We start from the raw sequence: 112754 nt of genomic DNA on the forward strand, positions 1-112754 counted from the left end.
CGTGGTGAGCAGTTCCTCCGTGCTGAGCGGCGCGATCTCGCTGACCGCGCCCACGAAGGTCGTCTTGCCTACTCCGAACCCGCCCGCCACCAGGATCTTCAGTGCGGTGGGGAAGGGGTCAGAGCTGTCGTCGTAGTCCATCGAGCACTGCCTCCAGAAGGGCCCGGTCAGTCGGGTTGTGGTGGAACTCGGGTGGCTTGGTGGTGAGCGCCCCGCAGTCGACGAGGTCCGACAGCAGCACCTTGGTGACCACCGCCGGCAGCTTCAGCTGGGCGGCGACCTCGGCGACCGAGACGGGCGCCCGGCACAGGTCGAGCGCCTGCGCGTGTTCAGGGCCGAGGTAGCCGAGGGGGGTGGCTCCGGTGGCCATCACATGCGACAGGAGGTCGAGCGCGATGGTGGGCCGGGTGCGTCCGTTGCTGACCGTGAAGGGGCGCACCAGCCGACCGGCCGCGTCGTCGAGCCAGGGCCCGTCGCCGACCGCCGCCACGCTCAAGGCCTCATCGCCGTGGGTTCGACGGCGTGCTGCCGGGGCGCGGTGACGAGGTAGGGACGGACGCTCTTGACCAGCATCGCCATCTCGTAGCCGAGCACCGCCGCGTCGGCCTCGCGGCCGGCCAGTACGGCGAGACAGGTGCCGGAGCCGGCGGTGGTCACGAACAGCAGGGTCGAGTCGAGTTCGACGACGACCTGGCGGACGTCGCCGCCGTCGCCGAAGCGGACCCCGGCGCTGCGGCCGAGGGAGTACAGGCCGGAGGCCAGGGCGGCCATGTGGTCGGCGCTGTCCGGGTCGAGGCCGTGGACCGACTTCACAAGCCCGTCGCAGGAGAGGAGTACCGCACTGGTCGTGTGGGGTACGCGCTGCACGAGGCCGCTCATCAGCCAGTCGAGATCGGATACATGGCCGGTCGGCGCATCGCTCGCCATGGTGGATCGACTCCTTGGGGTACGAAGGTCTGCGGGAGCGGTGGGGGCGGTAACGGGGGTGGGGACAGGGGTGGTCATCCGGCTGGTGCGCTCCCGTCGTGCCGGGTGGGATGGTCGGTGCCGCGCGCGGACACGGGGCGTGCCTCGGCTATGTGGGCCGGGTCCATGTGCGATACGTCCACGGACGGCGGCGGAGTGGTGGCGGTGACGTCCGTGCGGAGAACGTCCAGGGGCGAGCTCGGGAGGATGGACGCGGCCTCTGTGTGAGCCGGGTCGGTGAGCGGACGCGACTCGATGCGCGGCGCCTGCTCCATGGGCTCGGCGGCCATGTAGGCAGACTCCATGTGTGCCGAAGCCATGTGCGCCGACTCCATGTGTGCCGAAGCCATGTGGTCCGGCTCCAGGTGCGCGGTCGACGCTGTGTGTGCGGCCCCCGTGTAGTCCGAGTGTTCCGCGTACTCGGCGCGCTCCGACTCGAGGTTCTGCTGGGCCTCCGCCAGGCCGATGCCGCGCTGGAAGGCGGCCATCAGGCCCGGGTCGTGGCCGGCAACGTACTCGGACTCCAGGCGTGGCGCCGGGCCGTCCCGCAGCTGGGGTGCGATGTGCTCCTGGGCGCGGCGGCGCGGCAGTTGGGGCTTGCCCATGGTGCCGCGGACGGTGCCGGTGCGGGGCGTGGGCGGCGTGGCCGCGTTCTCCGCGACCAGCCGCCGGTCGTCGGGCCGGATGCCGGGCAGAGCCTCCGCGGGATTGGCCCGCTCCTCATGGGCGCCGCGCACCGGGAGCGGTCCGGGTCCGCTGCCGCTCTGCGTGCTGTCGTTGAGCGGGCCGGCGTTCGCCGCGGCGGCCGTGGACTGCGCGGGCGGCGGGGGCGCGACGCGAGGCCCGACGGTCTCGGGTCGGGGCCCGGGCGGCGCCTGCGGCTGGGACCGCGGCGGTACGGACGGCTCGGGCATCCCCATCACGCCTGTGGCACCGTGCGGCTGCGCTGCACCCCCGGGCACACCCGGCGTCGAACCCAGCAGCCCCTGCGGTACGACGAGAACGGCCTGCACTCCGCCGTAGATGTTGGTCTGCAGCCGGACGTTGATGCCGTGCCGCCGCGCGAGCTGCGAGACGACGAACAGTCCGATGCGGCCGTCCGCGAGCAGGCTCGCCACATTGACCTGGTCCGGGTCGGCGAGCAGGGCGTTCATCTTCTTCTGCTCGGCGACCGGCATGCCGAGGCCACGGTCCTCCACCTCGACGGCGAGTCCCGAGGTGACGAGGTTGGCGCGCAGCAGGACCTGCGTGTGCGGTGCGGAGAACACCGTGGCGTTCTCGACGAGTTCGGCCAGCAGGTGGATGACGTCGGCGACGGCGTGGCCGCGCAGGGTGCCGTCGATGGGGGGCACCAGCTTGACCCGGGAGTACTGCTCGACCTCGGCGATGGCGGAGCGCAGCACCTCGGTCATGGAGACGGGGTTGCTCCACTGCCGGCGGGAGACGGCGCCGCCGAGGACGGCGAGGTTCTCGGCGTGCCGGCGGATCCGGGTGGCGAGGTGGTCGACGTGGAAGAGGCCCTTGAGCAGGTCGGGGTCCTCGATCTCGTTCTCCAGCTCGTCGAGGATCGAGATCTCCCGGTGCACCAGCGACTGCAGGCGCCGGGCGAGGTTGACGAAGACCTCGAGCTTCTGTTCGCTGCCCGCCTGGCTGGAGAGCTGGGCGGCCTGCACGACGGCGGTGACGGCGCCGTCGTGCGCGCGGGTCAGGTCGGCGGCGAGCAGCTCGAAGTCGTCGGCATCGTCCGCGGGAGAGCTGCGCGGCTTGCGCGGGGGCGGGGTGTCGCCGCGGCGCAGCGACTCGACGAGGCCGCGCAGATCGGCCTCGCCGCGGCCGCTGATGCGGCGCAGGGCGCCGAGGCGGTCGGTCACCGACCGGGCGGCACGGTCGGCGGCCACGGAGGCGATCAGGATCCCCGCGAGGGCCACCGCGGCGGCGCCGGCCAGCACGCCCCACAGGGTGAGGCTGGGCCGTGCTCCGGTGGTGCGGACGGTGAACAGGACGGCCGCGCTCGCGCTCAGGGCGACCGCGATCGGCGGCAGCACGGCGAGCCGCAGCAGCTGGGGCCGTATGTGCGTCTCGGGCAGCGAGGGTACGGGACGGGCAACCGGCCGTCCGTGCCGCCCGCCCTCGCGGCGGTCTGCGCGGGCGGCCGGTGCGCGAAGGTGAGACATCGGTGTCCTCGTCGTACTGATCCGTCGGTGCCTGGGGCGCGTGCTGCGCGGTTCGGGCATGCGTTGCCCGATGGACACTCACAGTAGTCGCCAACGCATCATGTGCGGTGGGCAGTTGACAAAGTCCCCCGGCGAGCGTCCCGCTCTGGTATGAGACTTCGTACGACAGACCGATAAACCCAGCGGGCACATGATCCTGATCAATAAAGAATCGATCAGAGCTGGTCAGAAGCAGTCGCCAGGAAACGGTGAGGGCCGGGGAGCGACTGCTCCCCGGCCCTCACCGAATGCCCTTTTCTGTCCGCCCGACAACCCGCCGGGACCGTTTCGGGACGCTCACACGCCTCCAGAAGTCATCCCCCGAACGTCACTCAGTGTATTGAACTAAGCCTTCGGCTGGGTGAACCTGATGCTGTTGCCGAACGGGTCCCTCAGACCGCAGTCGATTCCGTACGGCCGCTCGGTGGGCTCCTCCGTGAACTCGACGCCCTTGGCCTTGAGGGTCTCGTAGGTCTTGCGGCAGTCCTCGGTCCGGAAGATGAGGAAGCCGCCCGTCGCGCCCTTGGTCAGCAGCTCGCGGACCTGTTCCGCGGTCTCCTCGGACAGCCGCGGCGGGCCGGGCCGCTCCAGCAGGACCTCGCGGTCCGGCTGGCCGGGGACGTTGACGGTGAGCCAGCGCATGAAGCCGAGGTCGGCGTCGGTGTTGACCTCCAGGCCGAGCTTGCCGACGTAGAAGTCGAGGGCCTCGTCCTGGTCGAGGACGTAGATCTGCGAGTGCGTGATTGCTGTGAACATGTGCATCACGCTACGAGCCCGGCACCGCGAAAACTTATCCAAAACTGCTCTGTCCACCGAAGAACGAGCACAAGGACGAGCACAAGGAGGACGGGGCCGTCAGGCGCTCGGCCGCATCCACGCCATCGTGAAACAGGTGGGGACGTCCAGGGCGACGGCCTGTTTGCGGTACTCCCTGGGCGAGCGGCCGACGACGTCGCGGAAGGTGCGGCTGAAGGTGCCCGGGCTGCCGAAGCCGACCTCGAAGCAGATGTCCGTGACGCTGCGGTCCGTCTCCCGCAGCAGGAACATCGCGCGCTCGACGCGGCGGCGCTGCAGATAGCGGTGCGGTGTCTCGCCGAACGTGGCGCGGAAGGTGCGGGCGAAATGCGCCGGGGAGACATGGGCGATCCGGGCCAGGGCGGGCACGTCCAGCGGCTGGGCGTAGGCGCGGTCCATCGCGTCCCGGGCCCGCAGCATGCGGCGGTTCGTTTCTTCTGCGGCGCGGCTCACGGCGCCATCACACCATGGTTCGCCGAAGGGTTCCGCTCTGGTGGTGGGGCGCCTGGCTAGCCTGGGTGAGGAGACAGGCCGCCGTTCGACGGCCCGAGCCGAAGGAGCCTTCATGGAGCTTCCACGCGACGAGGTGGCCGTCGCCCGTCCCGGCGACCGACGGCCCGGGCCCGCAACAGCGGGAATGGACCGGCAGGAGGCGTTCGCCACCGACGGAATGTGGTCGGGATTCGTCCGCACCGAACCCGGGACGGTCTCCGGCTGGCATCACCACGGCGAGCACGAGTCGGTGATCTACGTCCTCACCGGGGCCCTCAGGATGGAGTTCGGCCCGGACGGCTCGCGCACGGTCGATGCCGGTCCCGGCGACTTCGTCCACGTACCGAAGGGCGTCGTGCACCGGGAGAGCAACCCCTCGGCGGAGCCTGCCGACATCATTGTCACGAGGGCGGGGACGGGGCAGTCCACGTTCAACGTGGACGGGCCCGCACAGGGCTGAGACGCCGGCTCCGCCCACTCCGGTCGGCGGTGTCTTCAGCGAAGGGCGGCCAGGTCCCCGCCCGGCAGGTGGATCCAGCCCTCCTGCCGGGCGGCGGCACGCTCGTCCGCGGTGCGCGGCCACCGGGTGTCCCCGACCAGGACGGCCCTCGCGACCAGAGCGCAGAGCAGGGCGTCGAGATGGTCGTGGCTGTCGGCGCACATGGAACGCACGGGCTCGGGCAGGGCCAGTTCCAGGCCTTCCTCGACCGCGAGAAGAATGTGCTCGCGGACCTCGCGCGCTTCGGGCGTGGCGCTCTTGTAGCTGCGGGCCGGGCGGATGCCCCACCGCCGCAGCGCGGCGGCCGGGTACACCTCGGCGACCTGGCCCGACCCGTCCCGGGGCACAGGGGTGCCCGTCGTCGCGAGCGCGTCCAGGAGACGGGCCGCACGCAACGCCACGACGCCCAGCAGATCGGTGGACACCGACAGCGGAGGGCGCATCGAGGTCGCCTTCCAGGTGAGGTCGTCGGTCAGCCGGAACCGCAGCGCGTCCAGGCCGGGGCGGCCGTCCGTGCGCTCCTGGAACCGGGCCTGCGGCGGCAGCCGTAGGCCCTGGTGGTGGGCGAGGACCGTGGCCACGAAGCTCGACGGCCAGCCGAGCGGACAGTCGAGGCCGGTCTTGTCGGCGGCCCGGACCAGCGCCAGCAGGTCCTCGTCCCCTTCCGGTACGACGAACTCGGTCGTCACGGCGCCGTCGGCTGCCCACAGCACGCGGCACACGGCGGTACGCCGTGCACTCGCCGCCAGGTCGACCCCGACCGTCACCGTCTGCTGATGACTCATGCCGGGATCCTCTCCCGGCATGCCGGGTCGGGTCACGGCCGCCCCGTCGAGGTCAGCCCGCCGATACCGGCTCGGGCTCCCCTGTGCCCTCCGCGGACTTGCCGTCGGCTTCGGCCTGGGTCTCGGCGCCGGAGTCGGCGGTCGTCTTGATCGCCGCCTTCGTCAGCACGTCCGCCGTCGGCCAGCCGCCGGCCGGGGCCTGGGCGACAGCCCGCCACCACGGTTCGGACGGAACCGTCTCCGCGGTGGGCTCGAAGGGCTCTCCCGGGCGGGGCAGGGCGATGCGGGAGCCCGTGGCGCGGGCGGCCGCGACCGTGCCCTCGCCGGGCTCCGCCCAGGGGTGCGTGGCCAGGTTGAAGGTGGCCCAGTGGATCGGCATCATCACGCCGTGCGGCTCGCCGCCCTGCAGGTCGAGGTGGGCGCGCATGCCCTCTTCGGGCGTCATGTGGATGTCCGGCCAGAAGTCGGAGTAGGCGCCGATCTGGATCATCGTGGCGTCGAAGGGTCCGTGCTCGGCGCCGATGTCCTTGAAGCCCTCGAAATAGCCGGTGTCGCCGCTGTGGAAGATCCGGTGCTCGTCCCCGGCGATGGACCAGGAGGCCCACAGGGTGTGCTGGGTGTTGCGCAGACCGCGGCCGCAGAAGTGGCGGGCCGGGGTGGCGGTCAGGGTGAGGCCGCCGACCTTGGTCGCCTCGTGCCAGTCCAGCTCGCGCAGCCGGTCGGCGGAGACGCCCCAGTGTTCGAGGTGGGCGCCGACGCCGAGGGGGACGGCGAACAGCGTGTCCGTGTCGGCCAGTGCCTTGATGGTGGGCAGGTCAAGGTGGTCGTAGTGGTCGTGCGAGATGACGACGACGTCGACCGGGCCGAGCGCGGCGATCGGCAGCGGCACCGGGTGCAGCCGCTTGGGTCCGACGAAGGAGAACGGGGAGCAGCGCTCGCCCCACACGGGGTCGAAGAGCACCCGCTGTCCGTCGATCTCGGCGAGCACGCTGGAGTGCCCCATCCAGGTCAGCCGCAGTCCGGTGGCCGGCGGCTTCGCGATGTCGGCGAGCGTGGTGGGATGCACGGGCACCGTGCCCTTGGGGGCGCGCCGGGGCCGCTCGTCCTTGTCGAAGAAGACCTTCGCGAAGTCCATCGTGGAGCCGGAGGGCCGGGTCCGGGCGGTGCCTCCGGGATTCTGGAAGACCCCGTCCTTGAAGTGCGGTGATCTGCGGATGCGCGCGAGACGCTCACCGCTCGGGTCCGCGCCGAAGCCCGCGGGCTGCAGCGCACGGAGCCCGGAGCTCAGGGAACGGAAACCGGACACGGTACCTCCAGGTGGAGTCGACGAGGCATTCCATTATGGTCGGCTCCTCCGACAACACCTGCGCCGTCCGGGTCGCTGCGGGCTCATTCCAAGCAAAGCCCAAAGATTGCCGACAGCTTGGTGAACCGCGGACCGCCGGCGTCCATTCCCGTCCTCCTGCCGGCGCCGCGGTGATCGATCCGCCCGTTGACAGAGGGTCCTGCCGATTCCGATACTGACTGTCGATTCAGTAATCGAGGGACCTTCGTCCCTCCGCCGCCGCCTCTGGTCACCATCCGCGAGGAGATCGCATGACCGCCCCCCTGATGTCGGTCACCTGGACCGACCACCTCACCGGCCGCCAGGGCTTCCTGGTCGTCGACCGGCTGGTGCGCGGCGTCTCCAGCGGCGGACTGCGCATGCGCGCGGGCTGCACCCTGGACGAGGTCGCCGGGCTCGCGCGCGGGATGACCATGAAGGAGGCGCTGCACTACAACCCCGAGGGCCGCTACGTCCCCCTGGGCGGCGCCAAGGGCGGCATCGACTGCGATCCCCAGGACCCGCGGGCGTACGCCCTCCTGGTGCGCTACCTGCGGGCCATGAAGCCGTACGTCGAAAGCTTCTGGACCACCGGGGAGGACCTCGGTCTCAGCCAGGACGTGGTGGACCGGGCGGTGGCCGAGGCGGGGCTCGTGTCGTCCGTCCAGGCCGTGTATCCGCTGCTCGACGACGAGGCGGCGGCGCGCCGGCGGCTCGCGGACGCGTTCGCGATCGAGGTGGACGGCATCGGGCTGGACGAGCTGGTCGGCGGGTGCGGGGTCGCCGAGTCGGCGCTGGCCGCCCTGGACCGGGCGGGCGTGCCGTACACGGGAACGCGGGTCGCCGTGCAGGGTCTGGGCACGATGGGCGGGGCGACGGCGCGTTTCCTCGCGCGGGCGGGGCTCACCGTCGTCGCCGTCGCCGACATCAAGGGCACCATTGCCAACCCGGCGGGCCTCGACGTCGAGGCGCTGCTCGCCGCGCGGGACGCGTACGGCACCGTGGACCGTGCGGCCCTGCGCCCCGGCGACCGTGAACTGCCCGGCGACGCCTGGCTGTCGGCGGAGGCGGAGGTGCTCGTACCCGCGGCGGTCTCGTACGCGATCGACACCGCCGACCAGGAGCGGATCACCGCCCGCTGGATCGTCGAGGCGGCCAACATGCCCGTTCTGCCCGAGGCGGAGGAACTGCTGGCCGCGCGCGGGGTGACGGTGCTGCCGGACGTGATCGTCAACTCCGGGACGAACGCCTGGTGGTGGTGGACCCTGTTCGGCGACATCGGCCCGGACGCGGAGGAGGCGTTCGCCCACACCCGCCGCTCGATGCGGGCCCTGACCGAGCAGATGCTGGCCCGCGCGGAGGCCGAAGGGACGACCCCGCGCGCCGCCGCGCACGCCATTGTCGCGGACCGGCTGCCGGTGATAGCGGAACGGTTCGGCTGGTACCGGTGACGACGGTCCGGGCATCCGTGCCGGACATCCGGCCGCCTCGGAGAGTACAAGCAGCTGTACGGCCGCACCGCGCACCCGCTCGAACCCGCCAACTGCTGACCTCGCCCGGCGTCACCAGCGGCGACGGAATAGGGTGACCGCGTGGCGAGAGTGCGGTTGAGCGTGGCCGAGCGGCGCGAGGAGTTGCTGCGGGCCGCCATCGGGCAGATCCAGGCGCGGGGCGTGGCGGCGGTCAGGATCGCCGACGTGGCCTCGGCACTCGGCGTGAGCAACGCGCTGGTGCTGTACCACTTCTCGACGAAGGAGAAGCTGGTCGCCGCCGCGTTCACCTTCGCGGCCGAGGACGACCTCGGGCATCTGCGCAAGCTTCTCGGCCGCCGTACGACGGCGCTGCGGCGGTTGCGGTCGGCGGTGCGCTGGTACGCGCCGACGGGCCAGGCCAAGGGCTGGCGGCTGTGGATCGAGGGCTGGGCGGCGGCGCTGCGCGAGCCCGCGCTGCGGGAGGTCACGCGCGACCTCGACAAGCAGTGGAAGGCGGCCATCGCCGAGGTCATCGCGGAGGGTGTGGCCGCGGGCGAGTTCCGCTGCCCGGACCCGCACGGCGCGGCCCTGCGGCTGACCGCCCTGCTGGACGGGCTCGCTGTGCAGCTGACCTCGTACGCCGGTGCGGTGTCGCGGGCGCGGGCGCAGGAGTGGGTGGACGAGGCACTGGCCCGGGAACTGGGACTGGAGCGGGCCGCGTTGACGGCTTCGGAGCACTGAGCCCCCGCACTCGGCGGGGGCTCAGTGCCACCGGGCCGCTGTTCCGCCCCCCAGCGAGGGCCCTTCTCAAGCCATTTCGAGGGCTCGGCCCAGGACGGTCTCAGGCGGCTGTCAGGCCACCGAAGCGATCCGCATCTTGATGTCGTCCGGCGACAGTGCACCCTTGGCCGTGACGTGGTCCCCGGACGACTCGCCGCGCAGCCGGCGGCCGATCCACGGCACCAGGTACTCGCGCGCCCAGTGCACGTCGTCCCGTCGCACGTCGAGGGTGCCGCGCGGCGGGAGCGGCGGCCAGGGCTGGTCGGGGTCGGCCGGCACCTCGAGGCCGAGGACCTGCCCGGCGCGCAGCGCCACGCGCGTGTGCCCCTCGGGCGAGAGGTGGAGGCGGTCGCCGTCCCACGCCCTGCGGTCCTGAACGGTCCTCAGGGACCACAGGTCGAGCACGGGACAGCCGTACCGGTCGGCGATGGCCCGCACATGGCCGTTGTAGGTGGCGATCTTGCCGCGCAGGTGCTTGAGCACGGGGACGCCACGGGTGTCGAAGCCGGTGGTCACCATGACTGTGCCGGCGACTTCGGTGAGCCGGGCCACCGCCCGCTCGAAGCGCTCGGCGACCTCGTCGGGGTCGGTGCCGGGACGGATGATGTCGTTGCCGCCCGCGCAGAAGGAGACGAGGTCCGGCGCCAGTTCGACGGCCTGCGGGACCTGGTCCTCCACGATCTGGTCGAGCAGTTTGCCGCGCACGGCGAGGTTGGTGTAGCCGAAGTCGCCCTCGGGTCGCCGGTCCGCGAGAAGCACCGCGAACCGGTCGGCCCAGCCGACGAATGCCCCGTCGGGGCCGGGGTCGCCGACGCCCTCGGTGAAGCTGTCCCCCACCGCAACGTACGACCCGATCACTGATCTGCTGTCACTCTTCGAATCGTCTGTCACATCGACCATGATTCACCTTCGAATGTGACCTACGCGACCGTAGGAAAGGGTTGACGTGCGGTGAGATAAGCCACTTCTAAAGTGTTCGCCAAGCCCGGAATACCCCGCCCATCAGCGACGTTGAAGCGTCGTCAAGGCATCAGAGACGGTGCGGGGCGAGCCGGCGGACCTTGAAGTCGGCGATCCGGAAGTGGCTCCAGGTGGTCCGGAAGGCGAAGTGCCCCCTTGTGTACGGCTGCTGGTCGGTGTAGTCGAAGACGAGCCGCCCGTTGTTCCACCAGCGGACCGCCGAGCCTTCGGAGACGATGCGGACGCGGTTGGGTTCGTTCGCGACGAGGAGCGGCTCCGTGTAGTCGTGGATCAGCGGGCGGACCCCGGGCTCCCCGACGTAACGGCGCAGGCGGGTCGTGGTGTTCGTGTTGGCGCCGTAGCCCACGTAGTACGTCTTGAGGTAGTCGTACTCGGCCAGTGCCCCGTTGCGGCGGGTGGCGAAGAGGTCGTCCGGGGAGCGGACGTCGGTGGCGTTCCAGAAGTTGTTGAGGTCGGACACGCGGTCGTTCGCGCCGCCTTGCGACACGGGCGTCGCCGTGTACTCGATGACGTAGGGCCCTTCGAGCCGCTGTCTGAACCAGACCGTCGCCCCGGCGGGTACGTCGACCTCCAGCACCCCTCGGGAGGCGGTCACGGTGCCGCCCTGCTCCAGTTCGACCGCCCACTTGCCGAGGCCGTGGCGGAAGTCGTCGCGGGCGATGAGGCGGCCACGGGGCGAGGCACTGGCGGCCGGTGCGGGGGCGAGGGCTGCCAGGGCGGCGCCGGCAGCCAGGGCTCCGAATGCTCTACGGGTGCTCGTCACGGGGGGGGGTGGCTCCTTCGGGTGGAGTGAGGGGTGGATCCGAGAAGGGTGAGCAGGTGGTCGGCCGCATTGCGGTGGCCCTGAACGCCGGGTGGACGGTGCCGTTGAAGTCCACGTCCGCCAGGGAAGCCAGTCGGTGGTGTCGACGAACTCGGTGTGCGGGTCGGCCAGTTCACGGGCGTGCCGCGCGGCTTCCCGCAGCCGGAGGAGGCAGGCGCGGTAGGCGGCCGGGAACTCGGCCGAGCAGCAGGCCGTGCCGCTGGCGGCGAGAAGACGTCCCTGACGGCCAGAAGCGATGCCTCCTGGCGGTGCGTCGACCGACGCCGGGCACGGGAACCTCCGCAGGCCTGGGAAGACAGAGACGGGGAAAGCGCTTTCATCGCTACGGAGTTCACTGTGCCCCCGCCTCCCGCCGCTGTCGACACCCGTGCAGCCCCCGCCACAAGAACGCAATACGGCAAACATGAGCGCAGCCGGACACACCGAAGGCCGGACCCGGGGATCGGGGTCCGGCCTTCGGCAGCGTGTCAGGCAGGTGGTTCCAAGGGGATGTCAGCCGACGCCGACGCCCTTCGAGCGGAGGTAGGCGACCGGGTCCACGTCGGAGCCGTAGTCGGGCGTGGTGCGGATCTCGAAGTGCAGGTGCGGGCCGGTCACGTTGCCGGTCGCGCCGGAGAGGCCGAGCTGCTGCCCCTCGGTCACGGTCTGACCGGCCGAGACGGAGATCTGGGACATGTGGCCGTACTGGGCGTAGTAGCCGTCGGCCAGCCTGATGACGACCTGGTTGCCGTAGGCGCCACCCCAGCCGGCGGAGACGACCGTGCCCGCACCGACGGCCTTGAGGGCGGTGCCGGTCGGGACGACGAAGTCGACACCCGTGTGGTAGCCGCTGGACCACATACCCCCGGGCACGTGGTAGCCGGTACCGACGGTGCCGCCGGCCACTGGGAGGGTGAAGCCGGTGGGGGCGGACTCGGAGGCCTTGGTGGCAGTCGCCCTGCCGGCGGACGAGGCCGTCTTCGAGGCGGACGAGGAGGACGAGGACTTGGTGGTGTCCGTGGCGGCCTTCCGGCCGATCGTCAGCTTCAGGCCCGGATGGATCAGCGACGGGTCGTCGCCGACGGCCCGGCGGTTGTCCGAGTACAGCTTGTGCCAGCCGCCGGAGACATGCTGCTCGTCGGCGATCTTCGAGAGGTAGTCGCCGGCCCGCACCGAATAGGTCCGCACGCCCGCATTGCCGGCGGCGCTCTTCTGGGCCGCCTTCTTCTCGGAGACCGGAAGGGACTGGACGGCCTTTTCCGAAACCGCCTGGGAAGCGGAATGGGTTGTGGCGGCATGGGCGCCGGTGGCCCCCATGAGCGGGAGAGCGAGTGCGGCGCCACCGGTTCCGGCGACGGCGATGGAGCGAGTGAAGCGCTGGGGCTTCGGACGGCGGTGTTTACCCTTCGCGGGCATGACGAATTCCTCTCCGGCGCCTGCGAGGTGAGCTGTCGGGTTCGGGCTGGAGATGCCCGGCCGCGCATGCGACGCGGCTTTACCCCTAGCCGTTCCGGAGACCGGAACAGGCAGTTGTACCTGTGGGTCCCCCGCTCCTGCCGTTCACGGGTGAGTTCTGCGGGCACCGGGCGGCGGCAGGATTGGGCGTCCGTCCGGATTGGTGGCGAACGTAAGCGACCAAGACGCAAAGCAACAAGTGCCGGTTCCCCGTGAATGCTTTTCTATTGATCCCTTGAGAGAAAACCCGGTGACCCTGCGTTGATTCCGGAGTGATCGTCTCGACCAAAAGCCCTTGTAAAGCACGCTAATTACGTGGACATGACGCGCCACGCACCGTCATGGATATGACGCTCCTCACGTGCCGCTGCTCCAGGATCCCCCATTCGGGAGCGAGTTGGAATGAAGAGGCAGAAGGAGCGCCAATCCGGACAGAAGGCTCAGATGCGCCGCAGACGGAACACTGCCGCGTCGAGGTCACCACGCAATCCGGTGCGCAGTCCGTGATGCAGCAATACGGCACCGCTGTGGATTTCACCCGTTTCGGGGCATTCATACGAGGCTGTCGGGTCGAGGCCCCGCAGTCGCAGCGCCGGCACGGGCTCGCCGTGGCTCTGCGCCTGGAGCCAGGCGAGGACGACCGCCTCGTCCCCGCGCACGTACTGCACCGCACTCAGTCCGCCCCGCGGAGGCCGCAGCCGGTAGAGGTCCCCGTGCTGCACCAGCGGCCGGATCTCCTTGTAGAGCCCCACCCACTCGCCGGCCTCGGCGAGCTCCTCCTCGGTCCACCGGGTGAGGTCCCCGCCGACCCCGAGCACGCCGGCCATGGAGCTCACGAACCGGAAGCGCAGCGAGCTCACCCGGCCGTTGAGCTGGGTGTTCGGGCTGTCGGTGACCCAGGCGGCCATCACGCGCGCGGGGTGGACCTGACTGAAGCCATGCTGGATGGCGAGCCGGTCGAGCGGGTCGGTGTTGTCGGAGGTCCACACCTGGTCCGTACGGCTCATGATCCCGAGGTCGATCCGTCCCCCGCCGCCCGAGCAGGACTCGAAGGCGACATTCGGATGGGCCGCCCGCAGCCGGTCCAACAGGGCGTACAGGGCGCGGACATGATCGACCCAGAGCCGCTGCGGATAGGACTCGCCGGGCCAGCCCGCGTCGGTGAAGCAGCGGTTGAAGTCCCACTTCACATAGTCGACGGGAGCGCTGGAGAGGAGCGCGTCGAGCTGCTCCCAGAGGTATTCCTGGACGTCCTCCCGTGCCAGGTTCAGTACGAGCTGATTGCGGAATTCCGTCCGCTTTCGTCCCGGCTGGAACTGCACCCAGTCGGGGTGGGCGCGATAGAGCTCGCTGTCCGGGTTGACCATCTCGGGCTCGACCCAGATGCCGAACTGCATGCCGAGGGCGTGCACGTAGTCCGCGAGAGGCTTGAGGCCGTTCGGGAATCGGTCCCGGTTGACCGTCCAGTCGCCGAGTCCGGCGCGGTCGCTGGTGCGCTTGCCGAACCAGCCGTCGTCGACCACGAACAGCTCGACGCCGATCGCCGCGGCCCGTCGCGCCAGGGTTCCCTGCTGCTCCTCGGAGATGTCGAACTCCGTGGCCTCCCAGGAGTTGAACAGCACCGGCCGGTCCTGCTCGGCGTCCGGGATGACGTACGCACGCTGGTAGGCGTGCCAGGCGCGGCTCGCGCCGCCGAAGCCGCCGTCGCTCCACAGCCCGGCGAAGACGGGGGTCGTGTACGACTCGCCCGCCTCCAGGCGCAGCAGCCCGGAGTCGTCGTAACCGGCGCCGCCGGTGATCTGCACGCGCGCGTCCGGGAGTTGCGCCACCGCGATCCGCCAGGAACCCGACCAGCCCAGAGCGCAGCCGTAGACCTCGCCGCGTTCCTCGGTGGCGTCGGTGTCGAGGGCGACCCAGGGCAGGTGCTGGTGTCCGGTGTGGCCGCGGCGGCTGCCGATGATCTTCTCACCGTAGGTGAGAGGCGCGGCGGTCAGCCGGGACTCGGCGGCCCAGCGGCCGTGCAACTGGGACAGCCGCCACTCCTCGCGCTCGGGCAGCGTCCAGGTGGCGGAGTCGGCGCGCAGCAGCTCCAGGGCGGGCCCCTCGTTGTCGAGGGTCACCCAGCGTTCCACGACGTCGTGCCGCATCCGGTAGTGCAGCGTGATCGCGAGACCACCGTCCCGGAAGGCCAGCCGGAGGTGATCGCCGTCCACCTCGTACGTCTCGAAGCGCCACTCGGTGCCGCGCCGCTCGTCGCTGCGCACGGACAGGGCGGGCCGCACGAAGCGGGGGCCGCCCTCCACCGGGTACTCCTCGCGTCCGTCGAGCGGGGACTCGAAGGGCCAGTAGTCCGGCAGCGGGCGGACGGCGAGCGCCTCGGCGTCGGCGAGCGCGATCCGGGGGCCCCAGTGCAGGTGCAGCAGTTCGTCGTCCTCGGTGAGGTGCACGGCGTAACTGCTGGCCGGCCCCGAGAGGAGCCACGTACGGCCGTTGTCTGCGATCTCCAGCATCAAGCCCTCACACATCTGAACAGGTGCGACCAATCCCCAACATCATCAAGCCACGTGTGCCCTGGTCGCAACGCCTGTGGACAACTCATTGCCTCAGGAATCCATGTCGTATCGTCGGGAGGGTGCCCGTCGACGAGCCGCGCCGGCCGGGCGGACTGGGAGGAGCCCCCGTGACGCAGCAGATCCCGTCGACCGAGCCCGAGCTGGCCGGAGTCCGCAACTTCCGTGATGTGGGTGGACTTCCGACCGTGGACGGACGGCGGGTGCGCTACGGGGTGCTGTTCCGCAGCGGTCACCTCGCGCACGCGACCGAGGAGGACGCCGAGTTCCTGTCCTCCCTGGGGCTGCACACGATCTTCGACTTCCGCAACGCGGCGGACCAGAAGCTGGAGGGCCCGGACGTCGAGCTGCCGGGCGTGCGCAATGTGAACCTGCCGCTGTCGGACCCGGCGGACGGCTCCGGGTTCTGGAAGATGGTCCGCGACGGTGAGATCGACCAGCTGCGCGAGCTCCTCGGCGACGGCAAGGCGGCGAACCGCATGATCGTCTCCTACCGCACGATCATCAAGGAGCGCACCGCCGAGCACGCGCGCGTGCTGCGCTCGCTCGCCGACGACAGTGTGCCCGCCCTGATGCACTGCGCGGCGGGCAAGGACCGCGCGGGCCTGTCCATAGCCGTGACACTGCTCGCCCTGGGCGTCGAGCGCGAGGCGATCGTCGCGGACTACCTGGAGTCGAACGCCAAGCACCGCCGCTACAAGGTGCACCGCAGCGGCAGCTCCGCCTCGGCCTACTCCCCCGAGGTGATGGAGCTGCTCAGCCCCCTCTTCGAGGCGCGGGCCGAGTATCTGACGGCGGCCTTCGAGACGATCGAGGAGACGTGGGGCGACGTCGACACCTACCTGGAGCAGGGCCTCGGGCTCACCCCCGAACTCCGCGGGCTGCTGCGCGAACGGCTGCTGGACTGAGCCGGGCCGTTTCTCTCTCGACCGAGTCGGGCGGCTATTTCGCCCCGATCTCGAACAGCAGGTAGATGAAGGCCGCGAAGAGGTGCCCCACGGCGATGTAGATGATCAGGCGCACCCACAGGGCGCGGGGGAACTTCTCCTCCATGTTGCTGTTGCTCATGGCATCTCTCCGGTGATCGGGCCCAGGCACAGCGTGGCCGTCGGGCTCTGCAGCAGGGTGTGGACGAACAGGAGCTCCACGCCGTCGGGATCCTGCGCGGCGATCCGGTGCGGGGTCAGCGAGTCGAAGTGCGCGCTGTCGCCGGGGGCGAGCCGGTGCGTGGTGTCCCCAAGGCGCAGCCGCATCCGCCCCTTGAGGACGTACAGCCACTCCTCACCGGGGTGCACCCGCACGATGTCGCCCTGGGAGCCGTGCGGTACGTGGACGCGCAGGGCCTGCATGCCGCGGCCGGCCGCGCCGGCCTGCCAGTAGGTCCAGCCGCCGGCGGCGGTCGGTTCCATGTCGGCGGCGCGCACGACTGCGTCCCGTTCGGCGACCGTCTCGCCCAGAAGCTCCGAGACGGTCGTACCGTAGATACGGGCGAGGGCGAGCAGCACCGGCAGCGAAGGCTGGCGTTGCCCGGTCTCCAGCCGGGAGAGATGGGCGGCCGACAGTCCCGCGGTGCGCGCCGCGGCCTCCAGGGTGAGGGAAGCGCGGCGGCGCAGGGCGCGGAGCTGGGGTGCGACCACGGGCAGGATCTCGTCCGGCCCGGCCGACGCGTCCGCCGAGGCGGGCCCGGTCTCGGGAGAGCTCATGCTCTCCATTCAGCCAAAGCATTACCCCTGCGGCAAATTTCTTGCCTCAGAGGCAAAAAGGCTGCCTCACGTGCGCGCTGTCGCGCCTCACGTGCGCGCTGTCACTCCGACGCCGTCACCGTCTGATGTGCCTGGTGCCGTACATCGGGGTCCTGATGTGTGCGCAGCTGCCGCAGCAGCGTCCGCCACTCCTTCGGCCAGCCGAGGGCGCCGGCCGTCCCGACCACCAGCTGCACCGCGAGCAGACCGGTGACGGTGCCACCGTCTCCGGCGAGCCGCTCGGCCGCCGCCAGCAGAGCCGCGACGCGCTCCGGCTGCGCCCGGTGCGCCCCGCCCGTCGACAGGCGCCCCGCAACCTGGAGGGCGACCGCTCTTCCGGCGCCCTCCAGCGCCTGCGCCAGATCCAGCAGCCGCCCGAGCAGCCGGTCCGGCTCCTCGGTCCGTTCGACCAACCGCCCCAGCAGCGCGGCGCGTTCGGCCACCAACAGCGGTTCCGGCGCCAGCAGTGCGGCGATCGTCGCCAGCCCCTCGGGCCGCCCGGCCACGTTGAAGGACGGTGACACCAGGGTCCGCAGCCGTTGCAGCGCCGGCAGGTCCCGGTCCGCCAGCGCCTCGCCCCCTCCTTCGGGCGTGTGCATCGCGGCCAGGAGGCCGGTCACCGCACCGTGGAAGGCGCTGCCGGCCTCCGTGCCGCCCACCGGGTGCGGGAGGTCGGAGAACGCCAGGTCGCGCAGCACCCAGGTCGCGTACTGCCAGTGCGCGCGGCTGCCGAGGTCGGACACGGTGCCGGAGATCCGGCCGGCCAGCCCGGGCGCGTACCGGGCCCAGGGGGCCAGCCCCTGCAGGAAGCCGTATCCGGTGAAGCCCTCGCACGAGGCCAGCCCGGCGTCGTAGACCGCGTCGACCACCGCCGCGTATCTGGCGCGGTGCGCCTCGGCCAGTTCCCACGGCCTCACCTCCACGACGGCCTGGAGCACGCCCGGGGAGTCGTCCTGTGCGGCGGTGTCGAGCAGGCTCCAGGCCTCCGGTACGCCCAGCAGCGGCGGCAGCGTACGGATCACGACGGACCGTACATCGGGGTGCGAGTCGGGGGCGAAGCCGCCGGCCAACAGCGCCACCGCCTGCCTCGGCGGCAGGAACCGGGCCGCGAGGCGTACGGCCTCCTTGCGGGAGGTCACCTTCACGGGCCGCTCCCCGTTCAGCAACGCGCCGAGCGCCGAGGCGAGTTCGGAGGGGCTGCTGAAGCAGGCGGCGCGCGTCGCCGCGTACACGGCGACGCGGGCCCGGTCGCCGCCCGCCTCCTCCAGGAGCACCGGCAGCGCGTCCTGCGGGCGGTCGGTCCAGGGCAGCGCGGCGAGCGCGGCCTCGGCGACGACCACCTCCTCGTCGTCCCGGTGCCGCGTCGCCAGAGCCCAACCCAGCTCCGGCACCGGCGCGACGGCGCGGATCGCGGCGGCCCGGTCGTCCAGCGGCAGCGAGCGGTCCGCCGCCACCTGCTCGGCGAGGTGTGCCGCCGCCCGCTGCTGGCGGGGCAGCCAGCGGTCGGCGGAACTGAGGTCCGGCAGCGGCCGGGCGGCGCCGGGGACCAGGAAACGCCCGTACGGCGGGGTGTCGGCCAGCAGCGTGTCCAGCAGGTCCGTCCGGCTGCGGGACAGCACGCGGCGCACCGGCGCGAGGACGACGGCGGACGGCTCCTGCCCGACGATCACCGCCGCGCGTTCCTGACGGGTGGCCGGGGCGGCCAGCCACAGCTTCGCTGCCACCTCGAACGTCATGTCGTCGCCGCGCTCCAGCGCCGTGGCCAGCATGTCCTGGAGCGCGGGCATCCGCCGGGCCCGCGGACCGAACGCGGCGGCCAGGCCGAGCAGCAGCCGGAAGTCGGATCTGGCCGCCGCGGCTTCCAGCCAGGGGCGCAGCGCCTCGAACACTTCGTGTTCCTGGCCGCGCCGCAGGACCCGGTGCAGCGGCCCGAAGTCCGGTACGCCGACCCGGCCCGTCATCCGCTCCAGGGTGTTCAACGCCCAGGTCCGCAGGGCCGTTTCACCGTCCCTGGCGTGCTCGACCAGCACGCGCTCGGCGAGGGTGCGCAGCGACGTCAGACTCGCGGCCGAGCAGTCCCGGGCTTCGAGGGCGTCGACGGCGATGCGGTCCAGCGGCTCGGCGTCCTCGGGGGCGAACAGCCGCGGGTGCACCTCGGCGAGTGCCTCCAACGCGGCGGCGCGGACGGGGTCCTGGTCGTTGCGCAGGCGGGCAGCCGTGCCGAGCACCTCGGTGACGGACTCCCGGCCGCCGTCCCGTGCTGCGCAGGCCACCAGCAGCGGCCAGGCGGCGGCGCGGTCGTCCGCGTCGGACCGCCGGATCGCGGCGAGCAGCGCGGAGCGGGCCTCGTCGTACGGACCGTGAGCGAGCGTGTCGAGGTCGTCCCACCAGTCGCTCCGGTCGCCGAAGTCGGCCGCCGCGCGCCGCACCGTCGCCCAGCGACGTTCGCGCGGCAGCAGGTCCAGTACGGCCAGCGCCGGGTCCCAGCCGGTCCCGTCGGCGGTCACCGCGTCGAGGAAAGCCGCCCGCCTGCCCGGGGCCATGGCCTTCAGCAGCGCGGCGAAGTGACGGTCGCGGTGCAGCCAGTGGCGGCCCAGCAGCGGCAACGACTGCGGCTCGGCCCGCGCCAGCCGACGCAGCACACCGGGCGGCGGGGTGGCCGGGTTGCGCGGGGTGTGGCGGTCGGGGGAGATGATCCAGCGCACTACACGCTCGGCCTCGGCGTCGACCAGCGCGCCGAGGGCTCCGAAGAGACCGGGCGGCATGCCGGGCGGCCCGTACCGCTCCAGCAGTGCCAGGACAGCCGAGGGACGGTGCGGGGTGAGGGCCGCGACCGTCGTGGCGTTCAGGCGCCACCAGTCCTCCCGCTCCCGTCCGTCGGAGCGCTCGGACAGGGCGCGTTCGGCGTGGTCCAGGACGGGCCCGGGGTGGCGCCGGGCAAGCCGGGTCCAGCCGTCGACGGCGTGCGCGAGCCGCGGCAGTTCCTGGGCGACGAACGGGGTGGAGCAGGCGGCCAGCAGCCGGGCGGCCTCGGCCTCGCCCCACTCCGAGCCGAGCCGGGCCACCAGCCGCTCGGCGAGCGCCGTACGGCCACCGGAGGCGAGAAGGCGGGCCAGCCGCCGGCGCAGTGCGGCCGATGCGTTGTCATATGCCGCCTCGACCGCCTCGTCCGGCACGGGCAGGATCCGGGCGCCGCGCTGCGCGTAACCGGCGACGACCGTGTCGGGGTCGGCGAGCCGCTCGGCGAGGAAGCCGGCGTCCCGGCCGACGAGGGCGGCCAGCGCGGCGAGGCGCCGCTCGTAGGGGCCGCGCGCGTCGAGGTCGGTGAGCAGAGGAGCGAGTCGGCCTTCCGCGACGAGCCGGCGTGCGGTCGTGGCGGTGAGGGCGAGGCGGGCCGGGAACGGCAGTGGTTCAAGTGCGGAGAGCAGTTGCTCCGCGGTGGTCGGCATCCGGCGATTGTGCCCCACGGTGATCGTTCATGCGATCGATTATTCGAGTGGGGAGCCTGCAGGCCGGGGCCGGTGGAGCCCCGTCCTGCAGGGCGGCCTACCGGTTGGCGACCGCCTGCTTCACCAGCGTCTTGCCGAAGTCCCACATGAGGCCGCCGCCGCTGTGCGCGTCGTCCATGACGTCGGTGAAGGCGTCGATGAACCGGTCGACGTCCTGCTCCCCGATGGTCAGCGGCGGGATCAGCTTGATCACCTCCAGATGGTCGCCGGAGACCTGGGTGAGGATCCGGTGCCGCTCCAGGAGCGGCACCACGACCATCTGCGCGAACAGGCCCTTCCGCGCGGCCTGCAGCATCGTCCAACGGCTGCGCAGCTTCAGCGACTTGGGCCTGCCGAACTCGATGCCGATCATCAGGCCGCGGCCGCGTACGTCGGCGAGCAGCTCGTACTTGTCGATCAGCGCCGCCAGCCGGGACTTCAACTGCTCGCCCACGACACGGGCATGGGCGACGATCTGCTCGTTCTCCATGACGGACAGCACGGCGAGGCCCGCCGTCATGGCCTGGGCGTTGGACCCGAAGCTCGCCGAGTGGACCAGCACCCGGTCCATCGACGAGTAGACCTTCTTGAAGATCCAGTCCTTGCCGAGGGTGGCGCCGACGGGCACATAACCGCCGGAGAGCGCCTTGGCCACGCACACCAGGTCCGGCTCGACGTCCTCCTCGTGCTGGTAGGCGTAGAAGTCGCCGGTCCTGCCCAGGCCCGTCTGCACCTCGTCGGCGATGAGCAGCGCCTTGTGCTTGCGCAGCAGGTCCTGCGCGGCGCGCAGATAGCCGGGCGGCGCCTCGTGCACGCCCTTGCCCTGGATCGGTTCCACGATCAGGGCGGCGACGTCGCCCTTCTTCAACTCCCGTGCCAGGGCGTCGAGATCGCCGAGCGGTACGGCCGTGTCGGGCAGCAGCGGGGCGAAGCCGTCGCGGAAGCCGTCCTCGCCGTTGACCGACAGCGACCCGGTGGTCAGGCCGTGGAAGGCGTGGTCGCAGTACAGGATCCGCGGCTTCCCGGTGACGTACCGGGCGAACTTCAGCGCGGTCTCCACCGCCTCCGTACCGCTGTTGCCGAAGAACACGCGGTCCAGGTGCGGGCTGTGCGTGAGCAGTTTCTCCGCCAGCAGTCCGGGCAGCGGCTGGCAGTCGAAGCGGGTGAGGTCGGCGAGAGAGGCGTCGAGGACGTCGTGCAGTGCCTTGCGGACGACGGGGTGGTGGCGGCCCAGGCCCATCACCCCGAACCCGGCGAGCATGTCCAGGTAGTCGTTGCCGTCCGCGTCCCAGAAGTGGGCGCCCTCGGCGCGCTCGTAGACCTTGTCGAAGCCGATGGTGTGCAGCATGCGCGGGAGCTGGTGGTTCAGGTACTTCCCGTGCAGCTCGTAGCGCTCGGCTCCGCGCTCGGCCAGGAGTGCGCCGAGGTCGAACTCCTTGGTCATTCAGCCTTCTCCTTGACTGTGCCGTCCAGCTGTTCCTTGACGGCCAGGGTGTCCTCGGCCTCCTTGACGGCGAGGCTCGCGCTGATCCGTCCGGCCACCTCGACCGGAGTGAGGCCGATGTCGGCGAGCAGCTCCCCGCGCTTGGCGTGCGCGAGGAACTGCTCCGGGATGCCGAAGCGTCGTACGGGGACGTCGACGTCGGCATCACCGAGCGCCAGCGCGACCGCGGCTCCCACCCCGCTCGCACGGCTGTTGTCCTCGACCACGGCCACCAGCCGGTGTTCGGCGGCGAGGCCCGGGAGCGACGGGTCGACGGGCTTGACCCAGCGCGGGTCGACGACGGTGCATGAGATGCCGCGCGCCTCCAGCAGCTCGGCGGCCTGCAGGCACACGGGCGCCATCACGCCGACGGCGACCAGCAGCACATCGGGGGTGTCCGGGCCGCGGTGCAAAACGTCGAGGCCGCCCACCCGGTCGATCGCCGGGATCTGCGGGCCGACCGACTCCTTCGGGAAGCGGACCAGCGTCGGCGCGTCGTCGACGGCGACGGCCTCGCGCAGCTGCGCCCGCAGCTGGTCGGCGTCGCGCGGCGCGGCGATCCTGAGCCCCGGCACGACCTGGAGGATCGACATGTCCCACATGCCGTTGTGGGACGGCCCGTCGACGCCGGTGACGCCGGCCCGGTCCAGCACGAACGTCACCCCGCAGCGGTGCAGCGCCACGTCCATCAGCAGCTGGTCGAAGGCACGGTTGAGGAAGGTGGCGTAGACGGCGACCACCGGGTGCAGCCCGCCGGTCGCCAGACCGGCCGCGGACACGGCCGCATGCTGCTCGGCGATGCCGACGTCCCACACGCGGTCCGGGAAGCGGGCGGCGAACTTGCCGAGCCCCACCGGGTGCAGCATGGCCGCAGTGATCGCCACGACGTCCTCCCGCTCCTCCCCGATCGCGACGATCTCGTCCCCGAACACCGAGGTCCAGGAAGGCCCGTTGGAGGGGGCGAGAGGCTCACAGGTGAGCGGATCCATCACGCCGACGGTGTGGAAGTGGTCCTCCTCGTGGGCGATCGCGGGCTCGTAGCCGCGGCCCTTCTCCGTCAGGCAGTGGACGAGGACCGGTCCGTGGAAGCGCTTGGCGCGCCGCAGCGCCGACTCGACGGCCCCGATGTCGTGTCCGTCGATCGGGCCCACGTACTTCAGGCCCAGGTCCTCGAACATGCCCTGCGGGGCGAAGGCGTCCTTGAAGCCCTTCTTCGCGCCGTGCAGGGACTCGTAGATGGTGTTGCCGACGACCGGCGTGCGCAGCAGCACGTCCTTGCCCCAGGCGAGCACCTTCTCGTAGCTGTCGGTGGTGCGCAGGGTGGCCAGGTGGTTGGCGAGCCCCCCGATGGTCGGCGCATACGAACGCTCGTTGTCGTTGACGACGATGATCAGCGGGCGGTCCTTGGCGGCCGCGATGTTGTTCAGCGCCTCCCAGGCCATGCCACCGGTCAGCGCGCCGTCGCCGATGACCGCGACGACGTGTCCCTTCTCGCCCTGCACCTGGCGGGCCTTGGCGAGTCCGTCGGCCCAGCCGAGCGCCGTGGAGGCGTGGCTGTTCTCGACGATGTCGTGCTCGGACTCCTCGCGCGAGGGATAGCCGGACAGGCCGCCCTTTCCGCGCAGCTTGGAGAAGTCCTTACGGCCCGTCAGGATCTTGTGCACATAGCTCTGATGGCCGGTGTCCCACACGATGCGGTCGACGGGTGACTCGAAGACCCGGTGGAGCGCGATGGAGAGTTCCACCACCCCCAGGTTGGGCCCGAGGTGTCCGCCGGTCCTGGCCACCGCGTGCACCAGGAACTCCCTGATTTCTTCGGACAGTTCGCGAAGCTCCGTCTCGGACAGCGCCTTCAGGTCGCGTGGTCCCCGGATGTTCTCCAGAATGGTCACGCTCGGGCCCCCTTCGGTCCGTGCTGTTCAACTCACGGTGACGGCCGGCTCCCCCGACGCGCCGTCCTGTTCCATCTGTTCGGCGATCTTCATCGCCTCCTCGATGAGGGTCTCCACGATCTTCGACTCGGGTACGGTCTTGATGACCTCGCCCTTGACGAAGATCTGCCCCTTGCCGTTGCCGGAGGCGACCCCCAGGTCCGCCTCCCGCGCCTCACCCGGGCCGTTGACCACACAACCCATCACGGCCACCCGCAACGGGACTTCCATGCCGGTGAGGCCCGCCGTGACCTCGTCGGCCAGCTTGTAGACGTCGACCTGCGCGCGGCCGCAGGACGGGCAGGAGACGATCTCAAGGCGCCGCTGCTTGAGGTTCAGGGACTCCAGGATCTGCAGGCCGACCTTGACCTCCTCGGCGGGCGGGGCACTGAGCGAGACCCTGATGGTGTCGCCGATGCCCTGCGAGAGCAGCGCGCCGAAGGCGACCGCCGACTTGATCGTGCCCTGGAAGGCGGGCCCGGCCTCGGTCACGCCGAGGTGGAGCGGGTAGTCGCACTGCGCGGCGAGCTGCTTGTACGCCTCGATCATCACGACCGGGTCGTTGTGCTTGACCGAGATCTTGATGTCCCGGAAGCCGTGTTCCTCGAAGAGCGAGGCCTCCCACAGGGCGCTCTCGACGAGCGCCTCCGGAGTCGCCCTGCCGTACTTCTGCAGCAGCCGCCTGTCCAGCGACCCGGCGTTGACGCCGATCCTGATCGGCGTGCCGTGGTCCTTCGCGGCCCGCGCGATCTCCTTGACCTTGTCGTCGAACTGCTTGATGTTGCCCGGGTTCACCCGCACCGCGGCGCACCCGGCCTCGATCGCCGCGAACACGTACTTCGGCTGGAAGTGGATGTCCGCGATCACCGGGATCTGCGACTTGCGGGCGATGGTCGCGAGGGCGTCCGCGTCGTCCTGCGTGGGACAGGCGACCCGCACGATCTGGCAGCCGGACGCGGTGAGTTCCGCGATCTGCTGCAGGGTGGCGCCGATGTCCGAGGTACGGGTCGTCGTCATCGACTGCACCGACACCGGGGCCCCGCCCCCGACCGCCACCGGCCCGACATGGATCTGCCGCGACACGCGCCGCTCGGCGATCGGCCGGGCCGGTACCTCGGGGACGCCCAAGGAGATGGCGGTCATCGTGTCACTCCCGGTTTCCGGAGACCGTCTCGCGCATCGCGCGCAGGGACTCCTTCAGGGATCCCATGGTGGCGAGGACGGCGGTGGGCTCGTAGCCGCAGTGCGCCATGCAGTTGGCGCAGCGCGGGTCCTTGCCGCGGCCGTACTTGTCCCAGTCGGTCTCCTCGATGAGTTCGCGGTACGTCGGCACGTACCCGTCGCTCATCAGATAGCAGGGGCGCTGCCAGCCGAAGAGCGAGTAGTTCGGGATCGCCCAGGCGGTGCACGGGAAGTCGACCTTGCCCTCGAGGAAGTCGAGGAACAGGGGCGAGTGGTTCAGCCGCCACTTCCTGCGGTTGCCGCCCGCGAAGGCCTTCTTGAACAGTTCGCGGGTCTGCTCCACGCCCAGGAAGTGCTCCTGGTCGGGGGCCTTCTCGTAGGCGTAGGCGGGCGAGATCATCATCTCGTCGACCTTGAGGTCGTCGTTGAGGAAGTTGAGCACCTCGATGATGGTCTGCGGGGTGTCCGTGTTGAAGAAGGTCGAGTTGGTGGTGACCCGGAAGCCGCGCCGCTTGGCCTCCTTGATCGCCTCCACGGCCTCGTCGAACACACCCTCCTTCGCCACCGACTCGTCGTGCCGCTCGCGCAGCCCGTCGATGTGCACGGCGAAGGCGAAATAGGGAGACGGCTTGAACTTGTCCATCTTCTTGCGCAGCAACATCGCGTTGGTGCAGAGGAAGACGTACTTCTTCCTCGCCACCAGCTGCCGCACGATCTCATCGATCTGAGGGTGCATCAGGGGCTCGCCGCCCGCGATGGACACCATGGGGGCACCGGATTCAAGGACCGCCCCGACGGCCTGCGCGACCGGCATGCGCTGCTTGAGCACACCCGCCGGATGCTGGATCTTGCCGCAGCCCTCGCACTTCAGATTGCACGCGAAGAGCGGTTCCAGCTCCACGATCAGCGGAAACTTGTCCCGCTTGCGGAGCTTCTGTTCAGCCAAGTACGTAGCGACCTTGATGGACTGACGCAGCGGCATGGCCATCTGGCTCACCTCCTGGGGAGCAGCAAGGAACGGTGCCATTCAAAGAAAGCTGGAAGTACGGCACGAAGGACACGGAAAGCTGATATTCCACCGCGGACCGTGCCGATTCGAACAAGTTCATGTTCAGGAGCGTCCACGACCACCCGCACGGCCGCAACCGGGCGCGCGCCGGTGCGCACGGCGCTCAGAAGCGTCGCCGCGGACTCCATGTCGACCGCGATCGCGCCGGTCGCGAGCAGATCCGACCGCTCGTGACCACGTACGACATGATCGGAGCCGGTGACGGGGCCGGTGTGGACGGTGCGCCCGGGCACCGCGCGCCCGAGCTCCTTGACGAGCAGGTCGGTCCCCACGCACGGAACGGTTCCGTCCGGATCCCGGGTCTCCTCGGCGACGACCAGGTCCCCGGGGTGCATACCGGGGGCGAGCCCCGCACAGAAGCCGGTGGCCAGCACGGCCGCCCCGCTCCAGTCCGGGTCCGCGAGCATCCGGGTGACGGAGCGCTCGGCCGCCCTGGGCCCCATGCCTGTACGGAGCAGGGTGACGGGCCCGCCGGCCCCGCCCCGGTCCCCGGCGCGCAGGGCGAGGTGCTCGATGCCGAGCGCGCAGGCGATCAGCAGCGGGGCCGGGGCGGGCTGGGTGCTCATCAGCCCCCCTCGGCCTCGGCGAGAGGCTTCTTGGTGAAGGGCTCCCCGTTGACGTACCTGCCGAGTGCGGTCAGCGGGAAGACCTGCCGGTAGAGGTGGTAGTTGATCGAGAAGTCCCAGGGGAAGCCGGTCCCGGTGAAGTACGGCTCGTCCCAGGAACCGTCGTCCCGCTGGGTGGCCGCGAGCCATTCGACACCGCGCTCGACGGCCTTGGAGTCCTGCTCCCCCGCGGCCAGCAGGGCCATCAGCGCCCAGGCCGTCTGCGAGGCGGTGGAGGCACCCCTGCCGCTCCATTCCTTGACGTACTTGTAGGACCGCAGGTCCTCGCCCCAGCCGCCGTCGTCGTTCTGCACCGACTCCAGCCAGGCCACCGCCCGCCGGATCGCCGGGTGCGAGCCGGGGAAGCCGGCCGCGACGAGGGCGGGTACGACCGATCCGGTGCCGTAGACGTAGTTGACGCCCCAGCGCCCGAACCAGGAGCCGTCCGGTTCCTGCTCGGCGAGCAGCCACTCGATGCCGCGCCGGGTGCGCGGGTCGTGCGAGAGGCCCTCGACGGCCAGCATCTCCACCACGTGCGCGGTCACGTCCGCGGACGGCGGGTCGATGACCTCGCCGAAGTCGCAGAACGGCAGCCGGTTGGGGAAGGGGCTGGTGTTGTCGACGTCGAAGGCGCCCCACGCCCCGTTCTTCGACTGCATCCCGAGGTTCCAGCGCACCCCGCGCCCGATCGCCTTCTCCACCCGTTCCGGGTCGTGGTGCTTGACCCGGCGCAGCGCGAGGACCACCTCGGCGGTGTCGTCGATGTCGGGATAGTTGTCGTTGTGGAACTCGAACGCCCAGCCGCCGGGCGGCAGCCCGGGCCGTCTGACGGCCCAGTCGCCGGGCCGGACGATCTCCTCGCCGAGCATCCAGTCCGCCGCCTTGACGAGCTGCGGATGGTCGGCCGGCACGCCCGCGTCGACAAGCGCGATGGTGGCAAGGCAGGTGTCCCACACCGGCGACTGACAGGCTTCGATCATCCGGGCCCCGTCCTCGCGCCACACGGCGAAACGGTCCAGCGACGCCAGCCCCTCGCGCAGCACCGGATGTTCGAGGTCGTAGCCCAGCAGATACAGGGCGATCACCGAGTACACGGCCGGCGGCTGGATACCGCCCCAGCAGCCGTCGTTCTCCTGCCGCTCGATGATCCAGCGGGCGGCCGAGTTCATGGCCGCCTTGCGCAGCCTGCGCGGGATGACCTTGCGCGCCTGGTGCAGCACCTTGTCCAGGCGCTGGAAGGCTCCGTCCCAACTCGCCGCCGGGGCAAGGGGCTTGCGCGGGTTCGGGTCGGCCGGGTCGGTGTGCAGCTCGTCGAGCGGGAAGGGCGCGGGCCGCACCGGCCGCTTCGCGGAGACGACCGTCAGCGGGACGATCGTCTGCCGGGCCCAGCACCCGAAGTCGTAGATGTTGAGCGGTACCCACGTGGGGAAGTAGATGAGCTCCGGCGGGAGTTCGGGCAGGTCCTCCCACTTCCACCAGCCGAACAGGGCGAGCCAGATCCGGGTGAAGACCCGGGCCGCGGCGATGCCGCCCTGCTCGCGGATCCAGGCGGAGGCCTGTGCCATGTGCGGGGCGTCCGGCGTGTCGCCCGCCAGCCGCAGGGCGACGTATGCCTCGATGGTGGTGGAGAGTTCGCCCGGTCCGCCGTAGAAGGTGGCCCAGGTGCCGTCCTCGCGCTGCTCACCGCGGATGAACAGGGCGGCGGCGCGCGCGGTGTCCTCGTCCAGGATGCCCAGGAACTGCCGTAGGAGCAGGTCCTCGGCGTCCATGGTCACGTTGGTCTCGAGGTCGCCCTTCCACCAGCCCTGGGCGTCCTGCCGGGACAGCAGGAAGTCGGTGGAGCGTTGTACGGCGCGTACGGCGGCATCGCGCACCCCCGCCGCCACGGGGCTCGTGCTGTCGCTTTCGCTGGCCGAGGCTGCCCGGGGCGGCAGGGCCCCGGTGCTTCCGTCGGTCGTCGCTGTCATGGCTTCCCCTTCGTGCAGTCGTACAGATCGTGCTGCTGTGGGTCCGCCGTCGGCCGGTGCTCGTGTTCCCGCGACACCGGCCGGCGACTACGCGAGGGCTATTCGACCGATAGTGATCATCTCTTTCGTACGACGACGAAGTCGGCGAGCGCCGTGAACTGTGCCCGCACCCGGTCGGGCATGTCGATGGCGTGCAGGGCCTGGATGGCGGTGTTGTGCTGACGGCGCGCCTCTTCGGCGGTCCACTCGCGGCCGCCCGCCTCCTCGATGAGCGCGGCGCGGGAGGCGAACTCCTCCTCGGAGAAGTTCTCGAAGTCGCTGCTCTTGGCGTCGGCGGCGAGGATCTCGCCGAGCCGCTCGGAGGCGGATCCGCCCGCCGCGAGCGCGGCCACGACCGGCAGGGACTTCTTGCGCTGGCGCAGGTCGCTCCAGGTCTGCTTGCCGGTGGAGACCGGGTCGCCCCAGATGCCGAGCAGGTCGTCGACGGCCTGGAAGGCGAGGCCGAGGTGGTAGCCGTACTTCTCCAGGGTGTCGGCGGTTCGGTCGTCCGCGCCGCCGAGGACCGCGCCGATGGAGGAGGCGCAGGCGAGCAGGGCGCCGGTCTTGTTGCCCTCCATCTCCAGGCACTCCTCGACGCTGACGCGGTCGCGGTGCTCGTAGGAGATGTCCTGCGCCTGGCCGTCGATCAGGGCGCGGGTGGCGGTGGTCAGGCGGCGGGTGGCGCGACCCGCCTCGACGGTGCCGAGCTCCAGCAGGATCTCGTTGGCGAGGGCGAACAGGGCGTCGCCGACGAGGATCGCCTGGGCGGGGCCGTGCACCTTCCAGACGGTGTCACGGTGGCGGCGCTGTTCGTCGCCGTCCATCAGGTCGTCGTGCAGGAGGGAGAAGTTGTGGACGAGTTCGACGGCGACGGCGCCGGGGATGCCGATCTCGGGTGCGGCGCCGGTGACCTCGGCGGAGAGCACCGCGAGGGCGGGGCGCACGGCCTTGCCGCCGTCGCCGTCGGCGGGGTTGCCCTCGGCGTCGATCCAGCCGAAGTGGTAGGCGGAAACGGTGTCCATGGGAGGGGCCAGGCGGTCGACGGCCGCCCGCAGTACCGGTGTGGCAAGGGTCCGGCCGCGCTCCAGGAGCGCGGTCACGTCCACCGCGGTCCTCTCAGCGGCCGCTTCGGCCGGGGGCACAGTGGGCACAGTTTCTCCTTTTTCTGCGGTACCGGGGGTGCGGGGGCCTGCCGGATGCTGATCGAGCATCACGCCGCCTCCTCGAGCTCGAAGAGGCGACTCGGACGGGGCCGGCCCAGGGCGGCGAGGGCGGCGTCCGCCGCACTCACTCCACTGCGGACCGCACTCTCCATGGTCGCGGGCCACCCTGTGGCGGTCCACGCTCCGGCCAGGTAGAGGCCGGGGGCTTTGGTACGGGCGCCGGGCCGCAGCCGTCCGACGCCGGGGGTGGGAGCGAAGGTGGCCGTGCGCTCCCTGGTCACGAAGAAATCCTTCACCTCGGCGCCGCGCGTACCCGGAAGCAGCCGTTCCAACTCGGGCAGATAGCGCTCGCGCAGCACGGCGACCGGCTCGTCGATCTCGTCCTGCGCCGCCGACTGGGACAGGGCGAGGTACTGGCCCTCGCGCAGCCCGGAGGCGTCGGTGCGGTCGAAGACCCACTGCACGGGGGTGCCGAGGGCCGCGAAGAACGGCTTCTCGAGCACCTTGCGGTCGTAGACGACATGCACGTTGAGGATCGGCACGGTGCCGATCTCCAGAAGATTTTCGGGGGCGTCCAGCGCCCCCTGAGGCAGCAGGTCGTGGGCCTCGCGCTGGGGTACGGCGAGCACGACGGCGTCCGCGGCGAGGATCTCGCCGGGAACCTGAACGCTCCAGCGCCCGTTTTCGTCAGTGGAGATGGAGGTGACGCGTGTACGGACCTCGGTACGGACGCCCGCGGAGTCGAGCGCCTTGCGGGCGAGCCGGTCATGCAGTTCGCCCAGCGGGACGTGCGCCCATCCGATGTCGGCCGCGCCCGGGTCGGACAGCAGACCGGTCTTGAACACCATCGCGGCGAGCCCCAGCGAGGCGTCGCCCGCGACCGCGTTGAGGGTGGCGACCCCGACCAGGTCCCACAGGGCCTCGACGGCACGCGCCGACTGACCGTGCGCGGTCAGCCAGCTGCCGAAGTCCTGCGTGTCCAGGTCCGGATCGGCGAGGTCGAGCCCCTTGAGCGCGAGCGCGGCCCGGCCCACCTTGGCCCGTTCGGCGAGCGAGAGATGCGGATACGTGGCGAGGCTGCGCCCCAGGTGCAGCGGCACCGGCAGGGCGTCGCGCCGCAGTCTGCCGAGCCTCCGCCCCTCGGGCTTGTCGACGTCGAGTACGGGCACGTCGAGACGATCCTGCAGCGGCGCCAGCGCCGTCCCCTCGATGCGGTCGAGGAACCAGCGGTAGGCGGTGCAGCAGCGCAGGTAGACGTGCTGTCCGTTGTCGACGGTCAGGTCGCCGCGCTGGAAGGAGAAGGCGAGGCCGCCGAGGCGGGGCCTGCCCTCGATCAGGGTGACGCGGACTCCCGCGTCGGCGAGTGCGAGTGCGGCGGTGATTCCGGCCAGCCCGCCGCCGACCACGACGGCGTCCCTTGCGGAACGCCCCGCCGGATCCGCGAGCGGCTCGTCCGCCCGCGTGCCGTCGTCGCTCATCGTGCACCCTCCCCTGCGCGACCGCCGTGGTTGAACGGTGCACGGCAGACCGCTGCAGTCAGGGACGCCGTCCCCGCCCGGAGGGTTGCGTGCCGCTTTTCATCGGTGACATCACCTTGGCCCTGTTTGTCCATCAGGCGCGCCTCCTGACGGTCCTCCGCGTCACATGCCGGGCATCCAGTCCGGACAGGCCGCGTACGGCGACGTAGGCCTTCTCCCGGCCGGGCAGCGAGACCCGGCCGCGCAGCACGGCCTCCGGGTCGCGCTCGATGCGGTCGAGCAGCCGGCGGTAGATGCCGGCCATCGCGGCGACACAGGCGCCGCTGCGCCGGTCCAGCATGGGCAGCAACCGGTAGCCCTCGGCGAAAAGGGCGCGGGCCCGTCGCACTTCGAAGTGCACGAGGCCCGCGAAGTCGGAGCCCTCCGGTGGGGTCGGCCCGCTGAACCCGGCCGAGCACCCGAATTTCGCGAGGTCGTCGGAGGGCAGATAGGTGCGGCCGCCCTCGGCGTCCTCGCGGACGTCTCTGAGGATGTTGGTGAGCTGCAGCGCGAGGCCCAGGGTGTCGGCGTACTCCGGGGCACGATCGGCGCCGCGCGCCCCGGGTTCCGTGCCGAACACGCCGAGCGAGAGCCGTCCGATGGCGCCCGCGACGCAGCGGCAGTAGACCTTCAGGTCGTCCCAGGTCTCGTAGGTCTCGCCGCGTACGTCCATCAGCACGCCGTCGATCAGCTCGTCCAGGCCGTCGAGCGGGATCGGGAAGGTCTCGGCGGAATGGGCGAGGGCGACAGCGACCGGGTCGATGTCGTCCTCGGCGACCGATCCGTCACGCACCCGGGCCAGCAGCGCCCGGGTGTCCTCGAGTCTTGCCGCCTTGACCTCGCCGGCCAGCGCGCCGTCGCCGATGTCGTCGACGCGCCGGGAAAACGCGTAGAGCGCCGACATCGCGCGGCGCTTGGGCGTCGGCAGCAGCCTGATGCCGTAGGCGAAGTTACGGGCCTGCTGTCCGGTGACGGCCTCGCAGTAGCTGTAGGCGGCGAGTACCGGTGCGGACGCGTGTTGTTCCGACTCCACGGTCCGGATCACCCCTCTCCTCGCAGAGTCACGCCCACCTCGCGCAGCAACTGGACCTTGCCGGGCTTGGGCGGGCCGGGAAGTACGTCGTATTCCACGGCGGCGATCGCCTTGATCGCCGCCCTTCCCCCCGCCACGAATCCCGCAAGCAGCAGCTTCAACCTGCCGTGGACGCTACCCACGAGGGGGGCGCCTTCATTCAGGAGATCGCGGGCGCGTTGCGCTTCGTATGCAACCAGTGCGCGCAACGATGCGCCCGCGGTGGAGGTGGCGAGATCCGCCTCTTGAACATGGAACTGCTTCATGTCCTCTGCGGGCAGATAGATGCGGTCGCGGCCGAGGTCCTCGGCGACGTCCTGCAGGTGTTCGACGATCTGGAGGGCCGTGCAGATCGCGTCCGAGAGGCGGATGCGTTCGGGGGTCGAGGTGCCGGTGACGGACAGGACCAGGCGGCCGACGGGATTGGCCGACAGTTCGCAGTACGCGAGCAGGTCGTCGTAGGTCTCGTAGCGGCTGACGAGCTGGTCCTGGCGGTTGGCGGCGATCAGGCCGAGGAACGGCTCGGGGGTGAGCGCGCAGCGGCGGACCGTGTGCTGGAGGCGGCGCAGGAGGGGGTGGCGCGGGGTCGAGTCGAAGACCCGGTTCAGGTCGGCCTCGAAGGCGTCCAGGAGCAGCAGCCGGTCCTCGGCGTCCTCGGGCGACACGCCGAGCAGACGGGCGTCGGTGCCGCCGGGGGCCAGATCGCCGTCGCCGATGTCGTCGACGAGGCGGGCGAATCCGTACACGGCCATGAGGTCGGCGCGCCAGGCCCTGGGCAGGAAGAAAGGTGCCACGGGGAAGTTCTCGCCCGCGGCCTTGTCGAGCGTGTCGCGCTCCGGATCAACGGCGTGCGACATGCCGGTTCCCGTCACCGGTGACTGCCCGGGGCGGGGACGGCACATGCTGCGTTCAGCTGGGGAGTTTCCGTAGCCATTGCCGTCACATCTCCCGTTCTACACTGCCGACCCAATGCATACTATTTCGGACACGCCGCCCGGCCGTCCGCGCGGCTGTCCCGCTTGAGGCTGTCGCGCATTATCGCCCCAGTTTGCCGCGTTTCGGGACCGGTACAGCTTACGTTGTACAACGCAGCCGGGATCCCTGGGGTGTCCTGCACATCACAACAACACACCGATTGGCGTCAAGATTCCTTGGGCGAAACCGAGTTGACGTTTCCTTTGCAGACGCGGGGCCCCGCCGCAGAGGTTGCGGCGGGGCCCCGCGATCCCTCCTGGCCGGTGTGTCCAGGCCGGGGTGGACTACTTGCCGGTGAACTTCTCGTACTCCTTGAGGACCTCTTCGGTCGGCCCGTCCATGCGCAGCTCCCCGCGTTCCAGCCACAGGACGCGGTCGCAGGTGTCGCGGATCGACTTGTTGTTGTGGCTGACGAGAAACACCGTGCCGGCCTCCTTGCGCAGCTCACGGATGCGTTCCTCGGAGCGCTTCTGGAACTTGCGGTCGCCGGTGGCCAGCGCCTCGTCGATCATCAGGACGTCGTGGTCCTTGGCGGCGGCGATGGAAAAGCGCAGGCGGGCCGCCATGCCGGAGGAGTAGGTGCGCATCGGCAGGGTGATGAAGTCACCCTTCTCGTTGATGCCCGAGAAGTCGACGATCGACTGGTAGCGCTCCCTGATCTGCTCGCGGGTCATCCCCATGGCGAGCCCGCCCAATATGACGTTGCGCTCGCCTGTCAGGTCGTTCATCAGGGCCGCGTTCACGCCCAGCAGCGAGGGCTGGCCGTTGGTGTAGACGCGGCCCTTCTCCGCCGGGAGCAGGCCGGCGATGGCGCGCAGCAGCGTCGACTTGCCGGAGCCGTTGGAGCCGATGAGGCCGACGGCCTCACCGCGGTAGGCGACGAAGGAGACGCCCTTGACGGCGTGCACCTTGCGCACCCCGCGCTCCTCGCCGCGCTTGACGATGCGGCTGAGGGCGGCGGTGGCGCTGCCCTTGCCGGTCTTGGCGCCGTGCACGCGGTAGACGATGTGGAGCTCGTCGGCGATGACGGTGGGGATCCGCTCCCCGGTCTGCTGGTCGGTCTGCTCAGCCACGGCCGTACCTCTCCTCCGCCTTCCAGAAGTACACGAACCCGCCGAGGGCGATCAGGGCGGCCCAGCCGCCCGCGACCACCCAGACATGGTCGGGCAGGTTCTCCGAGCCGTAGCCGTCGATGAGCGCGAAGCGCATCAGGTCCATGTAGATGGCGGCCGGGTTCCACTGCAGGACGTTCGCCAGCCACTGCGGCTTGTCGGCCAGCATGATCGGGATGGAGAACATCACGCCCGACGCGTACATCCACGTCCGCATCACGAACGGCATCAGCTGGGCGAGGTCCGGGGTCTTGGCCCCCGCGCGGGCCATGATCAGCGCGAGGCCGGTGTTGAACAGGAACTGCAGGGCCAGCACCGGGACGATCAGCAGCCAGGACAGGTCCGGGTAGCTGCCGAAGGCGGCCGCCACGGCGAACAGCACGATCATCGAGAACAGCAGCTGCTGCAGCTGCTGCAGTGCGAAGGAGATCGGCAGGGAGGCGCGCGGGAAGTGCAGCGCGCGGACCAGGCCGAGGTTGCCGGAGATCGCACGCACGCCCGCCATCACCGAGCTCTGCGTGAAGGTGAACACGAACACACCGGTGACCAGGAACGGGATGTATACCTCGCGGGGCAGTCCGCGGTTGGCCTTGAGGATCATGCCGAAGATGAAGAAGTACACGGCCGCGTTCAGCAGCGGCGTGGCCACCTGCCACAGCTGGCCGAGCTTGGCCTGGCTGTACTGGGCGGTCAGCTTCGCCCGGGAGAAGGCGAGGATGAAGTGACGCCGGTCCCAGAGCTGGCGGACGTACTCGACAAGGGAGGGCCGGGCGCCGCTCACGGTCAGCCCGTACTTCTCGGCCAGCCGGCTCGCCGGGAGGCCCTCGTCGGGCGGCATGGCCGCGCCCAGGGCGACCGTGCCGTCGTGCGTTGTCTCACTCACTGGTGGAAACTTTCGTCTTCGGGATGCGCAGCCTGTGCGGGCATGGGCAAGAGCCTGGGGCCCGGGTGGGGCCGATTGCTCACAGGAACGAGCTTGTCAGATCACCGGAGGTCGGCCCAGCCGGGTCAGCCGCCACACCGTACGCCACTTCATCGGCCTGCGTGGCCCGCACGGAGTGGTCCAGCCTTCCCGGAACCCGCCGAACCACGCCTTCAGGGCGGGCCGCGAGGGGCGGCGGACAAGGGTGAGCAGCAGCCAGACCCCGAGGTAGACCGGGACCAGCAGGGCCGGAAGGTTGCGGCGGGCCAGCCAGACCCGGTTGCGGGCGACCATGCGGTGGTAGACCGCATGCCGCGAGGGCGCGGTCGTCGGGTGGTACAGCACCATGTCGGACCGGTAGTCGATCATCCAGCCCGCGTCGAGGGCCCGCCATGCCAGGTCGGTTTCCTCGTGGGCGTAGAAGAATTCGTCCGGGAGCCCGCCGACTTCGGCGAAGACCTTCGTGCGGACGGCGTTGGCGCCGCCGAGGAAGGTGGTGACCCGGGAGGAGCGCATCGGGTCGGCGGCGCGCAGGCGCGGCACGTGGCGGCGCTGGGTGACCCCGGTGTCGGGGTCGGCGATGCGGAAGCTGATGATGCCGAGCTTCGGGTCGGCCTCGAAGGCCTGGCGGCACAGCTCGGCGGTGTCGTGCTGGGCGAGGAGTCCGTCGTCGTCGAGGAACATCAATATGTCGACGTCGCGGCCGCTGGGGCCGAAGGCCTCTATGCCGACGTTACGGCCGCCGGGGATACCGAGGTTCTCGGGCAGCTCGATCGTACGGACGCCCTCGGGGACGTCCGGGACGGGCGAGCCGTTGCCGACCACGACCACCTCGACCCCGTCGCCGTCCTGCTTGGCGACCGAGTCGAGCAGGGCGCGGAGCTCGTCGGGGCGGTTGCCCATGGTGATGATCACCGCGCCGACTCGCATGCCGCTCACTTCAGCCTGCTGGAGGCGAGGATGGACACGAGGTGCAGCAGGGTCTGCAGCAGGGCGATGCCGGCCAGCACCGCGACGCCCAGCCGGGAGAAGAACAGGTCGCCGTGCATCTGGTCGACGATCGCCAGCACCAGGATGAGCAGGGATGCCTCGATGCCGAGGATCAGCCGGTGGAACTTGAACGCGGCGGCGGCCCGGCGGGCCAGCGCCATGCCGGAGGAGCGCATCTCGGCGGCGGCCTCCTGCACCGGCGGCTTGCCCGTCTGGTGGCGGGCGACGCCGACCAGGTCGGTCTCGGCCTTGATCAGGATGGCGCCGAGCGCGGCCAGGGTGCCGAGAAAGGCCCACAGCCAGTCGATACGGCCGCTGCCCCACAGGTCGGCGGCGCGCAGCCCGAAGCCGACGAGGACGGCGGCGTCGGTGAGGTAGGCGCCGACCCGGTCGAGGTAGACGCCGTTCAGCGAGTACTGCTTCTTCCAGCGGGCGATCTCGCCGTCGACGCAGTCCAGCAGCAGGTACATCTGCACGCAGACCACGCCGAGCACGGCGCCCGTGATCCCCGGCACCAGCAGGGCCGGGGCGGCGAGCACGCCGAAGACGGTCATCAGATACGTGAGCTGGTTGGGCGTGACCCTGGTGTTCACCAGGTAGCGGTCGACCCGCAGGGACACCTCACGCATGTAGAGGCGTCCCATCCAGTGCTCACCGCTGCGCCGGTCCTTGACCCCTGCGGGGTGGACGACCGGGCGGAGTTCAGCTACCGATGGCCTTGACATAGTCGGCGTAAATGTCCTTGATCTGGTCGGTTGTGAGGTCGAGGTGTTCGAGGATCGTGTAGCGGCCGGGCCGGGTCTCCGGAGCGAACTCGACGGCACGGACGAACTCGTCCACCGTGAAGCCGATCTCCTCCGGGAGCACCGGAAGCCCGTGCCGGCGCAGCACCTCGGCCGTGTACGCCGACTCCTCGTGCGCGCCGCGCAGGTACATCGCGAAGGCGGCGCCGAGGCCGCACTGCTCGCCGTGGCTGGCGGCGCGCTTGGGGTAGAGCAGGTCGAAGGCGTGGTTGATCTCGTGGCAGGAGCCCGAGGCGGGGCGCGAGTCGCCGGAGATCGACATCGCGATGCCGGTGAGAACCAGCGCCTCCGCGAGCACCTGGAGGAAGTCGTTGTCCCCGATGCCGCCGGGGTGGCGGAGCACCGCCTCGCCCGCCTGGCGGGCCATGGCGGCGGCAAGGCCGTCGATCTTCTCGCCGTTGACGCGGTTGGACAGCTCCCAGTCCGCGATGGAGTTGATGTTGGAGATCGCGTCGCCGATGCCCGCGCGCACGAAGCGCGCCGGAGCCTGGCGGATGACGTCGAGGTCGATGACGGCCGCGATCGGGTTCGGCACACCGTACGAGCCGCGGCCGGCGTCGTTGTCGAGGGTGGCGACCGGCGAGCACAGCCCGTCGTGCGCGAGGTTCGTCGGCACGGCCACCAGGGGCAGGCCGACCCGGGCCGCGGCGAACTTGGCACAGTCGATGATCTTGCCGCCGCCGAGGCCGACGACCGCGTCGTAACGGCCGGCCTTTATCTCGCCGGCCAGCCGCACCGCGTCGTCGAGGGTGCCGCCGCCGACCTCGTACCAGGTGGCACCGGGCAGGGTCGGGGCGATGCGCTCGCGCAGCCGGGCGCCGGAACCGCCGCTGACGGCGACGGCGAGCCTGCCCGAAGTCGAGATGCGTTCGTCGGCCAGCACGCAGGCCAGATCGTCGAGGGCACCCGGGCGGATGTCCACGACGAGCGGCGAGGGGATGAGCCGGGTCAGTACTGGCACGCGATCTCCCGTCCGCGGGCGAGATCGTCGTGGTTGTCGATCTCGACCCACTTGACGTCGCCGATCGGCGCCGCGTCGATGGTGAAGCCGACGTTGATGAGCTCCTGGTAGCCGTGCTCGTAGAACTGCTGCGGGTCCTTCTCCCAGACGGTCTTCAGCGCCTCACCGAGTTCCTCGGCGGCCGAGCCCTCAATCAGGGTGACGCCGATGTACTCACCGGTGGCCTCGGCCGGGTCCATCAGCTTGGTGATCCGCTGGACGCCCAGGCCGGGGTCCACGACGACCTTCATCTCCTCGTCGGCGAGGGGCTTCACGGTGTCCACGGCCAGGATGATCTGCTTGAACTCGTCCCGCGCCGCGAGCAGCGTCTTCTCGACGGAGACCGGGTGCACGGTGTCGCCGTTGGCGAGGATCACCCCGTCCTTGAGGGCGTCACGGCCGCACCACAGGGAGTAGGCGTTGTTCCACTCCTCGGCCTTGTCGTTGTCGATGAGGGTGAGCTTGAGGCCGTACTTCGCCTCCAGCGCGGCCTTGCGCTCGTACACGGCTTCCTTGCGGTAGCCGACGATGATCGCGACCTCGGTCAGACCGATCTCGGCGAAGTTGCCGAGTGTCAGGTCGAGAACCGTGGGTTCGCCCTCTATGCCCGCGGGCCCCACCGGCACCAGAGCCTTGGGAAGGCTGTCGGTGTAGGGGCGCAGACGGCGTCCGGCGCCGGCCGCCAGCACGAGGCCGATCATGCGGGTTCTCCTTCATCGTGTACGGCGGGGGCCCCGGAGGACACCCAGAAGCGGATGCTCTCGACGAGCACCACCAGGGCGACGGCCACGGCAACCACCGCGAGCGCAACCTTGAACTGCGAGGCGGTGAGCACCGCGGCCAGGACGGTGACGAGCAGCGTCCGCCCTTCGTGCCCCCCGATGGCGCGCACCAGCCAGGCCGGGGACGCTCCGGCGTTGCCGCGGATGCGATACACCGTGTCGTAGTGATGGTAGGCGACGGCCGCCACCAAGCCGAAAGCCGCAGGAAGGGCTCCGTTCACGTCCGCTTTGGCCGCGAGGATCAGGACGGTGCCGTATTCGGCGAACCTGAACAGCGGGGGGACCAGCCAGTCGAGGGCGCCCTTGAGGGGCCGGTACAGGGCCTGACCGGCGGCGTTCGCGTACACGAGGGCTCCGACGACGGGTGCCCAGGTCACGTCGGAGAAGAGGGAGACGGCGAGGACCGCCGTCCCGGCAGCCGCGACCAGCAGCGGGGCGCCGAGGCGGGCCCGTGTGGCACGCGCCACGAGGGAGGCGAGCGGTCCGTTGTCCGCGAGGTCCGCGAGCGCCTGCGCGGCACGGTCGGTGCGCTGTGCCTTGCGGGTCAGCGAGCGCAGCACCCGGCCCGCAGTGGTGTACGTCGCGGCGAAGGCGCAGCCGATGAGCAGGACGTAGAAGGTGATGCGGGGGGTCGTGACCGCCGTCAGGACCGCGATCATCGCCCAGCGCTCGCCGATCGGCAGCACGATCATGCGGCGCACCCACACCGTCCAGCCGACGCTGTCCAGTTTGTCCGAAAGGGCCGCCGTGGGGCTGGTGTTGGCGGTCGCGTCGTGGTTGGCCTCGTTGAAGGAGAAGTCGACGACGTGCCGGCAGGTCTGAAGGATCATCGCGCCGAGCGCCAACGCCCAGACGTCGTCGCCGCCTCGGGCCGCTCCCAGCGCCAACCCCGCGTAATAGGCGTACTCCTTGGCCCGGTCGAAGGTGGCGTCCAGCCAGGCGCCGAGCGTGGAGTACTGCAGGGAGTAGCGAGCCAGCTGGCCGTCGGTGCAGTCCAGTACGAAGGACGCGATCAGCAGGACGCCCGCCGCGACGAAGCCGAGCCGGGTGCCGGTGGCCGCGCAGCCCGCCGCGATCAGCGCGGTGAGCAGGGAGGCGGTGGTGACCTGGTTCGGAGTCAGCCCGCGGCGGGCGCACCAGCGGGCGATGTAGCGGGAGTACGGGCTGATGAAGAACGTGGTGAAGAAACCGTCGCGGGACTTCACGGCCGACTTCAGACGTACGGCCTCGTCGTCGACGTTCGCGACCGCCTGCCGTGCCTCGTTGCGGGACTGCGGGTCGGCGGGGACGGCGGCGACCAGACTGCCGAGTTCCGGGTGGTGCACGTCGGCGCCGTCGCTGTCGAGGGCGGTGACGATGCGGTCGGCGAGGCTGTCGACCGCGAGTGCCGTGCCGCCGCCGGCCGAGTTCTCGCGGGCCATCGCACGGGTCAGGGCCTGGCGGCCGGCCGGCTGGGCGGTCACGGCGCCGGGGACCGCGGCGAGCGGGAAGCGGGGGTCGGTGAGGCCGAGGCGCAGTGCGTGCAGGTGGCCCACGAAGCGGGCGTCCACCACGGCGACCCGCTGGTCACCGGGTACCTGGGCCAGCAGCGTCTCGGCGTCGGCGGTGTCGGCTGCGATCCGTACGTCGAAACCGAGGGACCGCAGATCGCCCTCGATCGACGATCCGGGGACCGGCTGACCGGTGAGGATGGCGGTCGACAACCGAACTCACTCCCTGGGTGCCGGCGCGCCGGCGCCGGTCATGTGCATGGTGGGCGCCCCTTGGCTGCACCAGGCGGGCGGCATGTCGGCAGAGGCTATCGGATGCCCGGAGAGCGGAGTTCACCGCCCGTTCACGGGCCGATCAACGCCATCTCCACTGGCCTTTGCCGCGATCATCATCGGTGATCCGGGGTCCCGCCGACAAACCGCGCTGCCCAGATCAGACATCCCGGGACATTGGGGATCGCCGGGTTGCGTCGGCATAAGGTGGGCGACCATGACATGGCTGATCACAGGCGGAGCGGGATACATAGGGGCCCATGTGGTGCGGGCCATGACCGGCGCCGGGGAGCACGTCGTCGCGCTGGACGACCTCTCGGCCGGGTTCCCCGAGCGGCTGCCGGCGAACGTGCCGCTCGTCGAGGGCTCGACGCTCGACGGCGATCTGCTGAAGAGGGTCTTCGCTGAGTACGGGGTGACCGGCGTCATCCACCTCGCCGCGCGCAAGCAGGTCGCCGAGTCCGTGGCGCAGCCCACCCGCTACTACCGGGAGAACGTCGGCGGTCTCGCGACGCTCCTGGAGGCGGTCGCCGAGGCCGGGGTCGGGAAGTTCCTGTTCTCCTCGTCCGCGGCCGTCTACGGCAACCCCGATGTGGACCTCATCACCGAGGACACCCCGTGCGCGCCGGTGAACCCGTACGGCGAGACCAAGCTCACCGGCGAGTGGCTGGTCCGGGCGGCGGGCCGCGCACACGACATCTCCACGGTCTGTCTGCGCTATTTCAACGTGGCGGGCGCTGCCGCACCCGAGCTGGCCGACACGGGCGTCTTCAACATCGCCCCCATGGTCTTCGACCGGCTCACCCGTGACGAGGCCCCGCGGATCTTCGGCGACGACTATCCGACACCGGACGGCACCTGCATCCGCGACTACATCCACGTCGCCGACCTGGCCGAGGCGCATCTGGCCGCAGCACTGCGGCTCGCCGGCCGCGGCGGTGACCTCACGGTGAACATCGGCCGCGGCGAGGGTGTCTCCGTCCGTGAGCTGATCACCGTCATCGGCGACGTGACCGGCGACCGCCGCCCGGCCCTCGTCGAGGGCCGCCGCCCCGGGGACGCGCCCCGCGCGGTCGCCTCCGCCGCCCGGGCCGCCGAGGAACTGGGCTGGACGGCCCGGCGCGGGGTGCCCGAGATGGTCGGGTCGGCGTGGCGGGGCTGGCTGCTGCACCACGGCAGGTGACAGCACCGCAAGGGAACTGAGGCTGCCCTGACCTGCATATCGTTTCCGCAGGTCAGGGCACATGACAACGGTGTTCAGTGCCGCGTTGCCGGATACCCCCCGCCCGTAGTTCACTGTCATCCCGGGCGCAACACAGGAAGGCGGCTGCCATGGGGGCTGGGCACGATCACGGGCACGGGCACTCGCATGCCCCGCCCACCGGTACGGCCGCGGCGGCGTACCGCGGGCGGCTGCGCGTCGCGCTGTCGATCACGCTCACCGTCATGGTGGTCGAGATCGTCGGCGGTCTGCTCGCGGACTCCCTCGCTCTCATCGCGGACGCCGCCCACATGGCGACCGACGCCCTCGGACTGGGCATGGCCTTGTTCGCGATCCACTTCGCCAACCGGCCGCCGAGCGGCAACCGCACCTTCGGCTACGCCCGCGCCGAGATCCTCGCGGCGCTCGCCAACTGTCTGCTGCTGCTCGGCGTCGGCAGCTACGTCCTGTACGAGGCGATCCAGCGGTTCGTCACACCGGCCGACACCGCGGGCGGCCTGACCATCGTGTTCGGCACGATCGGTCTCGTCGCGAACATGATCTCGCTGACGCTGCTGGTGCGCGGCCAGGCGGAGAGCCTGAACGTGCGCGGCGCGTTCCTGGAGGTGGCTGCGGACGCGCTCGGGTCCCTCGCCGTGATCATCTCTGCGCTGGTGATCCTGGCAACGGGCTGGCAGGCCGCCGACCCGATCGCCTCGCTCGTGATCGGCCTGATGATCGTGCCGCGCACCTGGAAGCTGCTGCGCGAAACCCTGGACGTCCTGCTGGAGGCGGCCCCCAGGGACGTCGACATGGCGGACGTACGGACCCACATCCTGGACCTGGACGGGGTCGAGGACGTCCACGACCTGCACGCCTGGACGATCACGTCCGGGATGCCGGTGCTGTCCGCGCACGTGGTCGTGCGTTCCGACGTGCTCAGCGCGATCGGCCACGAGAAGATGCTCCACGAGCTCCAGGAGTGCCTCGGCGACCACTTCGACGTGGCGCACTGCACCTTCCAGCTGGAACCGGGCGGGCATGCGGAACACGAGGCGAGGGTGTGCCATTGAGGCAGGTGGGACACATCTTGGCCGGAATGCAGCCGTCCGGCGCGACCCGGCGTCGTTAAGCCTCACAGCGATGCCCTGGAACGGTTCCCTGCCGGGCGCCACGGGCACGATCAACTACCGGGCCCCTCTTCCGGTCTTCCACCGGTGACGGCCGTGCCCGCGCTGCGCGCGGGACATGCGGGCGCGCCGCGAAGTGCCGGGAGTGCCGGATTCGTACGGCAGACTTGGGGCGCGAAGACCGATGTGAAGGATGGGTATGCCGATCACACCTGCCACCGCGACGCACACCTCGTCGAACGGCGCCGCAGACGCGATTTTGCTGGAACTGGTCGACGAGAACGGCGTCACGATCGGCACCGCGGAGAAGCTCGCCGCCCATCAGCCGCCGGGGCAGCTGCACCGCGCCTTCTCCGTCTTCCTCTTCGACGAGCGCGGCCGGCTGCTGCTGCAGCAGCGGGCGCTGGGCAAGTACCACTCCCCCGGTGTGTGGTCCAACACCTGCTGCGGCCACCCCTACCCCGGCGAGGCGCCCTTCGCGGCGGCGGCCCGGCGCACGTACGAGGAATTGGGTGTGTCCCCCTCGCTGCTCGCCGAGGCGGGCACGGTCCGCTACAACCACCCGGACCCCGACTCGGGCCTGGTCGAGCAGGAGTACAACCACCTGTTCGTCGGCATGGTGCAGTCGCCGCTGCGGCCGGACCCCGAGGAGGTCGGCGCGACGGCCTTCGTGACGCCCGCCGAGCTCGCGGAGCGGCACGCCAAGGACACCTTCTCGTCCTGGTTCATGACCGTGCTGGACGCGGCCCGCCCGGCCGTCAGGGAGCTGACCGGCCCGTCGGCCGGCTGGTGACCTCCGTCAGAGCACCCTCAGGGGTTTGAGCGGCAGGGCGGCCCAGATCACCTTGCCGCCGCTCGACGTGTGCTCGACGTCGCACACCCCGCCCGCCTCCCGGGCGACCTCGCTGACCAGGAGCAGCCCCCGGCCGCCCTCGCCGCTGTGATCCGTCTCCAGAGCGGTCGGGCGGTAGGGGTGGTTGTCCTCCACGGACACCCGCACCCACTCGGCGCCGACGGCGACTTCCACGGCGAGCATCGGGGACAGCAGCGCCGCGTGCCGGACGGCGTTCGTGACCAGCTCCGAGACGATCAGCAGCAGGCCGTACACCAGGTCTTCGGAGACGGGCACCCCCTGGCGGTAGAGCAGGTCCCGTACGGCGTGCCGCGCCTGCGGGACCGAGGCCTCGATGGCGGGCGCGGTGAACCGCCAGACGCCTTCGTACGGCAGCGGCACCGCAGGCGGCCCCGGGGCGCGGGGCTCGTCGGCGCCGCCTTCTGGGCGTGGGCCGGACCCGCGCCCATGGTTGTCCATCGTCCGGTCGCCACCCTTGCGCTCGATTGTCACCACACGTCGAGTGTTGGGAACGACCCGCAACACTCCGGATGACTGAACACAAGTCAGCAGGTATCGAGCACTTATGACCGTTGGCGTATGACACGGTCAGTTGTGGGACTGGTCTTTTCACCCTTCAGCCGACTTCGCGAACTCTTCGGGTTGTACGGGTTAGGGCGCCCCCTTCTTGATCACGTGCCCGGCGCGGCGGCTAGCATCCGGCCATGGAGCCCCAGCTGCTGCACAGCGTCACCGACTCGGTCGCCACCGTCGTCATCCACCACCCGGCGAAGCGCAACGCCATGACGGCCGCGATGTGGGCCGCCCTGCCGCCGCTGCTCGACGCCCTCGCGACCGACCCGGCCGTACGGGCGCTGGTGCTGACCGGCGAGGGCGGGACGTTCTGCGCGGGGGCCGACATCTCCACGCTGCAGGGGTCTCCGGAGGAGGCGCAGTCGCTCGCGGTGCGGGCCGAGGAGGCCCTGGCCGCCTTTCCGAAACCGACGCTGGCCGCGGTCCGCGGGCACTGCGTGGGCGGCGGGTCGCAGCTGGCGGCGGCATGTGATCTGCGGTTCGCCATGGAGGGGGCGCTGTTCGGGGTGACGCCGGCGAAGCTCGGCATCGTGTATCCGGCCTCCTCCACCCGCCGGCTGGTGTCGCTGGTGGGTCCGGCCGCCGCCAAGTACCTGCTGTTCTCCGGCGAGTTGATCGACGCGGAGCGGGCGCTGCGCACCGGCCTGGTGGACGAGGTGCTGCCGCAGGGCGAACTCGCCAAGCGGGTCGCGGAGTTCACCCGGATCCTGGTGTCGCGTTCGCAGCTCACCCAGGCCGCGGCGAAGGAGTTCGCGAACGGGCGTACCGACCGGGACGCGTACTGGACGGAGCAGGCGCGCGGCAGCGGCGACACCGTGGAAGGCGTCGCCGCGTTCCTGGAGCGCAGGCAGCCGCGCTTCACCTGGACTACGTCAGGATGAAGCGGCTCTTGGAGCGGAACTCCTCGACGAGGTGCGCGGGCGCCTTCTCGGGCGACCCCGCGTCGTAGGGCGGCTGCGGGTCGTACTCGGTCAACAGCTGCACGGCCTGGGCGTGTTCGTCGCCGGCGATCCTGCCGAGCAGGGTCAGGCCCATGTCGATGCCGGAGGAGACACCGGCCGCGGTGACGTACTTGCCGTCGAGGACCACCCGCTCCCCCGTGGGCTCGGCGCCGAACTGCTTCAGGAAGTCCAGGGCCAGCCAGTGGGAGGTGGCGCGGCGGCCGCGGAGCAGCCCGGCCGCGGCGAGGAGCAGGGAGCCGGTGCACACCGATGTCGTCCAGGTGCTGGTGGCGTCGGCGGTGCGCAGCCAGTCCAGGAGGGTCTCGTTCTCCATCTGCGGGGTCTGTCCCGGGCCACCCGGGACGATCACGATGTCGGGGTGCTCCACCTCGGCCAGGGTCCGGTCGGCGACGATCGCGAGGTTCCCGGTGTCGGTGCGGACGGGGCCGGTCCGCTCGGCGACGAAGACGGTCTCCGCGTCCGGGAGGCGCCCCAGGGTCTCGTACGGGCCCACGGCGTCCAGGGCGGTGAAGCGGTCGAAGAGCACGATGGCGATCTGCATCGGGTTCCTTTCAGCGGGTGGATACGGGGCGGAAGCGGCGGCGGTACTCGGCCGGGGCCGTACCGAGGGTCCTGACGAAGGCGCGGCGCATGGCCTCGGGGGTGCCGTAGCCGCTGGCTCGGGAGATCTCCTCGATGCCGTCGGCCGTGTCCTCCAGCAGGCGGCGGGCGTGTTCGAGGCGCACACGGTCGACATAGCGGCCCGGTGTCATGCCGGTCTCCGCCTGGAAGGCGCGGGCGAAGTGGCGGGGCGAGAGGGCGGCGCGGGTGGCGAGGGACTCGACGTCCAGGTCGCCCGCCGGATGCTCAGTGATCCACTGCTGAACCTCGCGCAGCGGCTCACGCCGGGCGGTCTGGGCGGCGAGCTGGGCGCTGAACTGGGCCTGGTTGCCGGGCCGGCGCAGGAAGACGACCAGGTGGCGCGCAATGGTCAGCGCGGCCTCCCGGCCCAGGTCCTCCTCGACCAGGGCGAGCGCGAGGTCGATGCCGGAGGTGACGCCCGCCGAGGTGAAGACGTGTCCGTCGCGCACGTAGATGGGGTCGGGGTCGACCTCGACGGAGGGGTGGTCGCGGGCGAGCTTGTCGCAGTACGCCCAGTGGGTCGTGGCGCGGCGCCCGTCCAGCAGTCCCGCCTCCGCGAGCAGGACGGCACCGGTGCAGACGGAGACGAGGCGCTCCGCACGCGGGCCGCACTCGCGCAGCCAGTCGGTCAGCCGGGGGTCGCGCCCCGGCCGGCGGGTGCCCTGGCCGCCCGGCACGAGAAGGGTGTGCGGGGCCTGCGCGTCCGCCAGGCTCTGGTCCGGTACGAGGGTCAGGCCGCTGGAGGTGCGGACCGGGGCGCCGTCCAGGGAGGCCGTGCGGATGCGGTAGGTGCCCGGAGAGTGCTGCTCGGCGCCCGCGAAGACTTCAAGTGGGCCGGTGACGTCGAGGCTCTGGACGCCGTCGAAGAGGACGAGCAGGACGGTTCGCTGCGGCATACCCACGATTCTTGGCAGCCGGGCGAATGGCCGCAATGACGAGTTCCCCACCTTTCCTGCCATCCGGCGCACGCAACTGGAGCCCGTACCGACCAGTCGGTAACCTGCCGGTCATGACTACTGCCGCCCTTGATCCGCACGCCGGCCGCCGCTGCCACAACGCGCTCAACTCCCTGCACGCGACGTACTACTTCTCGCCCGACCTGGGCAGGGAACTGGGCGCTCTCGGCATCACCCACCCGAGGGCCGTCAACCTCGCCGCGCGGGCGGCAGCGCTGGGCCCGGTCGGGCCGGGTACGGTGACGGCGACGTTCTACAACTACAAGTACGAGCTCGTGGCCCGCTATGTGCCCGCCGTCTGGGAGAGCGCCGCGCCCTCGCAGATCCTGGCCGCACGCGCGCGTGCCGTCGATGCGACCCTGCGCCGCCTGCTCGGCGAGGACACCGTGGCGTCCGAGGAGATGGCTCAGGCGGCGCGGCTGGCGCTGCGGGCCGCCGAGGCCTGTTCGCGCGCGGCCCGGCCGCTGTACTCCGCGCACGCCGACCTGCCGGTGCCCGACCAGCCGCATCTGGCGTACTTCCACGCCACCACGCTGCTGCGCGAGCACCGCGGCGACGGGCATCTCGCCGTGCTGATGTCCGCGGAGCTGGACGGCCTGGAGGCCGTGGTGACGCACACCGCGACCGGCAAGGGCATGGCACCGAAGTGGGTGTTCGGCAGCCGCGGCTGGAAGCAGGAGGACTGGGACGCGGCCTGCGGGCGGCTGCGCGAGCGCGGGCTGCTGGACGAGGCGGGCGAGCTGACGGAGCGGGGCGTCGCGCTGCGGGCGGAGATCGAGGCGGAGACGGACCGGCTGGACCGGGCGCCGTACGAGCACCTGGGGGCGGAGGGCGTCGCCCGTCTGACGGAGCTGGGGGCGGGCTTCGCGCGGGCCGCACTCGCCGCCGGGGCCTACCCGGCGGATCTGATCGGCAAGCGCTGACGAAACCCGGGTGCCCGGACCTCGCCCGGCCGCCGCGGCCGGGCGGGAAACCGGGAGCGGAGAGGGGAATTTCGTGTTGCGCGCCATTGCAGACGTGCTGCGGCAGATCGGCGGCGCGATCGCCACCGTCGTCACACTGCCCTTCCGGGCGCCGGCCCGGCTCTTCGGCGGAGCCTCGGGTTCCGCGCGGGGCCACCGGGCCTGATTTCGCCGTCCCGCCTCGCCGGTGGCCGCCCTGATCCCCGACTGTCGGTGCCGCCTGCCACAATTGCGGCGCAACCTCAGTGAGAAGGCGGTACGGGATCGTGACGACACCCGGGTCCAGCGCAGTCGGGACCATCGAAGGCAGGATCGCCGAGGAGCTCGGCGTACGGGAGCGGCAGGTCAAGGCTGCCGTGGAGCTGCTGGACGGCGGTTCGACGGTGCCCTTCATCGCCCGCTACCGCAAGGAAGCGACCGAGATGCTCGACGACGCGCAGCTGCGCACGCTCGAGGAGCGGCTGCGCTATCTGCGGGAGCTGGAGGAGCGGCGGACCGCGATCCTGGAGTCGGTGCGCGAGCAGGGCAAGCTGACCGCGGAGCTGGAGGCGCAGATCCGTGGCGCCGAGACCAAGGCGCGGCTCGAGGACATCTACCTGCCGTACAAGCCCAAGCGCCGCACCAAGGCGCAGATCGCGCGCGAGGCCGGGCTCGAACCGCTCGCCGAGGGCCTGCTCAGCGATCCGACGGTCGAGCCGCTCGCCGCGGCCGCCGCGTTCGTCGACGCGGACAAGGGCGTCGCCGACCCGCAGACCGCCCTGGACGGCGCCCGCGCGATCCTCACCGAGCGGTTCTCCGAGGACGCCGACCTGATCGGCGAGCTGCGTGAGCGCATGTGGGTGCGCGGGCGGCTGGCGGCCAAGGTGCGGGACGGCAAGGAGGAGGCAGGCGCCAAGTTCGCCGACTACTTCGACTTCGCCGAGCCGTTCACCGAACTGCCCTCGCACCGCATTCTCGCCATGCTGCGCGGCGAGAAGGAGGAGGTCCTCGACCTCGTCCTGGAGCCGGAGGAGCCCACGGACGGCCCCTCGTCGTACGAGGGCATCGTGGCCTCGAAGTTCCAGATCGCCGACCGCGGCCGCCCCGCCGACAAGTGGCTGACGGACACGGTCCGTTGGGCCTGGCGCACCCGCATCCTGGTGCACCTCGGCATCGACCTGCGCCTCAGGCTGCGCACGGCCGCCGAGGACGAGGCGGTGCAGGTGTTCGCGGCGAACCTGCGTGACCTGCTGCTCGCCGCCCCGGCCGGCACGCGCGCGACGCTGGGCCTGGACCCCGGGTTCCGTACGGGTGTGAAGGTCGCCGTCATCGACGCCACCGGCAAGGTGGTGGCCACGGACGTCATCTACCCGCACGTCCCGGCGAACAAGTGGGACGAAGCGATCGCCAAGCTGGCCCGCCTCGCGAAGGAGCACGCGGTCGAGCTGGTCGCGATCGGCAACGGCACGGCGTCCCGCGAGACCGACAAGCTCGCCGGTGAACTCATCACCAGGCACCCGGAGTTGGGCCTCACCAAGGTGATGGTGTCCGAGGCGGGCGCGTCCGTGTACTCGGCGTCCGCGTTCGCCTCGCAGGAGCTGCCCGACATGGACGTGTCGCTGCGCGGCGCCGTCTCCATCGCGCGCCGTCTCCAGGACCCCCTGGCCGAGCTGGTGAAGATCGACCCCAAGTCGATCGGCGTCGGCCAGTACCAGCACGACCTGTCCGAGGTGAAGCTGTCGCGCTCGCTGGACGCGGTGGTGGAGGACTGTGTGAACGGCGTGGGCGTGGACGTCAACACGGCGTCGGCCCCGCTGCTCGCCCGTGTCTCCGGCATCACCTCGGGGCTGGCCGAGAACATCGTGGCGCACCGCGATGCCAACGGCCCCTTCAAGTCGCGTACGCAGCTCAAGAGCGTGGCACGGCTCGGCCCGAAGGCGTACGAGCAGTGCGCGGGCTTCCTGCGGATCCGCGGCGGCGACGACCCGCTGGACGCCTCCAGCGTGCACCCGGAGGCCTACCCGGTCGTCCGGCGCATGGTGAAGACGTCCGGGCAGGAGGTGGCGTCGCTCATCGGCAACACGGGCGTACTGCGTTCGCTGAAGCCGGGTGAGTTCGTGGACGAGACGTTCGGTCTGCCGACCGTCACCGACATCCTCAAGGAGCTGGAGAAGCCCGGACGCGACCCGCGGCCCGCGTTCAAGACGGCCACCTTCAAGGAAGGCGTCGAGAAGATCTCCGACCTGGCCTCCGGGATGGTCCTGGAGGGCGTGGTCACCAATGTGGCGGCCTTCGGGGCGTTCATCGACGTCGGTGTCCACCAGGACGGTCTGGCGCACGTCTCCGCGCTGTCCAAGACGTTCGTCAAGGACCCGCGGGATGTGGTGAAGCCGGGGGACATCGTCAAGGTGAAGGTGCTGGACGTCGACATTCCGCGCAAGCGGATCTCGCTGACGCTGCGGCTGGACGACGAGGCCGCACCGCAGGGTGACGGCGGCGACCGTCGGCAGCGGGGAGCGCGACCGCCTCAGCAGCGGCAGCAGCAACAACGGCAGGGCGGCGGCCGGGGCGGACAGGGCGCAGGCCGGGGCGGACAGGGCGGAGGCCGGGGCGGACAGGGCGGAGGTTCGCGGCAGGCGGCGGCGCCTGCCAACAGTGCGATGGCCGATGCTCTGCGCCGGGCCGGGTTGCTTGATCCGAAGGGTAAGCGGTGAGCTGAGGGGCGGGTCGTGGGGAAGCTGCGGGCCGGTTGTGGCTGGTCGCTCCCCCACTCTCGACTTCGCTCGAGCGGGAGACCCCCCGTCGCGGCGGAGCCGCATATCGAGACAGCCCCGCGCCCCTGAAGAAGGGGCGCGGGGCGCCCTTTCAGACCTAAAGTGGCCGACATGGTCGCTGCGCACGCCGTCACCTGGGAAGTACTGGAGAGCCGGGGGTACGAGACCGCCTGGGTCGAGTTCGCCGACGGCTCTCTGCGGGCCCACGGCCGGGCCGTCGGGACCGTTCCGGAGCCGTACTGGATCTCGTACGAGCTCGAGACCGGTGAAGGGTTCGTGACCCGGCGGCTGGTGGTCACTGCGGAGACCGAGACCAGTAACCGCACCCTCGATCTGCGGCGCGACGACGCCGGGCGGTGGACCGCGGACGGCGAACCGGTGCCCGGTGTCGAGGGTGCGCTCGACTGTGATCTGGGACTGTGCCCGCTCACCAACACCATGCCGGTGCTGCGGCACGACCTCCATCGGGCGCCCGGCGAGCGGGAGTTCCTGATGGCGTGGGTGTCGGTGCCGGGCCTGGTGGTACGGCCGTCGCAGCAGACCTACACCCACCTGGGGCGCACCGACGGCGGCGGCCATGTCCGGTTCGCATCCGGCGAGTTCCGCAGTGACCTGGAGTTCGACGCGGAGGGCTGCGTCGTCGACTATCCCGGGCTGGCGACGCGCCTGCGCTGAAGCCGCGCTCTCAGCCGTTCCAGGCGGGGTTCCTCCCGCTGGCACCGAGCGCCCGGTGGAAGGCGGGGGCGCCGGAGGGAACCGGCACGGGCGGGCCGTAGCTGCCGTTGCTGCGTGCCTGCTCGGCTAGCTGCTCGACCACGTCGACCGCTGCCCGCTCGGTGTCCTGGCCGAGGTCGAAGGGGTGGCCGGTGGCCTGTGCCAAGTCCCAGCCGTGCAGGGCGAGTTCGTGCAGCGTGATCGAGGCGGCCAGGGAGGCCGGCATCTCCCCCGGGCCGAACTCGGTGGTGCCGTCGTAGGCAGCCGGGTCCGACCAGGCCGCCGCGGCCCGGCCCGCGGAGTCGGCCAGCGCCTGCGGTGTCATGGCCGGGGCAGCGGAGCCCTCGCCGGGCTGCGCCTCCTTGCGGGCGGCGCGCGCGGCGGACAGGAGGGTTCCGCCCAGGTGGTCGACGAGTTCGGCGACGGTGAACTTCTCGCACGGGGTGCGGTCCTGGAGCTGTTCCTCGCGGATGCCGGAAGCCGTCGCTGCGACGGCTTCGGCGCACTCGCGGATGGCGGGGTGCAGTGTGCTGTGCTGGGTGGCGTTCATCGGGTTCTCTCCCTGCGGGGGTCTCTGACGGGCCGGCTGGGTTGCGGTTGCGGTTGCGGTTGCGGTTGCGGTCAGGCTGTGAAGAAGGGCGCGGGCTCGCCAGTCTCGGCGTACCGCTTGAGCTGCACGAACTTCGTCGCCCAGCCGTAGGTGAAGTCGCGGTGGGCGTCGTCGAGGGCGGGGAAGCCGCTGTGCGTGAAGCGCAGGGTGACGCCACCCTCCGGGCGGGACAAGATCTCGTAGATCTGCTCGGTTCCGGTCCAGGGGCCGTTCTGCCCCGCCAGGACCAGCCGTTTGCCGGGCTCCGCCTCCGTGACGCCCAGCCGCCACGCCCCGGGCACGCCCGGAAACTCCAGCTCGCGCAGGCTTCCCACACCCTCGCCGGCAGTTGCCGTGGTGGTGAACCAGCCGTGGATCCCGTCGGCCGTGGAGATGGCGGTATACACGGTCTCAGGGGCGGCCTCGATGGTCAGTTGCATCGCGATGTCGGGCATGACGTGTGTTCCTTCCGCAGGCGCTCAGGCCGGGAACTTCCGAGACCTTCGTTTTAGTGATGACTAAAATGTAGGCACGAGGCTCCGGCAAATTCAAGTGGCGACTAAAATGAACTCCATGGACGCGGTACAGGTGGTCGCCGAGCCCCGGCGACGCGAGATCCTCCGCCTGGTGTGGGACGAGGAGCGGTCGGCGGGTGAGATCGCCGACCGGTTCGACGTCACGTTCGGCGCGGTCTCCCAGCACCTCAAGGTGCTCAGGGATGCCGGTCTGGTTACGCTGCGCCAGGACGGCAAGAAGCGCTTCTACCGTGCCGACCGTGAAGCCCTCGGTCCGCTGGCCGCGTATCTGCAGTCCATGTGGGCGGAGAGGCTGGACACCCTCGCCGAACTGTCCGAGGCGGCGGAACGCGCTGAGCGCGGCGAAGGGACGGACACGTGAGCGTCAATGCGGTCACCCTGGAGCGGCTCATCGCCGCGCGACCGGAGACGGTGTTCTCCTTCTTCACCGACCGGGACAAGTGGCTGTCCTGGATGGGCGCGGACGGCACGTTCAGCTTCGAGCCCGGTGGCGCCTACCGGACGCGGGTCAACGGCGACAACGTCGCGGAGGGCCGTTTCGTGGAGATCGACCCGCCGAAGCGGGTGGTCTTCACCTGGGGCTGGGCCGAGGGCGAGATGCCCGTACCGCCCGGCTCCACCACGGTCGAGATCACCCTGGAGCCGGTCGCCGAGGGCACTCTCCTCCGCCTGGTCCACCGCGACCTGCCGTCCCCCGAGGCGTCTGCCGCGCACGAGGAGGGCTGGACGCACTACACCGGCCGACTCGCCACGGTGGCGGCGGGCGGCGACCCAGGGCCCGACGAGTGGATGTGAGCCGACCCGCTCAGCTCTCGTTGGGAGGCGGCGCGGTGCCGCCGTTCATCCGGACGCCGTTCTCCGCGAGCAGTTCCTGAACGCGCCGCTCGACCTCCGCGGGGTCCACACCGAGGGAACGCCCGATGTGAACGGCCCACACCTCCGAGCGCACATTGGTCTCGAAGTCCAGGTCGGCGCGGACGTTCTCGTGGGCGGCCTGGCGGTTCTGGCTCACCATCACGAAGGTGGACAGGAAGATCGCTTCCAGGCTGACGATCATGGTGAGCAGTCCGAAGGGGTACGGGTCCCAGACCGCCCCCTTGCCGAAGACCCCCTCGTTGCACACGATCCACACCGCGAACCACAGGGCGTGCAGATAGACGAAGGCCATGGTCCCGGCGAAGGCGGTGATCGCGTCCGCGATCCGGTCCTGGGTCCCGCGCATCCGTGCAACGACGTCCCGCTCGTGCACGATCCGCACGGCCGGCCGCTTCGCCTCAGAACCCATGCCCCTCCTTGTGACGCGATGTGCCGTCGATCACCTGCGGCACCATGGTGGCTGGTCGCGCCCCTCAGCGTTCCGTGACTTTTCCGTCCGCCACCTCAAGCCGCCGGTTCACATGGACCGCGTCCAGCATGCGGCGGTCGTGGGTGACCAGGAGGAGGGTGCCCTCATAGGCGTCGAGGGCCGACTCCAGCTGTTCGATGGCCGGCAGGTCGAGGTGGTTGGTCGGCTCGTCCAGGACGAGCAGGTTGACGCCCCGGCCCTGCAGGAGCGCCAAGGCCGCGCGGGTGCGTTCGCCCGGGGAGAGGGTCGCCGCCGGGCGCAGGACGTGGTCGGACTTCAGGCCGAACTTGGCCAGCAGCGTGCGTACTTCGGCCGGTTCGGTGTCCGGTACGGCGGCGCAGAAGGCTTCCAGCAGGCCCTCCGTGCCGTGGAACAGCTTGCGGGCCTGGTCGACCTCGCCGACCAGGACGCCGGAGCCGAGGCTCGCGTGGCCCGCGTCCAGCGGGATCCGGCCGAGCAGGGCGCCCAGCAGGGTCGACTTGCCGGCGCCGTTCGCCCCGGTCACCGCCACCCGGTCCGCCCAGTCGACCTGCAGGGAGACCGGCCCGAAGGTGAAGTCGCCGCGCCGGACCTCCGCGTCCCGCAGGGTGGCCACGACGGCGCCCGAGCGCGGGGCCGACGCGATCTCCATGCGCAGCTCCCACTCCTTGCGGGGCTCCTCGACCACGTCGAGCCGCTCGATCATGCGCTGGGTCTGCCGGGCCTTCGCGGCCTGCTTCTCGCTGGCCTCGCTGCGGAACTTGCGGCCGATCTTGTCGTTGTCGTTGCTCGCCTTGCGGCGGGCGTTCTTGACGCCCTTGTCCATCCAGGAGCGCTGCATCTGGGCCCGGTCCTGGAGGGCGGCGCGCTTGTCGGCGTACTCCTCGTAGTCCTCGCGGGCGTGCCGGCGGGCGACGTCCCGCTCCTCCAGATAGGCCTCGTAGCCGCCGCCGTAGAGCGTGATCTGCTGCTGGGCGAGGTCCAGTTCGAGGACCTTGGTGACGGTGCGGGTGAGGAACTCCCGGTCGTGGCTGACGACGACGGTGCCGGCGCGCAGGCCGGAGACGAATCGCTCCAGGCGTTCCAGGCCGTCCAGGTCGAGGTCGTTGGTCGGCTCGTCGAGAAGGAAGACGTCGTAGCGGGAGAGGAGCAGGGAGGCGAGGCCGGCGCGTGCCGCCTGGCCGCCGGACAGGGAGGTCATCGGCTGGTCCAGGTCCACCGCCAGGCCCAGGGAGTCGGCGACCTCCTCGGACCGCTCCTCCAGGTCGGCTCCGCCCAGGTCGAGCCAGCGCTCCAGGCTGGTCGCGTACGCGTCGTCGGCGCCGGGGGCGCCGTCGACCAGGGCCTGCGTGGCCTCGTCCATCACGCGCTGCGCCTCCGCGACGCCGGTGCGGCGGGCGAGGAACTCCCGGACGGTCTCGCCCGGGCGCCGCTCCGGCTCCTGCGGGAGGTGGCCCACGGTCGCGGTCGGCGGGGAGAGCCGCAGCTCCCCCTCCTCCGGCACCAGGAGCCCCGCGAGCATCCTCAGCAGCGTGGACTTGCCCGCGCCGTTGGCACCGACCAGCCCGATCACATCGCCGGGCGCGACGACGAGGTCGAGCCCGGAGAAGAGGGAGCGGTCGCCGTGGCCGGCGGCGAGGTTCTTGGCGACGAGAGTGGCGGTCACAGGGGGCGATCCTAATGGGCGGGGCGGGTCGGACGCGCCCCGAAGGGCGCGGGGCTGCATCCATACGCGGCTCCGCCGCGATGGGGGTCCCCCCGCTCGAGCGAAGTCGAGAGTGGGGGAGCGACCAGCCACGACGGACCCGCAGACGGCTGACGGCATCTCGCGGCACCCCCTCTCCCGTCGCGGCCACCAAAGCGGAGCGCTACCGCGCCATCGCCTCCACCAGCACGCTCCCCGCCGTCCGTGCCACCACGAACGACTCCCCCTTCACCGCCTTGGCGTCCAGGGCGATGCGGTGGCGGCCCGGTTCGAGGACGCCGTCGAAGACCTCATGGGTGTGGGTGCGGTAGAGGCGGTCGAGGCGGTACGCGGTGAGGCGGACCCGGCAGGGGGAGGTGACCTCGACTCCCGCCTCGCCGTCGGCCGCCACCAGGCGGGTCAGGCGGCGCTGCTCCGCCGGACTGCGGTCCAGGGCGTGTTCGATCTGGGCGACGAGGAGCGGGACGATCGGGGCGAGGCCCTCGACGTACACCACGTCGACGCCCGCCTGCTCGAAGGAGCTGCGTACGGCGGCACGTTGTTCCCGGGTGATGGCGCGGCCGAAGGCGACGGCGCCGTAGGCGCGCAGTTCGTCGGCGGGGACGCCGTCGGCGTCGTGGGCGATGTCGGCACCGATGCCGATGGTGCGCAGGGCGGCGGCGAGCTTGGCGAGCAGGGCGACTCTGGCGCCGATGAGCAGGACGCGGCGGCGGGCGCCCGGGGACTCGCCGTCGAGGAGCGCGGCCAGCGCCTCGCGGTACTCGGCGCCGTGGAAGCGGAAGGGCCCGATGCCGTGGTAGCCGTTGAGTTCGAGGTCGGCGTGTTCGTCGGTCTGCCAGGCGAAGTCCCGCCAGACGTAGTCTTCACCGTCCTGCTCGATCATCGCGGTGACCGCACCGCAGGCCAGATCGGCGCACTCGGGGCAGCCGTAGATCACGTAACGGCCGTCCGGAAGCGGTGGGTCCGCCTCCAGAAGGAGGCTGCGGACCTGTTCGGTGAAGATCGCGGGTGGGATGTCGGAGGCGAGCGGGGAGACGGCGTCGAGGTCGGAGAGCTGGAACAGCAGCGGGCGTCCGTCGACGATGAAGTCCACGAAGTCCCGGTGCACTTGGTAGTCACCGTTGGCGAGGACTCCACCGGCACGCATCGCCGGTGCCAGGCCGAAGGTCGCGTACTCGGCAGACATGCTGTGAGTATCCCCAGAGTGGGAGCTTTCTGAGCACGGCATGACACATTCCGCTAACGTCCCCGCGTGGAGAGCCAGGGGAACAACGATGTCATCGTGGTGGGCGCCGGGGTCATAGGGCTGACCACGGCCGTCGTCCTCGCCGAGCGCGGCGTACGGGTGCGGGTGTGGACGCGGGATCCCGTGGCGGCGACCACCTCGGCGGTTGCGGGCGCACTGTGGTGGCCGTACCGGATCGAGCCGGTCGCGCGGGCGCGTGCCTGGGCACTGCAATCGCTCGACGTGTACGAGGAGTTGGCGACGCGGCCCGAGTCGACCGGCGTACGCATGGTCGAAGGGGTACTGGGCGAGGCGGATCTCGACCGGGCCGAGGCGTGGGCGGCCGCCCGGGTGCGCGGGCTGCGGGCGTCGACGGCGCAGGAGCACGCCGGGAGCGGGCTGTGGGCGCGGCTGCCGCTCATCGACATGTCGGCTCATCTGCCGTGGCTGCGGGAGCGGTTGGTGAAGGCGGGTGGGGTGGTCGAGGAGCGTACGGTCGGCGATTTCACGGAGGTGGACGCGCCGGTGGTCGTCAACTGCACCGGTCTTGGCGCGCGTTCGCTCGTTCCGGATGCGTCCGTGCGTCCCGTGCGTGGGCAGTTGGTCGTGGTGGAGAACCCCGGCATCCGCACGTGGCTCACTTCCACCGGCGTGGACGGGGAGATGGCGTATTTCTTTCCGCAGCCCGGACGGCTGTTGCTGGGCGGCACGGCGGATGAGGATGCCTGGTCCCTGGAGCCGGATCCGGCGGTGGCCGAGGCCATCGTGCGGCGGTGTGCGGCGCTGCGGCCCGAGATCGCGGGGGCGCGGGTTCTGGAGCACCGGGTCGGGCTGCGGCCCGCGCGGGATGCTGTGCGCCTTGAGCGGGAAGTCCTGCCGGACGGGCGGGTGTTGGTGCACAACTATGGCCATGGCGGGGCCGGGGTGACCGTGGCCTGGGGGTGTGCGGGGGAGGCGGCCGGGCTGGCTTGCCCGGCCGCGTAGCGCTCCGCGGGGTGCGCCGAGATACGTCGTTGGTCATCTGCGGCGCCGTTGTGGCTGGTCGCGCCCCGCGGCGGAGCCGCTGATGCAACAGCCCCGCGCCCCTGAAAGGGACGCTCCCGAACCGTAGGGACACCGCGTACCCCTGCTCAGCCGATGGGCGGCCAACCGTCGCCGGGGACACGGTGCGCGGCGCTCGGGTCGCGTACGCCCTTCAGGGGTGTTGCCGAGGGTGTGGCCGGTGACTTACCGGACGTGGCGTGGGCGAAGGCCGGCGCGCCTCCGACCAGCGGGACCTTGGCCGCCGTGCGGGTCAGGTCCAGGGTGAGGGTCGGCTTGTCGGTCGGCGGGTCGATGAGGTCCTTGTCGGTGCCCGCGACGATCAGGGCGAGGCGGTGGCCCGCCGGGACGACATGGTCGGTGGCGGCGAGGTCCAGGGTGATGGTGTACGCCTTGCCCGGGGTGAGCGGGACGCCGTTGAGGTCGGAGGCGTAGTTGCCGAGGTCGGCCCAGCCGCGGCTGAACACCGTGTAGTCGACGGCGGTCTTCTTGGCCTCGGTGGCCTTGAAGCAGGCGCTGTCGCCCGCCGTGCTCGCGCCCCAGCAGGTGCGGTCGGTGAGGGTGGTGATGCCCTCTGCGGAGTCGGCGTAGTCACGGATGGTGTCGGGGCCGAGGTCCACGAGGACGGCGGAGAGGTGGGCCGTCTTCGTGGTGGGGGTCGCGGTGACGGTGACCTTGGAGGAGCCGGACAGGCGCAGCTCGTGGGTGAGGGGCTTGGTGACGAAGCCGGCCTTGTCGGGGGTCGACGTGTCGATCTTCGCGGCCCAGTCGGTCTCGCTCAGCTGCGGGTTGTCGGTGAAGGTCTCGCTGCCGTCGCCCTTCGTGAGGCCGAGGGTGCCGACGCCCGCCTGGGTGCCCTGGGCGGGGCGCAGGGTCGTGGTGCGGGTGCCGCTCGGCGGCCAGGACTGCGAGGTCACCCACTGGTCGGGGTGGCGCTCGATGTCGGCCATGGGTGCGCGGTCGATGCCGTTGTCGTAGCCGAGGAGCTCGTGGTCGAACCAGCGGTGCAGGGTGTCGACCCAGGTGGCGCGGCGGAAGTCGAAGGGGTCGACGTGGCCGGTCTGGGAGAGCCAGATCTTGCGCTCGACGCCGTTCTTGGCGAGGGCGTCCCACCACTGGCCGAAATGCTTCGTGCGGACGTTGAGGTCCTGCATGCCGTGCACGAGGAAGACGCTGGCCCTCACCTTGCTCGCGTTCCTGACGTAGTCGCGCTCGGTCCAGAACGGAGTCCAGTCGCCGGTGCGCGGCGCCCCGTCCACGATCTTCTTCTGGACGGCTGCGCACTTGGCCTGCGCGTCGGGGCTGTCGACGTAGTTCGAGAGCCAGTCGGGGCCGGAGTCGTAGAGCGGGGCGCCCTTGGCGAAGTAGTAGTCGTACCAGGAGGAGATGCCACTGATCGGGACGATGGTCTTCAGACCCCGCACGCCGGTCGCGGCGACGCCGTTGGCGATCGTGGCGTCCCAGCTCTTGCCGATCATGCCGGTCTTCCCGTTGGTCCAGGTCGCCCTGGCGGTGGTGGTGCCGGTGCGGGTCGTGTACGCCCTGGCCCTGCCGTTCAGCCAGTCGACGACGGCCTTCGCGGACTGGATGTCGCTGCGGCCGCCGACGTCGACACAGCCGTCGGATCGGTTGGTGCCGGCGAGGTCGACGCCGACGAAGGCGTAGCCGCGGGGCACGAAGTAGTTGTCGTAGAAGAGCGGCATCTGGACGACGTTGCCGTTCGCGTCGTACGTCTTCTTCTGGCTCTCGTTGCCACGGCCGCAGCAGGAGTAGTAGGGGCTGGCGTCCATGATGACCGGGATCTTGTGGCCCTGCCGGGCGGGTTCGCGGGGGCGCACGATGTCGACGGCGACCCGGTCGGCCTTGCCGTCGCCGTCCCCGTCGAGTCCGGTGTCCACCCATACGGCCTCGCGGATGGCGTTGTCGTAGGAGTAGACGGGGCGGCTCTCCTGCGGGGCACTGTGAGCCGCCGCGGGGGTGAGAAACGCTGCCATGAGGGCGGCGACGGCCGCCGCTGCGAGCGGTCTCCAGGTCGTGAAGCGCATGCGTATGGGCATGCGCGGACGGTACAACGGTCAACTCCCGTACAGAAGAGTGCAATCGGACGCCTGCGAGATCCGTGAGGAACCGGGGGCTGCTGCTCATGTCGGCCGAATGGCGATCGTGTGACACGTGGGGCCATGGACATGCCCGGGGACACAGGGACTGAATAGGCTCCGAACAGACCTCGTACTCCTACGACTTGGAGCTTTCGTGCACCGCAGAATCATCACGCCGGGCGCACTCGCTGCCGCGTCCCTGATGCTGGCGATCCCGGCGTCGGCCGCGAGCTACTCCCCCGGCGCACCGGGCATCGGCGACCCCTACTACCCGGCCTACGGCAACGGCGGATACGACGTCTCCCACTACGACCTGCGTCTCCAATACCAGCCCGCCACCGACGAGTTGACGGGTACGACGACGATTTCGGCCAGGACGACGCAGGATCTGTCGAGCTTCGACCTGGACTTCCTGCTCGACGTCAGCGAGGTGCGGGTCAACGGCGTCAAGGCGTCCTTCGCCACCTCGGGCCAGCACGAGCTGGTGGTGACGCCGAAGACGCCGCTCGCCAAGGACACGCCGGTCACCGTGGTCGTGCGCTACAGCGGGGTGCCGTCGACGAAGAGCGCGTACGGCTTCAACGCCTGGCATCGCACGCCGGACGGGGCGGTCGCGGCGGACGAGCCCGAGGCGGCCTGGTGGTGGTTCCCGAGCAACGACCACCCGCTGGACAAGGCGACCTACGACGTGTCGGTGGCCGTGCCGGACGGCACCCAGGCCATCTCCAACGGCACGCTGCAGTCGACGAGTTCGAAGCTCGGCTGGACCCGCTACAACTGGCGGGAGAACAAACCGCAGGCGACCTATCTGGCCACGCTGGCGGTCGGCAGGTTCGACATCACGACCAGCACCTCCGAGGGCGGCGTGCCGGTCGTCAACGCCTACAGCAAGGACCTCGGCGACAACGACGGGGCCGCGCGGGCGAGCGTGGAGCGCACCGGGGAGCTCGTCGACTGGCTGAGCGGCTACTTCGGGCCGTATCCCTTCAGCTCGGCCGGCGGGTACGTGCCCAACACGACCACGGGCTACGCGCTGGAGACGCAGACCCGCGTGTACTACAGCCCGAAGCAGTTCGCGAACGGCTCCAACACCTCGGTGGTCGTGCACGAGCTGGCGCACCAGTGGTACGGCGACAGCGTGTCGCTGAAGGGCTGGAAGGACATCTGGATCAACGAGGGCTTCGCGCGGTACGCGCAGTGGCTGTGGTCCGAGCACGAGGGCGAGGGCACGACGCAGCAGCTCGCCGACTACGTGTACGCCTCGCACCCGGCGGATGACGCGTTCTGGACGGTCAAGCCGGGTGACCCCGGTGCTGACAACCAGTTCGACATCGCTGTCTACGACCGGGGTGCGCTGGCGGTTCAGGCGCTGCGGAACGCGGTCGGCGATGACGCGTTCTTCGCCATTCTGAAGGGGTGGCCGCGGGATCACGCGTACGGGAACGCGTCCGTCGCCGACTTCCAGGCCTACGCCGAGAAGGTCTCCGGGAAGTCGCTGGGCGCGCTGTTCGACGCGTGGCTGTTCCAGCCGTCGAAGCCTGCCGCGCCGGCGGCGCGTTCCGCGTCGATCGCGAAGTCGGCGGCGGCTGACGTGCAGCCCAAGTCGTGGAAAAAGATCGAGGCGACGAACGACGTGCACGGGCACGGGCACGGCGAGCGGTAGGGCAGGAGGCTGCGGGGCGGTCCCTCATCCCTCGACACCGGTCGAGGTGTGGGCCGCCCCGACCGGCTGCCGGTCCGAGCAGTAACAGGAACACCAGGGCTCCTGCGCTACGGCCGCGGCTCCGTGCCCGCCACGAGGGCGAGCAGTGCGTCCCGGCTGATCGCCTCCGTCTCCGTCGAAGGGATCGTGCAGGCGTGGGCGCCGGCAACGGTGCCGTACAGGGCGCAGCGCTGTGGGGTTTCGCGGTTCAGCCAGCCGTGGAGGAAAGCTGCGGCGAAGGCGTCGCCCGCACCGTTGGAGTCCACCACCGGGGCGGGCGGTGCGAAGGGCGGTACATGGGTCAGCTCCTCGTCGGCCAGGAGGTAGGCGCCCTTGGCACCGGCCGTGGCGACGACGACCTCGGCCCGGCCGCGGTCCGCGATCCGGCGCATCGTGCGCTCGGGGTCGGCCAGGGCCGCGGCGGACAGGAACACCACGTCCGCCGCGTACGCGAACGGTTCGTGGTAGGTGTTCTTGCCGTCCCAGTCGTGCAGGTCGGTGGACACGGTCACGCCGGCCTCGCGCAGCACCGGCAGGGCGTGGGCGCAGGGCTGGGTGATGGCGACGTGGGCGTGGCGGCTCGCCCCGGCCAGAGCGCGCACCGTGTCCTCGGGGAAGCGGTCCTCGCCCTGTGTACGGCTCACGTCGTACAGCGACAGGCGTCTGCCGTCGGGGCCGACCAGGTTGACCGCGCGCTTGGTGCCGGCGGGGTGGGGGACGGCGGTGAGCGCGATGCCGTTGTCCCGGTGCAGGGCGCGGACGAGGTCGCCCTCGGGGTCCTCGCCGAGCATGTCGAGGTGATGGACGCGCAGCCCGAGCGCGGCGAGCCCCAGGGCGACGAAGTCGCCGGTCTGTCCGGCCCGGGTCTGGATCCCACGCTCGATCATGTAGCTGTCGGCGTACGGCAGCGGCAGCTCCGGCACATACACGATGGTGTCCACGCCGGCGCCGCCCAGCACGAGGACGTCTGTCTCCCTGCTCAACTCGAGTCCTCCCCATGGTCAGAGACCGTGACCTTGATGCCCCGCTTCACCAGTCGCTCCGTGACCAGCGGCTCGACACGCGGCCATGTGCCGCCGGCCAGACCGCACCCTATCCGAGGAGTCTCGCTCCGCTGGGCAGGGCGGACCGTCTCGCCGCAAGCCCACCGGGCAGTGGGTCTCTGCAGGTCGTGCGTGGTTGCTCGCCCCCACGCGGCGGAGCCACATATCGATACAGCCCCGCGCCCCTTACGGGGCGCCCCCGCTACTTCGTGAGCTCGGTCAGTTCCCGGTCGCCGTCCCGGGTGACCCTGCGCCGTACCGCGAACCAGCCGGCGACCAGCATGGCGGCGATCACGGGGATGAGGAGGAGGGTCTTGCGGCCGACCTCGGGGTCGTTCCACATCAGGGCGAGCACGGCGAGCAGGAAGGCGATCGTGGTGATCTCCGTGACCGGGCTGCCGGGGAGGCGGAAGGACGGGCGGGTGACCAGGCCGGCCTTGGCGCGGCGGACGAAGACCAGGTGGCAGATCATGATGATCACCCAGGTCGAGACGATGCCGAGCGAGGCCACGTTCAGCACGATCTCGAAGGCCTGGCTCGGCATGAGGTAGTTGAGACCGACGCCGAGCACGCACACCGCGCAGGTGAGCAGGATGCCGCCGTAGGGGACCTGGCTGCGGTTCATGCGGGCCGTGAACCTGGGGGCGGAGCCCGCCGTCGCCATCGAGCGCAGGATGCGGCCCGTCGAGTACAGGCCCGAGTTCAGCGAGGACATCGCGGCCGTCAGGACCACCAGGTTCATCACGTCGCCCGCCGCCGGGATGCCGATCTTCGACAGGACCGTGACGAAGGGGCTCTGGTCCGCCGAGTACACCGAGCCCGGGAGCAGCAGGGCCAGCAGGACGACCGAGCCGACGTAGAAGAGGCCCACCCGCCACATGATCGAGTTCACCGCGCGCGGGACGACCTTCTCCGGCTCGGCGGTCTCACCGGCGGCGACGCCGACCAGTTCCAGGGCGGCGTACGCAAAGATCACGCCCTGCATGACGAGGACGACCGGCATCAGGCCGTGCGGGAAGACTCCGCCGTGGTCGTTGATCACAGACAGGCCCGGTGTGTGGCCGCCGACCTCGTGCCGGGTGGCCAGCAGGAAGATGCCGATCAGCATGAAGCCGACGAGTGTGGCGACCTTGATGATCGCGAACCAGAACTCCATCTCGCCGAAGATCTTCACCGAGATCAGGTTCACGGCGAGCACGACGGCCAGCGCGATCAGGGCGAGCACCCACTGCGGGATGCTCGTGAACATGCTCCAGTAGTGCGTGTACAGCGCGATCGCCGTGATGTCGGCGATTCCTGTCGTCGACCAGTTCAGGAAGTACATCCAGCCGGCGACGTACGCACCCTTCTCGCCGAGGAACTCGCGCGCGTACGACACGAAGGATCCGGAGGAGGGGCGGTAGAGGACCAGCTCGCCCAGCGCCCGGACGACGAAGAAGGCGAAGATCCCGCACACCAGGTAGGCGAGCGCGAGGGCCGGGCCCGCGTTGTGCAGACGGCCGCCGGCGCCCAGGAAGAGGCCGGTGCCGATGGCGCCGCCGATGGCGATCATGTTGACGTGGCGGGCCTTGAGGTCCTTGCTGTAGCCGGCGTCGCCCGCGTCCGCGGGCACCTGGGCCGCGTCGGTCCGGGTGACGGCCTGTGCCGTGTCCACGGCGTCCTTGCTCACAGGTGGTTCCACTCTCTGGTGCGCCCGAGCGGGTCGCGCTCGGGTGTCCGGACTTACTCGGTCGGCGCGTTCGGTGGGGCGCGGACCAACGCGGCACCTTCCCCCAGGTGGCTAGGCGCATGCGATGGCATAGATCACAGAGCGGCACTTCTCACAGGCCCCACCGGCCCCACCCAGCGGGTTTCGCAGTACTGGTGTGACAGCGATACTGCTGCACATGACGACGGACACCGACACCGGCAGCGACACCGCGGAGCCGACGCTCACGATCGACGAACTGGCCGCGCGGGCCGGCGTCACGGTCCGCACGGTCCGCTTCTACGGCACCAAGGGACTGCTGCCGCCGCCGGTGATCGGTCCGCGCCGGGTGGGCCGCTACGGGCAGCAGCACGTGGCCCGGCTGGCGCTCATCGAGGAGCTGCAGCACCAGGGCATGACGCTGGCGGCGATCGAGCGTTACATGGCGCAGCTCCCGCCCGGTCTGAGCCACCACGACCTGGCGATCCACCGTGCCGTGGTGGCGTCCTGGGCACCGGACACAGTGGAGACGGTCACGGCGGCGGAGCTGCGGCGCCGGGCCGGGCGGCCGCTGACCGAGGACGAGGTCGAGCGGCTGTGCGCCATGAACGTGATCCGGCGCGACGGGGAGTCGTACCGCGTCGACTCCGGTCTGCTCCGGCTCGCCGTGCAGCTCCTCGACGTACCGCTGTCGGAGCAGGCGATCCTCGCGGCGCGCAAGGTGCTGATCGAGCACTCGCGGGCCGCCGCGCACGAGCTGTCACAGCTGTTCAGGGGCGAGGTGTCCGAGCGGGCGGAGGAGGACGTGAAGTCGCTGTCCGCGCACATGCAGCCCATCGTGGTGCAGGCGCTGCTGACGACCTTCCAGCGCTCGCTCAGGGAGGAGGTGCACCAGTGGCTCGACGCCTCACTCGACCTCTTGGAGCAAGGCATCTCCGAGGAAGGCGTCTCAGAGGAAGGCCGACCCTCCTGACACGGTGAGCGTCCTGCCGGTCGCGGATGAACTCGTCGTTTCCGGGTGGGCTGACAAGGAGGCGGGGTGGCAGAAGGCGGGCGGGAGTGTCCGGGTGGGCACGGCTCGGGCCGTCACTGTCGCAGAGGTACGTCCACCAGCAGCGGCCTCGTCAGCTCACCCGCCCCGGCGACCAGTTCACGCAGGTGGTCCGCGCTGTCCGCGCGTACCGCGTCGACCCCGAAGAAGCGCGCCGCCTGGGTGAAGTCCAGTGGCCCCAGCTCCGTGCCGGGGCAGACGCCCTGGTTGCCCATGGCCCCGTAGGTGTCCTGGACGGTCTTGTAGACGCCGTTGCTCATCACCACGAACAGGACGGGGACGTTCTGGCGGGCGGCGCTCCACAGGCCCTGGAGGCCGAACAGGGTGCAGCCGTCGCCCAGGACGGCGACCACCGGGCGGCCGGGCTCGGCGAGGGCGCGGCCGACGGCGGCGCCGATGCCCCAGCCGAGGCCGCCGCCGACGGTGTGCGTGTAGCTGCCGGGGCGATCGAGGCGGACGAATCGGCGGAGCAACAGGCCGACGGTGATGGCCTCTTCGACGACCACGGCGTCGGACGGCAGTCCGCGGGCCACGGCGTGGGCGGCGGCCCACGGGGCGAGGGGTGCCGGGGAGTAGGCGGCGCGGGCGGCTGACTCGGCGCGGTCGCGTTCGGCGGTGTGCCGTTCGCCGGCGCGCAGGGCGCGGGCCTTGGCGGTGTGGGCGGGCACACGGTCGGGCAGCAGCTCGGCGAGGCGATGCAGGGAGGGGCCCAGGGCGCCCACGAGCCCGGCAGTGGCCGGGAAGTTGCGGCCGATCTCGTGCGGGTCCGAGTCGAGCTGGACGACGGTGAGGCCGGGCGGCAGCGCGGGCCCTGGGGTGTATTGGTGGGGTGTGAAGGCGTGCGCTCCGGCGATCAGCACGGTGTCGTACGCGGCGAGCGCCTCGCGGATGGCGTCGTGGCGGGGCGGCAGCATCCCGGCGTAGAGGGGGTGTGTGGTGGGGAAGTTGAGGCAGTCGGCCATCGGCTGGTGGTGGACCACCGCACCGCACGCCTCCGCAGTGCGCACGAGCGCGGCGACGGCGTCCTCGCGGCCCACCCCGTCCCCGGCGACGATCACGGGACGGGCGGCGGCGCCGAGCAGGTGGGCCGCGCGCTCGAGGCCGGGGGCCGGTCCCGGCGGGGGTGTGGGGGTGCGGGCCGGGACTTCGACCTCGGTGTCCTCGCCGAGCAGATCCGTGGGCACGGACAGGAACACGGGTCCGGCGGGCGGCCGTTGGGCCAGGGCGAAGGCGCGGCGCAGGGCGAGCGGGAGGTCGTGGGCGTGCTGGACGTCGTACGTGGCCTTCACTGCGGGGGCCGCCAGGCCGATGAGGTCGCCGGACAGCATGGGGTCCTGCTGGAGGTGGCGGCGGTCCTGTTGGCCTGCCGTCACGACGAGGGGCGTGCGGGAGCGGCGGGCGTTGAGCAGGCCGATCAGGCCGTTGGCGAGGCCGGCAGCGATGTGCAGGCTGACGAAGGCGGGGCGGCCGGTGCCGCGGGCGTAGCCGTCGGCCATGGAGACGACGGAGCCCTCGTGGACGCCGAGCACGTACTCGGGGGCGTCCTGGGCGTCCGCCAGGGCGGCCAGGAAAGGGAGTTCGGTGGTGCCGGGGTTGCCGAAGACGCGGTCCACGCCCTCGCCGCGCAGGATCTCCAGCAGGGCGCGGGCGGGACGGTATCCCATGGGGGCTCCTCGGGGGCGGGGGCCGTGCGAGCCTTTCGGGGATCAGCGTGCGGGGCGCATGCCGCGGCAGGCAAGGGGCCGCGTCGCCCGCACCGACGGATCTCGCCCCCGCCGCCCCTACCCATTCCCGTCCCCTGGGGGGCTGCGCCCCCAGACCCCGATCGGCCTGAACGGCCTCGTCCTCAAACGCCGGACGGGCTGAGATTGGCTGCGCCAAATCCAGCCCCTCCGGCGCCAGGGGTCACGCGTCCGCGAACCGCTCCCCCTTCTCCGCCTTCTCCACCAGCAGCGCAGGCGGCGTGAACCGCTCTCCGTAGCGGTCGGCAAGCTCGCGCGCGCGTGCCACGAAGCCCGGCAACCCGCCCTCATAGCCGTTGATGTACTGCAGCACGCCCCCCGTCCAGCCTGGGAACCCGATGCCGAAGATGGAGCCGATGTTGGCGTCGGCCACCGATGTCAGGACCCCCTCCTCCAGGAGCTTGACCGTGTCGAGCGCCTCGGAGAAGAGCATGCGTTCCTGCATGTCCCGGAACGGGATCTCGTGGCCCGGCTCGGTGAAGTGCTCGCGCAGCCCGGGCCACAGCCCTGCCCGCTTGCCGGCCTCGTCGTAGTCGTAGAAGCCCGCTCCCCCACTGCGCCCGGTGCGCCCGAACTCGTCGACCATGCGGTCGATGACCGCCTCGGCCGGGTGCGTCGGCCAGGTGCCGCCCGCCTCCTCCACGGCCCGCTTCGACTCGTTGCGGATCTTGCGCGGGAGTGTGAGCGTCAGCTCGTCCATCAGGGAGAGCACCTTGGCCGGGTAGCCCGCCTGGGCCGCCGCCTGCTCGACGGACGCGGGCTCGATGCCCTCGCCGACCATCGCGACGCCCTCGTTGATGAAGTGGCCGATGACGCGGGAGGTGAAGAAGCCGCGGGAGTCGTTGACGACGATCGGGGTCTTCTTGATCTGGCGGACCAGGTCGAAGGCGCGCGCGAGGGCCTCCTCGCCCGTCCGCTCGCCCTTGATGATCTCGACGAGCGGCATCTTGTCGACCGGCGAGAAGAAGTGCAGGCCGATGAAGTCCGACTGGCGCTCGACGCCTTCGGCGAGAGCGGTGATCGGCAGGGTCGAGGTGTTGGAGCACAGCAGCGCGTCCGGCTCGACGATGTGCTGGATCTCCTGGAAGACCTTGTGCTTGAGCTCCGGGTTCTCGAACACGGCCTCGATGACCGCATCGCAGCCGGCCACGTCCTGCGGGTCCGCCGTCGGCGTGATGCGGGAGAGCAGTGCGTCCGCCTTCTCCTGCGTCGTACGGCCCCGGGAGACCGCCTTCGCGCACAGCTTCTCGGAGTAGCCCTTGCCCTTGACGGCCGCCTCGGGCGACACGTCCTTCAGGACCACGTCGATGCCCGCGCGGGCGCACGAGTACGCGATGCCCGCGCCCATCATCCCGGCGCCCAGGACGGCGACCTTGCGGACCGGACGCGACTCGATGCCCTTGGGACGGTTGGCGCCGGAGTTGACGGCCTGGAGGTCGAAGAAGAAGGCCTGGATCATGTTCTTGGAGGTCTGGCCGGCGGCCAGCTCCACGAAGTAGCGCGCCTCGATGACCTGCGCCGTCTCGAAGTCGACCTGGGAGCCCTCGACGGCCGCGGCGAGGATGTTGCGGGGCGCCGGGTAGGGCGCGCCGTTCGTCTGCTTGCGCAGACTGGCCGGGAAGGCGGGCAGGTTGGCGGCGAACTTCGGGTTGGCGGGGGTGCCGCCCGGGATGCGGTAGCCGGGCTTGTCCCAGGGCTGCTGCGACTCGGGGTTGGCGTCGATGAAGGCGCGGGCCTTGGCGAGCAACTCGTCCTGGGTGGCGGCCACTTCGTGGATCAGGCCGTTGTCGAGCGCGCGCTGCGCGTTGTACTGGGTGCCCTGCAGCAGCACCTTCAGCAGCGCGTCGGCGATGCCCAGCAGACGGACGGTGCGGACGACGCCACCGCCGCCGGGGAGCAGACCGAGGGTGACCTCCGGGCAGCCGATCTTCGTGCCGGAGGTGTCGAGTGCGACCCGGTGGTGGCAGGCCAGCGCGATCTCGTAGCCGCCGCCCAGGGCCGCGCCGTTGATCGCGGCGACGACCGGCTTGCCCAGGGTCTCGATGCGGCGCAGGTTGCGCTTGATCGCCAGGCCGCCGTCGAAGAGGTCCTGCGCGGTCTCGGGGGTGACCGGGATGAGGTCGCGCAGGTCGCCGCCTGCGAAGAAGGTCTTCTTGGCGGAGGTGAGGATGATGCCGCGGATGGAGTCCTTCTCGGCCTCCAGGCGGTCGGTGATCACGGCGAGGGAGTCGCGGAACGCCTGGTTCATGGTGTTCGCGGACTGGTTCGGGTCGTCGAGGACGAGGGTGACGACGCCGGTGCGGTCCTGTTCCCAGCGGATGGTGGTGCTCTGCGTCATGACGGGGGTCTCCGTTGAAGTCTGTGAAGTCTCTTGGTTCCGCCGGGTGTTCAGAGGCGCTCGACGATCGTGGCGATGCCCATGCCGCCGCCGACGCAGAGGGTCGCGAGTCCGTAGCGCTTGTCCTGGCGCTCCAGCTCGTCGATCAGGCTGCCGAGGATCATGGCGCCGGTCGCTCCGAGCGGGTGGCCGAGGGCGATCGCGCCGCCGTTGACGTTGACCTTGTCCAGGGACAGGCCCATGTCCTTCACGAAGCGCAGGACGACCGCCGCGAACGCCTCGTTGATCTCGACGAGATCGATGTCGTCGATGGTGAGGCCGGCCTTGGCGAGCGCCTTGCGGGTGGCGGGCGCGGGACCGGTGAGCATGATCGTGGGCTCGGAGCCGGAGACGGCGGCGGAGACGATCCGCGCGCGCGGGGTGAGGCCGTGGCGCTCGCCGACCTCCTTGGAGCCGATCGCGACCAGGGAGGCGCCGTCGACGATGCCGGAGGAGTTGCCCGCGTGGTGGACGTGGTCGATCTTCTCGACCCAGTGGTACTTCTGCAGCGCCACGGCGTCGAAGCCGCCGAGGTCGCCGATGTCGGCGAAGGACGGCTTCAGCTTGGCGAGGGAGTCGGCGGTGGTGCCCGGGCGCAGGTGCTCGTCGTGGTCGAGGACGACCAGGCCGCTGCGGTCCTTGACGGGAACGACGGAGCGGTCGAAGCGGCCCTCCTTCCAGGCCGTCGCCGCCCGCTCCTGCGAGAGCGCCGCGTACTCGTCGACGTCACGGCGCGAGAAGCCCTCGATGGTGGCGATCAGGTCGGCGCCGATGCCCTGCGGCACGAAGTTGACGGCGAGGTTGGTCATCGGGTCGTTGAACCAGGCGCCGCCGTCGGAGGCCATCGGCACCCTCGACATGGACTCGACGCCACCCGCGAGGACCAGGTCCTCCCAGCCCGAACGGACCTTGGCGGCGGCCATGTTGACGGCCTCCAGACCCGACGCACAGAAGCGGTTCTCCTGTACGCCGGCGACCGTGTCCGGGAGGCCTGCGGCGACGGCGGCGATGCGGGCGATGTCGGAGCCCTGGTCGCCGACCGGGCCGACGACGCCGAGCACGATGTCGTCGATCGCCGCCGGGTCCAGGCCCGGGAAGCGGTCGCGGATCTCGTGGATGAGTCCGACGACCAGGTCGATGGGCTTGGTGCCGTGCAAGGAGCCGTTCGCCTTGCCGCGGCCGCGCGGGGTGCGGATCGCGTCGTACACGTACGCTTCGGTGCTCACTGGAAAGCCTTTCGGGGTGAGGGTCGGCCGGGCGATGAGCTTCAGCCCAGCAGGGAACGGCCGATGATCTCCTTCATGATCTCGGTGGTTCCGCCGTAGATGGTCTGGATACGGCCGTCGGTGAAGGCCCGGGCGACCGGGTACTCGGTCATGTAGCCGTAGCCGCCGTGAAGTTGGAGGCAGCGGTCGGCGACCCGCTTCTGCAGCTCGGTCGCCCACCACTTGGCCATGGAGGCGTGCACGGCGTCGAGCGTGCCGTCCGAGTGGTCCTCGACGCAGCGGTCGAGGAACGCGCGCGTGACGGCGCACTCGGTGGCCATCTCGGCTATCTCGAAGCGGATGTGCTGCTTGGTGGCGAGCGGTCGGCCGAAGGCCTCGCGCTCCTTGACGTACTCGGTGGTGATCTCCAGCAGGTGCTCGGCCGCGGCGATCGCGGCGACGGCGATGCTCAGGCGCTCCTGCGCGAGGTTGGTCATCAGGTGGCCGAAGGCACCGTTGAGCGTGCCGAGCAGGTTCTCCTTGGGCACGCGCACATCCGTGAAGAACAACTCGGCCGTGTCCTGTGCCTTCTGGCCGATCTTGTCGAGGTTGCGGCCGCGCTCGAAGCCCTCCGTGCCGCGTTCGACGACGAGCAGCGACAGCCCGTGCGCGCCGCCCTCCGGGGTCGTTTTCGCGACGACGACGACCAGGTCGGCGAGGATCCCGTTGGAGATGAACGTCTTGGCGCCGTTCAGCAGCCAGTGGTCGCCCCGGTCCTCCGCGTGCGTACGGATGCCCTGGAGGTCGGAGCCCGCGCCCGGCTCGGTCATGGCGATGGCGGTGATGATGGAGCCGTCGCAGAAGCCGGGCAGCCAGCGCCGCTTCTGCTCCTCGGTGGCGAGGCCGGTGAGGTACGGGCCGATGACGTCGTTGTGCAGGCCGAGGGCGAGCCCAGGCGCGCCGGCCCGGGTGAACTCCTCGGCCAGGACGGTGGCGTAGCGGAAGTCGGAGGTGCCGCCGCCTCCGTACTCCTCGGGCACGGCGAGTCCGAGCAGGCCCTGCTTGCCGGCCGCCCGCCAGGCCTCGCGGGAGACGATGCCGTCCTTCTCCCACTGCTCGTAGTACGGCAGCACCTCCCTGGCCAGGAAGGCACGCACGGTCGCGCGGAACGCGTCGTGCTCGGGGGCGAAGATCTGCCGCTTCATTCGGGGCCCTTCGTGGGTTCCTGGTCCTTGAGGAGCTCGGGTACGTCCCAGTCGCGTGCCACGTCGGCGGTGTCGGCGCCGGGCTGCGCGGGACCGGTGCGTACGGCCGTGGGGGTGGCGGAGAACCGGGGGGCGGGCGCGGGCTGGGTGATGCCGCCGTGGTCGGTGAAGGTGCCGCGCGCGGCGAGGTGCGGGTGGTGCGGGGCCTCGCGCAGGGACAGCACGGGCGCCACACACGCGTCGGAGCCCTCGAAGACGGCCGCCCACTCGTCCCGGGTGCGGGATTTGAAGCGGGCCGCGACCGCCCCGCGCAGTTCGCCCCAGCGGGTCCAGTCCTTGCGGGCGTCGGCGTGTTCCGGGATGCCGAGGACGCGCACGAACTCGTCGTAGAACTGCGGCTCCAGGGCGCCGACCGCCATGTACTTGCCGTCGGCCGTCTCGTATGTGCCGTAGTACGGGCAGCCGCCGTCCAGGAGGTTGGCACCGCGGCGGTCCTGCCAGCCGCCGGCAGCGAGCATGCCGTGGATCATCGCGGCGAGGTGGGACGTGCCGTCGACGATGGCCGCGTCGACGACCTGGCCGCTGCCGCCCGCGCGCGCGTGGTGGAGTGCGGCGAGGACGCCGACGACCAGGTACAGGGAGCCGCCCGCGTAGTCGCCGAGGAGGTTGGCGGGGACGGCCGGGGGCTCGTCCGGGCTGCCGATCATGCCGAGGGTGCCGGTGAGGGCGATGTACGCGATGTCGTGGCCGGCGCGGTGCGCGAGGGGGCCCTCCTGGCCCCAGCCGGTCATGCGGCCGTAGACGAGTTCCGGGTTGCGGGCGTGGCAGTCCTCGGGGCCGACGCCCAGGCGCTCGGCCACTCCGGGGCGGTAGCCCTCGATGAGGATGTCGGCGCGTGCGGCGAGGTCGAGGACCCGCGCGGGGCCGTCCGCGGACTTCAGGTCGACGATCACCGAGCGCTTGTTGCGGTTGGTGACGTCGTAGTCGGTGTTGATCGCGAGCCCGACGCCGCCGGGGCGGTCCACGCGGACGACGTCGGCGCCCAGGTCGGCGAGGAGCATGGCGGCGAACGGGCCTGGCCCGATACCGGCCAGCTCCACCACGCGCACGCCGGAAAGCGGGCCGTGTCCAGGCGTCTTTGCCTTTGCCATGCAGTCCCCAGGGGTTGTGACACAACTGCTGTAACACTAGTGATGTTAGGAACACGTTCCAGCGGACACAAGACCCGGGAGAGCAAGCGCTTAGCCAAGTGTGCCGGAGGAGCCATGCGGATCAGCGTGCATCCAGCGGGACACGGACCCAGTCGGCCTTGCCGGGCCGTATCCGGCGGATTCCGCGACCGGCGAGGTACGCGTGGGTCGCCTCGTCCCTGAGCTTCACCGGCAACCCGAGGGCGAACTCGCGCACTTTCCCCCACTTCTTCAGGGCGCTTCTTGGCACGGACACCGCTTACCTCCGGGCTCGTCGTCGGGCTCCGCACCCTTCACGCTAGCCTCGGCCACCGACAACGGCGCGTGCTGCGGACCGAGGGGTGTCATGAGCAGGCTGAGCAGGACGGACCGTCCGTACGACATCGTGCTCTTCGGAGCCACGGGCTTCGTCGGGACGCTCACCGCGGAGTACCTGGCCGCGCATGCGCCCGAGGACCTGCGCTGGGCGATCGCCGGCCGCAGCGAGCGGAAGCTGGAGCAGCTGCGCGAGCGGCTGCCCGGCACCGGGAAGGTCGGGGTGCTGCGGGCGGACGTGGCCGATCCGGTGTCGCTGCGCGGACTCGCCGAGCACGCGCGCGTGGTGGCCACGACCGTGGGGCCGTATGTGACGTACGGCGAGGAGCTGGTCGCCGCCTGCGCGGACAGCGGTGCGGACTATCTCGACCTCACCGGTGAGCCCGAGTTCGTGGACCTGACGTACGTCCGCCACGATGCACGCGCGCGTGAGACCGGTGCGCGGCTGGTGCACGCCTGCGGGTTCGACTCGATCCCCCACGACCTGGGCGCGTACTTCACCGTGCGGCAGCTGCCCGAGGGGGTGCCGCTGACGGTGGACGGGTTCGTGACGGCGGACGCCACCTTCTCCGGCGGTACGTTCGCGTCGGCGTTGAACCAGTTCTCGCGGGTGCGGCCGATGCTGGCAGCCGAGCGGGACCGCAAGCGGCACGAGCCGCGCCTGGTGGGGCGGCGGGCGGCCGCGCCCACGGGTGTGCCGCGGTTCGCGAAGGAGGTGGGTTCGTGGGCGCTGCCGCTGCCGACCATCGACGCGCGGATCGTGGGCCGCTCCGCGAAGGCCCTGGAGCGCTACGGCCCCGACTTCCGCTACCGCCACTACGCAGCCGTACGACACCTGCCCGTCGCCGTGGGGGGGATCGCGGCCGTCGGCGGCCTCTTCGCGGCCGCCCAACTGCCGCCCGCGCGGCGCTGGTTGTCCGACCGTCTCAAGCCCGGCGAGGGGCCGAGCGCCGAGAAGCGGGCGAAGAGCTGGTTCCGGGTCCGCTTCGTGGGCGAGGGCGGCGGCCGCCAGGTGCTCACGGAGGTCGCGGGCGGCGACCCCGGCTATGACGAGACGGCGAAGATGTTCGCCGAGTCGGCGCTGTCACTGGCCTTCGACGACCTGCCGCCGACGGCTGGTCAGGTCACCACGGCGGTCGCGATGGGCGACGCTCTCACGGAACGGCTGCGACGGGCGGGGATCACCTTCAGGGTGGCGTCGAGCCGGTGAATCGGCGCGGCTGAGGCGCAGGCACGAGCAGGACCGGCGCGCGACCGCACTCGGCATCCTGTCCCCCCGCCTGGCTCGGGCCGAGCGCCTGGGCGCGGGAACGGTGCACCCTCGTCGTCTGCACCGGCCCCCGGCACCGGCGTGCAGGGAGCCAACCGCGAACAGCGAGCGGACCCGGTGGCGGACCCGGCACCGAGGGTGCGTACGCCCGGTACTGCAGCAACCGGGGAGCCGCCACGACGGAGCGTCCGACTGGCCGGCCGCCCTCAACCTCACATCCTGGTCGGCGGCAGGGTGCCTCCTGGCGGCACCTGACAGCGCGTTCCCGACGGGTGTCCCGTCAGCGTGGCGAGGTCGGGGTTCCGAGGCGGCGCCGCAGGAAGGGTTCCTGGGACAGTACAGCGCCCGCGCTGAGCCCGACGGCGATGGCCACGGAGACGACGATCAGCCAGGACAGCAGGACGAAGACGGAACCCGCGGAACCGTAGTCGGACAGTGCCCGGTTGAGCGCCCGTGGCATGTAGAAATGGGCGGTCACGGACAGGCAGCCGACCGCGATCGCCGTGAGGACGGCGCCTGGCAGGAGGGGCGCCCAGCGGACTGCTCCACCCAGCAGAAGATGCTGGGTCCACCACCACATCGCCGCCTGTACGACCAGGACGATCGGAACTCCCAGCCAGGCCCCCAGGCCGAACCCGTCGCGCAACAGCCCTTGTGCAACCAAGGCGCCGAGCCACAGGCCGATCCATGACAGCCACCTCCATGGAGCGACTTTCGTTCCTCCGTGGGGCAGCTGCCAGGCCCGTCTGCACAACCGCTGCACCGCGCGGCTCACCGCGGTGGCCGACAGCAGCACCATCAGCCCGCCGACCACGCCGATCGCCTGGCGCACATCGTCGGTCGGGGGCTGGAACGCCCGCTCCACCTCGGCCTTCGACTGCCCGGTCAGACCGAAGACGGCGCTGACCGATTTGAGGACCTGGGTCTGCACCGTATCGGGCGCGTACGCGTCCAGCACGAACAGCAACGGGACCGCGGTGAGGAAACACTGCGCCGCGATGCGGGTGGCGGAGTCGAAGATGTTCACCGACACCATGCGGTCCAGAAGTGCTGTGATGACGGGGAAGCGGATCTCCAGACGCGCGTGGACGGCTTTCAGGCAGGCCGTCAGTTCTCCGAGACGGCCACGCCACCGTGACGCGCGCGTGTCCGTGCCCGCATCCCGGCGCCGCATCAGCCGCGAGTCTCCATCGTCGCCCCTTCCATCTCCAGAGTGCGCGACGAAGCGTGCCACGGCACCCTGCAGCGGGCACGGGGCAAGGCCGGCTCAACCGTCACATGAGATGCGGTGGGTCACAGCCGTGCATAGGCTCGGCCCGTACGGTGCCTGAGGGGATCGCCCATGGTCTTCGACCTCCTGCTCATCGCCCTCGCCATCACGCTCGACCCCCTCCCCCTCATGGCGTTCGTCCTGGTGGTGGCATCCGTCAGAGGCGTTCGGACGGGGCTCGCCTTCATCTCGGGATGGATGACGTGTTTCGTCGCGGTGATCGTTCTGGTCCTGACGGTGACCGGCGGGCAGCCCCCGGACCGGAGGTCGCCTCCGTCCACGGCAAACCTCGCGATCAAGGTCGCCATCGGAGTGTCACTCGTCGTGTACGGCATCCACCGGCACCGAAAGGCCCGTCACCACGATCCGTCCCACACCGTCACCTCGGCGCCGAACGGCAGGTCGTCCTCTTTCCTCACCTCCCGGATGGACCGGGGCGCACTCTGGCCGGCGGCGGGACTTGCCGTCCTTCTCCAGCCGTGGGGCCTCGTCGCCGCCGGCGCCGTGACCGTGGTGGAGGCCGACGGCTCCGACCCCATGACCTGGCTGGTACTGATCGCGTACTGCATCCTCGCGACCGCCACGCTGCTCGCCGCGGAGCTGTATGTGGTCTTCAAGCCGGCGTCCGCCCGACACCGACTGCGGGAACTGCGCTCTTGGATGCAGGGCCACGCGGAACAGGCGATCGTGTACGGCAGTGTCGTGGTCGGCCTGTTGCTGGCGGGAAAGAGTGCCTACGCGCTGGCCCATTGACGTCATGTTCAGCGCGGGTCGGCTTGCCCGTCGAGCGCGCGGTCCAGGTCCCGTGCGAACCTGTGGCCGGCGGCCCGCTCGTGCTCAGGCAGGTCGCGAGCGGCGACCACGGCTACGACGAGACGGCCAAGAAGTTCGCCGAGTCGGCGCTGTCGCAAGCCGCCGAACAGGAGCTAGGACCACCCCGCCACCGTGTAGAGCATCCCGGCGATCCAGCCGAGTCCCGCCAGCACGGCGAGGATCAGCGCGGCCGTCACGGCACGCTCGACGGGACGGTTGGGATCGGCGAGGGGCTTCGGAGCACGGTGCGTCGTCATGCGGCACAGCCTGCCGACCGGCGCACCGCACCCACATCCGTACGGGTACTCAGTCCGGGTACTCAGATCACCCGTCGAGCGGCTCCGGCGGCCGGTCGCCCAGCGCGTCCGCGATCCGGTCCCGCACAGCGGGGTCGGGCTCGACAATGGCGAGCTGCCAGGCGAGAGGGCCGATCTGCCACCCCGCGTGGTGGTCGAAGAACGGAGGAGGCCCGGCCTCATTGTGGGCGACCTTGCCGACCAGCTCCGCCAGGCGGAACAGGATCCGTTGCTCCTGCGCGCACTGCTCCTCGGCCGCCGAGCCTCGGCGGACCAGCTCGAACACCTCGCGTCCACGGCTCCACCGGTCCCGGTCCGCCGCAAGCTCCAGAGCCGTCTCGATCTCGGGCACCCAAGGGTGCTCGTCGGCCGCCGCCCGGAGCACACGGCCCGCCCAGGTCACCGGGTCGGACTGACGCTCGAACAGGGTGCGTCCCCACGACCGGGCGGGGTCCGCCGCCGCAAGGTCGGCAAGGGGTTTCCTCGGGGCAGTGGCATCCGGCAACGCCCTTCGGCACAACGCATCCGCCCTGCGCGTCGTCTCCGGCAGGCGGTACTTCGGGGTCAGGGCCAGGGTGTGGGCGCAGGCGTTGTCGAGGTTGGTGCGGTGGCCGACGGAGACGAAGACGGGCTTGACGGCGTCGCGGGTGCGCAGCGCGCGGCCGACCTCCTCGGTGTCCGCGAGGAGGGGGGAGGTGCTGCCGCGCGGGGCGCCGGGGTCGTCGTGGGCGAAGGTGAAGGGGTTCTTCGCGACGCCGATCGTGGGCAGGCCCGTGAGGACGCCGAGGTGGCTGGCGAGGCCGAAGCGGCGGGGGTGGGCCAGCCCGTAGCCGTCGCAGACGACCAGGCCGGGCGGGCACGGCAGGGCGTCGAGGGCGGCGAGGACCGTGGGGATCTCTCGGAACGCGAGCAGACCGGGGACGTACGGGAAGGAGATGCGGCCGACCGCCGTGGCCTCCGCGACAACCGTCAAAGTCGCCGCGTCCAGAACGACCGCCGCGGCCGCAACGACGTCCCGCTCGTCGTCGTAGGCCACGTCGACACCGGTGACATGGCCGCTGCCGGGCGGCGGTCCCGGCTCGTCGAGCACCACCTGTGTCCGCAGTTCGTCCTGTACGGCGCGGGCCTGTTCCTCGGTCGCGGGCCAGCCCGCGGGGATGCGTACGGTCGTCATGATGGGGACGAGCGTACGGCCCGTGAGCGGGCGGCGGACGTTCGCCGCCGGGCGCAAGAACCCCCGCGACGGCGGGATAGTCCTCGCTGTCGCGGGGGACGAGAGCTCAGCCCTTCTTCGCGTTCAGCGCGCGCTGCAGCTGCCCCTTGTTCATGTTCGAACGGCCCTCGATACCGCGCTGCTTGGCCTCGTTGTACAGCTGGTCGCGGGTGGGGCCCTGGGAGCCCTGGCCGGACCGCTGGCCACCGCGCTTGCCGGAGGACATGTCGTTCGTGGAGCTGCGGCTGGCGGACTTGGACTCGCCGGACCGGGCGCGCTCCTTGTTCACCGTCCGCGCCGCGATCTCCTTGGCGCGCCCGGTGCTCTCCCCCCGGTCCTGCGCGCTCTTCTTGATGTGCTCGTACTGGCGTTCACGCTTGGAGCTGGAACCTGCGGGCATCGTCGCTCACTCCTCTCGCAGTAGGCGCCCGAGTACCCGCATCCGAGTCCCATGCGTCATCGTTCCAGGCGAGCCACCCGGCCCTGCTCTCCCGCGGCCCAGCAGCCGAGATCCGGGGCGCAGTCCACGGTGTCGTACGAGCCCGTGTCGACCGTCCGCCAGGTGCGGCCGCCGTCGGTGGTCAGGTCGGTGCCGGTGGGGCCGACCGCGAGGGCGGCGGTGCGGCTGTGCGGGAGCCAGGCGGCGCCGGAGCGGTAGGCGGGCGGCGGGGTGGCGGCGGGCTGCCAGGTGCGGCCGCCGTCGGCGGTGCCTGCCGCGGCCTGCGGGGAGGTCTGGTCCGGGCGGTAGTCGCCGCCGACCGCGAGGCCGTGGGTGCGGTCGCGGAAGGCGAGGGCGAAGACGCCCTTCGCCGGGTCGCCCGCCGGGATCGGTGTGTCGGTGGCCGTCCAGGTGAGCCCGCGGTCGGCGGAGTGCAGCACGCGCGCGCGTGCACCGCCGCCGGTGGCGAGCCAGACGTCCGAGGGGCCGGAGGCGACCAGGCACTGCCCGCTCGCCGCGAAGCCCGCCTCGCCGTCCAGGGCGGCCGGCATGCCGTCGCTGGGGAGCACCTTCCAGGAGCGGCCGCCGTCGCCGGTCGACAGGATGCGGAACCTGCCGTCGACCGGGTCGCTCATGGCGAGGCCGTGGCGGCGGTCGAAGAAGGTCAGGCAGTCGTAGAAGGCCTTGGTGTCGGTGTTGCGGAATGATTCGGTCCAGGTCGTGCCGCCGTCGTCGGTGCGGTACACGCGGGAGGCCTCGCCCTCGCCGATGGCCAGCACCACGGCACGGCGCGCGTCGAATGCCTCGATGTCCCGGAACTGCAGCTCGCCGGCGCCCGGCGGCGAGACGTTCCGCCAGCTCGCCCCGCCGTCGGTGGTGCGCAGCACGGTGCCGCCGGTTCCGGCCACCCAGGCGGTGTCCCGGCTGACGGCCGACAGCCCCCGGAAGCGGACGCCGGTCGCGCCGGTGTCCTTCAGTTCCCAGTGCGGCGCCCGGTGTCCGGGCTCCTGTGCCTGTGCGGGTACAGCGGTCAGGGCGGCCAGCGCCGCCGAGCACACCGCCCCTGCGGCCACTGTCCGAAACGTACGCCTCAGTCGTCGCGTGTTCCCCATACGCCTCATGGCGGGCGAAGCTATCCGACGCCCCGGACCCCGTCCAGACGGCGACCCTCGCCACAACTGCCCGTCGGTGCACGGGAAATGGACTGCGTCACTCCTGTGCATGAATGCGGTGACGCAGGTCACTCGAAATCGGTGTGCACGGATTGGCTGATTCCAGCGTCTCTAGCAGTGCCCCGCTCAATCCACCCGGAAGCCCGTCCAGACGTCACAAGGGAGCAAGGCGTTGTCCACCGTCATCGAACAACCCGTGGAGGCCCGCCTCGTCGCCGCCGCGCCGCGCATGCCGAGCATCCCGGCGAAGCTGCACTACGACCGCAGCGACCCGTTCGCGGTCCGTATGACCTTCCCGGCCCCGGCCACTCTGGAGGGCGTGGAGGTCTGCTGGACGTTCGCCCGCGAGCTCCTCGCGGCCGGTCTGCACGAGCCCGAGGGCCACGGCGACGTGCGCGTGCGGCCGTACGGCTACGAGCGCACCGTCCTGGAGTTCCACGCCCCCGAGGGCACCGCCGTCGTGCACGTCCGCTCGCACGAGATACGCCGGTTCCTCGACGCCACGAGCGCGCTGGTGCCCGTGGGGCTGGAGCATCTCCAGCTGGATCTGGATCATGACCTGGCGGAGCTGATTCGGGACGCGTGCTGAGCGCTCCGCGGGTGGGGCGCGACAGGGCGTATGTCGTGTGCGGGCACGTCGTGGCTGGTCGCGCCCACGCGGCGGAGCCGCAAATCGATACAGCCCCGCACCCCTAAGGGTGCTCAGCGCACCCGCCGTACGTCCCCGCCTCCATCAGCTCCCGGGTGGCGCGGTGGACCAGGGGGCGTTGACGAACAGCGATGCGCTCGGCGTGCTCGCGGCGAGGGCCCGGTCATGGTCCAGCCGGTCGCCGTCCCGCCGAGCCGAGGTCCCAGGCGAGCCGCGCGCTGGTGCCGGAGGCCTCAGTCGCCCGTCGCCGCGGCGGCCGCCGTCAGCGACGCGGCCAGCGCCGTGTGCACCTCGGTGACGACCTTCCGCAGCGCGGGCGCCGCGGCCCCACTGCGCTCGGTCAGCTCCGCCACGCGCGCGTGGTGGCGTCTGCGGTCCTTGCCCGGCGCCAGCGTGGGCAGCTCCGCGGCCGCGGCGAGGGCGACGACGGCCGCGTCCCGCTCGGAGACCTCCGCCACCGGCACCGGGCCCTCCAGAACCTGCCGCGCCGCCGCACGCAGCGTGTCCACGACGTCCGCCCGCGCCAGCACGTGCTCCACGCTCGGGAAGACCCCGAGCACCCGCTTCCGCTCCGCCCGCAGACAGCCCTGGGCCGTCAGTTGCTCCCGTACGGCGTCGAGCGTCACGCGCGCGTGCAGCGTCACCCAGGTCTGCCAGCGGTGCGGCCGGGACTCGCGGACCAGTTCCAGGAGCCCGTCGAGGACGGCGTCCCCGGTGAGGGAGTCCATGTCGGCGGGCGTGGCGATGCCGTCGTCGTCGACGAGCAGACCGCGCTGGGCCAGTTCGGTGAGCGCACCTGCCCGCACCAGGTGGTGGAGGCGGGCGGCAGCGGTGACCTCGGTGGGGTTCGTGTCCCAGGCCAGCAGGTAGAGCCGGGCGGGCAGTGAGAGCGGGCCGTTGGGCACGGAGACTCCTTCGTGCGGTGAGGGCGGGGATCACGTTAATCCGTTGACAGCCCGCCCACCGCTTCCTACGGTGTACAGCGGTTCTGTTGCCGTCGATTGGAGAAGGACGTTGCTCGTCTGAGGTCCTGAGACACCGTGTCACACACGTGAGGTGTGTGCGCTGCGTGCGACCTCGGCAGTCGAGCCGTCCCGACGGAGCAGGGCCTTTCTCGTGCCCCGGTTCCGTACTCCAGGGTTCTCCTCTCCCGCCGCTGGTCTCCGGTGTCTCCATACGCGTTTGCCCCTGACCGCACCGAGCAACCGCGAGGCCCGCATGTCTACTTCCATCACTTGTACGTCCCTGTCCTTCACCTGGCCCGACGGCACCCCCGTCTTCGAGGGCCTCGATGTCGCCTTCGGTCCCGGCAGGACGGGGCTCGTCGGCGTCAACGGGTCAGGAAAATCGACCCTGTTGAAGCTGATCGGCGGTGAGCTCGCCCCGGCCGACGGCGCCGTACGCGTCGCGGGCGAGGTCGGCTACCTCCCGCAGAACGTCACGCTCGACACCCAGCTGCGCGTCGACAGGGCGCTCGGTATCGCAGCGCAGCGCGCCGCGCTGCACGCCATCGAGACGGGCGATGTGGCCGAGAAGCACTTCGAGACGGTCGGCGACGACTGGGACGTGGAGGAACGCGCGCTCGCCACGCTCGGCGAACTCGGCCTCGGGCACATCGAGTTGGACCGCACCATCGGCGAGGTCTCGGGCGGCGAGTCGGTGCTGCTGCGGCTGGCCGCACTGCTGCTGCGCCGCCCGGACGTCCTGCTCCTGGACGAGCCGACCAACAACCTCGACCTGTACGCGCGCCGGCGGCTGTACGCGGCCGTCGAGTCCTGGCCGGGAGTGATGGTCGTGGTCAGCCACGACCGCGAACTCCTGGAACTGGTCGACCAGATCGCCGATCTGCGCTCCGGGGAGGTCACCTGGTTCGGCGGCAACTTCTCCGCGTACGAGGAGGCGCTCGCCACCGAGCAGGAGGCGGCCGAGCGGATGGTGCGGGTCGCGGAGGCCGACTTCAGGAAGCAGAAGCGTGAACTGGTCGACGCCCAGGTCAAGTTGGCCCGGCGCAAGCGATACGGGCAGAAGATGTGGGACCAGAAGCGCGAGCCGAAGATCGTCATGGGGGCGCGCAAGCGCGCGGCGCAGGAGTCCGCGGGCAAGCACCGCATCATGCACGAGGAGCGGCTCACCGAGGCGAAGGAAAGGCTCGACGAGGCGGTGGACGCCGTACGGGACGACGACGAGATCCGCGTCGACCTGCCGCACACGGCCGTACCGCCGGGCCGCACCGTCCTGACCCTCATGGACCTACAGCTCGCGTACGGCGCGCGCGTGGCCGGCGGGCTGGATCTGCGGGGCCCGGAGCGGGTGGCCCTGATCGGACGCAACGGCGCGGGCAAGACGACGCTGCTGCGGACGATCGCCGGGGAGCTCGCACCGGTGGCGGGCGAGGCGCACGCGCACGTGCCGCTGCGTTTCCTGCCCCAGCGCCTCGACGTGCTCGACGACGAGCTGTCGGTCGCCGAGAACGTGGCCCGGTTCGCGCCGGCCGCCACCAACAACCGGGTCCGGGCGCGCCTTGCCCGCTTCCTGTTCCGGGGCGCCCGCGCCGACCAGAAGGCGGCCACCCTGTCCGGCGGCGAACGCTTCCGGGCGGCCCTCGCCGCTTTGATGCTGGCCGAGCCGGCACCGCAGCTGCTGATGCTCGACGAGCCGACGAACAACCTCGACATGGCGAGCGTGCGGCAGCTGACATCGGCCCTGGAGTCGTACGAGGGGGCGCTGATCGTGGCCAGCCACGACCTGCCGTTTCTGGAGTCGATCGGGATCACCCGGTGGCTGCTGCTGGACGGCGAGCTGCAGGAGACGACGCCGGAGGCGATCGGATAGCTCCCGATCGCGCATCTCAGGAGGGGCACAGCCTGGCAACGAGGGTTTTGCCGTCGTGGATCGGCGCTGCATGATGGCGGACCGGGCGTCGCGTCATGGGCGCCCGGTCTGCCGTCCCGCCGATTCGGAGTTCCGTCGTGCCCAGCAAGAAGGCCCTCGTCCGCCGCCCGAGCCCCCGCCTCGCCGAAGGGCTGGTGACGCACATCGAGCGGGAGAAGGTCGACTTCGATCTCGCCGTCGAGCAGTGGGAGGCGTACGTCGAGGCCCTGCGCGAGCACGGCTGGGAGACGGTGGAGGTGGACCCGGAGGACAACTGCCCGGACTCCGTGTTCGTCGAGGACACGGTCGTCATGTACAAGAACGTCGCGCTGATCACCCGGCCCGGCGCCGAGTCCCGGCGGGACGAGACGGCCGGCGTCGAGGAGGCCGTGGCGCGCCTGGGCTGCTCGGTGAACTGGATCTGGGAGCCGGGCACCCTGGACGGCGGCGACGTGCTGAAGATCGGCGACACGATCTACGTCGGCCGGGGCGGCCGCACCAACGCGGCCGGTGTCCAGCAGCTGCGGGCCGCCTTCGAGCCGCTGGGGGCGCGGGTCGTCGCCGTACCCGTGAGCAAGGTGCTGCACCTGAAGTCGGCGGTCACCGCGCTGCCCGACGGGACGGTCGTCGGGAACATCCCCAAGGTGGACCGGCCCTCGCTCTTCCCGCGCTTCCTGTCGGTGCCCGAGGAGTCGGGCTCGCACGTGGTGCTGCTCGGCGGCAGCAAGCTGCTGATGGCGGCGAGCGCGCCGAAGTCCGCGGAGCTGCTCGCCGATCTCGGTCACGATCCGGTCGTGGTGGACATCAGCGAGTTCGAGAAGCTCGAGGGCTGTGTGACATGTCTCTCGGTGCGCCTCAGGGACCTGTACGCCTGATGGGTGAGCCGATCGCCCCTTCAGCCCTGGGACCTGCGGTCCTGGGCTCTCCCGGCAGATTCTTGGAAGTCCTAGGAAACATGGTCTGATCAGGGATCTTTACACGGCACTTAACCTACGGCAACGTAACCTACGGTTTCGTAGCCTACGCTCACGTAGGTTCCGGCACCGCTCGCCGGTTTGTTCCACTTAGGTCGTACGTCCCCTGGAGTTCCTATGACGATCACTTCCCCTCACCTCAGCAGCCCGTCCTCCGCCTGGACCGACGCACGACTGCTGTACGCACTGGAGGAAGTGGTCGAGACGGAACTCAACCGGCATCTGAAGGTCGCCAAGGACTGGATGCCGCACGAGTACGTGCCATGGTCGGACGGCCGCAACTTCCCCGGCCTGTTCGAGGACGGCGAGGCCTGGGACAAGGAGCAGTCCAAGGTCACCGAGATCGGCCGTATCGCGCTGGTGGTGAACCTGCTCACCGAGGACAACCTGCCCAGCTACCACCACGAGATCGCCTCGCTGTTCGGCCGTGACGGCGCCTGGGGCACCTGGGTGCACCGCTGGACCGCCGAGGAGGGCCGGCACGGCATCGTGATGCGCGACTACCTGCTCGCCTCGCGCGCGGTGGACCCGGACAAGCTGGAAGCGTTCCGCATGGCCCACATGAGCGAGGGCTTCGAGTCGGACAACCGCCACTCGATGCTGCACTCGGTCGCCTACGTCGCCTTCCAGGAGCTCGCGACCCGTATCTCGCACCGCAACACCGGCCACCAGTCCGGCGACCCGGTCTGCGACCGCATGCTGGCGCGGATCGCGACCGACGAGAACCTCCACATGGTCTTCTACCGCAACCTCCTGAAGGCCGCCTTCGAGCTCGCTCCCGACCTGACCATGCAAGCGGTCCGGGACGTCGTGGTGAACTTCCGGATGCCCGGCCACGGCATGCCCGGCTTCGAGCGGTTCGCCGCCCAGATGGCGATCGGCGAGGTCTACAACATGCGCATCCACCACGACGACGTGCTCCAGCCGGTCCTGCGCCACCTGAAGGTCCTGGAGATCGACGGCCTCGGCCCCGAGGGCCTCAAGGCCCAGGAGGAACTCGGCCTGTTCATGGGCGGGCTGGACGCGGAGGCCCTGAAGTTCGACGAGAAGCTGGCGGCACGCAAGGCGCGCATGGCGGCGCGCGCCGCCGGCTGACGGCACACCCGACTGCGGGCCATGACGCGGCCGGTACGCACGCGCGTACCGGCCGCGTCAGTGTGTCCTCCGCCTGAGTTCCAGGCGCTCCTTCTCCGACAGGCCGCCCCAGACGCCGAAGCGTTCGTCGTTCTGCAGGGCGTACTCGAGGCAGGCCGGGCGCATCTCGCACATGCCGCAGATGCGCTTCGCCTCACGCACCGAGCTGCCCGGCTCGGGAAAGAAGAAGTCCGCCCCCGTCTGCGCGCACAGTGCCTGGGCCTGCCAGGCGGAGTCGGCCGGGGTGATGGTGTCGATGTGCATGGACGAGATCGTGCCGGGGGCCGAAAAACGTTCGATCAACGCGTCATCAACGCCGCCCGGCGGGGCCCCCGGCCACCCTGATGGTGGCGCCCTGCCACACCGCGGCGCACGGCGGCGCGCGGAAAGCGGCGGGAAAGAGCGCTCCGGCAGCGATTGTCAGTGGGCGGTGCAAGACTCGGCAGTGCAGAGAACGGGACCCTTCCGAGGAGGGCGAAGATGCTCACCACCCGTTTCGTCAACGGCGCTCCCAACTGGATCGACGTCGGCACCTCCGACATCGACGGCGCCATCTCCTTCTACGGCGGCCTCTTCGGCTGGCGGTTCCAGTCGGCCGGGCCGGACGCCGGCGGATACGGCTTCTTCCAGCTGGACGGGAAGACCGCGGCGGGCGGTGTGCAGACCACGCCCGAGCAGGGCCCGCCGTCCTGGACGGTGTACTTCCAGAGCGGGAACGCCGAGGCCACCGCCAAGGCGGCAGAGCAGGCGCACGGCAGTGTGCTGATGCAGCCCATGGACGTGATGGGCGAGGGACACATGGCGATCCTCGCCGACAAGGCGGGCGTGCCCTTCGGTATCTGGCAGCCGGGTCGGACCAAGGGCGTGGACGTGGCGAACGAGACCGGCGCCCTGGCCTGGGTCGAGCTGTACACCCCGGACATCGCCGCGGCCGCCTGGTTCTACCACGAGACGCTCGGCCTGGAGACGGCGGCGGTCGACTTCCCGGGCGGTACGTACACCACCGTCAACCCCGCCGGGGGCGGCGAGGACTCCATGTTCGGCGGCATCGTCCCGCTCGCCGACGACCCGTCGGAGGACCGCGCGTACTGGCTGCCGTACTTCGAGGTCGCCGACACGGACGCCACGGTCGCCAGGGCGAGCGAGCTGGGCGGCGAGATCCGCGTCCCCGCCACCGACATCGAGGGCGTGGGCCGCTTCGCCAAGCTCGCCGACCCCTACGGCGCCCGCTTCGCGGTGATCAAGAGCGCACCGCCGCAGACGTGAGGGAATGACGAGCCCGGACTGTCATGCCAGCGGGGCGGCCGCGCGCGCCTGGGCGACCGCGGCCGCCAGCTGCTGCTGCACGTCCTCGGGCAGTGGCGTGCCCTGAACGGTGCCGACCAGGTCCTGGGCCAGGCGGTGCAGCTTGGTGTTGGTGTTCTGGGAGGCCGTGACGAGCACGGTCCACGCCACCTCGGGGCTCAGGCTGAAGGTGGCCATCAGGATGCCGCGGGCCAGATCTATGGAAGGCCGCGTCTGCATCGCCCTTCGCAGCTCGGCGACCTCCTTGCGCAGCTCGTGATCGACCGCCTCCGGCGCGCTCAGGCTGTCACCGGCGGTATCCGGCTCGGCGCTCCCGGCACCGGAGGCGGGGTGTACGAACAACTCCCGGGCGCCGGTCAGCTCCAGGATCCGGTCGACCGAAGGGCCGCTGGCGCAGATGGTGACCGTCTTGCCCTCGTCGAGCGCCTTCCGGCGCAGACCGAGCAGAAGGTTGAGACCGGAGCAGTCGCAGAAACCGATGGCGCTCAGGTCCAGGTCGATACCGCTCGCCGAGTTGTCCAGGGCTTCGTCCAGGCCGCGTTCGAGCTGCCGGCCGCCGTGGTCGAGCTCACCGCACACCCGGACGTTCATGCGATCGCCGTCCGGCACGACGTCGATCGTCACCAGGCATGTCTGCGCGGACTGCGCAGGCTCCGACATGGCCTCTCTCCCTCGAATGCTCGTCTACCTCCGCTCCCAAGGTTCCCCTCTTCCGCCGCACACGTCAAGAAATACATGAAATCCAGTGCGTGCTTTTGAATGCGCGAATACTGACTCGCTACAGTTGGGACATGGATGGAGTGCCCGAGCCACACACCGGATGGACGTTCGTCACCAATCACGCGCGCGTACTGGCGGCCATCGCCGACAACCACACCGCCCGGATCCGTGACATCGCCGCGCACTGCCGCCTCACCGAACGCGCCGTCCAGAAGATCATTTCCGACCTCGAACAAGCCGGCTATCTCTCCCACACCAGGGAGGGACGCACCAACACCTACCGGATCGATCCCAGCAAGGTCCTGCGCCATCCCGCCGAGGCGGGACTGACCGTGGCATCACTGCTCTCCCTGCTCGTGCAGGACGAGGCAGTCCGCTCCACCAGCTCCCCCGGCGGCACACGGCCCCACGCCACGGCCTGACGGCACCACCGCCCGGCCGAGCGGTGTCGGTGAAGTCCGCGCGGTACCGCCCCCCGTAAGGGGCGCGGGGCCGTATCGACATGCGGCTCCGCGGCATGGGCGCGACCGGCCCCCACCGGCCCGTGCGCGGTGGAGACGCGATGCGGCTCAGGCCGAGGCCCGTCGCACCAGTGTCGTCGGCAGGACCACGCTCGACGGCGCGCCTGCGACGCCCTCGTCGGTGCCGCGGGGACCGAGGCGGCGCAGCAGCAGCCGGGCCATCAGCCGGCCCATCTCCTCGATGTCCTGACGGACCGTCGTCAGCGGTGGATCGGCCTGCTCGGCGACGGGCAGCATGTCGTCGAAGCCGATCACGGCGACGTCGTCGGGCACCCGCCGCCCGCGCTCACGCAGCACGCGCAGCGCGCCCGCCGCGGTGAGGTCGTTGGCGGCGAACACGGCGTCCAGGTCGGGGCGGCGCTCGATGAGTTCCCGCATCGCCCGCTCACCGCCGACCGGGGTGAAGTCGCTCTCGACGATGAGCCGGGGATCGGCGTCGACCATGACGTCCCGGAAGCCGTCGAGCCGGTCCGCCGCGGACGTCTGGTCGAGGGGCCCGGTGATGTGCGCGATCCGGGTGCGGCCGAGCCCGACGAGATGGCGTACGGCCTCGCGGGCGCCGCCGCGGTTGTCGCTGTCGACGTACACCACCCCGCTGCGGCCGTCGCTCCAGCCGGGCCGCCCGCCGAACACGGTCGGCACGCCCGCGTGCTGGATCAGGCCGGGCAGCGGGTCGTCGAGGTGCAGGGAGAAGACGAGCGCGCCGTCCACATGGCCCCCGGCGAGGTAGCGGCCGACGCGGGCGTGGTCGTCGCGGCCCTCGGTGAGCAGCAGCACGAGCTGGTTGTCGTGTGCCGTCAACTCCTTGCTGATGCCCCTCAGTTGCAGTGCGAAGAAGGGGTCGGCGAAGACGCGGGTCTCCGGCTCGGCGATGACCACGGCCACGGCGTCGTGCCGCCTGGTCACGAGGGAGCGGGCGGCCTGGTTGGGCACGTATCCGAGTTCTTCAACCGCCCGCCGGACCCGCGCGACCAGGGGTTCCCTGACTCCGTCGCCGCCGTTCACCACGCGTGAGACGGTCGCCCGGGACACGCCCGCCCGGGCGGCCACGGCCTCCAGTGTGGGGCGCGGCGCTGTGTCGGTCACTTCGGGCTCCTGCTCCTGCTCGGCGGTTGCCGATCAGGATAGCTCCGGGCGGGCAGCGTCGTGAGAGCGCTCTCGGACCACCGGGATCCCTCGTATGCAGGAGTCGTCCGCCCATGACCTCAGCGTTCGTGCGGCTTGTACCCCCGGCAGTTCAGCTGCCGCCCATCGGACTGAGCGGCAGTGATGGTCACGCCCCGGTCGATACCGATGACCTCGCCCGTGACAGGCGGTGCCCCGGAAGAACTGCAGGTGCACAGCACGACGGATGTCGTTTCCTACCGGGACATCCGGATCAAGGAGTTGTAGGACCCGACGGAGGCGCCTGGGCCTCAGGCGCCTTCTTCGCCCTGCTCGGCTGCACCCGCTTCGGCTCGCCCGGCATCTTCGGGTACTCCGGCGGATACGGCAGATCGCCCAGCCCGTGGTCGTGTTCGTCGCGGCGGGCCAGTTCGAGCAGGTCCTCCAGCGAGAAGCGTCGGTCGTCCATGTCCGCGTGCACGTCGCCGAGTTCGGCGAAGCGCGCGGGCATGGTCGCGATGTCGAAGTCCCGGGGGTGGGCGACCCCGACCTCCTCCCAGGTCAGGGGCGCCGAGACCGGGGCGTACGGGCGGGGTCGTACGGAGTAGGCGGAGGCAATGGTGCGGTCGCGGGCCGTCTGGTTGTAGTCGACGAAGATGCGCTCGCCGCGCTCCTCCTTCCACCACTTGATGGTCACGTGGTCCGGCATCCGGCGCTCCAGCTCCCTGCCCACCGCGATGGCGGCCCGCCGGACCTGGGTGAAGGTCCAGCGCGGCTCGATCGGCACGAAGACATGCAGGCCGCGGCCGCCGGAGGTCTTGGGGAAGCCGCGCAGGCCGCCGAACTCGTCGAGGACGGAGCGCAGTTCGTGGGCGGCGCGGACGGCGTCGTCGTAGTCGGTGCCGGGCTGCGGGTCGAGGTCGATGCGCAGTTCGTCGGGGCGGTCGACGTCGTCGCGGCGCACCGGCCAGGGGTGGAAGGTGAGCGTGCCGTACTGGGCGGCCCACAGGACGGCGGCCTCCTCGGTGGGGCACATCTCGTCGGCGCTGCGGCCGCTGGGGAAGGTGATGTGGGCGGTCGGGATCCAGTCGGGCATGTTCTTGGGCGCCCGCTTCTGGAAGAAGTTCTCGCCGGTCACGCCCTCCGGGTAACGCTCCAGGGTGGTGGGCCGGTCGCGGAGGGCGCGCAGGATGCCGGGGCCGACCGCGATGTAGTACCGGGCGAGATCCAGCTTGGTGAAACCGCGCTCCGGGAAGAAGATCTTGTCCGGGCTGGAGAGGCGGACGGTGCGGCCGCCCGATTCCAGTTCCACCGCTTCACCCATGCGGCCACGGTAGGCGCACCTGGTCAACCTCGCACACCGGGCGACAGGCTGCGTATGCGAGCAGAATCGGAACCATGGATCTGCCGGTGATGCCGCCCGTGAAGCCGATGCTCGCCAAGTCGGTGGCGAAGATTCCGCCGGACATGCACTACGAGGCGAAGTGGGACGGCTTCCGGGCGATCGTGTTCCGCGACGGGGCCGAGGTCGAACTGGGCAGCCGTACGGGCAAGCCGCTGACCAGGTACTTCCCCGAGCTGGTGGTGGCGGTGAAGGAGCGGGTGCCCGAGCGGTGCGTGCTGGACGGGGAGATCGTCATCGCGCGGGAGGGGCGGCTCGACTTCGACGCGCTCACCGAGCGTATCCACCCGGCGGACTCCCGGGTACGGATGCTCGCGGAGAGGACCCCGGCGTCGTTCGTGGCCTTCGACCTGCTGGCCCTGGCCGACGAGTCGCTGCTGGACGTGCAGCTGACCGACCGGCGGGCGCTGCTGGAGCGGGCGCTGGCCGAGGTGACCGCGCCGGTCCACCTCGCGCCGGCCACGACCGACATCGACGTGGCGCAGAGCTGGTTCGAGGAGTACGAGGGGGCGGGCCTGGACGGCGTCATCGCCAAGCCGCTCACGCTGCGCTACCTCCAGGACGAACGCGCCATGTTCAAGATCAAGCACGAGCGAACGGCGGACGTCGTCGTCGCGGGCTACCGCTTCCACAAGAGCGGCCCGATCGTGGGCTCGCTGCTGCTCGGCCTCTACGACGACAGGGGCGCCCTGCAGCATGTGGGCGTGTCGGCGGCGTTCCCGATGAAGCGGCGCGCGGAGCTGGTCGAGGAGCTGGAGCCCTTGCGGATGGAGGACGCCGAGGGGCACCCCTGGGCGGCCTGGTCCGACGAGACGGCGCACGAGACGGCCCGGCTGCCCGGCGCCCCCAGCCGCTGGTCGGGCAAGAAGGACCTGTCCTGGGTGCCGCTGAGACCGGAGCGGGTGGCCGAGGTGGCGTACGACCACATGGAGAACCGGGCACGTTTCCGGCACACGGCCCGCTTCCGCCGCTGGCGCCCGGACCGCACCCCTCAGAGCTGCACCTACGCGCAGCTGGAGGAGCCGGTGCGGTATGACCTGGCGGAGATCTTGGGCACTTGACCGGCAGTGTCCAGGCTGCCCGGAGGCTCCGCCCCCAGACCCCCGTTCGGCCTGAACGGCCTCGTCCTCAAACGCCGGACGGGCTGAATTGTCCTACGGCGTCATGAGGACCTTGACCGCGCCGTCCTGCTTGCGCTGGAACATCTCGTACGCGTGCGGCGCGTCGGTGAGCGGCAGCCGGTGGGTGGCGAAGTCGTCGACGCCGAGGGGGTCCTCGTCCGTCAGATACGGGAGGATCTCGTCGCTCCAGTGGCGCACGTTGGCCTGGCCCATGCGGATCTGGATCTGCTTGTCGAACATGGTGAGCAGGGGCATCGGATCGGCCGTGCCGCCGTAGACGCCGACGAGGGAGAGCGTGCCGCCGCGGCGGACCAGTTCGATGGCGGTGTGCAGGGCGGCGAGGCGGTCGATGCTGAAGCGTTCGGCGAGCGGCCCTGCGAGCTTGCGGGGCAGCAGGGCCGAGGCCTGCTGGGCCAGCCGTGCGGCCGCGCTGCCGTGGGCCTCGGTGCCGACCGCGTCGATCACGGCGTCGGGGCCGCGGCCGTCGGTCTCGTCGCGGATCGCCTGGACCAGCTCCTTCTCGCTGTCGAAGCTCCGCAGGTCGTATGTCTCCACGCCCCGCGCCTTCGCCCGGCGCAGCCGCTCGCCCACCAGGTCCACCCCGAACACCCGCCCGGCGCCGCGCACCTGGGCGACACGGCAGGCCATGTCACCGATCGGCCCGAGACCGAGCACGGCGACGCTGCCGCCCTCCGGGATCCCTGCGTACTCGACCGCCTGCCAGGCGGTGGGCAGGACGTCGGAGAGATAGACGAAACGGTCGTCGGGCGGACCCTCCGGAACCTTGATCGGCCCGTACTGCGCCTGCGGCACCCGCAGATACTCGGCCTGGGCGCCCGGCACCGCGCCGTACAGGCGGGTGTAGCCGAAGAGAGCGGCACCCATGCCCTCGCCGGTCACCTGTGTGGTCTCGCACTGCGTGGGCAGGCCTGTCAGGCACATCCAGCAGTTGCCGCACGCGATCTGGAACGGCACCACGACACGGTCGCCCGCCGCGAGGTCCGGCACGCCGGCCCCGACCTCCTGGACGATGCCCATCGGTTCGTGTCCGAGGATGTCGCCCGGTGTCATGAACGGCGTGAGCACCTCGTACAGATGCAGATCGGAGCCGCACAGCCCCGTCGAGGTGATGCGGATGACGGCGTCGGTCGGCTCCTGGATCCCCGGATCGGGCATCTCCTCGACCCGTACGTCCCGCTTCCCCTGCCAGGTCACAGCCTTCATCGCGTGGCGCTCCCTCCGTCGCATCGGTGTGTCTGCTGCCGCGGTGCCGCCCGGGTACCCGCCCCGCCGCTTCCCGAAGCGGGATCAGGAGCAAGGCCGGAAACAGGGCCCAGGGCTCTCAGCCGGACCAGGGCCAATGGGCGTATCGAACGCGCGCAATCAGAACCAAGCGGGTATGGCCATCAATGAACGTATAAGCGCACAATCATTCACACGGGATGTGGTGGCCACGGTGAGCACGGGACGGTTGGCGCGTCCGCGACGCGCCTCGATGACAGTGGCGCTGCTGGCCGCCACGGCGACGGCCGCGCTGGCGGCGGGCTGCACGGATCAGCACGGCCCGGCGCAGGACGGACGCGGCCGGACGCAGGCCCCCAGGCAGCCGGAGGAGATCGTCAGCGGCACCCCCGTACTCGCAGTGAAGATCGACAACGCGCCCGCGGCCCGGCCCCAGACGGGACTCGACTCGGCGGACGTCGTGTACGCGGAACAGGTCGAGGGCGGGCTGAGCCGCCTGATGGCGGTGTACGCGAGCACGCTACCGAAAGCCGTCGGGCCGGTGCGCAGCGCCCGCGAGTCGGATCTGGAGCTGCTGCGCCAGTTCCACAATCCGACGCTCGCCTTCTCCGGGGCGCAGCACAAGCTGCTGCCGCTGATCAACAGCGCCCCGCTGCAGGCGGAGCCGCCCGAAAAGGCGTCCGGCGCCTACTTCCGCGGCACCGGCAGACCAGCACCGCACAACCTCTTCCTGCGCCCCGCCCGCCTGATGCCGTCGCCACCGGGCACGAAGGCGCTGACCACCGGTTTCCGCTACGGCGCCGCACCGGCCGGCGGCAGACCCGAGAACACGCGCACCATCCGCTTCCCCGCCGCCGGCTTCACCTTCACCTGGTCCGCAGGCCTGCACCGCTACCTGGTGGCGATGGACGGGAAACCCACCACGACGGCCGACGGAAAGCGGGTGGCGCCTGCGACGGTCGTCGTGCAGTACGTGAAGGTGCGGCAGTCCGCCTTTCACGACCGTCTCGGCAACAACACGCCGTACACCGCGACGGTCGGCTCCGGGAAGGCGCAGGTCCTGCGCGACGGACGGGTCTACGACGTCAACTGGCAGCGCAGGAAGGCCACCGACGGCACGCACTTCACGACGAAGGACGGCAGGCCGGTGAACTTCGCGAAGGGTCAGGTGTGGGTGGTACTGACGAAGGCACCGTGATAGGTCCGGCGCGCTCAGCCCTGCGCCACGAGGGGTTCCGCCGGGTTGCGGAGCCCCTCGGCCGCATCGGCGACCCGCCCGATCAGATCGAAGAACACCGACTGCTCCTCGGCGGACAGCGGGGCCAGGAAGACCTGGTTCATCCGGGCCGTGCGCACGGTCAGCTTGCGGTGGGTGCGCACACCGTCGTCGGTGAGACGCAGCAGGAAACGACGGCCGTCCTGCGGATCACGCACCTTGTCGAGCAGCCCACGACGCCCGAGCCTGCTGATCACCTCGGCGATCGTCGACCGGTCAAGACCCACCCGCTCCCCCACCGTGCGCTGGTCCAGGCCCGGCTCGGCGACGAGCGCGTTGAGGACCGCGAACTGCGGCGAGGTGATCTCCTCCGAGACCATCGTGTTCCACAGCAGGTAGTGGGCCTGCTGCAGCCGCCGGGCCAGGTGCCCGGGGTGGGTGGTGAGGTCCACCGCGGCCATGTGCGCTCCCGAGGTCGAATTCGTTGGTGCACTGAACGATACCTGTCGCCCAGTCGACTGTCTGTAGAGCTGCACCCCGCTACTGACCTTGCTGTTCTTCGGGGTCTTGACGTCCAGCGGCTCGGGTGGCAGCGTGAAGGAAACTTCACCAAAATACTCAGTGCCCTGATTAATTCGTGACCGGGCGCTCGGACGGGATGGGGCTTCACGGATGGACAAGGTGGTCGCCACAGCCGCTGAGGCGGTGGCGGATGTGCCGGAGGGTGCGTCGCTGGCGGTGGGCGGGTTCGGCCTGAGCGGTGTGCCGAACGTGCTGATCGGGGCGCTGTACGAGCGGGGCGTGTCCGGGCTGAGCGTGGTCTCCAACAACTGCGGGGCGATGGACACGGGGCTTGCGGTTCTGCTGGCGGCCGGGCGGATCTCGCGGGTGACCGGCTCCTACATCGGGGCGAACAAGGAGTTCGCGCGGCAGTATCTGGCCGGGGAACTCGAGGTGGAGCTCATCCCGCAGGGCACGCTGGCGGAGCGGCTGCGGGCAGGCGGGGCCGGGATCCCGGCCTTCTACACCCCGGCCGGGGTGGGCACGCAGGTCGCCGACGGCGGGTTGCCCTGGCGCTACGACGGCGAGGGCGGGGTCGCGCTGGCGTCGCCGCCCAAGGAGGTGCGGGAGTTCGACGGCACCGAGTATGTGCTGGAGCGGGGCATCCGGACCGACTTCGCGCTGGTGCGGGCGGCGAAGGGCGACCTGCACGGCAACCTGGTGTTCAACAAGTCCACCCGCAACTTCAACCCCCTCGCCGCGATGGCCGGGCGGGTGACGATCGCCGAGGTGGAGGAGCTGGTGGAGGCCGGGGAGATCGATCCCGACGCAGTGCATCTGCCGGGGATCTTCGTGCAGCGGGTGGTCGCCCTGACACCGGAGCAGGCCGGCGACAAGAAGATCGAGCAGCGGACGGTGAGCAGCTGATGGCCTGGACACGCGAGCAGATGGCCGCGCGGGCCGCGCGCGAGCTGGAGGACGGGCAGTACGTCAATCTCGGCATCGGGCTGCCGACGCTGATCCCGAACTACCTGCCGGCGGGGGTGGAGGTGGTGCTGGAGTCGGAGAACGGGATCCTCGGCACCGGTCCGTATCCGGCCGAGGACTCCGTCGACCCGGATCTGATCAACGCGGGCAAGGAGACCGTGACCGTTCTGCCGGGTGCCTCCTTCTTCGATTCGGCACTGTCGTTCTCGATGATCCGCGGCGGGCACATCGATGTCGCAGTGCTGGGCGCGATGCAGGTCTCCGCTCGTGGTGACCTGGCGAACTGGGCCATCCCCGGGAAGCTGATCACCGGGATCGGCGGAGCGATGGACCTGGTGCACGGCGCGCGCACGGTGATCGTGGTGATGACGCACACCGCCAAGGACGGCTCGGCGAAGATCCTGGAGGAGTGTGCGCTGCCACTGACCGGCAAGGCGTGTGTGAACCGGGTCATCACCGATCTCGGCGTGATCGATGTGACACGGGACGGGCTCGTGTTGACCGAGGTCGCCCCCGGCGTGAGCGTCGACGACGTCATCACCCGGACCGACGCCAAGCTGACCGTTGCGGAGGACCTGCTGTGAACACGGTTTACATCGTCGACGCGGTGCGCACCCCGATCGGCCGCTACAACGGCGGCCTCGCCTCCGTCCGCCCGGACGACCTTGCCGCCCACGCGATTCGTGAACTCCTCAACCGGACACCGCAGTTGGAGCCCTCCCGGATCGAGGACGTCTACTTCGGCAACGCGAACGGGGCGGGCGAGGAGAACCGCAACGTCGCCCGCATGGCCGCCCTGCTGGCCGGGCTGCCGACCTCCGTGCCGGGGGTGACCGTGAACCGGCTGTGCGCCTCCGGCCTGGAGGCGGTCATCCAGGCCGCCCGCGCCATCGCGGTGGGCGACGCCCACATCGCCGTGGCCGGCGGAGTGGAGTCGATGACCCGTGCCCCGTACGTGCTCCCCAAGAACGACAAGCCCTTCCCCGCCGCCCACACCGAGCTGTACTCCACCACGCTGGGCTGGCGCATGGTCAACCCGCAGATGGACCCGCAGTGGACCATCCCGCTCGGCGAGTCCGCCGAACTGATCGCCGACAAGCACAAGATCAGCCGGGAGCAGCAGGACGAGTTCGCCCTCGCCTCCCACAGCAAGGCGGCCTCAGCCCAGCAACAGGGCCTGTTCGACGCCGAGTTGGCGCCCGTCCCGGTCCCGCAGCGCAAGGGCGACCCGGTCGCCTTCGCCGCCGACGAGTGCGTCCGGCCGGACGCCTCCCTCGCCGCGATGGCCAAGCTGAAGCCGTCCTTCCGTAAGGACGACGGGACGGTCACCGCGGGCAATGCCTCGCCCCTGAACGACGGTGCCGCCGCCCTGCTGCTGGTCGACGAGGAGGGCCTGAAAGCGGTCGGCCGCGAGCCGCTGGCCCGCGTCTCGGCGACCGGCGTCAACGCCGTCGACCCGCACTACTTCGGGCTCGCCCCGGTCGAGGCCGTCAACCGGGCCCTGGCCAAGGCGGGCAGGACCTTCGCCGACCTGTCCGTGCTGGAGCTGAACGAGGCGTTCGCCGCCCAGGTGCTGGGCTGCGTCGCCGAATGGCCCGAGTTCGACCCCGCGATCCTCAACCCGCAGGGCGGCGCCATCGCCCTCGGCCACCCGCTCGGTGCCTCCGGTGCCCGGCTCGCCGGCACCGTCGCGCACCAGCTCGCCCGCCGCGGCTCAGGCACCGGCGTCGCCACCCTCTGCATCGGCGTCGGCCAGGGCCTCGCCCTCGTCCTCGAACGTTAACAACACCAGGCGTCAAGAACACCCAGGAAGCCCCAGGGACCCCCATGACTCTCACCCAGCAGGACATCGACCAGGAGATCGCGGCCGAGCACGCCGCGTACGAGAAGCGGCTCGCCGACGGGGCACCCGTGGAGCACCAGCCGCGACGCGACTACGCGCCGTACCGCTCGTCCGTCCTGCGTCACCCGAAGCAGCCGCCGATCACCATCGACGTGGCGAAGGACCCGGAGCTGGTGGAGCTGTCCTCCCCCGCCTTCGGCGAGCGCGACATCACCGAGATCGACAACGACCTCACCCGGCAGCACACCGGCGAGCCGATCGGTGAGCGCATCACCGTCTCCGGACGGCTGCTCGACCGGGACGGGCGGCCGATCCGCGGTCAGCTCATCGAGATCTGGCAGGCCAACTCGGCCGGCCGCTATGCCCACCAGCGCGAGCAGCACGACGCCCCGCTGGACCCGAACTTCACCGGCGTCGGCCGCACACTGACCGACGACGACGGGCACTACCACTTCACCACCGTGCAGCCGGGCCCGTACCCGTGGCGTCAGCACCTCAACGCCTGGCGGCCCGCGCACATCCACTTCTCGCTCTTCGGCACGGCGTTCACGCAGCGGCTCGTGACACAGATGTACTTCCCGAGCGACCCGCTGTTCCCGTACGACCCGATCATCCAGTCGGTGACCGACGACGCGGCCCGGCAGCGGCTGGTCGCCACGTACGACCACAACCTGTCCGTGCCGGAGTTCTCGATGGGCTACCACTGGGACATCGTGCTCGACGGGCCGAACGCCACCTGGATCGAAGAAGGGCGCTGACCTGCCATGACGAAGATCGACACGAGCCGTCCTGAGACCGTGCTCCCGACCCCGTCGCACACGGTCGGCCCCTTCTACGGCCACGCCCTGCCCTTCCCCGGCGGCGGCGACATCGCGCCGGTCGGCCACCCGGACACGATCACCGTCCAGGGGTACGTCTACGACGGCGAGGGCAACCCGCTGCCGGACGCCTTCGTGGAGTTGTGGGGCGCCGACCCCGACGGCAACATCCCCCAGGTCGACGGTTCGATCCGGCGCGACCCGGCGAGCGGCGGCTACCTGGGCCGCAACGGCGTGGAGTTCACCGGCTGGGGACGCATCCAGACGGACGCCAACGGCCACTGGTACGCGCGGACGCTGCGGCCCGGCGCGCGCGGGCAGAGTGCGCCGTACCTCAGTGTGTGCGTGTTCGCGCGCGGACTGCTGGTGCACCTGTTCACCCGGATCTATCTGCCGGGTGACGAGGCGGCGCTCGCCGCCGACCCGGTGCTGTCCCAGGTGCCGGACGGACGACGCGGCACGCTGATCGCGACGGACGACGGCAAGGGCACATACCGTTTCGACATCCGCCTTCAGGGCGAAGGTGAGACGGTCTTCCTGGAGTTCCAGTGACTTCTGTCGGCTTTGACGACACCGGCCTGCTCGCCCCCGGGTGGGCAGGCTCCCCCGCCGCCTCCGCGACCGGCGACGCGGCATTTCTGCAGGCCCTGCTCGACGCGGAGGCCGCCCTGACCCGGGCCCAGTCCGCTCTGGACCTCGCGCCGTCCGGGGCGGCGGCCGCGGTGACCGAGGCGGCCGACGCCACCCGCTTCGACCTACGCTCCCTCGCCGAGCGGGCCCGCGCCGGCGGCAACCCGGTCATCCCCCTGGTCGCCGACCTGACGAAGGCGGTGGGCGAGGAGTACGGGCCGTACGTCCACCGGGGCGCGACCAGCCAGGACATCATGGACACGGCGACGATGCTGGTCGCCGTGCGCACCCTGGACCTGGTCCTCGCCGACCTCGTCCGCACCGAACGGGCGCTGGCCCGGCTGGCCGCGGACCACCGTGACACCGCGATGCCGGGACGGACGCTCACCCAGCACGCCGTACCGACGACGTTCGGGCTGAAGGCGGCCGGCTGGCGGTCGCTCACCCTCGACGCACGGGACCGGATCAAGGCCGTACGGGATTCACTGCCCATCCAACTCGGTGGCGCTGCAGGCACGTTGGCGGCCTTCACCGTGTACGGCGCCCGGGACACGCAGGTCCTGACGGCGGCCTACGCCCACGAACTCGGGCTGCGGGAGCCGCTCCTGCCCTGGCACACTTTGCGCACGCCGATCGCCGACCTCGCCGGATGCCTGGCCTTCACTGCCGGGGCGCTGGGCAAGGTCGCCGCGGACGTGCTGGCCCTCGGCCGCACCGAGGTCGCCGAGGTCGCGGAGGGCAGCGGCGGCGGTTCGTCGGCCATGCCGCACAAGGCGAACCCCGTACGGTCCACGCTGATCGCGGCCGCGGCCCGGCGGGCTCCGCAGCTCGCGGCCACGCTGTACGGATCGCTGGCCGCCGAGGACGAGCGTCCGGCCGGGGCCTGGCACGCCGAGTGGGAACCGCTGCGGGATCTGCTGCGGCTGGTCGGCGGTGCCGCACGGGACGCCGCCGAACTGGCCGAAGGGCTGCGCGTGCACGCGGACGTCATGCGTGAACACCTGGGTCTCACGCACGGTTTGATCGTCTCGGAACGGCTGTCAGCCGAACTGGCCCCCCTGCTCGGCCGTGCCCGCGCCAAGGCCCTGCTCACCGACCTCGCCGAGCGCACGTACACGGAAGGCCGCCCGTTGGCCGAACTGCTCGCCGAGGAACCGGAGTTGAAGGACCTCGTCGACCTCGACGAGCTCACCGATCCCGCCCGTTACACCGGCTCCGCCGGAGTCCTCACCGACCGTGCCCTGGAGCGACGTTGACCGAGAAACTCCTCAACCACCGTGCCGAGGGGCCCACTTCCGCTCCCGCGCTGCTGCTCGGGCCCTCGCTCGGGACGTCGTACGCACTGTGGGACAAGGTGGCACCCGAGCTGTCCGTCACCCACCGGGTCGTCCGCTGGGACCTGCCGGGGCACGGCGGTTCGGCGCCCGGCCTGATCGGTCCCGGCGCGACCGTCGGTGACCTCGCCGATCTGGTGCTGGCCCTCGCCGACTCGCTGGGCATCGAGCGGTTCGCGTATGCGGGGGTGTCGCTCGGCGGTGCCGTCGGACTGCATCTGGGCCTGCACCACCCGGAGCGGGTGTCGTCGCTGGCCGTCATCTGTTCGTCGGCGCACTTCAACGGCTCCAAGCCGTGGGAGGAGCGGGCCGAGCTGGTGCGGCGCGAGGGGCTGGGCTCGCTGGTGGCGAGCGCCGATGCCCGGTGGTTCACGCCCGGGTTCACCGTGCCGGAACTGGTGCGGGACCAGGCAGAAGCCGACCCCGAGGCGTACGCCGCCTGCTGTGACGCGCTGGCCGCCTTCGACCTGCGCGACCGGCTCCCGGAGATCTCCGTGCGCACGCTGCTGATCGCCGGGCGCGAGGACAAGGCGACCCCGCCGCCGCATCTGCGGGAGATCGCGGACGCCGTGTCCGGCTCCGCGCTGGTCGAGCTCCCGCACGCCGCGCATCTGGCGCCCGCCCAGTGCCCGGAAGCCGTGCTGACAGCCCTGCGGACCCACCTCGGCGGAGCTGCCAGGCGCGGCATGGAGGTACGGCGGGAGGTGCTCGGCGATGCGCACGTGGACCGGGCCCAGGCCCGGCAGACGCCCTTCACCGCCCGCTTCCAGGACTTCATCTCGCGCTACGCCTGGGGCGAGATCTGGACCGACCCGACGCTCAGCCGCCGCGAACGCAGCATGATCACACTGACGGCACTGGTCGCACACGGGCACTACGACGAGCTGGCCATGCACGTACGGGCAGCCCGCCGCAACGGGCTCACCCCCGAGGAGATCGGCGCCGTACTGCTGCAGACGGCCGTGTACTGCGGGGTCCCGGCAGCGAACTCGGCGTTCGCGGCGGCCCAGCGGGTGCTGGCGGAGGAGGACGGCCTCTGAAGCCTCTGAAGGTGACCCTGCCGGTCGTAGCTTCAGCAGCATCTCGCACATGCCTCCACCGCGTGCCTACGGTGGAGGCATGTCCACCATCCTGATCACCGGCGCCACCTCCGGCCTCGGGCGCTACGTCGCCTTCGAGCTTGTCCGCTCGGGACACGTCGTCCTCGCTCACGGCCGCGATCCGGGCCGTACGGAGCAGCTGGTCGAGGAGCTGCGCGCCGAGGGCGACGCGGAAGGCTTCGTCGCCGACCTCGCCTCACTGACGCAGGTGCACGAGCTGGGCGCCCACGTCGCCGACGCCCACCCCGACCTCGATGTCCTGATCAACAACGCCGGTGTGGGAGCGGGCGCGCCCGGCGCGGGGCGTGAGCTGAGCGCCGACGGGCACGAACTGCGGCTCGCCGTGAACTACTTGGCACCGGTCGTACTCACCCGCGCCCTGCTCCCGGTGCTGCGCGCGAACACACCCGCCCGGATCGTCAACGTCGGCTCGGTCGGCCAGGACCCCCTCGACTTCGACGACATCGAATTCAGGCGCCAGTACGACGGCTTCGCCGCCTACCGCCGCGCCAAGTTCGCCCTGGCGGCCCACACCTTCGCCCTCGCCGAGGAGCTGGCGGACACGGGCGTCTCGGTGAACGTCCTGCACCCGGCCACCTTCATGGACACGGCCATGGTCCGCGAGGGCGAGGTCACCCCTTGGAACACGGTGGCCGACGGGGCACCTGGTGTGCTGGCCCTGGCGACTCAGGACTTGGGCACAGGCGGCTATTACGAGGGGACCAGCCGAGCAAGGGCGCACGAGGCAACGTACGACCGCGAGATACAGAAACGTCTGTCGACAGTCACTGATCAACTGCTTGCGCTGTAGCGCCCTTCAGGGACGCGGGGCTGTGTCGGTATGCGGCTCCGCCGCGTGGGCGCGATCAACCACGGACAACCCGCAGCCGCCGTACAACCTTGCGCCCCGAGCTCTTCAGCGCACCCCGCGCCCAACCTCCAGCGCCTCCCGAGCCTTCGCCATCAACCCATCCGCCCCGCACGACCGAGCCAACGCCAACCCCCGGTTCAGCTCGGTAACAGACCTCGCAGCGATCCCGTACTCGATACGGGCCGCCGCATGCTCGTACTGGCAGGGCGAAGCCTCCAGATACGCCACAGCCTGCGCCAGCAGCCGGACAGCCCGCTGCCCGGTCTCCAGCGCTGCAGCGCACCGCAGAGCCTCCCCGATGGCGGTGTCCGTGCCGAACCGCTCGGCCTGCCGGCGGGTGTCCGCGACGAGCCGAGCCGCACGGGCCGGGTCCTCGGAGGCGAGGGCCCGGGCGAGATCGAGCGCCCAGGGGACGAGCACCGGGTTGTGGTGACCGCGTGCGGCCACGGCCTTCTCGGCCTCCTCCAGTTCGTTGATGCCGTCCTTGGTGCGGCCGACGGCGAGCAGCAGCCGACCGCGCACGGACCGCGGATCCGGCATCACCACGCCGGAGGTGTACGGCGGTGCGAAGCCGTACTGGTCGGCGATCGCCCAGGCCTCGTCGACATGGCCACGGGCGAGCAGGACCTCTACGAGGTTGCAGGTGACGCACCAGTACAGGGGCAGTCCGCGGCCGACGGGTTCGGCGAGGCGCAGGGACTCGCGCAGGGAGGCCTCGGCCTCCCGCAGGCGGCCGCGCCTGCGGTGTCCGATGCCGACGTGGGCGTGGGCCAGGGCGAGGTGGCCGCCGCTCCAGCCGGCCGACTCGTAAGTGCGCAGGGCCTCGTTGTAGAGGCTTTCCGCACGGTCGAGGCGGTCGGTGTAGGTGTAGGAGTTGCCGAGCATCAGCAGGAGTTCGATGCCCCACTCGGTGTCGGTCCAGCCGAGTCCGGGTGCGAGGCGGCCGTTGACGAGGGCGCGGTCGCACAGGTCGACGACCTCCTCGGCGCTCTCACCGCGGATCAGGGCGTCGAAGCCGCGCAGCATGAGCAGGGCGCGTTCGGAGTTGTCGCGGCCGGTGCAGGTCGAGGCGAGGTCGGCGAGGCGCTGGGAGCGCCCCTGCGAGGTCGCCTCGCCGGCATAAAGGCTCTCCCACATGTACTGCACGGCCTGCAGCCGCATCTTCGCCGGCCCCTCCGCGTGCCGGGCGGCCTCCGCCTCGACCGTGCGGACCGCCTCCTCCATCTGGTCGTTGTGGAGGAGCGCCTGGGAGAGGCGGAAGACGGCGTCGACGCGCTCGTCGCCGTCGAGGCCCGGCATGCCGAGCGCGGACTGCAGGTGATCGATGGTGGTGGCGGGCGCGGTGAGGAGGGTGGCGCAGCCGAGTTCGTAGAGCACGCGCGCGTGGACCTCGGGAAGGGGCGGTTCCAGCAGGGCGCGCTCCAGGCAGCGGCGGGCCGCGTCGGGGGCGCCGACGGCGAGGTGTTCGCGGGCTGCCTCACGCAGCTGCTCGACGAGTTCCTCGTCGTCGTCCGGGTGCACCTGGAGGAGGTGCCGGGAGGCCATGGCGGCGCCGCGTCCGGACTCCGTGACGACCTGGGCGGCGATGCCGTGCATGGCGGTGCGCAGGGCGTCCGGGATGGAGTTGTAGACGGCGGTGGCGATCAGCGGGTGCACGAACTCCAGGTCGCCGTCGTCGGCCTGGGCGCTCGCCGGGTCGGGTTCGGTGAGGATGCGGGCGTCCTGCAGCAGTTCGGCGCAGCGCAGTGCCTCGTCGTGGTCCATGGTGGCGAGCTCGGCCACCAGGTCGACCGAGATGCCGGTGCCGAGGATGGCGGCAGCCCAGGCGAAGCGGGTGGCGTCGATGCCGAGTTCCTCGAGGCGGGCGACGAGGCCGCCGCCGCGGGCCGAGCGGTTGAGGGCGCGCAGTTCGGCGGCCGCGCCCTCGGTCGGCTCCAGCTCGCTGTCCTGGACCTTGGCGAGGAGTTCCACGGTCTCGTACGGGTTGCCGCCGGTGACGGCCCAGACCTCGCGGCAGAACGGGGCGTCGGCGTGCGCGCCGAGGGTGGCGCGGGTGAGGCCGGCGGTGGCGTCCGGGGTGAGGGCGCTCAGGTTGGCGTCGGGATGGCCCGAGGCGGCGGCGATCGCTTCGAGGTGACGGGCGCTCTCGCCGCCGACCTCGCCGGGCCGACGGGCCACGACGACCAGGACGGACAGGTCGTCGAGACGCTCGGCGAACGCGGCGAGCCAGCGCAGCGTCTCCTGGTCGGCCCAGTGCGCGTCGTCGATCAGCAGGACCAGCGGCCAGTCCCGGCGGGCCAGCCGGCGCACCCCGGCGACCAGTCCGTCGCACACGCCCTGCGGGTCGGCCTGGCGCTCGCCCGGTTCCGTGATGCCGAGGGCGGGGCCTGCGATGTCGTACCAGTCGCCGAGGTATTCGCGGGCCTCCTCCGGCATCAGGGACACCAGCGCGGGCTGCAGCAACTGCCGTACCACGTTGAAGGGAACGGATCTGAGGGTCTCGCCGCCGCGGGTCGACCACACCGTGCAGTTGCGCCGCTCCGCGATGCGGCGGGTCTCGGCCAGCAGGGCGGTCTTGCCGAGCCCCGCCTCGCCCCGGACCACCAGCACGCTGCCCGAGGACGAGCGGTCGGCGCACAGCGTGTCGATCGCCTGCTTGACGGCGGCGATCTCCTCGTCGCGCTCCCACAGGGAGGCCGAGGCGGCCTCCATGGGCCGGACCTCCGTCATCCCGCTACCTCCCCAAGTCGCCTGAACGACGTACAGACATCGAGCGTAGCCGTCCGATTGCAGAAGTGGAGGGGGGTCCGGGTAGCTGTTGCCGTTATGGGTGACAGCGGGTGCGGGCAGGCGACGCATGAAGCCTGTCATCTGCCTGTGTGAAGGTAACCGACAGTCAAAAGGCGCTGAAATGACGCTGCTTTTCGGACAACGCCGGGCCGTGCCGGACTCGTCTGCGGTACGGGCGCTGGCGGCCGGGTCGGTGGGCAACTTCGTCGAGTGGTACGAGTTCGGGGTCTACGGCTACTTCGCGACCGTGATCGCGGCGCGGTTCTTCACCCCGGAGGGCGGCAGCGAGGCCGAGGCGCTGGTGAGGACGTATGCGTCGTTCGCGCTGGCGTTCTTCTTCCGGCCGGTCGGGGCTGCCTTGTTCGGGCGGCTGGGGGACCGGATCGGGCGGCGTCCGGTGCTGATCCTGGTGATCGTGGTGATGACGGTCGCGACGACGCTGATCGGTGCGCTGCCGACGTATGCGACCGTCGGGGCTCTTGCTCCGTGGCTGCTGACTCTTCTGAGGGCGGTTCAGGGACTGTCTGCGGGTGGGGAGTTCGGTGGGGCGGTGGCGGTGATGACGGAGTTCGCTCCGCCGGGGCGGCGTGGGCTGTACGGGTCGTGGCAGTCGTTCACGGTGGCGCTGGGGCTGTTGGGCGGGGCGGGGGTGGCGGCACTGTTGGCGACTCTGCTCACCCAGCGGCAGCTGGGCGACTGGGGGTGGCGGGTGCCGTTCCTGCTGACGCTGCCGCTCGGGCTGGCGGCGCTGTGGCTGAGGCTGCGGCTGGCGGAGACGCCGGAGTTCCGGCGGGAGACCGAGGCCGTGAGGCTTCCTCCGGGCGAGGTCGCCGGCGCCATCGCGCTGGGCGCGGCACGGATCATGGGCTGGGCGGCGGCGGGGTACACCTTCCTGGTCGTCCTGCCGTCGTATCTGCAGAGCACGCTGGGCGCAGGCTTCCAACAGGCGCTGATCGCAACCGTGTTGGCCAACCTGGGCTTCGCGGTCACGATCGTCCCGGCAGGTCTGCTCAGCGACCGGTTGGGGCGGCGAGCGGTGATGCTGACGGGCGCGCTGCTCGTGGCGCTCCTGTCCCTGCCACTGCTCAACCTCCTGCAGGACCCGGGAACTTCGAACACCGTTAAGGGTGCGGCGGTGTTCGGGGCGGGTGCGGTGGTCGGCCTGATGGCAGGGCCGGGACCGGCGATGCTCTCGGAACTCTTCCCCACGCACGTGCGCCACACGGGCCTGGGACTCGCCTACGCCCTCTCGAATGCCGTGTTCTCCGGCTGTGCCGGGCTCATCATTACGGAAACCGTCAAGCGGACAGGGAGCGTCGACATCCCCGGGTACTACGCGGCGGCGACGTGTGCGGTGAGCGTCCTCGCCCTGGCCAAGGCACCGAAACGGAAGGCGGGTTGAGCAGATGCGGTGGACAGGCCTGACGCCAGTGGAGGAGGTGCAGGACACGCTCGCAGCCGCACCGTCGCCGGGCATCACCCCGCCACCGGAAGTCACCCGCCGCAGCACGACGATCCGGCAGACCCACGCGGTGAAAACCCGCACGCCAGACATCCTCGCCCTCACCACGACAGCGCAACGGAAGGCAGGGTGGACCGGATGCGGGTGATCGGCCTGATGTCGGGCACGTCCTACGACGCCATCGACGCGGCGGCGGCCGACCTGAGGCTCGACGGCGACCGCCTCGTACTGGAGCCGCTGGGGATGGTGAGCGAGGCGTACGACGAGGAGCTGCGGGAGGCGCTCGCGGCCGCGCTGCCGCCGGCTGCGACGTCGCTGGCGGAGGTGTGCCGGCTCGACACGGGGATCGGGCAGGCCTTCGCGGCGGCGGCCGTGCGGGCGGATCGTGAACTGTGCGGCGGGCAGGCCGAGTTGGTTGCCTCGCACGGGCAGACCGTCTACCACTGGACGGACGGCGGCAAGGTGCACGGCACCCTGCAGCTCGGGCAGGCCGCCTGGATCGCGGAGGCGACCGGGCTGCCGGTGGTGGCCGACTTCCGGCCGCGGGACATCGCCGCGGGCGGCCAGGGCGCGCCCCTGGTGGACCTGATCGACCTGCTGTGGCTGCGCGGCCGTCCGGGCACGCCGGTCGCCCTCAACCTCGGCGGCATCGCCAACCTCACCGCCCCCGACGGCACCGCCTTCGACACCGGGCCCGCGTGTGCGCTGATCGACGCGGCGGCCCGGGGGTTCAGCGGCGGGACCATGGCCTACGACGTCGACGGTGCGCTGGCCGCCCGCGGCACCGTCCACGAGCCCCTGCTGCGGCGGCTGCTGGAGGAGCCGTACTACGCGCTGCCCGCGCCCAAGACGACGGGCAAGGAACTGTTCCACCTCGGCTATCTGCGGGACGCGCTGGCCGGGTTCGGGACGCTGCGGGCCGAGGACGTGGTCGCCACGCTGACCATGCTCACGGCGCGGACGGTCGCGGACGCCGTGCTCGCCCTGGGCACCGGCGAGGTGATCGCCTCGGGCGGCGGGGTCCGCAACCCGGTGCTCATGGGGATGCTGGGGCAGCGGCTGCCGGGGATTCCGTTGCGCGCCTCCGACGAGCTGGGGCTGGCGTCGGATGCGAAGGAGGCGTACGCGTTCGCCGTGCTCGGGTTCCTGACCGCGCACGGTCTGGCGGGCACCGAGCCCGCGAGCACCGGGGCGCGGCATGCGAGCGTGCTCGGCTCGATCACACCCGGCCGGGACGGACTGCGGCTGCCGCCACCGGGGGCGCGGGCGCCGAAACGGCTGGTGGTGACCTGAAGCCGGATTCCTCTCATGCCGCTTTCACCGAGGCCTCATACGGTGGGGGCATGACGCAGGTGACTCCTCCCGGGTGGTATCCCGACCCCGGGCAGACAAGTGAGGCTCCCGCCACCGAGCGCTGGTGGGACGGCAAGGCATGGACGGACCGGACCCGCCCCGCGGGGTCGGCCGCCGTATGGGGTCCCCCGGCGCAGGCGCCGACGGCCGGGGCGGATCCGGCGGACGCTGCCCCTCCGACGGTCCCGGCCTATGCGGCATACCCGGACTATCCGGCCTATCCCGCCCAGCCGTCGGCCGCTCCGCGGCGCGGCCTGCACACGGGCATCGCCGTCGGAGCCGCCGTGGTCGTCCTCGCGTGCATCGGTGTGGGTGTGTACGCGCTGGCGGGCAACGACGGTTCGGGCGGCAACGTCAACTCGCAGCAGGGGCAGGGCGGCACCGGCGGCCAAGGGGGGCCAGGCGGCGGTCAGGGCGGTCCGGGCGGGGGGTCCAGTGGCTCCGGTGGCTCCGGGGGTTCAGGTGGCTCGGGCGGATCCCAGTCGCCCGGCCCCGGCCTGCCCGAGGCTCCGAAGATCAAGAGCGGTTCGGTGTCCGACCCGATCAGCGGGATCAGTCTGCCCATCCCGGACGACTGGTACGGCCAGCAGATCGCGGTGGGCGCGTCGATCACGTCCAACGGCTCCTACAAATGCCCCGGGGACACCTCCAAGACCTGCACGAAGGGCGGCGCGTACTCGGCGCCGGCCGCGGTCCTCAAGACCGCGGGCAGCACGGCCGAGGAGGTGGCGAAGGCCGACATCAAGGCCAACGCCGAGGAGTCCTACGGCGGCAAGAGCTACGGCTCGATCACCTCGCACAAGGTGCTGGACTCCAGGGCGGTCACCGTGGCCGGGCAGAAGGGCTACCTGGTCCGCTGGCAGGCGGTCACCAGCAAGGGCTCCGACGGCTACGTCGAGTCGCTCGCCCTCCCCTCCCCCGCGAACCCGGCGCAGATCGTCGTGGTCCGCTTCGGCGTGGACGTCGCCGAGAAGCAGTCGGTCATCGACGACATCACCAAGGGCATCAAGGTGTCGACCGGCGGCGGCAACGGCCAGACGGTGTGAACCACCCCGGACACCGATCGGCCGGGTGGGGCGCCCCTCCGCTCAAGAGGAGCCCCACCCGGCCGGGGGGTGCGCGCCGCCCCCGTCCCCACGGTGCGGCGCGAGCAGGTCACCGTCCAGTCATCCCACGGACGGCGACCTGATTCTCAGGTGAGGCCCAGTGCCGGCAGCACCGCGGCCTCCACGAAGCGGACCAGGTACTCGGGGTCGGCGTACTCGCCGTCCACGACGGGCCGGGCGCGTACGACGCCGAACATCTGCGCCGGGATGTACTCCAGCGCCGGATGGCCGGCGGTGATCTCGCCGCGCTCGACCCCGCGTCTGAGGATCTCCTTCAGCGCGGCGATCTCCGGGTCGACGAGCGCCTCCCGCAGCGCCTTGGCGAGGTCGGCGTCCTGGGTGACGGCGTGCCCGAGGGCCTGCAGCAGCTTGGTGTCGTTCTGCGACCAGCGGCCCACGGCCCGCGCGGCCTCGCGCAGGTCGTCCGCGAGTGATCCGGTGTCGATGCCCTCGAAGCGGGCCTTGCGGCGGGAGCGCAGGGCGGCCACCACGAACTGGGGCTTCGTCTTCCACTGCCGGTACAGCGTGGACTTGCTGCAGCGCGTGCTGGCGGCGACCCCCTCCATGGTGACGGCTTCGTATCCGCATTCGCGGATCTGCTCAAGGACGGCGTCGAAGAACTCCTGCTCACGCTCGCGCGTGATCTTGGAGCGGCGCGAGGCGGCGACCGTCTGCGGTCCGTCCGCGGCCTGCGACGTCATCTGCTTTTCTCCCTCACTCCGAGTGCCGGCTTTATTCGCGCTTTATTCCCGGCTTCCAGTGTGTCGTACCTCAATCGATACGCCAGTGTACCGGAACGGCCGCGTATCGGTACACTGCCGTATCGGAACGCTTTCGTTTCGGCACGCAAGCGTACCGATGAGTTCGGGCTCCGGCCCGGGTCTCACCACGTACCAGCACACGCACCACCGTCAGCGAAGGGGCCGGGGGATGAATGCCCGCACCGAGCCTGCAGAAGGAGAGACCGACGCGATAGCGCGGCCTCCGGTCGTCCGTGAGTTCCTGCTCGTCGCAGGGCTCTTCCTCGTCTACAAGTTCGGCCGTCAGCTGGCGACCGGCCACACCGGCGAAGCCCTGCGCAACGCGCACCGCGTGTGGGACCTGGAACGGACGCTCCATCTGCCCGGTGAGGGCTCGGTGCAGTCCCTACTGCTGCACAGCGACACCCTGGTGCACCTCGCGAACACCTACTACGCGACCGTCCACTTCCCGGCCACCGCGGCCTTCCTGGTCTGGCTCTATCTGCGGCGCCCCGCGCACTACGTGTGGGCCCGCCGGGTCCTCGCCACGGTCACCTCCGCGGCCCTGGTGCTGCCCTTCCTGTTCCCGCTCGCACCGCCGCGGATGCTGGCCGCCACAGGCCTCGTCGACACGGCGCACGTGTACGGGCCGTCGGTCTACGGCCCCCCGTCCTCGGACCACCTCTCCAACCAGTTCGCGGCGATGCCGTCACTGCACTTCGGCTGGGCCCTGATGGTCGCCGTCGGCCTGATCGCGGCGACCCGGTCCCGCTGGCGCTGGCTGTGGCTGCTGCACCCGCTGGTGACGCTGCTGGTCATCGTGGGCACGGCGAACCACTACTGGCTCGACGCGATCGTCGCGACCGCCATGCTCGGCGCCGCGCTGGCGCTGGTACACCGGCCACACCGCACGGTCACCACGGCCGTGCGCGGCGGCGAGAAGCTCGCCGCCCCCGTCGCCGACGACCACGTCCTCGTAGGAGCGGGCCGATGACCGCCACACTCGTCGCCGTCGCCCTGTCGCTGGTCTCCGCCGTCGCCTATGCGGCCGCCGCCGTGGCCCAGGAGCGGCTCGCCTCCCGCAGCTCCGGCACCGGCATGCTGCGGTTGCTGGGCACGGGCGCCTGGTGGGCGTCGGTCGGGCTCAACGCCGGCGCGGCCCTGCTGCACGTCGTGGCCCTCAAGTACGGCCCGCTCACCGTCGTCCAGCCGCTCGGCGCGCTCACGCTGGTCGCCGCGGTGCCGATGGGGGCACGGGCGGCCGGGCGGCGGGTCAGCGCGACCGAGTGGCGGGGCACCGCGCTGACGCTGGCCGGGCTGGCCGCGCTGCTGGTCACCGCGTCCGGGTCGGCGCCCGAGCAGGTGCTGAGCCTGACCGAGGCACTGGCGGTCGCGGGCACCACGGCCGCGCTGATCGGGCTGCTCTCACGGCCGGGCGCCCGGCCGGGCCTGCGGCACGCCACGGCGTCCGGGTTCGCCTCGGGCGTCGCGTCGGCACTCACGCAGACCGTGACGGTCGCCGCGACCGACCGGTCCGGCTCCGCACTGAGCTTCCAGGTCGTCCTGGTGGCCGTACTGGTGGCCGCCTTCGCAGTCGGCGGACTGCTGCTGTCCCAGACGGCGTACCGGGGTGGGCTCGGCGCCCCCCTCGCCATGGTGACGCTCTCCAACCCGGTGGCAGCCTCGGTGATCGGCCTCACCCTGCTCGGCCAGGGCCTGCGCGGCGGGCCGGAGGGCATCCTGCTCGCCCTCGCGGGTGCGGCACTTGCGTCATGGGGTGTCGTACTGCTGACCCGGGCGACACCCGCTCCGGTCACTCCGGATGCTGCGGTGCCAACGGTCGACGAGGAGCACCCCGTGGCCGCGGTCCTGGCCCTGAAGCCGGAAAGCGCCACGCCGGAACCGGCTTTGGTGCCCAGGCAGTCCGCCGCGCCGGGGCACCTCACACCACTGTGAACGCCACTCGGAGCAGCGTCAGCCGAGACCTCGCGAGTCCTGCTTGAGCGCCGTGTCCACGGTGAGTGCCGTCGCGACGACAAGGCTCAACAGCGGCTCGGGCAGCTGGTAGTGGATCTGCAGGACGTAGTTGTCCGCGGTGGTGAACATCGTCTTGGCAAGGCCCTCCCAGGTCTTGGTGATCCGGGCGACCTCGTTCTCCGCGTGGTCGACGATGGCGAAGTTCCAGGCCCGCCAGTTCTCCGCCTTGATCGCACCGACCTTCCGGCCGTCCACGTTCATCGCGAAGTTGATCTTCCCGATCATGTTCTCCTGGACTATCTCGCCCACCGGCGAGCCGTCCGGACGGGACACCAGAACCTTGGACTTGAAGACCTTGGCGGGCCGCGTCAGCACCAGCTGCGGCTGACCGTAGGCGTCCCGGATCTCCAGCCGGTGGGTCATGAACTGGTCGAGGCTGGAGACGAAGCGCGCGACCTTCTTCAGCGTGCTCTGCCCGACCTCCATCACCGAGCCGATCTGGTTGCCGTTCTGATCCATGACCCTGTACTCGTTGGTCACCTCGATCAGCTTGGCCTTCTGGTTGACCACCAGGACCGGCTCGGTGAACAGGCTGCCGCCGCCGGGGCCGCGGGCGGCGACCCCGGCCTGCTGCTGGACCTGACGCTGCACACGCGGGTCCGGCCCGGCGGCCTGCTGCGGTACCTGCTGGGCGGCCTGGGCCTGTTGGGCGCCCTGGTCCGGGCTGGTGTGCTGGGTCCACTGGGCGCCGTCCCAGTAGCGGAGGGTCTGGGGCGCTCCGTGCGGATCCGGGAACCAGCCTGCAGGAGTGTTCGAATGCGTGGTCACCGGGGCACACTACCCCGGGCCCACCGGCTCCTGGCCAGTCCCCGCGATCCGCTGTCACCAGCCTTTACCCGACAGTTCAGCCGGTGATGATCGCCGGGTCGCTCACCCCCGGGCGCCCGTTCTCGACATGTCCGGCGAACCGCCGCAGGAACGTCGCGTCCGCCTCGGACGTCACGGTGAGG

General features: G+C 71.1%; 105 protein-coding genes, 1 pseudogene and 1 riboswitch (2 of these 107 only partly in view). Of the genes and pseudogenes, 40 read left to right on the forward strand and 66 right to left on the reverse strand.

Annotated elements, in window-relative coordinates; translation table 11 throughout:
* The 6 genes from IH68_RS0117800 to IH68_RS0117825 form a co-directional block, all read right to left on the reverse strand.
* A protein-coding gene (locus IH68_RS0117800; RefSeq protein WP_030936139.1) for a GTP-binding protein crosses the window boundary here: on the reverse strand, positions 1-141 show its beginning. 459 nt of this gene lie to the left of the window's left edge; the window shows 141 of its 600 coding nt (coding positions 1-141); its start codon is at positions 139-141; its stop codon lies beyond the left edge, outside the window.
* Positions 119-490: a DUF742 domain-containing protein gene (locus IH68_RS0117805; protein ID WP_030936141.1), complete on the reverse strand. Its 372-nt coding sequence runs from the start codon at positions 488-490 to the stop codon at positions 119-121. Before IH68_RS0117805 ends, IH68_RS0117800 begins: the two co-directional genes overlap by 23 nt.
* Positions 491-492: 2 nt before the next feature.
* Positions 493-927: a roadblock/LC7 domain-containing protein gene (locus IH68_RS0117810; protein WP_030936144.1), complete on the reverse strand. Its 435-nt coding sequence runs from the start codon at positions 925-927 to the stop codon at positions 493-495.
* A 74-nt stretch (positions 928-1001) separates the two neighbouring features.
* On the reverse strand, positions 1002-3140 hold the full coding sequence (locus IH68_RS0117815) for a sensor histidine kinase (protein ID WP_030936147.1): 2139 nt from the start codon (positions 3138-3140) through the stop codon (positions 1002-1004).
* A 384-nt stretch (positions 3141-3524) separates the two neighbouring features.
* Positions 3525-3935 carry a VOC family protein gene (locus IH68_RS0117820; RefSeq protein ID WP_030936149.1) on the reverse strand — a complete coding sequence of 137 codons (411 nt, stop codon included), beginning with the start codon at positions 3933-3935 and terminating at the stop codon, positions 3525-3527.
* A 99-nt stretch (positions 3936-4034) separates the two neighbouring features.
* The gene (locus tag IH68_RS0117825; RefSeq protein WP_030936151.1) at positions 4035-4427 is read right to left on the reverse strand and encodes a helix-turn-helix domain-containing protein; all 393 of its coding nucleotides are present in this window, start codon (positions 4425-4427) and stop codon (positions 4035-4037) included.
* Positions 4428-4539: 112 nt separating this feature from the next.
* Between IH68_RS0117825 and IH68_RS0117830 the strand changes: the two genes are divergently transcribed.
* Complete coding sequence (locus IH68_RS0117830) at positions 4540-4926, forward strand: cupin domain-containing protein (RefSeq protein ID WP_030936154.1); 387 nt, start codon at positions 4540-4542, stop codon at positions 4924-4926.
* 35 nt (positions 4927-4961) lie between these two features.
* On the opposite strand, the gene IH68_RS0117835 is transcribed toward IH68_RS0117830, so the two are convergent.
* Positions 4962-5750, reverse strand: coding sequence for a DUF429 domain-containing protein (locus IH68_RS0117835; protein ID WP_030936156.1), 789 nt, complete (start codon positions 5748-5750; stop codon positions 4962-4964).
* A gap of 52 nt (positions 5751-5802) precedes the next feature.
* On the reverse strand, positions 5803-7056 hold the full coding sequence (locus IH68_RS0117840; protein WP_030936158.1) for an MBL fold metallo-hydrolase: 1254 nt from the start codon (positions 7054-7056) through the stop codon (positions 5803-5805).
* 290 nt (positions 7057-7346) lie between these two features.
* Between IH68_RS0117840 and IH68_RS0117845 the strand changes: the two genes are divergently transcribed.
* Positions 7347-8525 (forward strand): glutamate dehydrogenase, encoded by a 1179-nt coding sequence (locus tag IH68_RS0117845; protein ID WP_030936161.1) that lies wholly within the window; start codon positions 7347-7349, stop codon positions 8523-8525.
* A gap of 141 nt (positions 8526-8666) precedes the next feature.
* A complete protein-coding gene (locus tag IH68_RS0117850; protein WP_030936163.1) occupies positions 8667-9287 on the forward strand; it encodes a TetR/AcrR family transcriptional regulator in 621 nt (206 codons plus the stop codon).
* A gap of 111 nt (positions 9288-9398) precedes the next feature.
* Here the strand turns inward: IH68_RS0117850 and IH68_RS0117855 are convergent, their stop codons facing one another.
* The 4 genes from IH68_RS0117855 to IH68_RS0117870 all read right to left on the reverse strand — a co-directional run bounded on the left by IH68_RS0117855 (position 9399) and on the right by IH68_RS0117870 (position 15074).
* Complete coding sequence (locus IH68_RS0117855) at positions 9399-10184, reverse strand: SGNH/GDSL hydrolase family protein (RefSeq protein ID WP_030936166.1); 786 nt, start codon at positions 10182-10184, stop codon at positions 9399-9401.
* A gap of 172 nt (positions 10185-10356) precedes the next feature.
* On the reverse strand, positions 10357-11070 hold the full coding sequence (locus tag IH68_RS0117860) for a DUF6250 domain-containing protein (RefSeq protein ID WP_030936169.1): 714 nt from the start codon (positions 11068-11070) through the stop codon (positions 10357-10359).
* Positions 11071-11622: 552 nt separating this feature from the next.
* The gene (locus IH68_RS0117865) at positions 11623-12525 is read right to left on the reverse strand and encodes a M23 family metallopeptidase (RefSeq protein ID WP_030936171.1); all 903 of its coding nucleotides are present in this window, start codon (positions 12523-12525) and stop codon (positions 11623-11625) included.
* A 4-nt stretch (positions 12526-12529) separates the two neighbouring features.
* Positions 12530-12688: riboswitch (cyclic di-AMP (ydaO/yuaA leader) on the reverse strand.
* A 316-nt stretch (positions 12689-13004) separates the two neighbouring features.
* On the reverse strand, positions 13005-15074 hold the full coding sequence (locus IH68_RS0117870) for an alpha-galactosidase (protein WP_030936173.1): 2070 nt from the start codon (positions 15072-15074) through the stop codon (positions 13005-13007).
* A 170-nt stretch (positions 15075-15244) separates the two neighbouring features.
* On the opposite strand from IH68_RS0117870, the gene IH68_RS0117875 reads away from it, so the two are divergent.
* On the forward strand, positions 15245-16042 hold the full coding sequence (locus tag IH68_RS0117875; protein ID WP_030936175.1) for a tyrosine-protein phosphatase: 798 nt from the start codon (positions 15245-15247) through the stop codon (positions 16040-16042).
* 34 nt (positions 16043-16076) lie between these two features.
* On the opposite strand, the gene IH68_RS49875 is transcribed toward IH68_RS0117875, so the two are convergent.
* The 21 genes from IH68_RS49875 to IH68_RS0117975 form a co-directional block, all read right to left on the reverse strand.
* Positions 16077-16202, reverse strand: a complete 126-nt coding sequence (locus IH68_RS49875) for a DUF6126 family protein (RefSeq protein ID WP_016431350.1) — start codon at positions 16200-16202, stop codon at positions 16077-16079.
* On the reverse strand, positions 16199-16837 hold the full coding sequence (locus IH68_RS0117885) for a helix-turn-helix domain-containing protein (RefSeq protein ID WP_030936177.1): 639 nt from the start codon (positions 16835-16837) through the stop codon (positions 16199-16201). Before IH68_RS0117885 ends, IH68_RS49875 begins: the two co-directional genes overlap by 4 nt.
* 101 nt (positions 16838-16938) lie before the next feature.
* Complete coding sequence (locus IH68_RS56390) at positions 16939-20325, reverse strand: hypothetical protein (protein ID WP_030936179.1); 3387 nt, start codon at positions 20323-20325, stop codon at positions 16939-16941.
* A 97-nt stretch (positions 20326-20422) separates the two neighbouring features.
* Complete coding sequence (locus tag IH68_RS0117895) at positions 20423-21808, reverse strand: aspartate aminotransferase family protein (protein ID WP_030936181.1); 1386 nt, start codon at positions 21806-21808, stop codon at positions 20423-20425.
* Positions 21805-23739: a 1-deoxy-D-xylulose-5-phosphate synthase gene (dxs, locus tag IH68_RS0117900; RefSeq protein ID WP_030936185.1), complete on the reverse strand. Its 1935-nt coding sequence runs from the start codon at positions 23737-23739 to the stop codon at positions 21805-21807. Before dxs ends, IH68_RS0117895 begins: the two co-directional genes overlap by 4 nt.
* Before the next feature lie 27 nt (positions 23740-23766).
* Complete coding sequence (gene ispG / locus IH68_RS0117905; protein WP_030936188.1) at positions 23767-24921, reverse strand: flavodoxin-dependent (E)-4-hydroxy-3-methylbut-2-enyl-diphosphate synthase; 1155 nt, start codon at positions 24919-24921, stop codon at positions 23767-23769.
* 4 nt (positions 24922-24925) lie between these two features.
* Positions 24926-25948 (reverse strand): adenosyl-hopene transferase HpnH, encoded by a 1023-nt coding sequence (hpnH, locus tag IH68_RS0117910; RefSeq protein WP_030936191.1) that lies wholly within the window; start codon positions 25946-25948, stop codon positions 24926-24928.
* Between the two features lie 5 nt (positions 25949-25953).
* Positions 25954-26595 carry a hypothetical protein gene (locus IH68_RS0117915; protein ID WP_030936193.1) on the reverse strand — a complete coding sequence of 214 codons (642 nt, stop codon included), beginning with the start codon at positions 26593-26595 and terminating at the stop codon, positions 25954-25956.
* A complete protein-coding gene (gene shc / locus IH68_RS0117920; protein WP_030936196.1) occupies positions 26595-28601 on the reverse strand; it encodes a squalene--hopene cyclase in 2007 nt (668 codons plus the stop codon). The genes IH68_RS0117915 and shc overlap by 1 nt, the downstream gene beginning before the upstream one ends.
* 116 nt (positions 28602-28717) lie before the next feature.
* Positions 28718-29782: a polyprenyl synthetase family protein gene (locus tag IH68_RS0117925; RefSeq protein WP_030936198.1), complete on the reverse strand. Its 1065-nt coding sequence runs from the start codon at positions 29780-29782 to the stop codon at positions 28718-28720.
* Between the two features lie 68 nt (positions 29783-29850).
* Positions 29851-31281 (reverse strand): hydroxysqualene dehydroxylase HpnE, encoded by a 1431-nt coding sequence (gene hpnE / locus IH68_RS0117930; RefSeq protein WP_030936200.1) that lies wholly within the window; start codon positions 31279-31281, stop codon positions 29851-29853.
* Complete coding sequence (locus tag IH68_RS59785) at positions 31278-31415, reverse strand: DUF6380 family protein (protein ID WP_420718991.1); 138 nt, start codon at positions 31413-31415, stop codon at positions 31278-31280. Before IH68_RS59785 ends, hpnE begins: the two co-directional genes overlap by 4 nt.
* Positions 31415-32365, reverse strand: coding sequence for a presqualene diphosphate synthase HpnD (gene hpnD, locus IH68_RS0117935; protein ID WP_030936202.1), 951 nt, complete (start codon positions 32363-32365; stop codon positions 31415-31417). The genes IH68_RS59785 and hpnD overlap by 1 nt, the downstream gene beginning before the upstream one ends.
* Positions 32362-33249 carry a squalene synthase HpnC gene (hpnC, locus tag IH68_RS0117940; protein ID WP_420718992.1) on the reverse strand — a complete coding sequence of 296 codons (888 nt, stop codon included), beginning with the start codon at positions 33247-33249 and terminating at the stop codon, positions 32362-32364. The genes hpnD and hpnC overlap by 4 nt, the downstream gene beginning before the upstream one ends.
* 402 nt (positions 33250-33651) lie before the next feature.
* Positions 33652-34440 carry an ABC transporter ATP-binding protein gene (locus IH68_RS0117945; protein WP_030936207.1) on the reverse strand — a complete coding sequence of 263 codons (789 nt, stop codon included), beginning with the start codon at positions 34438-34440 and terminating at the stop codon, positions 33652-33654.
* On the reverse strand, positions 34433-35362 hold the full coding sequence (locus IH68_RS0117950) for an ABC transporter permease (protein WP_030936209.1): 930 nt from the start codon (positions 35360-35362) through the stop codon (positions 34433-34435). Before IH68_RS0117950 ends, IH68_RS0117945 begins: the two co-directional genes overlap by 8 nt.
* Positions 35363-35458: 96 nt before the next feature.
* Positions 35459-36331: a glycosyltransferase family 2 protein gene (locus tag IH68_RS0117955; protein ID WP_030936212.1), complete on the reverse strand. Its 873-nt coding sequence runs from the start codon at positions 36329-36331 to the stop codon at positions 35459-35461.
* A gap of 5 nt (positions 36332-36336) precedes the next feature.
* Positions 36337-37116: a CDP-alcohol phosphatidyltransferase family protein gene (locus tag IH68_RS0117960; RefSeq protein ID WP_078912500.1), complete on the reverse strand. Its 780-nt coding sequence runs from the start codon at positions 37114-37116 to the stop codon at positions 36337-36339.
* Positions 37094-38155 (reverse strand): iron-containing alcohol dehydrogenase family protein, encoded by a 1062-nt coding sequence (locus IH68_RS0117965; protein WP_030936216.1) that lies wholly within the window; start codon positions 38153-38155, stop codon positions 37094-37096. The genes IH68_RS0117960 and IH68_RS0117965 overlap by 23 nt, the downstream gene beginning before the upstream one ends.
* On the reverse strand, positions 38143-38895 hold the full coding sequence (locus tag IH68_RS0117970; protein WP_030936218.1) for a sugar phosphate nucleotidyltransferase: 753 nt from the start codon (positions 38893-38895) through the stop codon (positions 38143-38145). Before IH68_RS0117970 ends, IH68_RS0117965 begins: the two co-directional genes overlap by 13 nt.
* Positions 38892-40679 carry a DUF5941 domain-containing protein gene (locus IH68_RS0117975; RefSeq protein WP_030936220.1) on the reverse strand — a complete coding sequence of 596 codons (1788 nt, stop codon included), beginning with the start codon at positions 40677-40679 and terminating at the stop codon, positions 38892-38894. Before IH68_RS0117975 ends, IH68_RS0117970 begins: the two co-directional genes overlap by 4 nt.
* Positions 40680-40956: 277 nt before the next feature.
* Here IH68_RS0117975 and galE point away from each other — a divergent pair, with 277 nt between their 5' ends.
* The 3 genes from galE to idi all read left to right on the forward strand — a co-directional run bounded on the left by galE (position 40957) and on the right by idi (position 43863).
* Complete coding sequence (galE, locus tag IH68_RS0117980; protein ID WP_030936223.1) at positions 40957-41922, forward strand: UDP-glucose 4-epimerase GalE; 966 nt, start codon at positions 40957-40959, stop codon at positions 41920-41922.
* A gap of 149 nt (positions 41923-42071) precedes the next feature.
* The gene (locus IH68_RS0117985; protein WP_030936225.1) at positions 42072-43013 is read left to right on the forward strand and encodes a cation diffusion facilitator family transporter; all 942 of its coding nucleotides are present in this window, start codon (positions 42072-42074) and stop codon (positions 43011-43013) included.
* A gap of 256 nt (positions 43014-43269) precedes the next feature.
* Positions 43270-43863, forward strand: coding sequence for an isopentenyl-diphosphate Delta-isomerase (idi, locus tag IH68_RS0117990; RefSeq protein WP_030936227.1), 594 nt, complete (start codon positions 43270-43272; stop codon positions 43861-43863).
* 6 nt (positions 43864-43869) lie between these two features.
* Here the strand turns inward: idi and IH68_RS0117995 are convergent, their stop codons facing one another.
* On the reverse strand, positions 43870-44382 hold the full coding sequence (locus IH68_RS0117995) for an ATP-binding protein (RefSeq protein WP_030936230.1): 513 nt from the start codon (positions 44380-44382) through the stop codon (positions 43870-43872).
* A gap of 245 nt (positions 44383-44627) precedes the next feature.
* Here IH68_RS0117995 and IH68_RS0118000 point away from each other — a divergent pair, with 245 nt between their 5' ends.
* Entirely contained in the window at positions 44628-45377 is a 750-nt protein-coding gene (locus tag IH68_RS0118000) for an enoyl-CoA hydratase/isomerase family protein (protein WP_030936231.1), read from the forward strand.
* Here IH68_RS0118000 and IH68_RS0118005 read toward each other — a convergent pair.
* Both IH68_RS0118005 and IH68_RS0118010 read right to left on the reverse strand, forming a co-directional pair.
* Positions 45364-45999 (reverse strand): DJ-1/PfpI family protein, encoded by a 636-nt coding sequence (locus IH68_RS0118005; protein WP_030936233.1) that lies wholly within the window; start codon positions 45997-45999, stop codon positions 45364-45366. The two genes, IH68_RS0118000 and IH68_RS0118005, sit on opposite strands and share 14 nt — an antisense overlap.
* Positions 46000-46009: 10 nt before the next feature.
* A complete protein-coding gene (locus IH68_RS0118010; RefSeq protein ID WP_030936235.1) occupies positions 46010-46975 on the reverse strand; it encodes a GlxA family transcriptional regulator in 966 nt (321 codons plus the stop codon).
* A gap of 113 nt (positions 46976-47088) precedes the next feature.
* Here IH68_RS0118010 and IH68_RS0118015 point away from each other — a divergent pair, with 113 nt between their 5' ends.
* From IH68_RS0118015 to IH68_RS0118030, 4 genes are all read left to right on the forward strand, one after another.
* Positions 47089-47958: an SCO6745 family protein gene (locus tag IH68_RS0118015; protein ID WP_030936237.1), complete on the forward strand. Its 870-nt coding sequence runs from the start codon at positions 47089-47091 to the stop codon at positions 47956-47958.
* A gap of 73 nt (positions 47959-48031) precedes the next feature.
* Complete coding sequence (locus tag IH68_RS59145) at positions 48032-48163, forward strand: LPFR motif small protein (protein ID WP_267883734.1); 132 nt, start codon at positions 48032-48034, stop codon at positions 48161-48163.
* Between the two features lie 100 nt (positions 48164-48263).
* Positions 48264-50690, forward strand: a complete 2427-nt coding sequence (locus IH68_RS0118025) for a Tex family protein (protein ID WP_030936239.1) — start codon at positions 48264-48266, stop codon at positions 50688-50690.
* Between the two features lie 171 nt (positions 50691-50861).
* Positions 50862-51425, forward strand: coding sequence for a putative glycolipid-binding domain-containing protein (locus IH68_RS0118030; protein ID WP_030936241.1), 564 nt, complete (start codon positions 50862-50864; stop codon positions 51423-51425).
* A gap of 10 nt (positions 51426-51435) precedes the next feature.
* Here the strand turns inward: IH68_RS0118030 and IH68_RS0118035 are convergent, their stop codons facing one another.
* Both IH68_RS0118035 and IH68_RS0118040 read right to left on the reverse strand, forming a co-directional pair.
* Positions 51436-52014, reverse strand: a complete 579-nt coding sequence (locus IH68_RS0118035; RefSeq protein WP_051833532.1) for a TIGR03086 family metal-binding protein — start codon at positions 52012-52014, stop codon at positions 51436-51438.
* A 71-nt stretch (positions 52015-52085) separates the two neighbouring features.
* Positions 52086-52508: an SRPBCC family protein gene (locus IH68_RS0118040; protein WP_030936245.1), complete on the reverse strand. Its 423-nt coding sequence runs from the start codon at positions 52506-52508 to the stop codon at positions 52086-52088.
* Between the two features lie 118 nt (positions 52509-52626).
* On the opposite strand from IH68_RS0118040, the gene IH68_RS0118045 reads away from it, so the two are divergent.
* Positions 52627-52950, forward strand: coding sequence for an ArsR/SmtB family transcription factor (locus IH68_RS0118045; protein WP_030936247.1), 324 nt, complete (start codon positions 52627-52629; stop codon positions 52948-52950).
* Entirely contained in the window at positions 52947-53384 is a 438-nt protein-coding gene (locus IH68_RS0118050) for an SRPBCC family protein (RefSeq protein ID WP_030936250.1), read from the forward strand. The genes IH68_RS0118045 and IH68_RS0118050 overlap by 4 nt, the downstream gene beginning before the upstream one ends.
* A gap of 10 nt (positions 53385-53394) precedes the next feature.
* Here the strand turns inward: IH68_RS0118050 and IH68_RS0118055 are convergent, their stop codons facing one another.
* The 3 genes from IH68_RS0118055 to IH68_RS0118065 form a co-directional block, all read right to left on the reverse strand.
* Positions 53395-53874, reverse strand: a complete 480-nt coding sequence (locus IH68_RS0118055) for a DUF1003 domain-containing protein (RefSeq protein WP_030936251.1) — start codon at positions 53872-53874, stop codon at positions 53395-53397.
* A gap of 64 nt (positions 53875-53938) precedes the next feature.
* The gene (locus IH68_RS0118060) at positions 53939-55579 is read right to left on the reverse strand and encodes an ABC-F family ATP-binding cassette domain-containing protein (RefSeq protein WP_030936252.1); all 1641 of its coding nucleotides are present in this window, start codon (positions 55577-55579) and stop codon (positions 53939-53941) included.
* Positions 55580-55781: 202 nt separating this feature from the next.
* Positions 55782-56804, reverse strand: a complete 1023-nt coding sequence (locus IH68_RS0118065) for a hypothetical protein (protein WP_030936253.1) — start codon at positions 56802-56804, stop codon at positions 55782-55784.
* Positions 56805-56870: 66 nt separating this feature from the next.
* Between IH68_RS0118065 and IH68_RS0118070 the strand changes: the two genes are divergently transcribed.
* Positions 56871-57827, forward strand: coding sequence for an FAD-dependent oxidoreductase (locus IH68_RS0118070; RefSeq protein WP_030936254.1), 957 nt, complete (start codon positions 56871-56873; stop codon positions 57825-57827).
* 146 nt (positions 57828-57973) lie between these two features.
* Here IH68_RS0118070 and IH68_RS0118075 read toward each other — a convergent pair whose 3' ends face one another.
* A complete protein-coding gene (locus tag IH68_RS0118075; RefSeq protein ID WP_030936255.1) occupies positions 57974-59941 on the reverse strand; it encodes a Xaa-Pro dipeptidyl-peptidase in 1968 nt (655 codons plus the stop codon).
* 196 nt (positions 59942-60137) lie between these two features.
* Between IH68_RS0118075 and IH68_RS0118080 the strand changes: the two genes are divergently transcribed.
* Positions 60138-61646 (forward strand): M1 family metallopeptidase, encoded by a 1509-nt coding sequence (locus IH68_RS0118080; protein ID WP_030936256.1) that lies wholly within the window; start codon positions 60138-60140, stop codon positions 61644-61646.
* Positions 61647-61753: 107 nt separating this feature from the next.
* On the opposite strand, the gene IH68_RS0118085 is transcribed toward IH68_RS0118080, so the two are convergent.
* Both IH68_RS0118085 and IH68_RS0118090 read right to left on the reverse strand, forming a co-directional pair.
* On the reverse strand, positions 61754-62668 hold the full coding sequence (locus IH68_RS0118085; RefSeq protein ID WP_030936258.1) for a PfkB family carbohydrate kinase: 915 nt from the start codon (positions 62666-62668) through the stop codon (positions 61754-61756).
* Positions 62669-62930: 262 nt separating this feature from the next.
* Positions 62931-64397 (reverse strand): amino acid permease, encoded by a 1467-nt coding sequence (locus tag IH68_RS0118090; RefSeq protein WP_030936260.1) that lies wholly within the window; start codon positions 64395-64397, stop codon positions 62931-62933.
* A gap of 217 nt (positions 64398-64614) precedes the next feature.
* Between IH68_RS0118090 and IH68_RS0118095 the strand changes: the two genes are divergently transcribed.
* On the forward strand, positions 64615-65388 hold the full coding sequence (locus IH68_RS0118095; RefSeq protein WP_030936262.1) for a MerR family transcriptional regulator: 774 nt from the start codon (positions 64615-64617) through the stop codon (positions 65386-65388).
* Between the two features lie 113 nt (positions 65389-65501).
* Here the strand turns inward: IH68_RS0118095 and IH68_RS0118100 are convergent, their stop codons facing one another.
* From IH68_RS0118100 to IH68_RS56395, 6 genes are all read right to left on the reverse strand, one after another.
* The gene (locus IH68_RS0118100) at positions 65502-67130 is read right to left on the reverse strand and encodes a thiamine pyrophosphate-binding protein (protein WP_030936265.1); all 1629 of its coding nucleotides are present in this window, start codon (positions 67128-67130) and stop codon (positions 65502-65504) included.
* A gap of 241 nt (positions 67131-67371) precedes the next feature.
* Entirely contained in the window at positions 67372-69546 is a 2175-nt protein-coding gene (locus IH68_RS0118105) for a 3-hydroxyacyl-CoA dehydrogenase NAD-binding domain-containing protein (protein WP_030936267.1), read from the reverse strand.
* A 50-nt stretch (positions 69547-69596) separates the two neighbouring features.
* Complete coding sequence (locus IH68_RS0118110; protein ID WP_030936269.1) at positions 69597-70811, reverse strand: acetyl-CoA C-acetyltransferase; 1215 nt, start codon at positions 70809-70811, stop codon at positions 69597-69599.
* Positions 70812-70852: 41 nt separating this feature from the next.
* Entirely contained in the window at positions 70853-71995 is a 1143-nt protein-coding gene (locus IH68_RS0118115) for an acyl-CoA dehydrogenase family protein (protein ID WP_030936272.1), read from the reverse strand.
* The gene (locus tag IH68_RS0118120; protein ID WP_030936274.1) at positions 71992-73146 is read right to left on the reverse strand and encodes a CaiB/BaiF CoA transferase family protein; all 1155 of its coding nucleotides are present in this window, start codon (positions 73144-73146) and stop codon (positions 71992-71994) included. Before IH68_RS0118120 ends, IH68_RS0118115 begins: the two co-directional genes overlap by 4 nt.
* A 121-nt stretch (positions 73147-73267) precedes the next feature.
* Positions 73268-73441, reverse strand: coding sequence for a hypothetical protein (locus tag IH68_RS56395; RefSeq protein WP_159403690.1), 174 nt, complete (start codon positions 73439-73441; stop codon positions 73268-73270).
* Positions 73442-73531: 90 nt separating this feature from the next.
* Here IH68_RS56395 and IH68_RS0118130 point away from each other — a divergent pair, with 90 nt between their 5' ends.
* Positions 73532-74710 carry a saccharopine dehydrogenase family protein gene (locus IH68_RS0118130; protein ID WP_030936276.1) on the forward strand — a complete coding sequence of 393 codons (1179 nt, stop codon included), beginning with the start codon at positions 73532-73534 and terminating at the stop codon, positions 74708-74710.
* Positions 74711-75050: 340 nt separating this feature from the next.
* Here the strand turns inward: IH68_RS0118130 and IH68_RS0118135 are convergent, their stop codons facing one another.
* Positions 75051-75944 (reverse strand): YhjD/YihY/BrkB family envelope integrity protein, encoded by an 894-nt coding sequence (locus IH68_RS0118135; RefSeq protein ID WP_051833534.1) that lies wholly within the window; start codon positions 75942-75944, stop codon positions 75051-75053.
* Positions 75945-76112: 168 nt separating this feature from the next.
* On the opposite strand from IH68_RS0118135, the gene IH68_RS0118140 reads away from it, so the two are divergent.
* Positions 76113-76793, forward strand: coding sequence for a GAP family protein (locus IH68_RS0118140; RefSeq protein WP_030936280.1), 681 nt, complete (start codon positions 76113-76115; stop codon positions 76791-76793).
* A gap of 173 nt (positions 76794-76966) precedes the next feature.
* Here the strand turns inward: IH68_RS0118140 and mmpA are convergent, their stop codons facing one another.
* The 4 genes and pseudogenes from mmpA to IH68_RS0118160 form a co-directional block, all read right to left on the reverse strand.
* Positions 76967-77110: a morphogenic membrane protein MmpA gene (mmpA, locus tag IH68_RS57140; protein WP_185124272.1), complete on the reverse strand. Its 144-nt coding sequence runs from the start codon at positions 77108-77110 to the stop codon at positions 76967-76969.
* Between the two features lie 529 nt (positions 77111-77639).
* Positions 77640-78323: pseudogene (locus tag IH68_RS0118150) on the reverse strand (endonuclease V); the annotation flags it as partial.
* Between the two features lie 106 nt (positions 78324-78429).
* On the reverse strand, positions 78430-78762 hold the full coding sequence (locus tag IH68_RS0118155) for a hypothetical protein (protein WP_030936285.1): 333 nt from the start codon (positions 78760-78762) through the stop codon (positions 78430-78432).
* A gap of 56 nt (positions 78763-78818) precedes the next feature.
* Positions 78819-79913 (reverse strand): WD40/YVTN/BNR-like repeat-containing protein, encoded by a 1095-nt coding sequence (locus IH68_RS0118160; protein WP_051833536.1) that lies wholly within the window; start codon positions 79911-79913, stop codon positions 78819-78821.
* A gap of 232 nt (positions 79914-80145) precedes the next feature.
* On the opposite strand from IH68_RS0118160, the gene IH68_RS0118165 reads away from it, so the two are divergent.
* Positions 80146-80562: an SsgA family sporulation/cell division regulator gene (locus IH68_RS0118165; RefSeq protein WP_030936289.1), complete on the forward strand. Its 417-nt coding sequence runs from the start codon at positions 80146-80148 to the stop codon at positions 80560-80562.
* 293 nt (positions 80563-80855) lie between these two features.
* On the opposite strand, the gene IH68_RS0118170 is transcribed toward IH68_RS0118165, so the two are convergent.
* The gene (locus IH68_RS0118170; protein WP_030936291.1) at positions 80856-81527 is read right to left on the reverse strand and encodes a GOLPH3/VPS74 family protein; all 672 of its coding nucleotides are present in this window, start codon (positions 81525-81527) and stop codon (positions 80856-80858) included.
* Between the two features lie 313 nt (positions 81528-81840).
* On the opposite strand from IH68_RS0118170, the gene IH68_RS0118175 reads away from it, so the two are divergent.
* From IH68_RS0118175 to IH68_RS0118185, 3 genes are all read left to right on the forward strand, one after another.
* Positions 81841-83454 carry an ABC-F family ATP-binding cassette domain-containing protein gene (locus tag IH68_RS0118175; RefSeq protein WP_030936293.1) on the forward strand — a complete coding sequence of 538 codons (1614 nt, stop codon included), beginning with the start codon at positions 81841-81843 and terminating at the stop codon, positions 83452-83454.
* 137 nt (positions 83455-83591) lie between these two features.
* Complete coding sequence (ddaH, locus tag IH68_RS0118180; RefSeq protein WP_030936296.1) at positions 83592-84368, forward strand: dimethylargininase; 777 nt, start codon at positions 83592-83594, stop codon at positions 84366-84368.
* Between the two features lie 216 nt (positions 84369-84584).
* Positions 84585-85562: an acyl-ACP desaturase gene (locus IH68_RS0118185; protein ID WP_030936298.1), complete on the forward strand. Its 978-nt coding sequence runs from the start codon at positions 84585-84587 to the stop codon at positions 85560-85562.
* 57 nt (positions 85563-85619) lie between these two features.
* On the opposite strand, the gene IH68_RS0118190 is transcribed toward IH68_RS0118185, so the two are convergent.
* The gene (locus IH68_RS0118190; protein ID WP_030936300.1) at positions 85620-85865 is read right to left on the reverse strand and encodes a WhiB family transcriptional regulator; all 246 of its coding nucleotides are present in this window, start codon (positions 85863-85865) and stop codon (positions 85620-85622) included.
* Between the two features lie 216 nt (positions 85866-86081).
* Between IH68_RS0118190 and IH68_RS0118195 the strand changes: the two genes are divergently transcribed.
* Positions 86082-86867 carry a VOC family protein gene (locus tag IH68_RS0118195; RefSeq protein ID WP_030936302.1) on the forward strand — a complete coding sequence of 262 codons (786 nt, stop codon included), beginning with the start codon at positions 86082-86084 and terminating at the stop codon, positions 86865-86867.
* A 21-nt stretch (positions 86868-86888) separates the two neighbouring features.
* Here IH68_RS0118195 and IH68_RS0118200 read toward each other — a convergent pair whose 3' ends face one another.
* On the reverse strand, positions 86889-87566 hold the full coding sequence (locus tag IH68_RS0118200; RefSeq protein ID WP_030936304.1) for an ANTAR domain-containing protein: 678 nt from the start codon (positions 87564-87566) through the stop codon (positions 86889-86891).
* 131 nt (positions 87567-87697) lie between these two features.
* Between IH68_RS0118200 and IH68_RS0118205 the strand changes: the two genes are divergently transcribed.
* A complete protein-coding gene (locus IH68_RS0118205) occupies positions 87698-88048 on the forward strand; it encodes a helix-turn-helix transcriptional regulator (protein ID WP_030936306.1) in 351 nt (116 codons plus the stop codon).
* Between the two features lie 147 nt (positions 88049-88195).
* Here IH68_RS0118205 and IH68_RS0118210 read toward each other — a convergent pair whose 3' ends face one another.
* Together IH68_RS0118210 and ligD are read right to left on the reverse strand one after the other, a co-directional pair.
* Positions 88196-89233, reverse strand: coding sequence for a LacI family DNA-binding transcriptional regulator (locus tag IH68_RS0118210; RefSeq protein WP_030936308.1), 1038 nt, complete (start codon positions 89231-89233; stop codon positions 88196-88198).
* A gap of 292 nt (positions 89234-89525) precedes the next feature.
* A complete protein-coding gene (gene ligD, locus IH68_RS0118220; RefSeq protein ID WP_030936311.1) occupies positions 89526-90575 on the reverse strand; it encodes a non-homologous end-joining DNA ligase in 1050 nt (349 codons plus the stop codon).
* 74 nt (positions 90576-90649) lie between these two features.
* Between ligD and IH68_RS0118225 the strand changes: the two genes are divergently transcribed.
* Positions 90650-91714, forward strand: coding sequence for an ATP-dependent DNA ligase (locus IH68_RS0118225; protein WP_030936313.1), 1065 nt, complete (start codon positions 90650-90652; stop codon positions 91712-91714).
* A gap of 93 nt (positions 91715-91807) precedes the next feature.
* Here IH68_RS0118225 and IH68_RS0118230 read toward each other — a convergent pair whose 3' ends face one another.
* Positions 91808-92998, reverse strand: coding sequence for a zinc-dependent alcohol dehydrogenase (locus tag IH68_RS0118230; protein ID WP_030936316.1), 1191 nt, complete (start codon positions 92996-92998; stop codon positions 91808-91810).
* Positions 92999-93269: 271 nt separating this feature from the next.
* Between IH68_RS0118230 and IH68_RS0118235 the strand changes: the two genes are divergently transcribed.
* Entirely contained in the window at positions 93270-94214 is a 945-nt protein-coding gene (locus tag IH68_RS0118235) for a DUF3048 domain-containing protein (RefSeq protein ID WP_030936318.1), read from the forward strand.
* A 14-nt stretch (positions 94215-94228) separates the two neighbouring features.
* Here IH68_RS0118235 and IH68_RS0118240 read toward each other — a convergent pair whose 3' ends face one another.
* A complete protein-coding gene (locus tag IH68_RS0118240) occupies positions 94229-94693 on the reverse strand; it encodes a MarR family winged helix-turn-helix transcriptional regulator (protein ID WP_030936320.1) in 465 nt (154 codons plus the stop codon).
* Positions 94694-94904: 211 nt separating this feature from the next.
* Here IH68_RS0118240 and IH68_RS0118245 point away from each other — a divergent pair, with 211 nt between their 5' ends.
* The 8 genes from IH68_RS0118245 (at position 94905) to IH68_RS0118280 (ending at position 102256) form a co-directional block, all read left to right on the forward strand.
* Positions 94905-95660 carry a CoA transferase subunit A gene (locus tag IH68_RS0118245; protein WP_030936323.1) on the forward strand — a complete coding sequence of 252 codons (756 nt, stop codon included), beginning with the start codon at positions 94905-94907 and terminating at the stop codon, positions 95658-95660.
* Entirely contained in the window at positions 95660-96304 is a 645-nt protein-coding gene (locus IH68_RS0118250) for a CoA transferase subunit B (protein ID WP_030936325.1), read from the forward strand. The genes IH68_RS0118245 and IH68_RS0118250 overlap by 1 nt, the downstream gene beginning before the upstream one ends.
* Positions 96301-97503, forward strand: a complete 1203-nt coding sequence (locus IH68_RS0118255; RefSeq protein ID WP_030936327.1) for a thiolase family protein — start codon at positions 96301-96303, stop codon at positions 97501-97503. The genes IH68_RS0118250 and IH68_RS0118255 overlap by 4 nt, the downstream gene beginning before the upstream one ends.
* A 44-nt stretch (positions 97504-97547) precedes the next feature.
* Positions 97548-98321 (forward strand): protocatechuate 3,4-dioxygenase subunit beta, encoded by a 774-nt coding sequence (gene pcaH / locus IH68_RS0118260; protein ID WP_030936330.1) that lies wholly within the window; start codon positions 97548-97550, stop codon positions 98319-98321.
* 6 nt (positions 98322-98327) lie between these two features.
* Positions 98328-98933, forward strand: a complete 606-nt coding sequence (pcaG, locus tag IH68_RS0118265; RefSeq protein ID WP_030936332.1) for a protocatechuate 3,4-dioxygenase subunit alpha — start codon at positions 98328-98330, stop codon at positions 98931-98933.
* On the forward strand, positions 98930-100267 hold the full coding sequence (pcaB, locus tag IH68_RS0118270) for a 3-carboxy-cis,cis-muconate cycloisomerase (protein ID WP_030936334.1): 1338 nt from the start codon (positions 98930-98932) through the stop codon (positions 100265-100267). Before pcaG ends, pcaB begins: the two co-directional genes overlap by 4 nt.
* Complete coding sequence (pcaD, locus tag IH68_RS0118275) at positions 100264-101385, forward strand: 3-oxoadipate enol-lactonase (RefSeq protein WP_030936336.1); 1122 nt, start codon at positions 100264-100266, stop codon at positions 101383-101385. Before pcaB ends, pcaD begins: the two co-directional genes overlap by 4 nt.
* A gap of 79 nt (positions 101386-101464) precedes the next feature.
* A complete protein-coding gene (locus IH68_RS0118280) occupies positions 101465-102256 on the forward strand; it encodes an SDR family NAD(P)-dependent oxidoreductase (protein WP_030936338.1) in 792 nt (263 codons plus the stop codon).
* 105 nt (positions 102257-102361) lie between these two features.
* Here IH68_RS0118280 and IH68_RS0118285 read toward each other — a convergent pair whose 3' ends face one another.
* Complete coding sequence (locus IH68_RS0118285) at positions 102362-105046, reverse strand: ATP-binding protein (RefSeq protein ID WP_030936341.1); 2685 nt, start codon at positions 105044-105046, stop codon at positions 102362-102364.
* A gap of 181 nt (positions 105047-105227) precedes the next feature.
* Here IH68_RS0118285 and IH68_RS0118290 point away from each other — a divergent pair, with 181 nt between their 5' ends.
* From IH68_RS0118290 to IH68_RS0118300, 3 genes are all read left to right on the forward strand, one after another.
* A complete protein-coding gene (locus tag IH68_RS0118290; RefSeq protein ID WP_030936343.1) occupies positions 105228-106508 on the forward strand; it encodes an MFS transporter in 1281 nt (426 codons plus the stop codon).
* A gap of 198 nt (positions 106509-106706) precedes the next feature.
* A complete protein-coding gene (locus IH68_RS0118295; RefSeq protein ID WP_030936345.1) occupies positions 106707-107861 on the forward strand; it encodes an anhydro-N-acetylmuramic acid kinase in 1155 nt (384 codons plus the stop codon).
* Between the two features lie 50 nt (positions 107862-107911).
* Entirely contained in the window at positions 107912-108967 is a 1056-nt protein-coding gene (locus IH68_RS0118300; RefSeq protein WP_030936347.1) for a DUF2510 domain-containing protein, read from the forward strand.
* A gap of 146 nt (positions 108968-109113) precedes the next feature.
* Here the strand turns inward: IH68_RS0118300 and IH68_RS0118305 are convergent, their stop codons facing one another.
* Positions 109114-109728 (reverse strand): TetR/AcrR family transcriptional regulator, encoded by a 615-nt coding sequence (locus IH68_RS0118305; RefSeq protein WP_030936358.1) that lies wholly within the window; start codon positions 109726-109728, stop codon positions 109114-109116.
* A gap of 229 nt (positions 109729-109957) precedes the next feature.
* Here IH68_RS0118305 and IH68_RS0118310 point away from each other — a divergent pair, with 229 nt between their 5' ends.
* Positions 109958-110761: a phosphatase PAP2 family protein gene (locus tag IH68_RS0118310; protein WP_030936362.1), complete on the forward strand. Its 804-nt coding sequence runs from the start codon at positions 109958-109960 to the stop codon at positions 110759-110761.
* Entirely contained in the window at positions 110758-111723 is a 966-nt protein-coding gene (locus IH68_RS0118315; protein ID WP_030936364.1) for a hypothetical protein, read from the forward strand. Before IH68_RS0118310 ends, IH68_RS0118315 begins: the two co-directional genes overlap by 4 nt.
* A gap of 18 nt (positions 111724-111741) precedes the next feature.
* Here IH68_RS0118315 and IH68_RS0118320 read toward each other — a convergent pair whose 3' ends face one another.
* Positions 111742-112572 carry a phospholipid scramblase-related protein gene (locus tag IH68_RS0118320; RefSeq protein ID WP_030936366.1) on the reverse strand — a complete coding sequence of 277 codons (831 nt, stop codon included), beginning with the start codon at positions 112570-112572 and terminating at the stop codon, positions 111742-111744.
* Between the two features lie 76 nt (positions 112573-112648).
* A protein-coding gene (locus IH68_RS0118325; RefSeq protein ID WP_030936368.1) for a phosphocholine-specific phospholipase C crosses the window boundary here: on the reverse strand, positions 112649-112754 show its final stretch. Its footprint extends 1952 nt past the window's final position; only the last 106 of its 2058 coding nucleotides appear in the window; the start codon falls outside the window, past its right edge — the gene reads right to left on this strand; it ends in the stop codon at positions 112649-112651.

Source organism: Streptomyces sp. NRRL S-646 (assembly GCF_000720765.1).
In the GTDB taxonomy this organism is placed as follows: Bacteria; Actinomycetota; Actinomycetes; order Streptomycetales; family Streptomycetaceae; genus Streptomyces.

Excerpts from the sequence above, each read along its gene's own strand:
- IH68_RS0118230 (WP_030936316.1), bottom strand. The coding sequence starts at position 92,998 with ATGAAGGCTGTGACCTGGCAGGGGAAGCGGGACGTACGGGTCGAGGAG.
- IH68_RS0118185 (WP_030936298.1), top strand. The coding sequence starts at position 84,585 with ATGACGATCACTTCCCCTCACCTCAGCAGCCCGTCCTCCGCCTGGACC.
- pcaG (WP_030936332.1), top strand. The coding sequence starts at position 98,328 with ATGACGAAGATCGACACGAGCCGTCCTGAGACCGTGCTCCCGACCCCG.
- IH68_RS49875 (WP_016431350.1), bottom strand. The coding sequence starts at position 16,202 with ATGAGCAACAGCAACATGGAGGAGAAGTTCCCCCGCGCCCTGTGGGTG.
- IH68_RS0117955 (WP_030936212.1), bottom strand. The coding sequence starts at position 36,331 with ATGCGAGTCGGCGCGGTGATCATCACCATGGGCAACCGCCCCGACGAG.
- IH68_RS0118315 (WP_030936364.1), top strand. The coding sequence starts at position 110,758 with ATGACCGCCACACTCGTCGCCGTCGCCCTGTCGCTGGTCTCCGCCGTC.
- idi (WP_030936227.1), top strand. The coding sequence starts at position 43,270 with ATGCCGATCACACCTGCCACCGCGACGCACACCTCGTCGAACGGCGCC.
- IH68_RS0117870 (WP_030936173.1), bottom strand. The coding sequence starts at position 15,074 with ATGCTGGAGATCGCAGACAACGGCCGTACGTGGCTCCTCTCGGGGCCG.
- IH68_RS0117960 (WP_078912500.1), bottom strand. The coding sequence starts at position 37,116 with ATGTCAAGGCCATCGGTAGCTGAACTCCGCCCGGTCGTCCACCCCGCA.
- IH68_RS0118105 (WP_030936267.1), bottom strand. The coding sequence starts at position 69,546 with ATGACGCAGAGCACCACCATCCGCTGGGAACAGGACCGCACCGGCGTC.
- IH68_RS0118140 (WP_030936280.1), top strand. The coding sequence starts at position 76,113 with ATGGTCTTCGACCTCCTGCTCATCGCCCTCGCCATCACGCTCGACCCC.
- IH68_RS0118040 (WP_030936245.1), bottom strand. The coding sequence starts at position 52,508 with ATGCCCGACATCGCGATGCAACTGACCATCGAGGCCGCCCCTGAGACC.
- IH68_RS0118310 (WP_030936362.1), top strand. The coding sequence starts at position 109,958 with ATGAATGCCCGCACCGAGCCTGCAGAAGGAGAGACCGACGCGATAGCG.
- IH68_RS0117885 (WP_030936177.1), bottom strand. The coding sequence starts at position 16,837 with ATGAGCTCTCCCGAGACCGGGCCCGCCTCGGCGGACGCGTCGGCCGGG.
- IH68_RS0118305 (WP_030936358.1), bottom strand. The coding sequence starts at position 109,728 with ATGACGTCGCAGGCCGCGGACGGACCGCAGACGGTCGCCGCCTCGCGC.
- IH68_RS0118075 (WP_030936255.1), bottom strand. The coding sequence starts at position 59,941 with ATGCCCATACGCATGCGCTTCACGACCTGGAGACCGCTCGCAGCGGCG.
- IH68_RS0117995 (WP_030936230.1), bottom strand. The coding sequence starts at position 44,382 with ATGGACAACCATGGGCGCGGGTCCGGCCCACGCCCAGAAGGCGGCGCC.
- IH68_RS0118175 (WP_030936293.1), top strand. The coding sequence starts at position 81,841 with ATGTCTACTTCCATCACTTGTACGTCCCTGTCCTTCACCTGGCCCGAC.
- IH68_RS0117915 (WP_030936193.1), bottom strand. The coding sequence starts at position 26,595 with ATGAGCACCCAGCCCGCCCCGGCCCCGCTGCTGATCGCCTGCGCGCTC.
- galE (WP_030936223.1), top strand. The coding sequence starts at position 40,957 with ATGACATGGCTGATCACAGGCGGAGCGGGATACATAGGGGCCCATGTG.
- IH68_RS0117820 (WP_030936149.1), bottom strand. The coding sequence starts at position 3,935 with ATGTTCACAGCAATCACGCACTCGCAGATCTACGTCCTCGACCAGGAC.
- IH68_RS0118280 (WP_030936338.1), top strand. The coding sequence starts at position 101,465 with ATGTCCACCATCCTGATCACCGGCGCCACCTCCGGCCTCGGGCGCTAC.
- IH68_RS0118045 (WP_030936247.1), top strand. The coding sequence starts at position 52,627 with ATGGACGCGGTACAGGTGGTCGCCGAGCCCCGGCGACGCGAGATCCTC.
- IH68_RS0118195 (WP_030936302.1), top strand. The coding sequence starts at position 86,082 with ATGCTCACCACCCGTTTCGTCAACGGCGCTCCCAACTGGATCGACGTC.
- IH68_RS0117815 (WP_030936147.1), bottom strand. The coding sequence starts at position 3,140 with ATGTCTCACCTTCGCGCACCGGCCGCCCGCGCAGACCGCCGCGAGGGC.
- mmpA (WP_185124272.1), bottom strand. The coding sequence starts at position 77,110 with ATGACGACGCACCGTGCTCCGAAGCCCCTCGCCGATCCCAACCGTCCC.
- IH68_RS0117895 (WP_030936181.1), bottom strand. The coding sequence starts at position 21,808 with ATGACCAAGGAGTTCGACCTCGGCGCACTCCTGGCCGAGCGCGGAGCC.
- IH68_RS0118285 (WP_030936341.1), bottom strand. The coding sequence starts at position 105,046 with ATGACGGAGGTCCGGCCCATGGAGGCCGCCTCGGCCTCCCTGTGGGAG.
- hpnE (WP_030936200.1), bottom strand. The coding sequence starts at position 31,281 with ATGAGCGACGACGGCACGCGGGCGGACGAGCCGCTCGCGGATCCGGCG.
- IH68_RS0117835 (WP_030936156.1), bottom strand. The coding sequence starts at position 5,750 with ATGAGTCATCAGCAGACGGTGACGGTCGGGGTCGACCTGGCGGCGAGT.
- IH68_RS0118005 (WP_030936233.1), bottom strand. The coding sequence starts at position 45,999 with ATGCAGATCGCCATCGTGCTCTTCGACCGCTTCACCGCCCTGGACGCC.
- hpnH (WP_030936191.1), bottom strand. The coding sequence starts at position 25,948 with ATGGCCATGCCGCTGCGTCAGTCCATCAAGGTCGCTACGTACTTGGCT.
- IH68_RS0118035 (WP_051833532.1), bottom strand. The coding sequence starts at position 52,014 with ATGAACGCCACCCAGCACAGCACACTGCACCCCGCCATCCGCGAGTGC.
- IH68_RS0117830 (WP_030936154.1), top strand. The coding sequence starts at position 4,540 with ATGGAGCTTCCACGCGACGAGGTGGCCGTCGCCCGTCCCGGCGACCGA.
- IH68_RS0118190 (WP_030936300.1), bottom strand. The coding sequence starts at position 85,865 with ATGCACATCGACACCATCACCCCGGCCGACTCCGCCTGGCAGGCCCAG.
- IH68_RS0118235 (WP_030936318.1), top strand. The coding sequence starts at position 93,270 with ATGACAGTGGCGCTGCTGGCCGCCACGGCGACGGCCGCGCTGGCGGCG.
- IH68_RS0118065 (WP_030936253.1), bottom strand. The coding sequence starts at position 56,804 with ATGTCTGCCGAGTACGCGACCTTCGGCCTGGCACCGGCGATGCGTGCC.
- IH68_RS0118155 (WP_030936285.1), bottom strand. The coding sequence starts at position 78,762 with ATGCCCGCAGGTTCCAGCTCCAAGCGTGAACGCCAGTACGAGCACATC.
- IH68_RS0118250 (WP_030936325.1), top strand. The coding sequence starts at position 95,660 with ATGGCCTGGACACGCGAGCAGATGGCCGCGCGGGCCGCGCGCGAGCTG.
- shc (WP_030936196.1), bottom strand. The coding sequence starts at position 28,601 with ATGACAGCGACGACCGACGGAAGCACCGGGGCCCTGCCGCCCCGGGCA.
- IH68_RS0118030 (WP_030936241.1), top strand. The coding sequence starts at position 50,862 with ATGGTCGCTGCGCACGCCGTCACCTGGGAAGTACTGGAGAGCCGGGGG.
- hpnC (WP_420718992.1), bottom strand. The coding sequence starts at position 33,249 with ATGTCGCACGCCGTTGATCCGGAGCGCGACACGCTCGACAAGGCCGCG.
- IH68_RS0118055 (WP_030936251.1), bottom strand. The coding sequence starts at position 53,874 with ATGGGTTCTGAGGCGAAGCGGCCGGCCGTGCGGATCGTGCACGAGCGG.
- IH68_RS0118120 (WP_030936274.1), bottom strand. The coding sequence starts at position 73,146 with ATGGCAAAGGCAAAGACGCCTGGACACGGCCCGCTTTCCGGCGTGCGC.
- pcaH (WP_030936330.1), top strand. The coding sequence starts at position 97,548 with ATGACTCTCACCCAGCAGGACATCGACCAGGAGATCGCGGCCGAGCAC.
- IH68_RS0118245 (WP_030936323.1), top strand. The coding sequence starts at position 94,905 with ATGGACAAGGTGGTCGCCACAGCCGCTGAGGCGGTGGCGGATGTGCCG.
- IH68_RS0118225 (WP_030936313.1), top strand. The coding sequence starts at position 90,650 with ATGGATCTGCCGGTGATGCCGCCCGTGAAGCCGATGCTCGCCAAGTCG.
- IH68_RS56390 (WP_030936179.1), bottom strand. The coding sequence starts at position 20,325 with ATGCCGACCACCGCGGAGCAACTGCTCTCCGCACTTGAACCACTGCCG.
- IH68_RS0118200 (WP_030936304.1), bottom strand. The coding sequence starts at position 87,566 with ATGTCGGAGCCTGCGCAGTCCGCGCAGACATGCCTGGTGACGATCGAC.
- IH68_RS0118095 (WP_030936262.1), top strand. The coding sequence starts at position 64,615 with ATGACGACGGACACCGACACCGGCAGCGACACCGCGGAGCCGACGCTC.
- IH68_RS0118100 (WP_030936265.1), bottom strand. The coding sequence starts at position 67,130 with ATGGGATACCGTCCCGCCCGCGCCCTGCTGGAGATCCTGCGCGGCGAG.
- ispG (WP_030936188.1), bottom strand. The coding sequence starts at position 24,921 with ATGACCGCCATCTCCTTGGGCGTCCCCGAGGTACCGGCCCGGCCGATC.
- IH68_RS0118160 (WP_051833536.1), bottom strand. The coding sequence starts at position 79,913 with ATGGGGAACACGCGACGACTGAGGCGTACGTTTCGGACAGTGGCCGCA.
- IH68_RS0118015 (WP_030936237.1), top strand. The coding sequence starts at position 47,089 with ATGACTACTGCCGCCCTTGATCCGCACGCCGGCCGCCGCTGCCACAAC.
- IH68_RS59785 (WP_420718991.1), bottom strand. The coding sequence starts at position 31,415 with ATGGACAAACAGGGCCAAGGTGATGTCACCGATGAAAAGCGGCACGCA.
- IH68_RS0118135 (WP_051833534.1), bottom strand. The coding sequence starts at position 75,944 with ATGCGGCGCCGGGATGCGGGCACGGACACGCGCGCGTCACGGTGGCGT.
- IH68_RS0117985 (WP_030936225.1), top strand. The coding sequence starts at position 42,072 with ATGGGGGCTGGGCACGATCACGGGCACGGGCACTCGCATGCCCCGCCC.
- IH68_RS0117970 (WP_030936218.1), bottom strand. The coding sequence starts at position 38,895 with ATGATCGGCCTCGTGCTGGCGGCCGGCGCCGGACGCCGTCTGCGCCCC.
- IH68_RS0118010 (WP_030936235.1), bottom strand. The coding sequence starts at position 46,975 with ATGCCGCAGCGAACCGTCCTGCTCGTCCTCTTCGACGGCGTCCAGAGC.
- IH68_RS0117810 (WP_030936144.1), bottom strand. The coding sequence starts at position 927 with ATGGCGAGCGATGCGCCGACCGGCCATGTATCCGATCTCGACTGGCTG.
- IH68_RS0118290 (WP_030936343.1), top strand. The coding sequence starts at position 105,228 with ATGACGCTGCTTTTCGGACAACGCCGGGCCGTGCCGGACTCGTCTGCG.
- IH68_RS0118115 (WP_030936272.1), bottom strand. The coding sequence starts at position 71,995 with ATGAAGCGGCAGATCTTCGCCCCCGAGCACGACGCGTTCCGCGCGACC.
- IH68_RS0117865 (WP_030936171.1), bottom strand. The coding sequence starts at position 12,525 with ATGCCCGCGAAGGGTAAACACCGCCGTCCGAAGCCCCAGCGCTTCACT.
- ligD (WP_030936311.1), bottom strand. The coding sequence starts at position 90,575 with ATGGGTGAAGCGGTGGAACTGGAATCGGGCGGCCGCACCGTCCGCCTC.
- IH68_RS0118130 (WP_030936276.1), top strand. The coding sequence starts at position 73,532 with ATGAGCAGGCTGAGCAGGACGGACCGTCCGTACGACATCGTGCTCTTC.
- IH68_RS0117845 (WP_030936161.1), top strand. The coding sequence starts at position 7,347 with ATGACCGCCCCCCTGATGTCGGTCACCTGGACCGACCACCTCACCGGC.
- IH68_RS0118300 (WP_030936347.1), top strand. The coding sequence starts at position 107,912 with ATGACGCAGGTGACTCCTCCCGGGTGGTATCCCGACCCCGGGCAGACA.
- IH68_RS0118000 (WP_030936231.1), top strand. The coding sequence starts at position 44,628 with ATGGAGCCCCAGCTGCTGCACAGCGTCACCGACTCGGTCGCCACCGTC.
- IH68_RS0118205 (WP_030936306.1), top strand. The coding sequence starts at position 87,698 with ATGGATGGAGTGCCCGAGCCACACACCGGATGGACGTTCGTCACCAAT.
- IH68_RS0118295 (WP_030936345.1), top strand. The coding sequence starts at position 106,707 with ATGCGGGTGATCGGCCTGATGTCGGGCACGTCCTACGACGCCATCGAC.
- IH68_RS0118240 (WP_030936320.1), bottom strand. The coding sequence starts at position 94,693 with ATGGCCGCGGTGGACCTCACCACCCACCCCGGGCACCTGGCCCGGCGG.